The organism is Adhaeribacter rhizoryzae, from assembly GCF_008629685.1.
Classification (GTDB): domain Bacteria; phylum Bacteroidota; class Bacteroidia; order Cytophagales; family Hymenobacteraceae; genus Adhaeribacter; species Adhaeribacter rhizoryzae.
This window is the reverse complement of sequence record NZ_VWSF01000012.1, coordinates 1-115,343: the sequence shown is the minus strand read 5'-3', so window position 1 is coordinate 115,343 and position 115,343 is coordinate 1. Positions and strand designations below refer to the sequence as shown.

Annotated in this window: 109 protein-coding genes and 1 pseudogene (1 of these 110 running past the window's edge); 45 read left to right on the top strand and 65 right to left on the bottom strand. The window is 43.3% G+C overall.

The annotated features are described in order from the left end of the window. From F0145_RS15755 to F0145_RS15735, 5 genes are all read left to right on the top strand, one after another. A protein-coding gene (locus F0145_RS15755) for a single-stranded DNA-binding protein (protein WP_150089618.1) crosses the window boundary here: on the top strand, positions 1 to 4 show its 3' portion. The gene continues 455 nt to the left of window position 1, outside the view; the window shows 4 of its 459 coding nt (coding positions 456–459); the start codon falls outside the window, past its left edge; its stop codon occupies positions 2 to 4. A gap of 26 nt (positions 5 to 30) precedes the next feature. Then, a complete protein-coding gene (gldE, locus tag F0145_RS15750; protein WP_223816110.1) occupies positions 31 to 1,368 on the top strand; it encodes a gliding motility-associated protein GldE in 1,338 nt (445 codons plus the stop codon). Then, the gene (gene gldD / locus F0145_RS15745) at positions 1,349 to 1,966 is read left to right on the top strand and encodes a gliding motility lipoprotein GldD (RefSeq protein WP_150089616.1); all 618 of its coding nucleotides are present in this window, start codon (positions 1,349 to 1,351) and stop codon (positions 1,964 to 1,966) included. The genes gldE and gldD overlap by 20 nt, the downstream gene beginning before the upstream one ends. 170 nt (positions 1,967 to 2,136) lie before the next feature. Continuing rightward, entirely contained in the window at positions 2,137 to 4,230 is a 2,094-nt protein-coding gene (recG, locus tag F0145_RS15740) for an ATP-dependent DNA helicase RecG (protein WP_150089613.1), read from the top strand. 660 nt (positions 4,231 to 4,890) lie between these two features. After that, positions 4,891 to 6,363 carry a hypothetical protein gene (locus tag F0145_RS15735; protein ID WP_150089611.1) on the top strand — a complete coding sequence of 491 codons (1,473 nt, stop codon included), beginning with the start codon at positions 4,891 to 4,893 and terminating at the stop codon, positions 6,361 to 6,363. A gap of 62 nt (positions 6,364 to 6,425) precedes the next feature. On the opposite strand, the gene F0145_RS15730 is transcribed toward F0145_RS15735, so the two are convergent. The 8 genes from F0145_RS15730 to F0145_RS15695 form a co-directional block, all read right to left on the bottom strand. Further along, complete coding sequence (locus F0145_RS15730) at positions 6,426 to 8,213, bottom strand: acyl-CoA dehydrogenase family protein (RefSeq protein WP_150089609.1); 1,788 nt, start codon at positions 8,211 to 8,213, stop codon at positions 6,426 to 6,428. A 32-nt stretch (positions 8,214 to 8,245) separates the two neighbouring features. Then, a complete protein-coding gene (locus tag F0145_RS15725; RefSeq protein ID WP_150089607.1) occupies positions 8,246 to 8,614 on the bottom strand; it encodes a four helix bundle protein in 369 nt (122 codons plus the stop codon). Between the two features lie 28 nt (positions 8,615 to 8,642). Continuing rightward, positions 8,643 to 9,821, bottom strand: coding sequence for a thiolase family protein (locus F0145_RS15720; RefSeq protein WP_150089605.1), 1,179 nt, complete (start codon positions 9,819 to 9,821; stop codon positions 8,643 to 8,645). Positions 9,822 to 10,019: 198 nt separating this feature from the next. Further along, the gene (locus F0145_RS15715) at positions 10,020 to 10,316 is read right to left on the bottom strand and encodes a GIY-YIG nuclease family protein (RefSeq protein ID WP_150089603.1); all 297 of its coding nucleotides are present in this window, start codon (positions 10,314 to 10,316) and stop codon (positions 10,020 to 10,022) included. Between the two features lie 261 nt (positions 10,317 to 10,577). After that, entirely contained in the window at positions 10,578 to 12,980 is a 2,403-nt protein-coding gene (locus F0145_RS15710) for a 3-hydroxyacyl-CoA dehydrogenase/enoyl-CoA hydratase family protein (RefSeq protein WP_150089601.1), read from the bottom strand. An 88-nt stretch (positions 12,981 to 13,068) separates the two neighbouring features. Beyond that, the gene (locus F0145_RS15705) at positions 13,069 to 13,569 is read right to left on the bottom strand and encodes a MarR family winged helix-turn-helix transcriptional regulator (protein ID WP_150089599.1); all 501 of its coding nucleotides are present in this window, start codon (positions 13,567 to 13,569) and stop codon (positions 13,069 to 13,071) included. 131 nt (positions 13,570 to 13,700) lie between these two features. Continuing rightward, positions 13,701 to 15,050 carry a GntP family permease gene (locus F0145_RS15700; RefSeq protein WP_150089597.1) on the bottom strand — a complete coding sequence of 450 codons (1,350 nt, stop codon included), beginning with the start codon at positions 15,048 to 15,050 and terminating at the stop codon, positions 13,701 to 13,703. A gap of 21 nt (positions 15,051 to 15,071) precedes the next feature. Then, positions 15,072 to 16,829: an AMP-dependent synthetase/ligase gene (locus F0145_RS15695; protein ID WP_150089595.1), complete on the bottom strand. Its 1,758-nt coding sequence runs from the start codon at positions 16,827 to 16,829 to the stop codon at positions 15,072 to 15,074. 173 nt (positions 16,830 to 17,002) lie between these two features. On the opposite strand from F0145_RS15695, the gene F0145_RS15690 reads away from it, so the two are divergent. Then, positions 17,003 to 18,154, top strand: coding sequence for a formimidoylglutamase (locus tag F0145_RS15690; protein WP_150089593.1), 1,152 nt, complete (start codon positions 17,003 to 17,005; stop codon positions 18,152 to 18,154). Between the two features lie 14 nt (positions 18,155 to 18,168). On the opposite strand, the gene F0145_RS15685 is transcribed toward F0145_RS15690, so the two are convergent. Continuing rightward, positions 18,169 to 18,630 (bottom strand): hypothetical protein, encoded by a 462-nt coding sequence (locus tag F0145_RS15685; protein WP_150089591.1) that lies wholly within the window; start codon positions 18,628 to 18,630, stop codon positions 18,169 to 18,171. 117 nt (positions 18,631 to 18,747) lie between these two features. On the opposite strand from F0145_RS15685, the gene F0145_RS15680 reads away from it, so the two are divergent. The 4 genes from F0145_RS15680 (at position 18,748) to F0145_RS15665 (ending at position 21,601) form a co-directional block, all read left to right on the top strand. Further along, positions 18,748 to 18,990, top strand: coding sequence for a cytochrome b5 domain-containing protein (locus F0145_RS15680; RefSeq protein WP_150089589.1), 243 nt, complete (start codon positions 18,748 to 18,750; stop codon positions 18,988 to 18,990). 86 nt (positions 18,991 to 19,076) lie between these two features. Further along, complete coding sequence (locus tag F0145_RS15675; RefSeq protein ID WP_150089587.1) at positions 19,077 to 19,931, top strand: N-acetylglucosamine kinase; 855 nt, start codon at positions 19,077 to 19,079, stop codon at positions 19,929 to 19,931. A 105-nt stretch (positions 19,932 to 20,036) separates the two neighbouring features. Then, complete coding sequence (gene murQ, locus F0145_RS15670) at positions 20,037 to 20,843, top strand: N-acetylmuramic acid 6-phosphate etherase (protein WP_150089585.1); 807 nt, start codon at positions 20,037 to 20,039, stop codon at positions 20,841 to 20,843. Positions 20,844 to 21,031: 188 nt separating this feature from the next. Next, complete coding sequence (locus F0145_RS15665) at positions 21,032 to 21,601, top strand: hypothetical protein (protein ID WP_150089583.1); 570 nt, start codon at positions 21,032 to 21,034, stop codon at positions 21,599 to 21,601. A gap of 105 nt (positions 21,602 to 21,706) precedes the next feature. Here F0145_RS15665 and F0145_RS15660 read toward each other — a convergent pair whose 3' ends face one another. From F0145_RS15660 to era, 7 genes are all read right to left on the bottom strand, one after another. Beyond that, positions 21,707 to 21,919 (bottom strand): hypothetical protein, encoded by a 213-nt coding sequence (locus F0145_RS15660; RefSeq protein ID WP_150089581.1) that lies wholly within the window; start codon positions 21,917 to 21,919, stop codon positions 21,707 to 21,709. 343 nt (positions 21,920 to 22,262) lie between these two features. Further along, positions 22,263 to 22,460, bottom strand: coding sequence for a hypothetical protein (locus F0145_RS26250; protein ID WP_190277567.1), 198 nt, complete (start codon positions 22,458 to 22,460; stop codon positions 22,263 to 22,265). A 195-nt stretch (positions 22,461 to 22,655) separates the two neighbouring features. Next, on the bottom strand, positions 22,656 to 22,877 hold the full coding sequence (locus F0145_RS15650) for a hypothetical protein (protein WP_150089579.1): 222 nt from the start codon (positions 22,875 to 22,877) through the stop codon (positions 22,656 to 22,658). A gap of 46 nt (positions 22,878 to 22,923) precedes the next feature. Continuing rightward, a complete protein-coding gene (gene der / locus F0145_RS15645; protein WP_150089577.1) occupies positions 22,924 to 24,237 on the bottom strand; it encodes a ribosome biogenesis GTPase Der in 1,314 nt (437 codons plus the stop codon). Positions 24,238 to 24,452: 215 nt separating this feature from the next. Next, entirely contained in the window at positions 24,453 to 24,794 is a 342-nt protein-coding gene (locus F0145_RS15640; RefSeq protein ID WP_150089575.1) for a DUF5615 family PIN-like protein, read from the bottom strand. Positions 24,795 to 24,797: 3 nt separating this feature from the next. Continuing rightward, a complete protein-coding gene (locus F0145_RS15635) occupies positions 24,798 to 25,031 on the bottom strand; it encodes a DUF433 domain-containing protein (protein ID WP_150089573.1) in 234 nt (77 codons plus the stop codon). 43 nt (positions 25,032 to 25,074) lie between these two features. Beyond that, a complete protein-coding gene (era, locus tag F0145_RS15630) occupies positions 25,075 to 25,968 on the bottom strand; it encodes a GTPase Era (RefSeq protein ID WP_150089571.1) in 894 nt (297 codons plus the stop codon). 226 nt (positions 25,969 to 26,194) lie between these two features. Between era and hemH the strand changes: the two genes are divergently transcribed. Next, positions 26,195 to 27,223: a ferrochelatase gene (gene hemH / locus F0145_RS15625; protein ID WP_150089569.1), complete on the top strand. Its 1,029-nt coding sequence runs from the start codon at positions 26,195 to 26,197 to the stop codon at positions 27,221 to 27,223. Positions 27,224 to 27,377: 154 nt separating this feature from the next. Here the strand turns inward: hemH and F0145_RS15620 are convergent, their stop codons facing one another. The 4 genes from F0145_RS15620 to glmM form a co-directional block, all read right to left on the bottom strand. After that, positions 27,378 to 27,959 carry an LOG family protein gene (locus tag F0145_RS15620; RefSeq protein WP_150089567.1) on the bottom strand — a complete coding sequence of 194 codons (582 nt, stop codon included), beginning with the start codon at positions 27,957 to 27,959 and terminating at the stop codon, positions 27,378 to 27,380. A 117-nt stretch (positions 27,960 to 28,076) separates the two neighbouring features. Continuing rightward, on the bottom strand, positions 28,077 to 29,033 hold the full coding sequence (locus F0145_RS15615) for an L-threonylcarbamoyladenylate synthase (protein ID WP_150089565.1): 957 nt from the start codon (positions 29,031 to 29,033) through the stop codon (positions 28,077 to 28,079). 93 nt (positions 29,034 to 29,126) lie between these two features. Further along, entirely contained in the window at positions 29,127 to 30,269 is a 1,143-nt protein-coding gene (locus tag F0145_RS15610; protein ID WP_150089563.1) for a cysteine desulfurase family protein, read from the bottom strand. Between the two features lie 150 nt (positions 30,270 to 30,419). Beyond that, positions 30,420 to 31,805 (bottom strand): phosphoglucosamine mutase, encoded by a 1,386-nt coding sequence (glmM, locus tag F0145_RS15605; RefSeq protein ID WP_150089561.1) that lies wholly within the window; start codon positions 31,803 to 31,805, stop codon positions 30,420 to 30,422. A 257-nt stretch (positions 31,806 to 32,062) separates the two neighbouring features. On the opposite strand from glmM, the gene mazG reads away from it, so the two are divergent. The 8 genes from mazG to F0145_RS15570 all read left to right on the top strand — a co-directional run bounded on the left by mazG (position 32,063) and on the right by F0145_RS15570 (position 39,424). After that, on the top strand, positions 32,063 to 32,875 hold the full coding sequence (gene mazG, locus F0145_RS15600) for a nucleoside triphosphate pyrophosphohydrolase (RefSeq protein WP_150089559.1): 813 nt from the start codon (positions 32,063 to 32,065) through the stop codon (positions 32,873 to 32,875). A 504-nt stretch (positions 32,876 to 33,379) separates the two neighbouring features. Continuing rightward, positions 33,380 to 34,273 carry a MotA/TolQ/ExbB proton channel family protein gene (locus F0145_RS15595; protein WP_150089557.1) on the top strand — a complete coding sequence of 298 codons (894 nt, stop codon included), beginning with the start codon at positions 33,380 to 33,382 and terminating at the stop codon, positions 34,271 to 34,273. A 25-nt stretch (positions 34,274 to 34,298) separates the two neighbouring features. Further along, positions 34,299 to 34,901, top strand: coding sequence for an ExbD/TolR family protein (locus F0145_RS15590; protein ID WP_150089555.1), 603 nt, complete (start codon positions 34,299 to 34,301; stop codon positions 34,899 to 34,901). 11 nt (positions 34,902 to 34,912) lie between these two features. Continuing rightward, entirely contained in the window at positions 34,913 to 35,443 is a 531-nt protein-coding gene (locus tag F0145_RS15585; protein WP_150089553.1) for an ExbD/TolR family protein, read from the top strand. Between the two features lie 3 nt (positions 35,444 to 35,446). Then, positions 35,447 to 36,259, top strand: a complete 813-nt coding sequence (locus tag F0145_RS15580) for an energy transducer TonB (RefSeq protein ID WP_150089551.1) — start codon at positions 35,447 to 35,449, stop codon at positions 36,257 to 36,259. Between the two features lie 150 nt (positions 36,260 to 36,409). Further along, positions 36,410 to 36,661: a hypothetical protein gene (locus F0145_RS26245; protein ID WP_190277566.1), complete on the top strand. Its 252-nt coding sequence runs from the start codon at positions 36,410 to 36,412 to the stop codon at positions 36,659 to 36,661. Between the two features lie 174 nt (positions 36,662 to 36,835). Beyond that, entirely contained in the window at positions 36,836 to 37,777 is a 942-nt protein-coding gene (locus tag F0145_RS15575) for a PstS family phosphate ABC transporter substrate-binding protein (protein WP_150089550.1), read from the top strand. A 42-nt stretch (positions 37,778 to 37,819) separates the two neighbouring features. Further along, a complete protein-coding gene (locus F0145_RS15570) occupies positions 37,820 to 39,424 on the top strand; it encodes a tetratricopeptide repeat protein (protein ID WP_150089547.1) in 1,605 nt (534 codons plus the stop codon). Positions 39,425 to 39,830: 406 nt separating this feature from the next. Here F0145_RS15570 and F0145_RS15565 read toward each other — a convergent pair whose 3' ends face one another. The 13 genes from F0145_RS15565 to F0145_RS15505 all read right to left on the bottom strand — a co-directional run bounded on the left by F0145_RS15565 (position 39,831) and on the right by F0145_RS15505 (position 52,091). Then, positions 39,831 to 40,862 (bottom strand): RluA family pseudouridine synthase, encoded by a 1,032-nt coding sequence (locus tag F0145_RS15565; protein ID WP_150089545.1) that lies wholly within the window; start codon positions 40,860 to 40,862, stop codon positions 39,831 to 39,833. A 134-nt stretch (positions 40,863 to 40,996) separates the two neighbouring features. Next, a complete protein-coding gene (locus tag F0145_RS15560) occupies positions 40,997 to 41,659 on the bottom strand; it encodes an OmpH family outer membrane protein (RefSeq protein ID WP_150089543.1) in 663 nt (220 codons plus the stop codon). Positions 41,660 to 41,681: 22 nt separating this feature from the next. Further along, the gene (locus F0145_RS15555) at positions 41,682 to 42,374 is read right to left on the bottom strand and encodes an OmpH family outer membrane protein (protein ID WP_150089541.1); all 693 of its coding nucleotides are present in this window, start codon (positions 42,372 to 42,374) and stop codon (positions 41,682 to 41,684) included. Positions 42,375 to 42,533: 159 nt separating this feature from the next. After that, positions 42,534 to 45,050 (bottom strand): outer membrane protein assembly factor BamA, encoded by a 2,517-nt coding sequence (bamA, locus tag F0145_RS15550; protein ID WP_150089539.1) that lies wholly within the window; start codon positions 45,048 to 45,050, stop codon positions 42,534 to 42,536. A 6-nt stretch (positions 45,051 to 45,056) separates the two neighbouring features. Further along, positions 45,057 to 45,800, bottom strand: a complete 744-nt coding sequence (locus F0145_RS15545; RefSeq protein WP_150089745.1) for an isoprenyl transferase — start codon at positions 45,798 to 45,800, stop codon at positions 45,057 to 45,059. A 157-nt stretch (positions 45,801 to 45,957) separates the two neighbouring features. Beyond that, positions 45,958 to 46,728, bottom strand: a complete 771-nt coding sequence (gene porG, locus F0145_RS15540) for a type IX secretion system protein PorG (protein ID WP_150089537.1) — start codon at positions 46,726 to 46,728, stop codon at positions 45,958 to 45,960. Between the two features lie 42 nt (positions 46,729 to 46,770). After that, on the bottom strand, positions 46,771 to 47,739 hold the full coding sequence (locus F0145_RS15535; protein WP_150089535.1) for a DUF6089 family protein: 969 nt from the start codon (positions 47,737 to 47,739) through the stop codon (positions 46,771 to 46,773). Between the two features lie 122 nt (positions 47,740 to 47,861). Next, a complete protein-coding gene (locus F0145_RS15530; protein ID WP_150089533.1) occupies positions 47,862 to 48,743 on the bottom strand; it encodes an NAD kinase in 882 nt (293 codons plus the stop codon). Positions 48,744 to 48,852: 109 nt separating this feature from the next. Continuing rightward, positions 48,853 to 49,518 carry a CBS domain-containing protein gene (locus tag F0145_RS15525; RefSeq protein WP_150089531.1) on the bottom strand — a complete coding sequence of 222 codons (666 nt, stop codon included), beginning with the start codon at positions 49,516 to 49,518 and terminating at the stop codon, positions 48,853 to 48,855. 123 nt (positions 49,519 to 49,641) lie between these two features. Next, positions 49,642 to 50,427 (bottom strand): alpha/beta fold hydrolase, encoded by a 786-nt coding sequence (locus tag F0145_RS15520; RefSeq protein ID WP_150089529.1) that lies wholly within the window; start codon positions 50,425 to 50,427, stop codon positions 49,642 to 49,644. A gap of 40 nt (positions 50,428 to 50,467) precedes the next feature. After that, positions 50,468 to 51,040, bottom strand: coding sequence for an anthranilate synthase component II (locus F0145_RS15515; protein ID WP_150089527.1), 573 nt, complete (start codon positions 51,038 to 51,040; stop codon positions 50,468 to 50,470). A gap of 66 nt (positions 51,041 to 51,106) precedes the next feature. Continuing rightward, a complete protein-coding gene (locus tag F0145_RS15510) occupies positions 51,107 to 51,625 on the bottom strand; it encodes a CvpA family protein (protein ID WP_150089525.1) in 519 nt (172 codons plus the stop codon). A 4-nt stretch (positions 51,626 to 51,629) separates the two neighbouring features. Further along, complete coding sequence (locus F0145_RS15505) at positions 51,630 to 52,091, bottom strand: GatB/YqeY domain-containing protein (RefSeq protein WP_150089523.1); 462 nt, start codon at positions 52,089 to 52,091, stop codon at positions 51,630 to 51,632. 240 nt (positions 52,092 to 52,331) lie between these two features. Here F0145_RS15505 and F0145_RS15500 point away from each other — a divergent pair, with 240 nt between their 5' ends. From F0145_RS15500 to F0145_RS15465, 8 genes are all read left to right on the top strand, one after another. Then, positions 52,332 to 53,045 carry a pyridoxine 5'-phosphate synthase gene (locus F0145_RS15500; protein ID WP_150089520.1) on the top strand — a complete coding sequence of 238 codons (714 nt, stop codon included), beginning with the start codon at positions 52,332 to 52,334 and terminating at the stop codon, positions 53,043 to 53,045. Positions 53,046 to 53,048: 3 nt separating this feature from the next. Continuing rightward, positions 53,049 to 54,113: a tRNA 2-selenouridine(34) synthase MnmH gene (mnmH, locus tag F0145_RS15495; protein ID WP_150089518.1), complete on the top strand. Its 1,065-nt coding sequence runs from the start codon at positions 53,049 to 53,051 to the stop codon at positions 54,111 to 54,113. Positions 54,114 to 54,277: 164 nt separating this feature from the next. Next, the gene (gene selD / locus F0145_RS15490) at positions 54,278 to 55,318 is read left to right on the top strand and encodes a selenide, water dikinase SelD (RefSeq protein ID WP_150089516.1); all 1,041 of its coding nucleotides are present in this window, start codon (positions 54,278 to 54,280) and stop codon (positions 55,316 to 55,318) included. Between the two features lie 13 nt (positions 55,319 to 55,331). Further along, positions 55,332 to 55,919, top strand: a complete 588-nt coding sequence (locus F0145_RS15485) for a hypothetical protein (RefSeq protein ID WP_223816109.1) — start codon at positions 55,332 to 55,334, stop codon at positions 55,917 to 55,919. Positions 55,920 to 55,929: 10 nt separating this feature from the next. Then, a complete protein-coding gene (locus F0145_RS15480) occupies positions 55,930 to 56,694 on the top strand; it encodes an alpha/beta fold hydrolase (protein WP_150089512.1) in 765 nt (254 codons plus the stop codon). A gap of 85 nt (positions 56,695 to 56,779) precedes the next feature. Then, the gene (locus tag F0145_RS15475) at positions 56,780 to 57,487 is read left to right on the top strand and encodes an SAM-dependent methyltransferase (RefSeq protein WP_150089510.1); all 708 of its coding nucleotides are present in this window, start codon (positions 56,780 to 56,782) and stop codon (positions 57,485 to 57,487) included. Between the two features lie 57 nt (positions 57,488 to 57,544). Then, positions 57,545 to 57,745, top strand: a complete 201-nt coding sequence (locus F0145_RS15470) for a DJ-1/PfpI family protein (protein ID WP_223816108.1) — start codon at positions 57,545 to 57,547, stop codon at positions 57,743 to 57,745. 113 nt (positions 57,746 to 57,858) lie between these two features. After that, complete coding sequence (locus tag F0145_RS15465; protein ID WP_150089506.1) at positions 57,859 to 58,635, top strand: SDR family NAD(P)-dependent oxidoreductase; 777 nt, start codon at positions 57,859 to 57,861, stop codon at positions 58,633 to 58,635. A gap of 174 nt (positions 58,636 to 58,809) precedes the next feature. On the opposite strand, the gene F0145_RS15460 is transcribed toward F0145_RS15465, so the two are convergent. The 3 genes from F0145_RS15460 to F0145_RS15450 form a co-directional block, all read right to left on the bottom strand. Continuing rightward, entirely contained in the window at positions 58,810 to 59,598 is a 789-nt protein-coding gene (locus F0145_RS15460; RefSeq protein WP_150089504.1) for a polysaccharide deacetylase family protein, read from the bottom strand. Positions 59,599 to 59,925: 327 nt separating this feature from the next. Then, the gene (gene feoB, locus F0145_RS15455; protein ID WP_150089502.1) at positions 59,926 to 62,079 is read right to left on the bottom strand and encodes a ferrous iron transport protein B; all 2,154 of its coding nucleotides are present in this window, start codon (positions 62,077 to 62,079) and stop codon (positions 59,926 to 59,928) included. A gap of 6 nt (positions 62,080 to 62,085) precedes the next feature. Next, positions 62,086 to 62,346: a FeoA family protein gene (locus F0145_RS15450; protein WP_394349594.1), complete on the bottom strand. Its 261-nt coding sequence runs from the start codon at positions 62,344 to 62,346 to the stop codon at positions 62,086 to 62,088. A gap of 112 nt (positions 62,347 to 62,458) precedes the next feature. Here F0145_RS15450 and F0145_RS15445 point away from each other — a divergent pair, with 112 nt between their 5' ends. After that, the gene (locus F0145_RS15445) at positions 62,459 to 63,166 is read left to right on the top strand and encodes an SIMPL domain-containing protein (RefSeq protein WP_150089500.1); all 708 of its coding nucleotides are present in this window, start codon (positions 62,459 to 62,461) and stop codon (positions 63,164 to 63,166) included. Positions 63,167 to 63,250: 84 nt separating this feature from the next. Here the strand turns inward: F0145_RS15445 and F0145_RS15440 are convergent, their stop codons facing one another. After that, positions 63,251 to 65,422, bottom strand: coding sequence for a cation:proton antiporter (locus F0145_RS15440; protein ID WP_150089498.1), 2,172 nt, complete (start codon positions 65,420 to 65,422; stop codon positions 63,251 to 63,253). 36 nt (positions 65,423 to 65,458) lie between these two features. Beyond that, complete coding sequence (locus F0145_RS15435) at positions 65,459 to 66,046, bottom strand: hypothetical protein (RefSeq protein WP_150089496.1); 588 nt, start codon at positions 66,044 to 66,046, stop codon at positions 65,459 to 65,461. Between the two features lie 787 nt (positions 66,047 to 66,833). Here F0145_RS15435 and F0145_RS15430 point away from each other — a divergent pair. Beyond that, positions 66,834 to 67,382, top strand: coding sequence for a lipocalin family protein (locus F0145_RS15430; protein WP_150089494.1), 549 nt, complete (start codon positions 66,834 to 66,836; stop codon positions 67,380 to 67,382). Between the two features lie 44 nt (positions 67,383 to 67,426). On the opposite strand, the gene F0145_RS15425 is transcribed toward F0145_RS15430, so the two are convergent. Beyond that, positions 67,427 to 69,907 carry a bifunctional UDP-N-acetylmuramoyl-tripeptide:D-alanyl-D-alanine ligase/alanine racemase gene (locus F0145_RS15425; protein ID WP_150089492.1) on the bottom strand — a complete coding sequence of 827 codons (2,481 nt, stop codon included), beginning with the start codon at positions 69,905 to 69,907 and terminating at the stop codon, positions 67,427 to 67,429. Between the two features lie 129 nt (positions 69,908 to 70,036). On the opposite strand from F0145_RS15425, the gene F0145_RS15420 reads away from it, so the two are divergent. The 3 genes from F0145_RS15420 (at position 70,037) to F0145_RS15410 (ending at position 72,830) form a co-directional block, all read left to right on the top strand. Beyond that, entirely contained in the window at positions 70,037 to 70,870 is an 834-nt protein-coding gene (locus F0145_RS15420; protein ID WP_150089490.1) for an ion transporter, read from the top strand. A 270-nt stretch (positions 70,871 to 71,140) separates the two neighbouring features. Beyond that, entirely contained in the window at positions 71,141 to 72,043 is a 903-nt protein-coding gene (locus F0145_RS15415; RefSeq protein ID WP_223816105.1) for an EamA family transporter, read from the top strand. A 310-nt stretch (positions 72,044 to 72,353) separates the two neighbouring features. Continuing rightward, positions 72,354 to 72,830, top strand: coding sequence for a hypothetical protein (locus F0145_RS15410; protein ID WP_150089486.1), 477 nt, complete (start codon positions 72,354 to 72,356; stop codon positions 72,828 to 72,830). A gap of 12 nt (positions 72,831 to 72,842) precedes the next feature. Here F0145_RS15410 and F0145_RS15405 read toward each other — a convergent pair whose 3' ends face one another. The 8 genes from F0145_RS15405 to F0145_RS15370 form a co-directional block, all read right to left on the bottom strand. Next, complete coding sequence (locus F0145_RS15405) at positions 72,843 to 73,103, bottom strand: hypothetical protein (RefSeq protein WP_150089484.1); 261 nt, start codon at positions 73,101 to 73,103, stop codon at positions 72,843 to 72,845. A gap of 175 nt (positions 73,104 to 73,278) precedes the next feature. Next, positions 73,279 to 73,611 (bottom strand): hypothetical protein, encoded by a 333-nt coding sequence (locus F0145_RS15400; protein WP_150089482.1) that lies wholly within the window; start codon positions 73,609 to 73,611, stop codon positions 73,279 to 73,281. 34 nt (positions 73,612 to 73,645) lie between these two features. Then, the gene (locus F0145_RS15395; protein WP_150089480.1) at positions 73,646 to 76,237 is read right to left on the bottom strand and encodes a DUF5686 and carboxypeptidase regulatory-like domain-containing protein; all 2,592 of its coding nucleotides are present in this window, start codon (positions 76,235 to 76,237) and stop codon (positions 73,646 to 73,648) included. Positions 76,238 to 76,501: 264 nt separating this feature from the next. Beyond that, on the bottom strand, positions 76,502 to 77,068 hold the full coding sequence (locus F0145_RS15390; protein WP_150089478.1) for a DUF4256 domain-containing protein: 567 nt from the start codon (positions 77,066 to 77,068) through the stop codon (positions 76,502 to 76,504). Between the two features lie 55 nt (positions 77,069 to 77,123). Then, entirely contained in the window at positions 77,124 to 77,570 is a 447-nt protein-coding gene (locus F0145_RS15385) for a DinB family protein (protein WP_150089476.1), read from the bottom strand. A 158-nt stretch (positions 77,571 to 77,728) separates the two neighbouring features. Further along, on the bottom strand, positions 77,729 to 78,082 hold the full coding sequence (locus F0145_RS15380) for a nuclear transport factor 2 family protein (protein WP_150089474.1): 354 nt from the start codon (positions 78,080 to 78,082) through the stop codon (positions 77,729 to 77,731). Positions 78,083 to 78,280: 198 nt separating this feature from the next. Next, on the bottom strand, positions 78,281 to 78,835 hold the full coding sequence (locus tag F0145_RS15375) for a hypothetical protein (protein ID WP_150089472.1): 555 nt from the start codon (positions 78,833 to 78,835) through the stop codon (positions 78,281 to 78,283). A gap of 160 nt (positions 78,836 to 78,995) precedes the next feature. Continuing rightward, positions 78,996 to 79,457 carry a hypothetical protein gene (locus tag F0145_RS15370; RefSeq protein ID WP_150089470.1) on the bottom strand — a complete coding sequence of 154 codons (462 nt, stop codon included), beginning with the start codon at positions 79,455 to 79,457 and terminating at the stop codon, positions 78,996 to 78,998. 374 nt (positions 79,458 to 79,831) lie between these two features. Here F0145_RS15370 and F0145_RS15365 point away from each other — a divergent pair, with 374 nt between their 5' ends. From F0145_RS15365 to F0145_RS15345, 5 genes are all read left to right on the top strand, one after another. Continuing rightward, positions 79,832 to 80,758: a glycosyltransferase family 2 protein gene (locus tag F0145_RS15365; RefSeq protein WP_150089468.1), complete on the top strand. Its 927-nt coding sequence runs from the start codon at positions 79,832 to 79,834 to the stop codon at positions 80,756 to 80,758. Between the two features lie 146 nt (positions 80,759 to 80,904). Then, the gene (locus F0145_RS15360; protein WP_150089466.1) at positions 80,905 to 81,792 is read left to right on the top strand and encodes a carbon-nitrogen hydrolase; all 888 of its coding nucleotides are present in this window, start codon (positions 80,905 to 80,907) and stop codon (positions 81,790 to 81,792) included. Positions 81,793 to 81,940: 148 nt separating this feature from the next. Then, positions 81,941 to 82,981: an agmatine deiminase family protein gene (locus tag F0145_RS15355; RefSeq protein WP_150089464.1), complete on the top strand. Its 1,041-nt coding sequence runs from the start codon at positions 81,941 to 81,943 to the stop codon at positions 82,979 to 82,981. A 168-nt stretch (positions 82,982 to 83,149) separates the two neighbouring features. Next, positions 83,150 to 83,632 carry a regulatory protein RecX gene (locus F0145_RS15350; protein ID WP_150089462.1) on the top strand — a complete coding sequence of 161 codons (483 nt, stop codon included), beginning with the start codon at positions 83,150 to 83,152 and terminating at the stop codon, positions 83,630 to 83,632. A 39-nt stretch (positions 83,633 to 83,671) separates the two neighbouring features. After that, positions 83,672 to 84,172 (top strand): hypothetical protein, encoded by a 501-nt coding sequence (locus F0145_RS15345; protein WP_150089460.1) that lies wholly within the window; start codon positions 83,672 to 83,674, stop codon positions 84,170 to 84,172. A 39-nt stretch (positions 84,173 to 84,211) separates the two neighbouring features. Here F0145_RS15345 and F0145_RS15340 read toward each other — a convergent pair whose 3' ends face one another. The 7 genes from F0145_RS15340 to F0145_RS15310 all read right to left on the bottom strand — a co-directional run bounded on the left by F0145_RS15340 (position 84,212) and on the right by F0145_RS15310 (position 93,228). Beyond that, positions 84,212 to 84,841, bottom strand: a complete 630-nt coding sequence (locus F0145_RS15340) for a DUF4230 domain-containing protein (RefSeq protein ID WP_150089457.1) — start codon at positions 84,839 to 84,841, stop codon at positions 84,212 to 84,214. Positions 84,842 to 84,888: 47 nt separating this feature from the next. After that, positions 84,889 to 85,797, bottom strand: coding sequence for a 1-aminocyclopropane-1-carboxylate deaminase/D-cysteine desulfhydrase (locus F0145_RS15335; RefSeq protein WP_150089455.1), 909 nt, complete (start codon positions 85,795 to 85,797; stop codon positions 84,889 to 84,891). A gap of 67 nt (positions 85,798 to 85,864) precedes the next feature. Then, the gene (locus tag F0145_RS15330; RefSeq protein ID WP_150089453.1) at positions 85,865 to 88,312 is read right to left on the bottom strand and encodes a YfhO family protein; all 2,448 of its coding nucleotides are present in this window, start codon (positions 88,310 to 88,312) and stop codon (positions 85,865 to 85,867) included. Positions 88,313 to 88,417: 105 nt separating this feature from the next. Then, positions 88,418 to 88,687: a DUF4834 family protein gene (locus F0145_RS15325; RefSeq protein WP_150089451.1), complete on the bottom strand. Its 270-nt coding sequence runs from the start codon at positions 88,685 to 88,687 to the stop codon at positions 88,418 to 88,420. Beyond that, positions 88,680 to 89,462, bottom strand: a complete 783-nt coding sequence (locus F0145_RS15320; RefSeq protein WP_150089449.1) for an FkbM family methyltransferase — start codon at positions 89,460 to 89,462, stop codon at positions 88,680 to 88,682. The genes F0145_RS15325 and F0145_RS15320 overlap by 8 nt, the downstream gene beginning before the upstream one ends. 371 nt (positions 89,463 to 89,833) lie before the next feature. Further along, positions 89,834 to 92,647, bottom strand: coding sequence for a carbamoyl-phosphate synthase large subunit (gene carB, locus F0145_RS15315; protein ID WP_150089447.1), 2,814 nt, complete (start codon positions 92,645 to 92,647; stop codon positions 89,834 to 89,836). 179 nt (positions 92,648 to 92,826) lie between these two features. After that, positions 92,827 to 93,228: a thiol-disulfide oxidoreductase DCC family protein gene (locus F0145_RS15310; protein WP_150089445.1), complete on the bottom strand. Its 402-nt coding sequence runs from the start codon at positions 93,226 to 93,228 to the stop codon at positions 92,827 to 92,829. Between the two features lie 283 nt (positions 93,229 to 93,511). Here F0145_RS15310 and F0145_RS15305 point away from each other — a divergent pair, with 283 nt between their 5' ends. Both F0145_RS15305 and F0145_RS15300 read left to right on the top strand, forming a co-directional pair. Continuing rightward, positions 93,512 to 93,982, top strand: coding sequence for a hypothetical protein (locus F0145_RS15305; RefSeq protein ID WP_190277564.1), 471 nt, complete (start codon positions 93,512 to 93,514; stop codon positions 93,980 to 93,982). 111 nt (positions 93,983 to 94,093) lie between these two features. After that, the gene (locus F0145_RS15300) at positions 94,094 to 95,605 is read left to right on the top strand and encodes an HTTM domain-containing protein (protein ID WP_223816104.1); all 1,512 of its coding nucleotides are present in this window, start codon (positions 94,094 to 94,096) and stop codon (positions 95,603 to 95,605) included. Between the two features lie 11 nt (positions 95,606 to 95,616). Here F0145_RS15300 and F0145_RS15295 read toward each other — a convergent pair whose 3' ends face one another. Then, a complete protein-coding gene (locus tag F0145_RS15295) occupies positions 95,617 to 96,057 on the bottom strand; it encodes an OsmC family protein (protein ID WP_150089443.1) in 441 nt (146 codons plus the stop codon). Between the two features lie 211 nt (positions 96,058 to 96,268). Between F0145_RS15295 and F0145_RS15290 the strand changes: the two genes are divergently transcribed. Then, the gene (locus tag F0145_RS15290) at positions 96,269 to 96,958 is read left to right on the top strand and encodes a hypothetical protein (RefSeq protein ID WP_150089441.1); all 690 of its coding nucleotides are present in this window, start codon (positions 96,269 to 96,271) and stop codon (positions 96,956 to 96,958) included. A gap of 135 nt (positions 96,959 to 97,093) precedes the next feature. Here F0145_RS15290 and F0145_RS15285 read toward each other — a convergent pair whose 3' ends face one another. The 6 genes from F0145_RS15285 to F0145_RS15260 form a co-directional block, all read right to left on the bottom strand. Then, positions 97,094 to 98,359, bottom strand: coding sequence for a zinc dependent phospholipase C family protein (locus F0145_RS15285; protein WP_190277563.1), 1,266 nt, complete (start codon positions 98,357 to 98,359; stop codon positions 97,094 to 97,096). 151 nt (positions 98,360 to 98,510) lie between these two features. Then, entirely contained in the window at positions 98,511 to 100,430 is a 1,920-nt protein-coding gene (gene nagB, locus F0145_RS15280; RefSeq protein ID WP_150089437.1) for a glucosamine-6-phosphate deaminase, read from the bottom strand. 139 nt (positions 100,431 to 100,569) lie between these two features. After that, on the bottom strand, positions 100,570 to 101,871 hold the full coding sequence (locus F0145_RS15275; RefSeq protein ID WP_223816102.1) for an ROK family transcriptional regulator: 1,302 nt from the start codon (positions 101,869 to 101,871) through the stop codon (positions 100,570 to 100,572). Positions 101,872 to 102,558: 687 nt separating this feature from the next. Next, positions 102,559 to 103,371, bottom strand: a complete 813-nt coding sequence (locus F0145_RS15270; RefSeq protein ID WP_223816101.1) for an endonuclease/exonuclease/phosphatase family protein — start codon at positions 103,369 to 103,371, stop codon at positions 102,559 to 102,561. 27 nt (positions 103,372 to 103,398) lie between these two features. Continuing rightward, entirely contained in the window at positions 103,399 to 105,117 is a 1,719-nt protein-coding gene (locus F0145_RS15265; protein ID WP_150089435.1) for a RagB/SusD family nutrient uptake outer membrane protein, read from the bottom strand. Between the two features lie 95 nt (positions 105,118 to 105,212). After that, complete coding sequence (locus tag F0145_RS15260) at positions 105,213 to 108,419, bottom strand: SusC/RagA family TonB-linked outer membrane protein (protein WP_150089433.1); 3,207 nt, start codon at positions 108,417 to 108,419, stop codon at positions 105,213 to 105,215. A 570-nt stretch (positions 108,420 to 108,989) separates the two neighbouring features. On the opposite strand from F0145_RS15260, the gene F0145_RS15255 reads away from it, so the two are divergent. Continuing rightward, entirely contained in the window at positions 108,990 to 109,202 is a 213-nt protein-coding gene (locus F0145_RS15255) for a hypothetical protein (protein WP_150089431.1), read from the top strand. Positions 109,203 to 109,277: 75 nt separating this feature from the next. Here F0145_RS15255 and F0145_RS15250 read toward each other — a convergent pair whose 3' ends face one another. Beyond that, complete coding sequence (locus F0145_RS15250; RefSeq protein WP_150089429.1) at positions 109,278 to 110,159, bottom strand: PI-PLC domain-containing protein; 882 nt, start codon at positions 110,157 to 110,159, stop codon at positions 109,278 to 109,280. A gap of 114 nt (positions 110,160 to 110,273) precedes the next feature. After that, entirely contained in the window at positions 110,274 to 110,798 is a 525-nt protein-coding gene (locus F0145_RS15245) for a GNAT family N-acetyltransferase (protein ID WP_150089427.1), read from the bottom strand. Between the two features lie 591 nt (positions 110,799 to 111,389). On the opposite strand from F0145_RS15245, the gene F0145_RS15240 reads away from it, so the two are divergent. Beyond that, positions 111,390 to 111,611: a hypothetical protein gene (locus F0145_RS15240; protein ID WP_150089425.1), complete on the top strand. Its 222-nt coding sequence runs from the start codon at positions 111,390 to 111,392 to the stop codon at positions 111,609 to 111,611. A 388-nt stretch (positions 111,612 to 111,999) separates the two neighbouring features. Further along, the gene (locus F0145_RS15235; RefSeq protein ID WP_150089423.1) at positions 112,000 to 112,389 is read left to right on the top strand and encodes an SPW repeat domain-containing protein; all 390 of its coding nucleotides are present in this window, start codon (positions 112,000 to 112,002) and stop codon (positions 112,387 to 112,389) included. Between the two features lie 116 nt (positions 112,390 to 112,505). Here the strand turns inward: F0145_RS15235 and F0145_RS15230 are convergent, their stop codons facing one another. Continuing rightward, entirely contained in the window at positions 112,506 to 113,036 is a 531-nt protein-coding gene (locus tag F0145_RS15230; protein ID WP_150089421.1) for a dihydrofolate reductase family protein, read from the bottom strand. 166 nt (positions 113,037 to 113,202) lie between these two features. Here F0145_RS15230 and F0145_RS15225 point away from each other — a divergent pair, with 166 nt between their 5' ends. Both F0145_RS15225 and F0145_RS15220 read left to right on the top strand, forming a co-directional pair. Beyond that, entirely contained in the window at positions 113,203 to 114,003 is an 801-nt protein-coding gene (locus tag F0145_RS15225; protein ID WP_150089419.1) for a hypothetical protein, read from the top strand. A 44-nt stretch (positions 114,004 to 114,047) separates the two neighbouring features. Continuing rightward, entirely contained in the window at positions 114,048 to 114,650 is a 603-nt protein-coding gene (locus tag F0145_RS15220; protein ID WP_150089417.1) for a hypothetical protein, read from the top strand. Positions 114,651 to 115,004: 354 nt separating this feature from the next. Here the strand turns inward: F0145_RS15220 and F0145_RS26240 are convergent. After that, positions 115,005 to 115,343, bottom strand: a pseudogene (locus tag F0145_RS26240) (IS4-like element ISSysp3 family transposase); the annotation flags it as partial.

Sequence of the window (115,343 nt, the reverse complement as noted above, 5' to 3'; positions counted from 1 at the left end):
TTAAATTATTGTTGGACTAAAATTTTAAATTTGGAAAATACAGATGCCGGAGACCCTCCGAGTTATTTAACTTACCTCGTCTCCGCCTTATTCTCACCGTTTAGCCTGGATTTAGCCCTGGCGGCAACCGGCATTATTTTGTTATTGCTGCTTTCGGCGCTGGTTTCGGGTGCCGAAGCAGCATTTTTCTCTTTATCAGAAGCCGAACTGGCTACCTGTCGCCAACGGCCGCAGCGGTCTTATAAGCGCGTATTAGATTTATTGCAGCAACCGCGGCGTCTGCTCACCACCATGCTGGTAATCGATAATATTATCAACGTGGCGTTGGTTATCATTATTATTAACCTGGCTATTCAACTAAATGGGCGTAATCTGGGTTTCTCCACGGTTTTAACCATTGCCGTAGCGCTTACCATTGCTATTTCCTTTTTTGGCGAAGTACTGCCCAAAATCAGGGCTACCCGCAACCGCTTAACCACTGCTTGCCGAATGGCTGGCTTTCTGCACTGGTCTGATATTATTTTGGCGCCAATTTCGGGTTTACTATTAAGCCTAAGTAACCTGATTGAACGAAAAGTCCGGGCAAAACCAAACTCCGTTCGGTTAGATGAATTACAGAATGCCATTGATGCCTCTTTAACCACCGAAAACCGCGAAGAAAAAGAAATTCTCAAGGGTATTGTTAATTTTAGTACCACTACCGTAAAGCAGGTAATGCACTCGCGGGTAGATGTTATTGCCTTTGACATTAGCACTTCTTACGCCGATTTATTGCCCCTTATAAACCAATGGGGCTATTCGCGGGTGCCGATTTACTCCGAAACCGTTGATAAAATTGAGGGCATTCTGTACATAAAAGATTTACTGCAGCACCTGGATGCCGGTCCCGATTTTGCCTGGCAAACTTTACTGCGGCCACCTTATTTTGTACCCGAAAGCAAAAAAATAGACGACTTGCTGCGCGAATTCCAGGAAATGCACGTGCACATGGCCATTGTGGTAGATGAGTACGGCGGCACCGCCGGCTTGCTTACTTTTGAAGACATTGTGGAAGAGATTGTGGGCGAGATAAAAGACGAGTTCGACGAAGAAGAAGATGTGGAATATGCGCAGATTGATGAAAATACCTTTATTTTTGAGGGCCAAACATCGCTGAACGAATTTTGCAAAGTAACCGGTATAGATCCGGAAGTGCTGGAACTAGTCCGGAAAAACAACGAATCGGTGGGCGGACTGATGCTGGAATTATTCTCTAAAATTCCGCAGGAAGGCGAAGAAATAGAAATAGATTCCTATAAGTTTATTATTGAAGCAGCCGATAATAAAAGAGTAAAGCAGGTTAAAGTTTATGTGGGGGTTACAAAATAACTTTTTTAAAGTAAAATATTCTAAAAATATTGGCTGTCTGGTAATCTGCGTGGCCTCGTTGGTGGCTTGCGGCCGCGAAGATTATACGCCTAAGCCCAAAGGTTATAACCGCATCGATTTGCCTCCGGCCAAATACCAACCTTTGGCGCAGCAGCATCCTTACTGGTTCGAATATTCGGCCTACGCCAAAATATTGCGCGACTCCTCACGTACGGCCATGCCCCACTGGCTTAATATTTATTATCCGCAGTTTCAGGCCAACGTGCAACTTACTTACCGGCCCGTAAATAACGATAAGCAAATGCTGAATAAACTGCTCGAAGATGCCCGCACGCTTACCATCAAGCACCAGATAAAAGCCGAATCGATTGAGGGCGGCATTATTAAAACCGAAAATGGCATGAACGTTAATGTGGCCGAACTAACCGGCGAAGTTCCTACCCAGTTTCAGTTTTACGTAACCGACAGCACCAAACATTTTTTCCGGGGAGCCCTTTATTTCCGTACCGCTACCGCCAACGACTCGCTGGCGCCCGTTATCAACTACATTAAAAAAGACATGGTGCACCTGCTCAATACCCTTAAGTGGACGGAGTAATCAGAACAATTATGAATTAGAAATTAAAAATTATGAATTCTCGAATGGGAAACTTCAATCCTGTTAATATCCTCTTTTCTGATTCGAAAAAGAATTGAAGTCACCACGTTAATTAATCAGTTCAAAGTATCAAATTCATAATTTCTAATTCATAATTCATAATTTAAAGAGTGTCCGGTTTTTTTAATACAAAAATTGAATTCTTAAAAGGTATTGGGCAGCAACGAGCCTTGTTGCTGCAGCAGGAACTTAATATTTTTACCTACGGCGATTTAATTCAGCATTACCCTTTCCGGTATTTAGATCGTACCCAATTTTACCAGCTAGCCGAAGTCTACGAAGATTTACCCTATATTCAGGTTAAAGGCCGCATTCGCTCCAAAGAATTATTAGGCGACGGACGCAAACAACGGTTATCGGTAATATTAACCGATGCTTCCGGCGAAATAGAACTGGTTTGGTTTAAGGGCGTGAAGTGGATGAACACCAGCCTGAAAACAGGCATTGAATATATTGTTTTTGGGAAGCCCACCTTGTTTAACGGCCGCATTAATATGGCGCATCCCGAAATGGAAGAAGCCACGGAGGTAACGCAAGGCCAAAGCTATTTGCAACCGGTTTACTCCACCACCGAAAAACTTAAAAATCATCGCCTCGACAGCAAAGCCCTTTCCAAAATAATGGCCGAACTGCTAAAATTGGCAGCTCCCAATATTTCCGAAAGCTTAACGCCCGACTTGATTGACCAGTATAAAATGCTTTCGAAGCGGGAAGCTTTGCTGCAGGTTCATTTTCCGGCCAATACTGAAAAATTAAATGCCGCGCGTTTCCGGCTCAAGTTTGAAGAATTATTTTACGTGCAGCTAAAGCTGCTCCGGCAGAAAACCGTACGCAAAGCCGACCTGCGGGGACAAATATTTAAAAACGTACCTACACTTACCGAATTTTACAACCACCACCTGGGTTTTGACTTAACCAATGCTCAGAAAAGAGTAATAAAAGAAATTTACAAAGATTTATGCGCCGGCAAGCAAATGAACCGGCTGCTGCAAGGCGATGTAGGCAGCGGCAAAACCATTGTGGCTTTTTTAACGATGCTCATGGCCACCGACAACCAGGCGCAAGCTTGCCTCATGGCTCCTACCGAAATATTAGCCGACCAACATTACACCGGCTTAAAGCAGTACGCCGATAAATTAGGCATTAACCTGGGTAAACTTACCGGTTCCACCAAACAAAAAGACCGCCGCGTCCTTCACGAGCAATTGCAATCCGGCGACATGAAAATGATTGTTGGTACGCACGCCTTACTCGAAGATGTGGTGCAGTTTCAGAACCTGGGTTTGTGCATTATTGATGAGCAGCACCGCTTTGGCGTAGCGCAACGTTCTAAGCTTTGGCAAAAAAATCCGGCCATTATTCCGCACGTGCTGGTCATGACGGCTACCCCTATTCCGCGTACGCTGGCCATGACCTTGTACGGCGATCTGGACGTGTCGGTGATAGATGAATTGCCGGCCGGCCGGAAAGAGATTGTAACCGTACACCGCTACGATGCGCACCGATTACGGGTATTTGGTTTTATGCGCGAGCAAATTAAGGCTGGCCGTCAGGTATATTTGGTGTATCCGCTTATCGAAGAATCCGAAACCATGGATTACAAAGATTTAATGGATGGCTACGAAAGCGTAAAGCGGGCATTTCCGGAGTACGGCATTAGCATTGTGCACGGCAAAATGAAGCCCCAGGACAAAGATTTTGAAATGCAGCGGTTTGTTAAGAACGAGACCCAGATTATGGTGGCTACTACGGTAATTGAAGTAGGCGTAAACGTGCCCAATGCCTCGGTTATGGTAATTGAGAGTGCGGAGCGGTTTGGCTTATCGCAGTTGCACCAGTTGCGGGGCCGCGTAGGCCGAGGCGCCGAGCAATCTTACTGCATATTAATGACCAGCTACAAGTTGAGTAAAGAAAGTAAAATCCGCATCGAAACCATGGTGCGCACCAACAATGGGTTTGAAATTGCCGATATCGACCTGAAACTCCGCGGACCCGGTGATTTAATGGGAACCCAGCAAAGCGGCGTTTTGGATTTGCTCATTGCCGACTTATCGAAAGATGCCAAAATATTGCAGGAATCCCGGGCCGCCGCGCAAAGCATTATAGAAGAAGACCCGCAGCTACAGTTGCCGCAGCACGAAAACCTACGCCGGCATATCCAGTCGCTCAGCAGAAATGCCGTAAACTGGAGCCGGATTAGCTAACCCCCAATAAATTTAGTAGTTGTTATACTTAAGTGAAATCCGCTGAATATTACTTTCCTGAATAGACTTCGAATACACGCCAAGATTGGTGTTATGCGAATAGACTGGGCTATATAAACTTCTGGAAGGCTTACTGATAACCTGACTTTGTTTTTCCATTTTGCTAATAACTACCAAAACAATCAAAAGCAAAACTTTAAAAGCTAATTTCATAGTTTACAATATTTACCGATATGCTATTCATGTAGATAGAAATGTAAAGACTTAGTACTTCTTAAACCGGCTAAATTTACTTAAAACAATAACGCTTAACCTGGTTTCTGAAATATTACCTAAGTAATTGGCTCCTACAATCTTAGTATTCGTTTTACTTATATTATTATTTTAGATTAAATATATTCTTTACTGCTTTAGCAGGGCTTACTTTTACTGTTATCAAAAATAAATGTTACAAATATTTTAAGCTTAATAAATGTAATTTATTTTTTTCTCAACAGATAGATATATTATTTAACAAATTAACAATGTAAAATTTTAAAATCCTATTAGAAATAATAATTTTAATATCCTTACAAATAAAATTTAGAAAATTTTAAAAGCGTTTTTTACCAATTATCTTAAATAATACCTTTGCAAAAACAATTTTAAGGAGAAGTAGCTATGACGATGCGGTTTGGTATAAGTTTGCAGAAATTAATTGGGGTAGTAGCCGTGGTGCTGGCAAGTGTTAATTTCTCGGTGGCCCAATCCAGAACCCGTTCTATTCCATTTACTTATTTACCCGACCAATCCGAAGACCAGTATAACCAAAGAATAAAACAGAAAACATTACCGGTAGATGGTACGGGTTTTATTATTTTATCTAAAAAGACCGAAAGTATTTACGCGGTAGAGTTTTACACCAACGAATTAAAAAAAAGCTGGGAAGCAGCGCTGCCCCTATCAGCCGCCGAAGAAGTAGAAGCTTTTACCCGCAACGATAATTATGCACTGGTAATAATTCACCGGAAAAACCAGGAAACCGGCCTGCAGAACTTACTCGGCTACACCATTGATTTAAAAACCGGAAAAAAATCGGAGAACAAGAAACTGGCCGAAGCGCCCATTAAAAGCCGCCGCCTGGGTGTGGCCTTTTCCGAAGATGGTACCAAACTGGTTACTTACAATTATTTGCAGCAGCAGGCTGGGTTAAAAGCCATTCAGGCTACTATTTATGATGGCAATTTAAACAAGGTACAGGAACGCACTTATGGTTTTCAGGATTTAGTTGGTATCCAATCGGCTAATGTTAAAATAGATAATGCGGGGTTCCAATACGTTGCCCTCATTAACAACAATGCCACCAAGCTTTCGGTACGGCGCTATAGCCAAACAGGCCCCGAAATAAAAGGCATGGACATTCAGGTGGGTGGCGTTTTTGAAGGCAAAAAAGTTTACATTTTAGATACATTCTTCGCTTTGCAGCAAGACAGCAGCATGTATGCCGCCGCTACGGTTGCCGACGAGAAAACGGGCGATTTCTATAGCCTGAAAGTAATTAAATTTGATTTTGCCTCCGGCGAAATGAAGTACGCGCCTGAGTTTAGGTTTACACCCCATTATCTGGCCGATATAAATAAACTTAATAAATCGGGTACCCCGCCGGTAAAACGCTTATCCGATATTTATCTCTCGGATATTGTGGTAAGTCCGGAAAAACACGTGCTGGTGCTGGCCGAAAAAAAGTACAACGAAGGACCGAAGTTGCCTTTTGCCGCCCGCGAAATACATTTATTTACCTACGACGAATTTATGAACCCAACCTGGCACTCCATCCTGAATAAAAGCCAGGTAGCCCCGGCATCGGAAGGGTTTACGGGTATTTCGTACAAGGCCAACGTAAATAGCAACGAATTACAACTGATTACCTTGGAAACCCTAAACAACAAAACCGATTTGTTTAGCCGTAAAATAAATATTAAAGACGGCACCACTGCTGCCCCGCAGCCATTAAAGCTAAATGTCTCTGCTAATAAGCCCTTGGCTTACCTTAAAGATTTTACGGCTTGGCTAAACGACAATACGCTAGTAGCTGTTTTTAAACCCTCCCGTAAATCCAAAGCCCTTCAGCTAACCCGAATAACCATTAAGTAAATATTCTTTAATAAAGCCAGCTAATACAGGTAGCTGGCTTTATTAAAGAATATTTAATAAAATTAATACGCGTACTGGTCGGCCTGAATTAAGGTAGCGGCTATGCGCCGGCGGGCTCCTTTGGTATTAAAGAGTTCGGCTTTGGTAAAGCGCTTTAACCCAATTTGCAATAATTTTTGCTCGTCGCCGCCTTCTCCCATGGCACTAATGGCATCTTTACCGGCCAGATAAACTGTGTCTAAGGCTTCGTATAAATAAACGCGGGCAATATCTATCTGGCGGGCAGCGGCCTCCTCCCCTTTTTGGCTCACCAATTTTTCAACGCGCAGCAACGTCGATTCGGCCACATACGTTTTAATGGCCATGTCGGCAATATTTATTAATATTTCCTGTTCTTTTTCCAGGGTCATCATAAACTTTTGCACCGCAGTACCAGCCACCAGTAAAATGGCCTTTTTCAGGTTACGAATTATTTTTTTCGCGGCAATAAATAAGCCTTCTTCCTCATCGCCAAAATCCGGAATACTCAATAATTCGTCCTGCACGGCTTTAGCCGGGCCCATTAAATCGAGTTCCCCTTTTAAGGCTTTCTTCAGAATCATGTCTACAATCAGCATCCGGTTTATCTCGTTCGTACCTTCAAAAATCCGGTTGATGCGCGAGTCGCGGTAGGCGCGGTCCATGGGGTAATCAGCGGAAAAGCCGTAGCCGCCGAAAATTTGAACACCTTCGTCTACTACATAATCCAGCACTTCGGAACCCTCAACTTTTAAGATAGCGCATTCTACGGCAAATTCTTTAGCAGCTCCCAATAACGCTTCCGAGGAAGGTTTACCCTGGGCTAACAATTCCTGTTCTTTCTGGTAAATATCGTTGCCACACCTATACAAAGCCGATTCCATGGCAAATATCCGGATTGCCTGTTCAGCTAATTTATGCCGAATAGCGCCGAATTTAGAAATAGGAATTTTAAACTGAATTCGTTCGTTGGCATACTTCACCGATAAATTGGCTACTTTTTTAGCGGCGCCCAAGGTAGCGGCCCCGAGTTTAATGCGGCCTAAGTTTAAAATATTAAAAGCTATCAGGTGGCCTTTGCCAATTTCGCCGAGCACGTTTTCTTTGGGTACTTTGCAATCAGTAAAAAATACCTGCCGGGTTGAGGAGCCTTTAATGCCCATTTTGTGTTCCTCGTTGCCCAGGCTCAATCCTGGCGCTTTGCGCTCTACAATAAAACCGGTAAACTTATCGCCGTCTACCTGGGCAAATACAATAAATACATCAGCAAAACCGGCGTTGGTAATCCACATTTTCTGTCCGTTCAGGATGTAGTTTTCCCCGGATGCATCCAACACGGCTTTGGTTTTGGCTGCCAGCGCATCCGAGCCGGAACCCGGTTCAGTTAAACAATAGGCCGATATCCACTCGCCGGAAGCCAGTTTAGGCAAATATTTATTTTTCTGCTCTTCAGTGCCGAAATACAAGATAGGCAGAATGCCAATACCCGTGTGCGCAGCAAACGCTACCGGAAACGAATGCCCGCCACCCACCGATTCGGTAACCAGTAAAGATGTATTAAAATCCCGGTCGAAACCACCGTAAGCCGCCGGCAACGATACTGCAAATAATCCCAACTCGCCGGCTTGCCGCATCAAGCCTTCCATTAAGCCTTCTTCGTGGTTATCCAACCTATCGAGCAATGGCGTTACTTCTGCCTGAATAAATTGGTGCCCAGTTTCCGACATCATGCGCTGTTCGTCGTCAAACTCCTCCGGCATGAATATTTCGGCAGCCTCCGTTTCCTTGATAATAAACTCGCCGCCTTTCAGAATTTTATTTGTGGTTTCCATGTTGTTTAGATTTTGGTATCAGGTATTTGGTATCAGGATTTCTCAATCTTGTTAATTAATATCTTTTTGAATGAGAAGAGTCTTTTCTGTATAAGTTCAATGTCTTTTAACAGTGCCTCAATTTTCTGATTATCTACAAATCCTAAAGATTCTGCTAATAAAACTTGAGTTTGGAGTTCATACGCTGAACCAAGTGCTATACTTAAAAAATGATTAAACTCTTTATCAGAACTTCTTCCAGCACCTTCCGCTATGTTAGAAGGTATTGAAATAGCAGCACGCCTGACTTGGGAAGTTAAACCAAACTTTTCGTCTGTAGGAAAACCGGTAGAAATAAGATATACATTTTTAGCCAACTCCATTGCCTCTTGCCAAACCCTAAGTTCCTTAAAATTGTGCATCCAATTACCTGCTACTTACGTCCAACGTCTAACTCAACAATTCATAAATTCCCGCCACACCTTGGCCGCCGCCCACACAAGCTGTAACCAACCCGTATTTTTGTTTGCGCCGGCGAAGTTCGTGCCATTGCTGAATACTGAGTTTCGCGCCCGAACAACCCAGCGGGTGACCCGTAGCTATTGCGCCACCGCTTACGTTTAGTTTTTCTTCCGGAATATCCAGGTGCCGGATTACTGCTAGGGTTTGCGCTGCAAAAGCCTCGTTTATTTCAAATAAATCAATATCATCAAGCTTCAGACCGGCTTTTTCTAAAGCTTTGGGTACTGCGGCAATGGGTCCCATGCCCATAATGCGTGGGTCTACGCCGCCGGTGCCATAGGAAACCAGGCGGGCAATGGGTTCCAGGTTTAGTTCTTTTACCATACGTTCGCTCATGACCAGTACAAAGGCGGCTCCATCAGAAGTTTGGGAGGCATTACCGGCTGTTACAGTGCCATTTAGGGCAAAAACTGGCTTTAGTTTGGCTAATTTTTCGATGGAAGTGTCGGCCCGCGGGCCTTCGTCGGTATCTACAGTATAGCTGCGGGTTTTCTTTTTGCCGCTTTCGTCTACGTAGGTTTCTTCCACGGTTATGGGTACAATCTGCTCCTGAAATAACCCGGCCTGAATGGCTTTTATGGCTTTCTGATGGGAGTTAAAAGCAAATTCATCCTGATCTTCGCGGGTTACATTATAATCTTTAGCTACGGCTTCGGCAGTTAAACCCATGCTCAGGAAATATTCCGGATGCTTTTGCGCCAGGTTGTAGTTGGGCACCGTTTTATAACCCACCGTTGGCACCAGCGACATCGATTCGGTACCACCCGCAATTATGCAATCGGACTGACCAGCGGCAATTTTACTGCAGGCAATGGCAATGGTTTCGATGCCCGAGCCACAATACCGGTTCACCGTCATGCCCGAAACACTTACGGGCAACGACAACAAAGCTATCATCCGACCCATTTGTAATCCTTGCTCTGCTTCGGGCACCGCGTTTCCCACAATTAAATCTTCTACCCGCTCCGGGTCTAACTGCGGTACCGATGCCAGCAAATGCTTGATGACTTCGGCTGCCAGATCATCGGGGCGCATAAACCGGAAGCCGCCCCGGTTGGCTTTTGTTACTGCCGACCTAAAGCCGGCTACGATATAGGCATTTTGCATATTTTTAGATATTCGATGTTCGAAATTCGATTATTCAGTACTTTTTTTAACAACATTCAATTCTACAAACTATTAGGCGCTTACTTTCTTTAAACAGTTTTACTGGCGATACTAGCCCACTTCCCTGTCATCCTGGAAGGACCTATTGGGTAGATTAGATAAAGCCTCTCTCGCAAAATTGGTTATTACCTACTCAAACTATACCCGAATAATAAGTTCCAGCAGTAAAGGATTGTCCCGTTGTATTAATTTCTCCTTTTCTTCCCTGCTGATTAATTTTATTTCCTTTTCCCGCTCAATCGCATGTTTTATATGTGTATATCTTTCATAATAAACTAGTTTGTAACAGTAATATTTACCAGCAAATGTTCCGGGCTTTCCCCGGTTCTCTTTATGCTCGGCCACTCTTCTTTCTAAATCATTGGTCATACCCACATAGAAAACAGTTTTGCGAGGATTAGTGGTTATATACACGAAGTAATTGCGGTTCCACATGTCAGAAAACAAATATCCTATGCTTTAATTTTGAAGGTGCTTACTTCATAGTAAGTGTACTTACCAATTCCCAATAGTTCCTTCCAGGATGACAGGAAAAAGGAGTTTCTTAAAAAAGAAAGCCCACTTATTACAAGCAGAATAAGCAGAAAGAATATTGATGAAACTATTCTAAAATATTATCCCCTAATCTCTTCCGCTTTTCTACAATCTCATTATCCTTGTAACAGATATTAATTCATACTTTTCTAACTCTCAAATCTAATTCCGCAATGGCTTACCACCCGTTAAAATGCTTTTAATGCGTTCCAGGGTTTTGCGTTCGCCGGTTAAAGACAAAAATGCTTCGCGTTCCAGGTCTAGTAAATATTGCTCAGATACCAACGCGGGTGCCGATAAATCGCCGCCGCACATAACGTAAGCCAATTTATTCGCAATTTTTCGGTCGTGCTCCGAGATGTAATTGCCGTCGAACATGGCGTACACGCCCGTAATAAACATACCCAAGGCGCCCCGGCCGAGTACTTTAATATCTTTGCGCGGAATGGGCTGGGTATAACCCGCTTCGGCTAAATCCAGCGCAGCCTGCTTGGCTTCGGATATTAAGCGATTGTTGTTGATGGTAATTTCATCGCCGCGGCGCAGGAATTTGTAATCGAAGGCTTCGTGGGCCGAGGTAGAAACTTTGGCCATGGCAATAGTGGTAAAAGTATTGCGCAGGCTGTTGTATTCCGGGTCGCCTTCCTCGAAGCTATCGGCGGTTCTTAAAACCATTTCTTTGGTGCCGCCACCCGCCGGTATTAAACCCACGCCAAATTCTACCAAACCAATATACGATTCAGCCGCGGCTTGTACTTTATCGGCGTGCAGGCAAAGTTCGCAGCCTCCACCCAGCGTTAAACCGTGGGGCGCGGCTACTACCGGAATAGAACTATAGCGCATCCGCATCATGGTATTCTGAAACTGCCGAATCATCAGGTTTATTTCGTCGTAATCCTGATCCAGGGCATACATGTACAGTAAAGCCAGGTTAGCGCCCGCCGAAAAATTAGGCGCATCATTGCCTACCACCAAACCCCGGAAATCTTTCTCGGCAATTTCCACGGCTTTGTTCAGGCCTTGCGCCACTTCGCCACCCATGGTATTCATCTTGGTATGAAACTCCAGGTTCAGAATACCATCGCCAATATCGAACAAGGTAGCACCGGCATTTTTCCAGACGACGTTACTTGCGCGGTAATTATCCAGAATAATAAAGCTTTTGGTGCCCGGTATTGTTTTATAAGCTTTGGTAGGGATATCGTAATACAACTTTTGGCCCTTTTCTACTTTGTAGAACGAATTATTGCCACTTGCCAGCATTTCATACACCCAGGCAGCCGGCTTCTGGCCTTCGGTTTCCATAGCCTTTAAAGTTTCGGCTACACCCAACGTATCCCATAACTCAAACGGACCTAAATCCCAGCCGAAGCCGGCGCGTAAGGCATCGTCAATGCGGTATAATTCGTCGGATATTTCGGGAATGCGGTTAGAGACGTACCGAAACAAGCCGTGGGCAGTAGCCCGGAAAAATTCACCTGCTTTATCAGAGGCTTTGTAAAAGGCTTGCAAGCGGGGCTTTAAACTTTCGATGGGCTTTAGCTGCTCCATACTGGCAAACCTTACCTTTTGCTTGGGTTCGTAATCCAGCGAGTTCAGATTTAAAGTTAATATTTCAGTTTCGCCCTGCCCATTTTTGGTTTTCTTATAAAAGCCTTGCTTCGATTTATCGCCGAGCCAACCTTTATCGAGCATTTGCTGCACGTAAGGCGGCAACTGAAATAATTCGCGGGCCTCGTCGTGGGTGCCGGTTTGGTACAGTCCTTGGGCCACTTTGGCCAGCGTATCCAAGCCAACCACATCTAACGTGCGGAAGGTGGCGGATTTTGGCCGGCCAATAACCGGACCAGTGATGCGATCTACTTCATCGATGGTTAGGCCCAGGCGTTGCATTTGGTTAAAAGCATCCATGATACCAAATATTCCTACCCGGTTGGCAATAAAGGCCGGCGTATCCTTGGCCAGCACCGTGGTTTTGCCCAGGTATAAATCGCCGTAGTGCAGCAAAAATTTTACTACTTCAGGGTCGGTTTCGGGCGTTGGAATGATTTCGAGTAACTTCAGGTAGCGGGGCGGGTTAAAAAAGTGCGTGCCACAGAAATGTTTCCGGAAATCGTCGGAGCGGCCGCTAGCCATCAGGTGAATAGGAATACCGGAAGTGTTGGAGGTAATGAGGGTGCCCGGCTTGCGATATTCTTCTACCTGCTGAAACAAAGATTGCTTTATTTTCAGGTTTTCTACTACAACTTCAATAATCCAGTCGCAGGTAGAAATATCTTTTAAATTATCGGTGAAGTTGCCGGTGGTAATAAAACTGGCCGCCGATTTTTTATAAAGTGGCGAAGGGTTAGCACCGATAGCCGCTTGTAAGGAGCTATTCACAATCCGGTTTTTTACGGCCGGACTATCCAGGGTTAAACCGCGTTCTGCTTCTTCGGGGGCTAATTCTTTGGGCGGAATATCGAGCAATAATACCTGTACACCAATATTGGCAAAGTGGCAGGCAATACGGGAGCCCATTACCCCCGAACCCAATACGGCAACTTTTTTAATAAATCTCTTCATTAGCTGGCGTTAGTATCAGAATATTAAACTGAAGGCTAATTTTTATCTGCCTTCATAATTTCGCTTTTGTGTTTGTAATAGTTTTTCCTTAGGCTTTCTCCATTCTTTTAGTTTCTACTGTTGTATCTTCTTTCTGGCCTTTGTGGTTGAGCGGTTCATAAATTTCTTTATTGTCGATCATGCGGTTGATGCGCGAGATAACTTTAAAGAAGGTAGTAAGTTCTTTGGCCGGTATTTTTTCCCGGACCTTCTGGTTAAAATGCCGCACCGTTTGCCGGGATATTTCTCTTTTTTCGAGGCCTTTTTCGGTTAATAAAATCCGGACCGATCGTTTATCCTGAGAATCTGCCTTTTTACAAATCAGGCCTTTTTCTTCCATACTTTTTAAAATACGGGTGAGGCTGCGGGCTTCGAGGCCTAACAAGGGAGCAATTTTGGTGGCCGGGGTGCCTTCCTGCGGATTAATATTGAGCAATACAAACCCAATGGAAGTAGTGATATCAAACTGAGCCGCTTCGGTGTTATACATCCGGGAAATAGCGTGCCAGCAGACCTTAACATTATAATCTACCGTTTCTTCAGGTTTCATAAGTAAGCACGTTTGCTTTTTTAAGGTTTACTAAAAATACAAAAAATTGTTATGCTTGCATACTAGTTCTTAATATTTTTTCTGCAAAAAATTCTAAGCCTAATATTATTAAAAACTGCTGTTTATCTGCTTTAACAAAACAGGTAATAAACCAATAAAACACAAACCAGGGCGGTTAAACCTTGTAAAAAAGTCACTATCGTAAAACCTTGGTAAGCTTCTTTTACCGTGAGGCCACTAAACTGGGTAATCACCCAGAAGTACGAATCGTTGGCGTGCGAAACCACCATCGCGCCGGCCCCAATAGCTGCCACCAACAAACTAAGTTCCAGTCCGGTATCGAAGCCAATAGTGGTTAAAAGTGGTGCTAGCATAGAAGAGGTAATAACCAAAGCCGAGGTAGTAGAACCCTGCGAAGTTTTAAGTAAAGCGGCAATAATAAAACTGATTACTAATAAAAAACTGCCGGAAGCAGCATTATTGCTTAACCATTCGCCCACCAAAGCCGCCACTGGCGTAGCTTTTAGCAAAGCGCCGAAGGCGCCACCCGCACCAGTTAATATTAAAATAGGACCGGCCTGCAAAATACCTTCGGATACCCACCCGGAAAAAGCACTAGCATGCCAATGAGGCAATAAAAAGATACTCAGCCCAACGCCAAAAAGTAAAGCAATGAGCGGCGAACCTAAAAAATTAAGCGCAGCAGCTATAGCCGGTGATATTGCCAAAATATTGGTTACCGAAGCCAGCGAAATCAACAGAATTGGCACCAGAATAGGCGCTAATGATTTTAATAAACCCGGTATGGATTCTGTTTCAGATGTAGCTTCCGGTACTACACTTGTTGTTGGTATAGTACCTAACTTTTTTGCGGCAACTATGGCATAAATATAAGCAACCAGCACCACCGGTATAGAAATAGCCAGGCCTACTAATATTACTGTTCCTAAATGCTCCGAAGCTCCCAGGTTACCCGCCGCTGCAATCGGGCCGGGGGTGGGTGGAATAAGGGTATGCGACGTGTACAAGCCCGATGCCAAGGCAATAGTAAGCGAGCCATTGGCCAGTTTGCTGCGCTGCGCCAGCGCCCGGTTAATGCCCGATAACAAAATAAAACCCGAATCGCAGAAAACCGGAATACCTACGATTAACCCAATCACCGACATAGCCAAAGCCGGCTTAGTTGGTCCTACTAAGTTCAATACGGCATCGGCAATGCGCAAAGCCGCTCCCGAACGTTCCAGCGCCACGCCAATAATGCTGCCCAATACTACTACCAACCCAATAGAACCCATTAAAGAGCCGAAGCCAGCAGCAATGGTTGTACCTATATCGGCCAAAGGCATTCGTACGGCTATACCCACGCCAAAGCAGGCCAGCAGCAACGCCAGGAACGGATGAATTTTAAATACCGAAGTGCTTAATACAATAAATACAACCGCCAGCCCGATTATGAGCAGCAACAAAGGTCCTTCTACCATGGTTTACAGGCTTTGCAGCTATTATTTATATAAGCCTTCGATTAAATCGCGGTAGTTGCTGTAAATAATTTTACGCTTTAGTTTAAGCGATGGCGTTAACTCGCCGCTTTCTACGGTCCAGCCATTAGGCACCAGCTTAAACTTTTTAATTTGCTCCCACTGCGCAAATTGTTCGTTAAATTTGGCTACTTCTTTTTTATATTTACTCAGCACTTCCGGGTGCTCTATCATTTCGGTGTTGGTGGTATAGGCAATGTCGTGAATTTTGCACCAATCCTGTAAGCCGCTAAACGACGGCACAATTAACGCCGACGGAAACTTCTGTCCTTCGCCTACTACCATAGCCTGCTCAATCAGCAGCGATTCTTTCAGCCGGTTTTCGATCATCTGCGGAGCAATATATTTACCGCCGGAAGTCTTAAACATTTCTTTTTTGCGGTCGGTAATTTTCAGGTATTTGCCCTGTACAAATTCGCCTATGTCGCCGGTATGAAAATAGCCTTCCGCATCAATTACCTCGGCGGTCAGGTCGGGCCGATTGTAATAGCCTTGCATAATGTGCGGACCACGGGTTAATATTTCACCGTCCGGGGCAATTTTTACTTCTACATCATCTACCAAAGGGCCAACCGTACCAATTACGTTTTCGTCGGGGTTATGGCGGTTTACCGCAATTACCGGCGATGTTTCGGTGAGGCCGTAACCTTCCATCACCCTAATTTGGGCTGCCCAGAAAACGCGGGCCAGGCGCGGCTGCAAAGCGGCTCCGCCCGATACAATAGCAATGACGTTGCCGCCCAACGCTTCGCGCCATTTATTAAATATTAATTTATTTGCTATAGCCAATTGCGCATTGTACCAGGGCGTACGGTTCTGGTTATCGTATTGCAACCCTAAGTTTAAAGCCCAGAAAAACAAGCTGCGTTTTACACCGGTCAGGTCCATGCCTTTGCTTACAATTTTATCGTAAACTTTTTCCAGCAGGCGTGGCACCGTCGAAAAAACATGAGGCTTTATTTCTTTTAAATTCTCGGCAATGGTTTCCATGCCCTCGGCAAAGTAAATAGAAACGCCCTCCGAAATATACAAAGCGGTAAGCATGCGCTCGTAAATATGGCAAAGCGGTAAAAAGCTTAAAGCCAAGTGGTTATTATTTACGGGCACGTAAGGTTTGCACGACTTCACATTGCTAATTAAGTTATTGTGCGTCAGCATTACGCCTTTGGGGTTGCCGGTAGTGCCCGAAGTATAAATAATGGTAAATAAATCTTCGGGTTTAATAGTAGCTTTAATGGGCTCCAGTTGCGGAACTTCCTGCGGGTCGGCCAGGGCCAGTAATTCGCGCCAGTTCCGGGCACCGGGTACTTCATCAAACGTATAAATTTCCTGAATGCCTTCTAAATCGGCGGTGGCGGCTATTACTTTGTTATACAACGAGTTGCCCGATACAAATATCATTTTCACATCGGCATCCCGGAAAATATAGCGGTAATCTTCGATGGTAATAGTCGGGTACATGGGCACACTTATGGCGCCTACCTGCTGAATGCCGTGGTCGGCAATGAGCCATTCCGGGCGATTCAGCGAAACAATAGCAATTTTATCGTTTTTCTGAATACCCGATTTAAGTAAACCTAAACTAAAAAGGTTTACGGTATTAATAACTTCCTGCGTATTCTGTTTTTCCCATTGGCCTCTAATTTTAGCCACCAAACAATCTTCCTGCGGGTACTGCTGCAACTGGTAAGGTAAAATGTCAAATACTCTTTTTATTTCCATGTTTATCGGAAGGCGCTAATTTTTACCGGATTAAATAAAAGACTTTTTTCTCAAAAAATTATTAATACTACGCATAACATTTACCTTGGCTTTAGAAATTTGGCAAATTTGTTTCTGATTCTGCGCTGGTCCTTAAAAATTATTAATTTTGATTTTCTTCCTGGCGCCCTTTTATGAACTTATCTATTTTTTTTGAACCCCTGCGTGATTTTGCCGATGCCTTTACCACAGACCCGAAATCGGTAGGGAGTGCGGTTAGCTTGTTTAGTCATAAATTTCCGGATTGGCGCTCCGCAGATATGGCTATTATTGGGGTTAACGAATTTAGGGGCAGCGCTCAGGAAAATTCTGCCGTACACCCGGCCAACGAAGTACGACGCAAGCTTTATAACCTAAAAAAAGGCTCCGGCGCTTACAAAATTGTGGATTTAGGCAACCTGCTGCCGGGCATAACTTTAGAAGACACGTATCTGCGGATAAAAGAAATTGCCGAAAACTTAATAACGCACAACACCTTACCAATTATTATCGGAGGCAGCCACGACCTCGATTTCGGGCAATTTCTGGCCTACGAAAACCTGGAAAAAGCGGTAAACCTGGTAACGGTAGATAGTTGCATTGATATGCAGGAAAGCGCCGCCGTACCGCACCACAACAAGCGCCACCTGCACCGCATTTTAATGCACGAACCCAATTATCTTTTTAGTTTAAGCCAGGTTGGTTATCAGTCTTATTTGGTAGAACCCGAGGTTATTGCCACCCTGGAAAAACTGCATTTTGAAACGGTGCGCGTCGGCGAAATTCATCATAATATGCAACTGGTAGAACCGGTAATCAGGCAGGCCGATTTAATTAGTTTCGATATTTCGGCTATAAATGCCCAAGCGGCACCCAACAGCACCGGTGGCAATCCGTTTGGTTTAACCGGCGAAGAAGCTTGTCAGATTTGCTGGTACGCCGGCCAGAACGATGGTTTAAGTTCTTTTGGCCTATACGAATATTACCCCGAAAATGACCACCACGGCTTAACAGCGATGACGCTGGCAGTAATGATTTGGTATTTTGTAGAAGGCTTTTACCACCGCAAAAACGAAACCGACTTTACGGGCAAAAAATTTGTTCGCTACGCCATTGCCTTCCACGATAATCCCAACAAAATGACCTTTTACAAAAGCAAGGTTTCGGATAAATGGTGGATGGAAGTAGAAGGCCTGAGCGGCGATAAAAATATTAAAATTGTGCCTTGCAGCTACGACGACTATTTGGCCGCCTCTAAAGGCGAAGTACCCAACCGCTGGATTTTAACGCAGGGCCGTATGGCGTAATTATTTTAATTTAATTAATTTACTTTTTTACGAATATAATATTCCTCCGGACAATCATTACAGACTTCAAAAATCCGGGTGTGCAGCGTATCGCCATTAATTAAGAATAGTGGTTGCCCCGTACTTTGACTGTTTAGGTAAAAAACAAAAACAGAATCCCGGGCCGGTTCAGCGCTTTTTATTTTAACTATTCTGTAAGGAGCTTCTTCTACTACTAAGCCATTGCGAAATTTCTTATAAATATTATTAGCCCCAAAAGAGATAGTTTCAGAGTAGCCCATCTGGGCCGGTGTTTTCCAGCCGCCCCAGCCGTAATAAGTTTTATCCCATTGCCATTCGCCTAAAAACTGCTGTTGCGCTTTTTCCGTCGGGTTAGTTTTCATACCAGGTTCCACGCAGGTAACCAAATCGCAACTGCTTAGTAAAAAGATTAAATTTATACATACCAGATACCAGCCGTATATTTTTGCGCTCATAATTAGGTTAAGTTTACTGATACGACCCTTATTTTTGTATTTGGTTGCATGAGGTCAACAGGATTAATTTAAACCAGAATTGCTTTAACAAAATAAATATTCACGGATTTATACCGGATGAAAGATAAAGTACTACCAGAATACACTAAAAACCAGTTGGCCTTGCGTAACGGCCAGGATCGCGATGAAATTTGGATTGCCTACAAAGGCCAGATATACGATGTTAGAAAATCGCGCTTGTGGAGCCGCGGCAACCATTACGAACACTGGGCCGGTCAGGACTTAACCGAGGAGTTAAAGGATGCGCCGCACGACGAATATGTTTTCGATAAATTTGAAGTGATTGGCCTATTAAAGTAACTATCTCTTATTGCCCTTAAAAACAATTTAAATAAATATTTAAATAAAGGCCGTGGATGATTGCCTGCGGATGATAAACGTAAACGATGATTTTAATTGCCGATAGTGGCTCGACTAAAACAGATTGGCGCCTGCTTTTGCCCAACGGAAAAATTGCCCAGGCCACTACCGTAGGCTTTAACCCCAATTACCAGACGGCAGAAAATATTCAGACGGAACTGTTAGAAAACTTGCTGCCCCAACTTGGCGGGAACCAACCTACGCATATTTACTTTTACGGTGCCGGGTGCAGCACCGAAGCCAAGTGCAGCCTGGTAGCCGGTGCTATTTTAACCGTATTCCCGCACAGCCAGGTACAAGTAATGAGCGATGTAGTGGCGGCTGCCCGGGGTACTTGCGGCCATTCAGCGGGGATTGCCTGTATATTGGGTACCGGTTCTAACTCTTGCCTTTACGATGGCCAAAATATTACGGCCCAAATGCCCTGTCTGGGTTTTACCTTGGGCAACGAAGGCAGCGGCAGCTACATTGGTAAAAAATTATTAAACCTGTACTTAAACAACGAATTACCTTCGGATTTACAGGAAGCTTTCCGGAAACAATATCCGCAAACCCAAGCCGAAATATTGCACCACATTTACAACGAGCCGTTTCCTAACCGTTATGTAGCCTCTTTTGCCCATTTCTTACAAGGCCGGCAGCGCCACCCGTTTATCGCAGATTTGCTGCACCAGAATTTTCTGGATTTCTTTCGGCTTACAGTTTGCAAATACCCTAATTACCAGGCTTTGCCCACGCATTTTGTTGGTTCCGTTGCTTTTTACTTTGCCGATATTTTACGCAAAACAGCCAAAAGCCAAAATATTCAGGTAGGCCGGGTGCTACAAAGTCCTATTGCGGGTTTGGCGCTTTACCACCAGGAAGCAGCCGGTAATATTTAATTACTGCCAGGTTTTACCGGGTAGTTTAAAGCAGAAATTCTCCAAAGTATTCTTTTTACTTTTGTCCAGATACATGATACCTTTTACTAAAATCCATTCCATCTTATGAGTACCACCGAAACCAGTTCGCATTTTAATAACCTGGAGCACATGACGGTAAATGAACTGCTGGTAAATATTAACCAGGAAGATAAAACCGTACCGCTGGCCGTAGAAAAAGCTATTCCGCAACTGGAAGCGCTGGTGCAAGCTGTAGTAGAGCGGATGCAAAAAGGTGGCCGGTTATTTTACATTGGTGCTGGTACCAGCGGCCGCTTGGGTATTGTAGATGCCTCGGAATGTCCGCCCACTTACGGTGTACCACACGGCCTGGTAGTAGGTATAATTGCCGGCGGCGATACCGCCATCCGGAAAGCCGTTGAATTTGCCGAAGACGACTACGAACAAGCCTGGAAAGATTTAGAACAGCATCAGATTAATGCCAACGATATTGTGGTGGGTATTGCGGCTTCGGGTCGCACGCCTTACGTAATTGGCGGCCTGGAAAAATGCAAGGCAGCGGGCATTGCTACCGGCTGCATTGTTTGTAATGCCGGTTCTAAAGTAGCCCAGGTAGCCGATTACCCGGTAGAAGTAATTACCGGTCCGGAGTTTGTTACCGGCAGCACCCGCATGAAAGCCGGTACCGGCCAGAAACTGGCGCTAAACATGCTTACCACCGCCACCATGATTCAGTTGGGCCACGTGAAAGGCAATAAAATGGTAGATATGCAGCTTTCGAATCATAAACTGGTACACCGGGCCATCCGGATGGTAATGGAAGAAATACCCGTAAGCGAAGCCGAAGCCGAAAAATTATTACAACAATACGGCAGTGTGCGGGGAGCCATTGATAATTATACAGGTAATTAGCCTACTTGCCTAAAAGTTATAGCTCTAATTCTGGTAAGCTAATTTTAAAGCTAAAACCCCAAAAACTGTTATATAAAGCGCCGCCATAAAAAGCAGATAATCTATAATTCCGGAAATCCGGCACAACCTCTTTTTTGTATGTAAGTATGAAGAACAATCTTTTACTTTAATTTAATACCGGACTTTATATGCATACCATAGAGCCCTTTTACAACTGGATAGATCAATACAGCGCTTCTGAAGATCCGCGCTCGCCGCTTTATGGAGCCGAAAATAACCTGATGGAATTTACCCATACTATTTACGGGTATTATATTCATCCGCAATGGGACGATATTGAATCGGAAACCCTGTTTCTGAAAATATTATTTGTAGATTATGATTTGGGTTTTGGCGTGATAGAATTTATTGGCGAGTGGAACGACACGCTGCACAACGATATTATGCACCTGAAACGCAACATCATCGACCCGATGGTGCAGGAAGGTATTTCGCATTTTATTTTAATTGGCGAAAACGTTTTTAATTTTCATGGTTCCGACGATTCTTACTACGAAGAATGGTTTGAAGACGTAGAAGACGGCTGGATTGCCGCTATCTGCTTTCAGGATTTTGTGCTGGAAGAAATGAAACAGTTTAATTTAGATTATTACATTAATTTTGGCGGAACGCTGGAGCACCTGAATTGGCGCACCCTGGAACCCCGCCTGCTTTTTAACAGAGTAAGTAATTTAATTCAGAAACGACTAGGTTTATAATTTTAGAGGTTACTTACGCAAAGTTCCAACCTTTTAAAACCAAGAGCGCCGCCCAATTAACCTAAATAATTGGGCGGCGCTTCTGGTTTTAATTTCTCTTAAATATTAACGCGGGTCATTTTTATCGTTGCTGTCGTGGGCTTCGTCCGCTTCGTCTTCCATATCCGGGTCTTCCATGTCTACCGCTCCGGCATCTTCGGCTTCATCTTCGGTTGCTTCAATCTGCTCTTGGTCTCCACTTTCCTGCCTCGAATCGCAAGACCCTAAGCCAAAGCTAAATAAGCCGGCAGTAAGCATCATTAAAAATATCTTTTTCATAGCTTTAGCGTTTAAGTTACGGCCCAATAAAATAAAATGCTTGGCCATTATTCTAATTCAGATTATAATGGTTTTCTACTTTAAGTTTAAAGCAAAGGTTACTTGGTTTAATATTTAAAAATTGGCATTAAATGCCTGGTAAACTGTAAAACATGCGGCTATTATCCAGCACTTCAACCAATTGATCTGTTATTGTTTAATATTTTCCAGAAGCCCGTTAATCACCCAAGAGCATCTGTTTATATTTTTATCAAACCTGAATATTATGCCTTAGATAAAAACAAAAGCGCCGGCCAGAAGTCTGGCCAGCGCTTTTAAGTTTTAAGCTTTAGCTTAATATTTTTTATTGCGGATCAGCTGCATCAATGCTATCTTCCGCTTCTTCAGCGGCCTCTTCCGCAGCCGGCATATCAGCATCATCGGCGGCATCTTCCGCCGCTTCAGCTTGTTCTTCAGCCGCATTTTCTTTAGGAGAATCGCAAGAGATGGTACCAAAACTAAACAAGCCGGTAGCCAGCATCATTAAAAATAGTTTTTTCATAATATTTAGGTTTAAGTGCATACTATATTATTTCTACAATGCAAAAAATAATAATATTTTGGTTAAACGATATATATTATTTTTGGTTTAAACCAGCAAGCATATTTCTTTAACAAATTCCTGAAAATCAATAAATACAAAAAAAGGCCAACTTGTGGTCAGCCTCTTTTATAAATAAATTAATTTCCTAAAAACTTACAATCCACTGCTATCCGGTTTTACCGAATCGCCCAAAATTATAACCCTGGTCGTATCGTTAATGGCCGCAATGGTTTCGGCCTGGTCGGTTGCAGAAGCCTCTTGGACAGCCCCGCCCGGCTCCGACATGTACGTATCATTATCTATTTTACGCGAATTACAGGCCATACTTAAAAAAAAACTAGCTAATAAGAGGCTGGTTAATATTTTTGCTTTCATAAGCATAAGCGCTGATACCAAAGTTAAGGCTGATTTTTTGGGCTTATTATTTTTTCCGGTAAATCACATTAATGGGCACACCTTCGAAACCAAAGTGCTTCCGGATTTTATTTTCTAAAAACCGGGTATAGCTCTCGCGAATATATTGGGGCAAGTTACAAAAAAAAGCAAACGTAGGATTATGCGTGGGCAATTGGGTAACGTATTTAATTTTTACGAATTTACCTTTTATAGCCGGCGGCGGATAAGCTTCAATTTCTTTTAAAATAACATCATTCAGCTTAGAAGTAGGTATTTTCTGGGTTTTATTCTGGTATACCTGCACGGCCGTTTCGATGGCTTTATGCACCCGCTGCTTGGTTAATACCGATGTAAAAATAATGGGCATATAGGTCATAGGTGCCAGCTTTTCCCGGATCTGCTCTTCTATTTCTTTCATGGTATTGGTGGCCTTGTTTTCGATCAGGTCCCATTTATTTACCAATATTACAATGCCTTTCCGGTTTTTATCGGCTAGGCCAATAATATTTACATCCTGGGCTTCCAGGCCGCGCGTGGCATCTATCATTACAATACAAATATCCGATTCTTCTAAAGCCCGGATAGAACGCAGTACCGAATAAAACTCAATATCTTCGTGTACTTTGGCTTTACGGCGCAAACCGGCGGTATCGATAATGATAAATTCGTTGCCGAATGCATTGTACCGCGAGTGAATAGAATCGCGGGTAGTACCGGCCACATCCGTTACAATATTTCGTTCTTCGCCCAACAATAAATTTACAAACGACGACTTACCTACATTGGGGCGGCCTAACACTGCAATTTTCGGAATTCCTTCGTCGGGGTTTTCCGGATCTTCGGTCTGGAAATGTTTAACTACTTCGTCGAGTAAATCGCCGGTACCAGAGCCATTAGCCGATGAAATGGGGAATATGTTATCGCCGAGGCCCAACGCGTAAAACTCGCCGGCTAAGTGCGCCCGCAAATTGGTATCGGCTTTATTCGCGATAATAAAAACGGGTTTATCGGTGCGGCGCAAAACATCCGCAAACTCTTCGTCCAGTCCGGTTAAGCCGGCATCCACATCTACCATAAACAATATTACAGTAGCTTCTTTTATAGCCAGTTCTACTTGTTTCCGGATTTCGCCTTCAAATATATCGTCGGAGCCGTGCACATAACCGCCGGTATCAATTACGGTATAAAATTTACCACACCACTCGCCATAACCATAATGACGGTCGCGGGTTACGCCGCTCACGTTATCCATAATAGCTTTCCGCTCACCTACCAGGCGGTTAAAAAGCGTTGACTTACCGACGTTAGGCCGGCCAACAATAGCTACAATATTTGCCATTAACTTTAATTTGTTTTTTCAGCCCGGTTTAGTTGCGTCCGGGTATCCGAAAAAGATTTAGAAATTTATTTAACTTTTGCCTCAGCTTTTCAGCCTCCGGCTATCTTATTTTTCTCTTATTTAAGAGAAGAACTAAATATTAATTCAGAACGCTAATTTATCCCCTTCCGTTCGCCGGGTAATATTTTTAATATGGCCAGTTACAACCTGAAAATTTAATTTATTCCTTCAAGCCTATCCTGAAAAACATTAACTAGTTTATAATCTTTGTTTAATACTTCTATCTGTTCCCAAACCTTTGTAATCAGTAAAAAGAAGTCTCGCATTTTTAGATTACCAATGCGCATGTGAATTACCTTGGGAGGTGGTTCTTTTAACAATATTCGGTTAGAAAAATCAGCATCCTTTGTAATAATTGTTAAATTATTTTCTTTGGCATATTGCCAAATTTGTTCATCCGTCCAGGAGTCTCCTAAATCTATCTGATGAATGAACTGTTCATTATGCCACAAAGAAAAATAATAAGGCAAATTAGCATCAACTAAAAATTGAGCCATGCCCTATGCTACTGTTTTTAATATATAATTACGGTTCATCAACTCGCTCGCAAACTTTAAAGCCGCGGTAATATCTTCCCGCTCCAAAGTAGGGTACTGATGTAAAATTTCTTCTACTGTTTCGCCGCTTCCTAAAAACTCAAGAATAGTTTGCACAGTAATCCGTTTACCCCTAATAGTAGGCTTGCCATTACAAACAGCGGCATCTATGGTAATCCGATCAGCTATATATTCCATTATCTTCTTTTAAACGCTGCTACTTACAGCTTAGCGAAATTATTTACTCGCTGCTATTATAACCAAACCGGTTTAGGGCTTTGGGGCTGGTGCGCCAGTTTTCGTTTACCCGCACATACAATTCCAGGTGTACCTTTTTGCCAAAAAATGTTTCCATGTCTTTGCGGGCCAGCGTTCCTACTTTTTTCAGCATTTCGCCCTGGTGCCCGATAATAATGCCTTTCTGGCTTTTCCGCTCTACGTTAATATCGGCCCGCATCCGGATAATGGTGTCTTCTTCTTTAAATTCTTCTACCACCACTTCGCAGCTATAGGGCACTTCTTTTTTGTAGAGCAGGAATATTTTTTCCCGGATCATCTCGGCCGCAAAAAAACGCTCGGGCTTGTCGGTTAGTTCATCTTTGTCGTAATAAGGAGGGTGCTCCGGCAAGTTTTGCAGAATTAGTTCAAATATTTTGTCGGTACCTTTTCTTTCCAACGCCGAAATAGGCATTATTTCTTTCGCCGGCAATTTATCTTTCCAGTATTCTATCTTCAGCAGCACATCGTCCTGGCTGGCCTGGTCTATTTTATTAATGAGCAGCAAAATAGGCACGTTGGTTTTCTGCAACCGCTGCACTATTTCTTCTTCGTCGTGCTTTTCGTAAATATCGGTTACAAACAAAATAACATCGGCATCTTCCAGGCTCATGTGCACAAACCGCATCATAGATTGGTGCAGCTCGTACTTAGGCTGAATAATACCGGGTGTATCGGAATAAACAACCTGAAAATCGTCGCCGTTTAGAATACCCATTATGCGGTGGCGCGTGGTTTGGGCTTTAGAGGTAATAATAGAAAGCCGCTCGCCCACCATCACGTTCATGAGCGTGGATTTACCCACGTTCGGTTTCCCGATGATGCTGACAAAGCCGGCTTTATGTGGTTTTTCGCTCATGAAAGAAGTAAAATTTATCAGGCCTAAAAAATATAATACTCAGAAAATAAATTTCCTGTTTTGTATTGGGCTGCAAAAGTACAATATTTTAACCGGTTTTAGGCAGAAGATTTTTATTCAGAGGCAAATACCCGTTATTAGCTAAGCCAACAGGAGATTAAAAATCGTACAAAACTAAATTTGCCCCAAACCTGTTTATCTTTGCATTCTTATTTTAAAGTTAATTATGGCTACTTCCTCGCTCGGAAAAATTGGCGTTTTATTAATAAATCTGGGTACTCCCGACACCCCCGAAACTCCGGATGTGCGTAAATATTTGCGCGAATTTTTAATGGATAAACGGGTAATTGATATACCGGCCGTGCAGCGCTATATTTTAATAAATGGCATTATTGCCCCGTTTCGGGCACCAAAATCGGCAAAAGTTTACAAACAATTATGGGACGACCGCGGCTCGCCGCTTTTATACTACGGCCACGACCTGCGCGATTTATTGCAAAAAGAACTCGGCGACCGCTACCTGGTAACCTTGGGTATGCGCTACCAAAGCCCCAGCATTAAAAGTGCTTTAGACGAACTTCGCAACCAGCAGGTAGAACGCATTATTGTGCTGCCGCTTTATCCGCAATATGCCTCGGCTTCTACCGGTACTTCGCACGACATGGTAATGGAAATTGTAAAAGATTGGTGGATTGTACCCAGCATTAACTTCATCAGCACTTTCTGCGACGATCCTTTATTTATTAAAGCTTTTGCCGAGATTGGCCGCAAACATTTAGAAGCCAGAAAGTACGACCACGTAGTTTTTAGTTACCATGGCTTACCCGAGCGACATATTTTAAAAGGCAGCACCCGAAATTATTGCAAACTGGGTACCTGTTGTAACACTTACCACAAATTAAACCGCTACTGTTACCGGGCGCAGTGTTTCGAAACCTCTCGGTTGCTGGCCAAAGAATTAGGTCTAGCCGAAGACCAATATACCGTTGCTTTTCAGTCGCGGTTAGGAAAGGACCCGTGGTTGAAACCTTACACCGACGAAATATTAAAAGATTTACCAGGCAGAGGCATTAAAAACGTGCTGGCCTATAGCCCGGCTTTTGTGGCCGATTGCCTCGAAACCACCATTGAAGTGGGCCAGGAATTTAAAGAGCTGTTTGAACAGGCCGGCGGCGAGCACTGGCAATTGGTGGAAAGCCTGAACACGCATCCGATGTGGGTAGAAGCGGTAAAGCAAATGGTACTCCGGAATTAAACAGGTATAGATTTGCGGCGGGTAAAACCCGCCGCATTTGTTTTACCCGAAGTTTGCTGCTTTAATTGTTAAATATATCCGACCAATCGTTTTCATCGTCGGAGCCAAGCAAGAAAGGATATTTGGCGTTAAAACCGGCAACAAAATTTTGAATTTAGATCTTTTTCAGGTCCGTCCATTTGTCGGTAATCAGGGGCTCATATTGCCGAAGCTTTTTTAATAATGCTGCGCCGTCTTCTTCCACAATCAGGCTATCGCGGCGCTCCTGCCGCAGAAAACCTTCGGCTACGCAGGTATCAAACATTTGGAGCAACGGATTAAAATAGCTATTAATATTCAAGAAAGCACAGGGTTTTACCAGAATTCCCAACTGGTTCCAGGTAATAATTTCGCATATCTCATCAAAAGTTCCCAGGCCACCGGGCATAGCTACAAATCCATCCGATAGGCTAGCCATTAAAGCTTTGCGTTCGTGCATGGTTTCTACCACGTGCAACTGTGTCAGGTTATTGTGGGCTACCTCCCGGGCTACCAGGCTTTGCGGAATAACCCCAATGGCAGAACCGCCCGCGGCCAGCACACTATCGGCGATAACGCCCATTAGCCCTACTTTGCCGCCGCCAAAAACCAGCGTTATAGATTCCCGGGCCAGTAATTGGCCAAAAGCTTTTGCTGCCACCGCATACACCGGGTTATTTCCATTATTCGCCCCACAAAATACCGCAATACTTTTCATGTTTTAAATAGCTGTAATATTTCTCTTCGGCAATAGACCTTATAAGCAAATTAAGATTTAGGGTTACTCCTAAATATTTACATTGATAACTAAAATATTCAACTTCTCGCCTTAAAGTTAAAAAGCAGCGCGGCGTAACCGATCGTTTACGGCTCGGCCCAGACCATTTTCTGGTACCAACTCCGCTAAAATTAAGTCTACTGGTTGCGCATCCAGATACCGGAGTCCGGAAAAAAGGTTACGGGCGGCTTCGTATACATCACCGGTAACCGATAATTGTACCTGCTGCGCCGGTGGTACCTGGGCAAAAGTTTCGGAAAAAGAAAGAATACCTACTTTACCTGGTTCATGGGTTTGCAGCAACTGGTTAATATTGCCCAGCATAACTTTTTTGCGCGGGGCATAATGGCTGCTGAGCATACCCGGTGCCTGCGGGTTAGAACTAGAGGTTTTTACCCGCAGGATTGGTTTGCCTAATACTTTTTCAATTTCTTCTAAGGCCAAACCACCCAAGCGCAATATTTCGGGTTCGCCATCGGCAAAGCTAATAATGGTAGATTCGATGCCTACCTGGCAAGCCCCACCATCCAGAATATAAGGAATTCTATTGCCTAATTGCTGGTTTACATGCTGGGCGGTGGTCGGGCTTACGTACCCAAACGGATTGGCACTGGGCGCAGCTACCGGAAAAGGCAATTCTTTTAACAGACTTAGCGTAAGCGCATGATTGGGAATACGTACCCCCACCGAATCATGGCCTGAAGTTACCAGAAATGGTACCTGAGCAGCTCGGGGCAATATTAGCGTCAGCGGCCCCGGCATAAAAGCTTCGGCTAAGCGGTAGGCTAAATCCGGAATATTGGTGGCTATTTGGGTAAAGTTTTGGATGCTGTGGGTATGAACAATCAGCGGATCAAAAGAAGGTCGGTTCTTTGCTTCAAATATTTTTAAAACAGCGGCTTCGGTATAAGCATTTGCTGCCAAACCATAAACTGTTTCAGTCGGAATAGCTACCAGTTCTCCTTGGCTTAGTAATTCCGCCGCTCTACTAATATCCGTACCTATATTTGCCATAAAATTAAGATGTGCCACAAGGCTGCATAATAAATTAAAAATGAAAAAGCCTGTCCGGGTTAAGAACAGGCTTGCTTATACGCTAACTAGTTATTAACCAGTTACCTTTTTATACGTTTTTGCCAGTTTTTCTACTACGTAATCTATTTCTTCGGGGGTATTATATTTGCTCATCGAAAACCGAATAGCGCCACGATCCGGGTCGGAACCAATGGCTTGTAATACGTGCGAGCCAATATTAGAGCCGCTGGTACAGGCGCTGCCGCCCGAAACCGATATTTTATTTATATCGAGATTAAAAAGCAGCATTTCGTTGATGGATGAAGGCGGCAAACTCACGTTTAAAACGGTATACAAGCTTTTATCACCTTCGGCCGAGTAACCATTAAACTGCACATCCGGTACATTTTCTAGTAATTTAGAAATTAACCGGTTTTTCAAGCCCTGAATATATTTTTGCTGTTCGGCCATGTCGCGGTGAGCAATTTCCAGGGCTTTGGCCAAACCAATAATACCGTACACATTTTCGGTGCCGCCCCGCATGTTACGTTCCTGCGCGCCGCCATGGATGAGCGGCGCTACTTTAACGCCGGCATTGCTGTAAATAAATCCAACTCCTTTGGGGCCGTGAAATTTATGCGCCGAACCCACTATAAAATGAACCGGTAGTTTCTGCAAATCGTGGCGGTAATGTCCCATGGTTTGCACGGTATCGGAATGAAAGATGGCCCCGTACTTTTTACAGATTTCCCCAATAACCTGAATATCGTTGATATTCCCGATTTCGTTGTTGCCGTGCATGATAGAAACCAGCGTTATGGGCCGTTCGGCTAATAATTGCTCCAGGTGCTCCAGGTCTAGCCCGCCTTTTTCGTTATGGTCAACAAAAGTTAGTTCCAGTTCACCATTTTTTTGCAAAGCCTCTAAAGAGTGCAATACCGCGTGATGTTCCAGCGGCGAACTAATGGCGTGTTTTATACCTAAACTGCGCACGGTACTAAAAATAGCCGCATTATCGGCTTCGGTGCCACCGGAAGTAAAAAATATTTCGGCCGGCGATGTATTTAATAAATTTGCAATGGTTTTCCGGGCTTTTTCTATAGCAGACCTAGCCTGCCGGCCGTGGGTATGAATAGACGACGGATTCCCGAAATGCTCCAGTAGGTACGGCGCCATGGCTTCAAACACCTCTTTATCCAGGGGCGTAGTAGCAGCATTATCGAGATAAACCTGCATATGTTAGTTAAAAGTTGAGAGTTATGAGTTAAAAGTTATTCTTATTGTAATAAGGAACAGTATTAGGAATAAGAAGATTACTAAGTAAAATTTCTATAATATTCGATATTCTTACTTGCAGTTAATTTAACGCTTAACTCCTAACTCGATTTAATTATTAATAATCTCTTTTATATCGGCAATAATTTTATTGGCTAAGTGATCGGCGGTGGCAATGGCATCCGATTCGGCATAAATCCGGATAATGGGCTCGGTGTTTGATTTCCGCAGATGTACCCACTCTTTGTTGAACTCTATTTTAACACCGTCAATGGTATTAATGGGCTGTTTGGCGTACTTCTTTTGCACTTTCACCAACACATCGTCCACGTTTATATCGGGGGTTAATTCTATCTTATTTTTAGAGATGTAGTAATTAGGATAAGTATTTCTTAAACGGCTGGTAGTTAATCCGGACTTGGCCAGGTGCGTCAGGAACAGGGCAATACCCGCCAGGGCATCGCGGCCGTAGTGTAACTCCGGGTAAATTACGCCGCCGTTACCTTCGCCGCCAATTACTGCCTGCTGTTCTTTCATCATGTTCACTACGTTTACCTCGCCTACCGCCGCGGCGGCGTATTTCCCACCAGCTTTTTCGGTTACATCGCGCAAAGCCCGCGTAGACGATAAGTTAGAAACAGTATTACCTTTGGTGTGCTGCAGTACATAGTCGGCCACGGCCACTAAGGTATATTCTTCGCCAAACATGCTGCCGTCTTCGCAAACTAAAGCTAGCCGGTCTACATCCGGATCTACTACAATACCCAGATCAAACCGGCCCTTTTCTATTAATTTAGAAATTTCGTGGAGGTTCTCGGGTAACGGTTCCGGGTTATGCGGGAAGTTGCCATCCGGTTCGCAATATAACTTTTCTATTTGGGTAACGCCTAAGGCTTCCAATAACATTGGCACGGCAATGCCTCCCGTAGAGTTTACCGCATCAATAACTATTTTAAAATCCCGGGCTTTAATGGCTTCTACATCTACCAGCGGTAAATCTAAGATGGCGTTAATATGCCGCTGCATAGCATCTTGATTCTGGGTATACGTACCTAATTTACTTACCGGGGCAAAATCAAAAGCTTCTTGTTCGGCTAGTTGCAGCAAAAGTTTACCTTCCGAATCAGAAATAAATTCGCCTTTATTATTTAATAATTTTAAGGCATTCCATTGCCGGGGATTATGGCTGGCCGTTAAAATTATACCGCCGGCAGCATTCTCGGCGGGCACGGTCATTTCTACAGTGGGGGTGGTAGATAAACCCACGTCAATTACATTAATGCCCAGGCCCTGCAAGGTAGCACAAACCAGCTTATTAATCATGTCGCCGGAAATACGGGCATCGCGCCCTACTACCACCGTGCTGTTTTGGTTAGACTGCAATATCCAGGTGCCGTAAGCCGCCGTAAATTTCACAACATCCAAAGGGGTTAATGCCTCGCCGGCTTTTCCGCCAATAGTACCGCGTATGCCTGATATAGATTTTATTAAAGCCACTTTACTTGTTAATTTTTGTGCAAAAGTACTTAATAGAATATTAAGATTAAGAGAAAAATTTACCGATACGCCGCTACAGTGCCAGACCTGCCAGAATAAACCGGGAGCCCCAGCAGTTTTAAATAAATATTTAGAAAAGTTTTATGGAATTTCAGAAGCCCTGCATCTTAATAGTATAAATTGCACCAATGCGGTAATTTATAACGTTAGCTAAACCTGGTAACAAAATAGTGCCGCTGTAATGTAATTTATAAACAATGGAACAAACTGAAGAAAAGAAAGACGCAGTAAGAGCAAATCAGTTGCAGGCCTTTAACCGGCTTTTGGATATTATGGATGACCTGCGGGAGAAATGCCCCTGGGACCGGAAACAAACCATAGCCAGCCTGCGGCATTTAACCATTGAAGAAACCTACGAGCTTTCGGATGCTATTATACGCGACGATATGCAGGACCTGAAAAAAGAAATAGGCGATGTAATGTTGCACCTGGTGTTTTACGCCAAGATTGCTTCCGAAACAAACACGTTTAATTTGGCCGAGGTGCTAAATACTTTATGCGATAAACTGGTATTCCGGCACCCGCATATTTACGGCAATACACAAGCAAATACAGACGAGGAGGTAAAACAAAACTGGGAAAAACTTAAAATAAAAGAAGGTAATAAATCGGTATTGGGGGGCGTTCCGGTTTCGTTGCCCGCATTGGTAAAAGCCATGCGTATTCAGGAAAAAGCCCGCGGCGCAGGTTTCGACTGGGAAGAAAAAGAACAGGTTTGGCAAAAAGTGCAGGAGGAACTCCAAGAGTTTGAGTCCGAATTTAACCAACCCGATTTAAACCAGGTAGATTTAGAGAAAGCAACAGGTGAATTTGGCGATTTACTGTTTTCGCTTGTCAACTTTGCCCGCTTTATCCAGATTAACCCCGAAGAAGCGCTGGAGAAAACGAATTTAAAGTTTATCAAACGTTTTCAGTACATGGAAGAAGAATCGGCGAAAGAAGGAAAAAATTTAGCGACCATGTCGTTGGCCGAAATGGATGTTTATTGGGAAAGAGCAAAGCAATATTAATATAGGTTTATTATTTGCTATATAAACGCTTGTTAATCTGCCAAGTACCCCATTTTGGAGACCATTTTCGCAAAAAATATTTTTATAAATACTTGTTTAACTCCAATCAGAAAAATATTTTCTTTGGATAACTTACAAATTTTATAAAAATTTTCCATCAAGTTCAATCATTTACTAACAAACATCTAAGTTTATTAGTTAAATACTAGAAACCTTCTATATTTATTAAACAATGAATGAAAACGTAAAAGGTGGTGTTTTGTGGGATATTTGATTTTAATTAGGTTTGTAAAGAAGAATGATAAACCAAATAATGTAAAAAAAGCATATTTATACGATTAACCGCTTTGAAATTTCAATCCATTTTACATATTTGCATAAACATTGATTAATTATTAGTTCAACCAAAGATTAATAAAAACACATTTTAACAACTTTACAGCAGGATAATTAAAATTTTAAAAACCCAAACACAAACAACTAAACTTTAAATTTACAACAACAATGGAAAGAAAGAATGTAGTAAGTACCAATGCTCCAAAACCAGCAGTTAATACCGCAACTGATAAATCTGATGGTAAAGCGGGTTCTGTTTTTGCCAGTATTGTTATTCCAGTAGCAATTGTGGTTTCGTTTTTAATTTACATGTTTATATTAGGCAACCCTGCTAACTTCGAAGGTGGTAATCCGGAAAATCACCCGCTGCCAGGTAACTATTTAGGCGTAGTATATAAAGGTGGTATTATTGTACCTATGTTAATTTCGCTTAACCTAATGGTTTTGGTATTTGCTATTGAGCGTTTCTTAACTATCAGCAAAGCCAAAGGCACCAAAGGTATCGAGCAATTTGTACGTACTATCCGTCAGAAATTAAACCAAAAAGATATTAATGGCGCTATTGCTGCATGTGATGTTCAAAAAGGTTCGGTAGCTAACGTAGTTAAGGCTGGTTTAGGCAAATACAAAGAAATGGAACTGGACCGCGAATTACCTAAAGACCAAAAAATTCTGGCTATTCAGAAAGAAATTGAAGAATCTACTGCCCTGGAATTACCAATGTTAGAAAAGAACCTGGTTATTATTTCAACCATTGCTTCTATCTCTACGCTGGTTGGTTTGATTGGTACAGTACTTGGTATGATTAAAGCGTTCGCGGCTCTTGCAACTGCCGGTTCTCCGGATGCAGTAGCACTCGCCAACGGTATCTCTGAAGCCTTGATTAACACAGCTCTTGGTATTATTGGTTCTACCCTGGCTATTATTGCTTACAACTACTTTACCAGCAAAATTGATGCCCTTACTTATAGCATCGACGAAGCCGGTTTCAGTATCATTCAAACATTTGCTGCCGAGCACGATAACGTTGGTAATACAACACACCGCACGGCTAACGTTTAGTTTTAAAATTTTTAAAGAAAAGTAAATGCCAAAAGTAAAACCGCACAGAGCCAAGCCCTCACTGGATATGACACCCATGGTGGACTTGGCCTTCCTGCTGGTAACTTTCTTCATGCTGATTTCAAAATTTGCGCCTGAAGAAGTTGTTGTGGTAGATACGCCTTCTTCTACATCTGATATTAAACTACCGGAATCTGATATTCTTACCATTACGGTAGATAAAAACGGCCGGATTTTTTACGGAGTAGAAGGGCAACATACCAAGCGGGAATTAATTGATAAAATGTCAGCGAAATACAACATTGCTTTCACAGAAGCTGAAAAGGCAAAGTTCTCGAATACCGCAAGTTTCGGGGTGCCTATAGCCAATCTGAAGCAAGTATTAAACGCATCCGAAAGCCAGGTTAAAAATATTAATCAACCTGGTATACCGGCCGACTCTCTAAACAATGAACTTGGTGACTGGATTTATCAGACCCGATTATCTAATCCTAAAGTTAGAATTGCCATTAAAGGAGATAGCGATGCTGATGTGCCTACTATTAAGAAAGTAATTAAAACGTTGCAAGACAAAAAGGTAAACCGGTTTAACCTGATTACCGATATGGAAGCAAAACCTAGAATTTAAACCGCAAGAAAATGGCAGAAATACAAGAAAAAGGCGGCGGTGGCGGTAAAGGCGGAAAGAAAAGGGCGAAGAAGCAATCAACCAAAATAGACATGACACCTATGGTGGATTTGGGTTTCCTTCTCCTGACCTTCTTCATTCTTACCACAACGTTCGCTAAGCCACAGACGATGGAAATCAGTATGCCGGTCAAGCCTAAAACCCAGGAAGAGCAGTCGGAGTTAAAAGCTTCTAATGCACTTACCTTGTTATTGGGTGAGAACGACAAAATTTACTGGTACGCCGGCTTACCTGATGCACCAACCGCACCAGGCGTTCAAACAACAACTTATGCGGCAAATGGTATCCGCAAGATATTACTTGATCGTAAAAGTAATCCAGACTTAGTAGTTTTGATTAAACCCATGGAAAAAGCTCGCTACAAGAACTTAGTAGATTTGCTTGATGAAATGAATATAACCGAATCTAATAAGTATGCGATTGTGGATGTGGACCCGCGGGATGAAAAGTTAGTAGAACAAGCAAAAGCAGAAGGAAAGTAAGAAATGGAAACTAAACTTGATTACTCAACCGCGTCGCTAAACGACATTGTCTTTGAGACGCGGAACAAGGCTTACGGTGCTTATTTTCTTCGCAAGATTTACAATAAACACGTAACCATTGCTACATTTATTGCTATTGCTATTTTCATTCTTTTCATAAGCGCTCCTCTTATAGCCAACCTGCTAGGTGGCGATGAAGAAGAAGTAGTTTTACAAGAAGAAAGAGTAGTAGAGTTAACAGAGCCGCCGGCTTTAGAGAACAAACCACCACCGCCACCACCACCTGATTTGCCGCCACCGCCACCACCAGTGGTATCAACGGTAAAATTTACTCCTCCGGTTATTAAAAAAGACGAAGAGGTACGTAAGGAAGAGAAAATTCCGGATCAGAAGGAACTGGAAGATGTGGTAATCTCTACTGCAACGGTTGAAGGTAATACCAAAGAAGAGGTATTAACCGTAGTTGAAGCACCTAGCGAAGTAGGTGAAGTGGTAGAAGATAAGATCTTTACCTTTGTGGAGCAGCAGCCATCTTTCCCGGGTGGTGAAAGCGAGCTGAACAAGTTTATCAAAAAGAACCTGAAATACCCACCAGCTGCTTTACGGAATGGTTTGGAAGGTTTAGTTGTGGTACAATTTGTGGTAAACCGCGAAGGCGAAATATCGGATGTGCAAGTAGTTAAAAAACTGGGTGGCGGAACCGACGAAGAAGCCATGCGTGTTGTGAAAATGATGCCTAAGTTTGCCCCTGCTAAGCAGAACGGCAGACCAGTAAGTTTCCGCTACACCTTACCTGTTCGTTTTGGTTTACAATAACAAAACCAGCTTATAAAATAAAAAAACCGAAGTTTTACTACTTCGGTTTTTTTATTACCCATTAGCAACCTTTTACCACAAATATTTTTTGTTAGCGTTGATTTATGGAATAAACCGCTTTTTTAATCATTATTATGAAGAGAATATAAAATGAGGGAAAACTTTGAAAAGAAATCCGAGACCACTGCTCAAAAGGTATTAAAATACTTTTCACTCCTAATGACATTTGCGTACCCGGCCCTTGGCTTATACCTGCTACTTTCCTCACCAGAGCAAATAGCTTTAGACCCTGTGGCTAAAATAGGCGTTGGCGTGATGTTAATAGTATATGGTTTATATCGCTTTTATCGCACTTACCAACGCTACTTTAAAGGAAACGAATCTGCTGGGCGCAATGATTAAATTAGCCAAAGCAACCTACCGGCAAGTAGTAAGTTTGAATTGAACTTAGGCGAAATTTAACAATTATCGTATAACCCAATTAGCCGGTTTGTAAAAGGAGAGATAAAATAACTAAAACATAATAATCTGATTAGGTTTATCCAATTTACACTTGCAACTTTACGTACTAAGAAAATGAATAACCGCTTTAATCTTTTTTTCTGGGCAATTTTCCTGTGTACCGGTATTGCGGCGTGTAACAGATCCGGCGAAATTAGCGATACGCCTACTTCCGGCAAAATGAAAATAAGTGTAGACGAATCATTTGCACCTATTATTGATTCGCACGTTTATACCTTTCAAAAATTGTACAAATATGCAAAGGTTACTGCTGCTTACAGGTCAGAAGGTGAAGTAATAAAAGATTTATTGCAGGATAGTGCTCGCCTGGCCATTATTGCCCGCCAACTTACGCCATCCGAAATGGAGTACTTTAAAAAAATAAAGATTACTCCCCGCGTAAATAAAGTAGCTATAGATGGTGTAGCTTTAATTGTGCATCCCGAAAATACCGACACGCTTTTGGCTATTCCGCAGCTAAAAGATATATTTACCGGTAAAGTAACTTCCTGGAAAGAAATAAATCCGAAATCAAAACTAAATGATATTACAATAGTTTTTGATAATAACAATTCCAGCACGGCCCGGTACGTTATTGATTCTATAAATCAGAAACAGCCTTTGCCGGCAAAAGCCTCTGCTTCAAAATCTAACCCGGCATTGGTAGATTATGTAGCCAACAATCCGAATGCAATTGGCGTAATTGGCGTAAACTGGATAAGTGATTTTGATGATTCTACCGCAATTGGCTTTTTGAAAAAAATAAAAGTAGTGGCCGTTGGGCGCAAAAATAACCCAACCGAACCAGATACGTATTACCAACCTTTTCAGGGATACTTGGCGGCAGGAACTTATCCGCTTCGCCGGGACTTATATATAATAAGCCGCGAAGCCAGAGCAGGTCTTGGCACAGGTTTTGCATCATTTGTAGCCGGAGACAAAGGGCAACGTATATTTTTAAAATCTGGCTTGGTACCAGCCACAATGCCCATAAGGCTGGTAAATATTAGGGAGTAACCAAAACAATTTTTAATTACTAACAACTTAAAATAAAAACCAATGATTAAGAACTGGAAATACGTCCTTGTGATTGGCGCCTCTTTCGCAACAACTACTGCTTTTTCGCAGTCGGTGAAAGACGGACAACGCGCAACAGATTTAGAGCGCTACAAAGAAGCAACAAGGACCCTGCAGAGCTTAAGTAAATCTAACAATGAAGAAGCATCTCTTTATTTAGCTGATGCTTACTTAAGAGCAGGTAAAACGGATTCCGCTACCATGATTTTAAATCAGGCAGCCGGCATGAATGCCAAGTCTGCTATTAGTATGGTAGCCGCCGGTAAAGCCGCTTTACTGAAAGGCAACATGAGTGAAGCCGAAAGTAAATTTGAAGATGCGGTAAAGGCGAAGAAAAAAGACCCTCAGATTTATAAGTTAATTGGCCAAGCCTACGCCGATGCCAATGTAAAAGATGTTACCAAAGCTTTGGACTACTTGAACAAAGCAAATGAGCTGGCTAAAAACAAAGATCCGGAAATATTTATTGTTATGGGTGATGTGCAGCAACTGCAGCCAAACGGCGGTGGCCCAGCCATGACCGCTTACGACCGGGCATTGCAGATAGATAGCAAAAACGCTAAAGCTCATTTTAAAAGAGGTCAGCTTTATGTACGTTCCCGTAACTTCAACGAAGCCCAAACTGCTTTACAAGCTGCTATAACAGCCGATGCTAATTATGCACCCGCTTACCGCGAATTAGCCGAAATGTATTATTTCGCCGGTAAATACGACCAGGCCCTCGAAAACATGCGTAAATATATTTCCATGTCGGAGAATACGCCTGATACCCGCGCTAAATATGCTTCATTTCTTTTCTTAACCAAAGATTATGCTGGTACTATAAAAGAAGCCCAAGAAGTACTGGCCCGTGACCCTAAAAATGCAGTAATGAACCGGGTTATGGCTTACTCTTTGTACGAAACTGAAAAAAATGCTGAAGCTTTAACTGCTATGGAAAACTACTTTAAAGTAGCTGATCCTGCGAAAGTACTTGCTTCGGACTATGCTTACTACGGCCGTATGCTGGCCGCCGGCGATAAAGCCGCTGAAGCGCAAGCCAACTTCGACAAAGCTTTGGCTATGGATGCGACTAATGTGGAACTGATGGATGACATTGCCTCTTTCTACGTGAAGCAGAAAGACTATGCAAAAGCTATTTCATTGTATACCAAAATAATAGCAGCTCAGCCAAAAAACTTAAACGTTTATAACGTAAGACTGGCAGATGCTTATTTTGCCAATCAGCAATTTGACGAAGCTGATAGCTTATATAGCATTGTTCTGAAAGCTAATCCAACTTACGCCCATGGTCTTTTCCAAAGAGCCCGGATTGCCGATGAAAAAGACACCGATAAATCTGGTGATGCCAAACCACTTTATGAAGAATTTATTAAAGTAGTAAACCAAGATCCTTCTAAAGTTCAGTCTTATAAGGGTTACTTGGTTCCGGCAAACTACCTCTTAGGTTTTTATGCTTATAAAGGAAAAGATTATGCTACTGCCCGTAAATATTGGCAAGATGTTTTAAAACTGGACCCAGCTAACAAAGAAGCCAAAACTGGTATAGCTAACCTGGATGCTATTAGCAAAGGTGCCAGAAGATAATTATTCTTCATGCAATTAAATAGAAGGGCTGCTTGTATAAAGCAGCCCTTTTATTTTGGCCTTTAAATAAATTTAAAACAAGTGAAAGCAAAATCCTGATAAAAGAAGCAGTTGAATATTTTATACTGAAGTAAACCATTGTCTTTGTTACAAATTCACCGACATCTCAGGCAAAAGCTTTAGAATTAGCGGTAATAAAACCAACATTATTACCATAACCTGTTCTAAACAGAAATACTTACCAGCTTTAAAAGTTAATAACCAGCTGTGCTAATATTCCTAAACATACCAAAACAAGTGCCTTTTAGTAGCATAAAGAAGCTTAAGTAAAAGGTTAATGTTCTAAAAATATTGGGCGAACGTAAGGGAATAAGTGCTTACATTATAATGGCTTCAAAAGCAATATTTATTCTTGATCTGCAAACAACTCCCATTTATTTAATACTTGTACAAAGTCATCGGGAAGCTCAGAATTAAATTGCATAAAATGATGGCTTACCGGATGCACAAACCCTAATGATTTGGCGTGAAGCGCCTGCCGCGGTATAATATTGAAAGCATTTTGCACAAAAGCCTTGAAAGAAGCAGTTTGTTTACCGTAATGAATTTGGGTACCACCGTAAGTAGCATCGCCAAACAGCGGATGCCCTAAAAATTTCATGTGCGCTCGAATTTGGTGTGTCCGACCGGTTTCCAGGTTGCATTGCACTAAAGAAACGTAGCCAAAAGATTTTAATACCTTATAATGCGTAACAGCGTGTTTCCCCTGCTCACCATTCGGATATACAGCCATTACCTTGCGGTCTTTAAAACTCCGGCCTACGTGCCCCGTAATAGTGCCTTGGCTCTCTTTAGGTACACCCCAGATTAAAGCATAATAAGTACGCTCAATACTATGGTTATAAAACTGACGGGCCAGATAAGCCATAGCTAAGTCTGTTTTGGCTATTACTAATAAACCAGAGGTATCTTTGTCTATGCGGTGTACTAATCCCGGGCGACCTTCGCCGTTGCGGGTAGTAGGCAAATTTTGCAGATAATAGGTTAAACCATTCACCAAAGTACCGGTCCAGTTGCTATAAGCAGGATGCACCACCATGCCGGCCGGTTTATTTACCAATAACAACGCATCATCTTCGTAAACAATATTTAAAGGAATATTTTCCGGTACTATATCCGTGTCGCGGGGCGGATCGGGTAAGGTTATGGTAATTATATCGAACGGCTTTACTTTATAACTAACTTTAACCGGCTCATTATTTACTTGTACCGTTTCTGCTTTAATAGCCGTTTGCAATTTGTTGCGGGTTACATTAGGCAATCTGTCCATCAGGAATTTATCTATCCGGAGCAAGGCCTGGCCTTTATCTACTACAATGCGGTGGTGCTCGTAGAGTTCTTCTGAGTCAGGAATAATATCAATATTTTCTGTATCCATAGATAACCTTCTGAATGGCTGAAAACTTTACGTTGCAAGCGTAAATTTTTAGAATATTAGGTAACACAAAACTACATTAAAAAAGAAAAGCCGATGTGGTTCACACATCGGCTTTTGCTTAAACTAAAAACAAATTATTTTTTCTTCTTAGTAGTTGTAGCTGGTTTAGTGTTCAGGCTAGGAGTAGTAGCCTTAGGGGCTGTAGTATTATTAGCAGCTGGTGAAGTGGTGGTGTTACCAGCCGTACCTTTAGCCGGAGGTGTAACGCCCATTTTCTTTAACACTAAGTCAGAAATATTACCATCTTCGGGAGCATGTAATAAAATAGCGTTGGTTCCGTAACCGGCATCAGAGTTAAACACATAGGTATAACCATTATCTTTAGCTACTTCGTCAATGGCTTGCTGCATTTTTTTGTAAGCCGGCTCTAACAAAGATTGCTGCTTTTTCTGCAACGAAACTTCTGCATTTTTCTGAAATTCTTCAATAGAAGTTCGCAGGTTCATTAATTCTTTTTCTTTGTCGGCCCGGATAACTTCGGTCATGGTAGAAGCACCTTTTTGGTAAGCTTCGCCTTTGGTTTCGAACTCCTTATATTTTGCCTGTAACTGAGACTCTAACTGGGTACTATAAGCTTTCAGGTCCGATTCAATACGTTTAGCTTCCGGCATCAGCGCCAGGATATACTCTACATTGGTATATCCAATTTTGAGAGAGGCAGGGGTTTGCGCGTGCGAGGAGAAAATACTCACAGCCGTTAGAAATGCTACTGCCACTAAAACTTTAAATTTGTTCATTGCTTAAATAATTACGTTTGTGTTACTTTTTTTTGTTTTGTGTTTTACTATTAGGTTGTGCTTTACTAGCTGCTGGCTTCCGGTTGGTCCCGCCCGGTTGCACGGCATTTTCTTCTGCCATATCGTCGGGCTGGGTTGCAGCACCCGGCGTATCATTAGCGTTTACCGTTGGCTTATCTGTACCCGGTGCATTTTTTTCCGGCGAAGCAAGACCTAATGCTTCCAGTACATACTCGGTATAATCATGTACCGGATTTGTATACAGCATTACCAAAGCCCCCGATTTGTCAAAAACAATCTGCAGCTGCCGCTGCTTGGCAACTTTTTCGATGGCATCGTAAACTTCATCCTGCACCGGTTTAATCAATTCCTGGCGTTTCCGGAACAATAGTCCTTCAAAACCAAATATTCTTTTCTGGTACTCTTTTACTTCCTGCTCTTGCGCCGCAATTTCATTTTGCCGCTTCTTCTTCATTTCTTCGGTTAGCAGCACTTCTTCAGCCTGGTAACTTTTGTGCAGCTTATCTATTTCCTTATACCGGGTCTCGATATCACGCTGCCAGTTTTCCGCGAGTTTATCTACTTCTTTCTGAGCAGCGGCAAAAGCAGGCATTTTGCTTAGAATAAATTCTGAATCAACGTAGCCAAACTTCTGGGCATAACTCGCTTGCCCCAATAATAGTAAGCTCAGAACTAAAAATACTACCTTTTTCATTTTATTCAAAATTGCCTTCGCCTTAAAGCAAGTATTAAGGGCAATCAGTTCCTTTTAAGCCTAATTATTTTAAATCTTGCAATAATCAGTCCAGTTTTGCCACCACTTTCCTATTGATTTATGAAGAACAAAAAAGGAGGCAAAACAATTTATTCTTAACTATCTTATTTGCTGGCCAATCATAAAGTGGAACTGTCCTTTCTTCTCACTTCCTGGGTATGTATCAAAAGGTATACCATAATCGAAGCCAAGTAAACCAAACGCCGACATAAATATACGGGCACCAACCCCCGCCGACCGGTATAATTTAAATGGATTGTAATTGCGGTAAGAAGCAAAGTTATTACCAGCTTCGGCAAAGCCCAGCACAAACACTGTAGCCGCCGGATTTGGCGATACCAGGAAGCGTGCCTCGGCCACATACTTGGTAAACGCAATACCACCGGTATTCTGGCCAGTCTTCGGATCAACCGGCGATACTGACTGGTCTTCGTAACCACGTAAACCCACAAACTCGGTACCCACAATAAAGTTACCAACCCCCATACCAGAACCACCTAATTTAAAGCGCTCAAAAGGTCCTACATCGCGTTTATCACTAAAAGTATTCAGGAAACCAAAGTGCGCCCGGGTGTTCAAGACAAACTTACCACCGGCAGATAACGGCGTAAACCACGAAGCATCAAACATCCACTTATGAAACTCTATCCACTTGTTCTTGTCGAAATTTTCGGATAAGCGGGAGTAAGGTGGTGTTACGTTCAGGCTTAAGCTCAGCGATGAACCACGTCTTGGGAAAGTTAACTGGTCTAAGCTGCTGCGCGATAAGGTATTTATAAACGAAATACTGTTGGCTGAAGCTTGGGTGGCATTTGGGTCGGAAGAACCAAACTGGTAATAATTAATAAAATCGCCGCTGGTAATATATTGGTTATAACTAAGCGAGTGCGATAATGAGAAATTATTATCGGGTTTGCGCAAACGACGACCCAAGCTAATACTGGCGCCATTAATAACAATAGCTCCTTGCTCGCGGTTATCGCCGGTAATGCTTCTGGATATGGTTTTGTTAACCCCTACGCTAAACGAGTTCCGGCGGCGGCCACCTAACCAGGGCTCAGTAAACGATAAAGAATAAGACTGGTAACGCAAACCGTTAGCCTGAATATTTAAAGCCAACCGCTGACCATCGCCGCTCGGGATAGGCCGCCAGTTGCGGAAATCGGTTGCTTTGCGCGCTGAGAAATTATTCAGCACCAACCCTACTGTACCTACCAGGCCGTAAGGTCCGCCCCAACCACCCGATAAGGTAATCTGGTCGTTAGGTTTTTCTACTACTGAATATTTAATGTCTACGGTACCTTCGGCTTCGTTCGGAATTGGGTTCATGCCAATTTGTTCCGGGTCGAAATAACCTAAACCGGCAATTTCCCGCTGCGAATTAATTAAATTGGTACGGCTGAACTTTTGACCGGGCACCGTATAAAGCTCGCGCAGTACCACGTGGTCGCTGGTTTTAGAATTACCCGAAATGGTTACGTCTTTAATCCGGGCTTGTGCGCCTTCGTAAATACGCATTTCAATATCAATCGAGTCGCCTTCCACAGCTACTTCAACCGGATCTACCCGGAAAAACAAATAGCCGTCGTCCATGTACAACGACGAAATATCCACGCCACCAGCCGGATCGTATTGCAGGCGTTTTTCTAAACGTTCTTTACTGTAGGCATCGCCGCGCTCAATACCTAAAACACTGGCCAGTTGCTTTCCGTCGTACACATAATTACCCCGCCAGGTAATATTCCGGAAATAATATTTTTGTCCTTCGTTGATGCGCAGTTGAACCCCTAACCGATCTTCTGAGGTATTATAAACCGAATCCGAAATAATTTCGGCATCGCGGTACCCTTGGGAGTTATAATAATCGATTACGGCTTTTTTATCATCTTCAAACTTAGAAGGCTGAAACTTAGAAGCGGTGAGCACTTTATAGAATTTCTTCTCTTTGGTGTTCTTCATTTTGCTTCGCAGCTTTTTATCCGGAATAGCTTCGTTGCCAATAAAAGTAATATCGTCTATTTTAACTTTATCGCCTCTATCTACATTAATATTTAACACTACGCTGTTGGCCAATACCGAGTCTGGGCGAGGAATAATATTTACCTTGGCGTTCATGAAGCCTTTTTCCAGGTAATATTTTTGTACCGCGTTTTTAGTGGTGTTCATTAAAGCATCGGTTACCACCCGGCCACGAATCAAGTCTATCTTTTTGGTTAACTCATCTTCCTGGCCTTTTTTAACGCCATTAAACACAAACCTGGATAAACGAGGACGTTCGGTCAGGAAGAAATCGAGATATATTTTTTCGCCTTCTATTTTGGTAACATAAACCTCCACATCGCCAATAATGCCTTGGTCCCACAAACGATTAAGGGCTTTGCCCAAATCTTCGCCGGGTACCGTTATAGGGTCGCCAATTTTAAGGCCCGTAATAGAAATAAGCGTATTAGGATCGAGGTATTTGGCCCCGCTAACCGTAATGCCCCCAATCTGGTACCGTTTAGGATTGGCATAATCCAACGGGGTATTAGTGCCGGAAGGATTTAAATTTACTTGTGCTTCTGCAGTAAGCACTGTTGCTGTTAAGATTAACAGCAACATAACTTTTTTAATCATTTAACGTTATTTCGTAAGTTGTTCGCTTATTTTACCAAATCTTCTTTCCCGTCGCTGGTAAGAGAGCAACGCTTCATAAAAATGTTGCTTCCGAAAATCAGGCCACAATAAGTCTGTAATATATAACTCTGCATAAGCCAGTTGCCACAACAAAAAGTTACTAATGCGTTGCTCACCGCTCGTACGGATTAATAATTCGGGGTCGGGCATGTTACGGGTAGACAAATAATTGCTGACCGTGGTTTCCCGGATGTTATTTATATCTAGTTTACCACTTTCCACATCCTGGCCAATGGCTTTTATAGCTTGGGTAATATCCCAACGGCCGCTGTAACTTAACGCCAGCACCAAAGTCATCCGGGTGTTCGTTTCCGTTAGAGCCATGGCTTCGGTTAACTCTTTCCGGCAAGCTTCCGGCAAAGAATCTAAATCCCCAATAGCTTTTAATCTAATATTATTCTTGGTTAAAGTTTCAGTCTCTTTCCGAATGGTTGCTACCAGCAACTGCATCAAGGCATTTACTTCTAGTTTTGGCCTCGACCAGTTTTCCGTGGAAAAAGCGTATAAAGTTAAATAACCTATGCCGAGTTCCGCTGCTGCCTCTACCGTTTCGCGTACGGCCGTTATTGCATTCTGATGACCAAAAATCCGAAGCCCACCTTTTTTCTTTGCCCACCTACCGTTACCATCCATAATAACGGCAACATGCTTCGGCAAATTGTTTAAATCAATTTTTTCCTGAAGGTTCATCCAAACAAAATTTCGTTGCAAGTTATAAAAACCTGCCCAATTTTCAGAACACCCGAAACCTTTTGTTAGTTTTAATTAGCGGATTTATAATTCTTTAGCTTTGGGAAGGGCCTTATTGCCCGCTAGTAACAGATTATTTTATGTCTACTAAGGAGGATTATTGCAGTAAATTTCTTTTACCCCGGTACGGGTCGGGGCAGATAAGCTTATAAAAAGTATACGAAATACTTACCCCACTGTAATAATACCAGTCTTTGTCGTAAGGGTTGGTAAAAGGCAATTCTTCAGGCGGATTCGATTCGTGTTCTTTATTTTTCAGGTAATCTACCTTATCGCCACCTTTTAGCAGGGTTTTACGGGCTCCTACTTCTAAGCCCAGGTTCCAGTGCCGCGATAAAGCATATTTAACCCCAATCCCTAACGGAATAGCCAGCACAAAACCATTCTCGAAAGGCTTAATGGTATTGTTTTGCAACACTACTTTGTTATTGTAATTGGTAACGGCAGCGTTCAGGAAAAAGTAAGGCGTCCAGCGAATGCGCCGCCGCTGGTCATAATAATTCAGAAAATTATAATCAATACCCGCCGATAGCTCTATCAGGTTGGTTCTCATATCGGCGCGCCGGTACTGGTTCAAAGGCCGGTTAATATTTTCGTCTTTTGCCCGCATTAACCCCAGCAACAATCCTCCCCGCAACACCAAAGCCTGCGAAACATCTTTTTTGTAAAAAATATTGAAGGCCGGGCGATTATTGGCAAAACGATAGTTTGGTGATATTTCGCCTTTATACGTGGTAGCCCCCACCCCTACTCCTAACTCACTGGTGCGGTACGATTCTGACTGGGCCATTGCCCTGGTGGCAAAAAAAACACTCCCTACTTGCATGGTACAAATAAGGAGTGTAAATACTAAACGGTTTTGAATCATAGGTTAGTTTAAATATATATAAGCTAGCCGTAGCTAAACTTATTACCTGAATTTAGGCCCACGGGTCCGGACAGGCATAATATAGGTCAGGTGCAACCCGGTAATAATATACCAATCGTCGTCGGTTACATCGCCCCGTTGGTCGCCTCTTACGCCATATCCATTTAAATGGCCATAAGGCGTACCACTTGGGTCGGCAATAACACCCGGAAAACCAGACTGAGCGCTTCTATCAGATAAAATTGCGGAGGCTTTTCCTTTTTCGCCACCCATTGCTAATAAATCAGCTTTAGAAGCGTATTGGCCGCTAACATCATCTAAATAATCGGTGAAGGTTTTGCGCCAGCCAATTTCAAAGCTTAAATCCCATAACCGATCGAGTTTATAACGAAAACCAATACCGGCTGGTATAGCAATCTGAATTCTTTTATAGGGAGTTGGATAGCCGTTACCGCCAACCTGCTGACCTTCAGTACCTAATGGTTGCAATTCGTAATAACCTTCGGCTAAATCCTGGCCGCCACCGTGGTAGGCTTTGGGGTTATGATGAAACGCGGCTAACCCTACAAAAACGTAAGGGGTAAAATCCGGACGACGGGTATAAGCGCCCCGGTTTTCGTACAAGTCGAAAATCATGGTGCCGCTTAATTCTTTTATATCGTTCCGGAAATTTAAATTACGCTTGTAACGCGGAATATTTTCTTCTTCGTTCTGCGAAGCACTTTTCCGGTCATCGCCGGTAATCCGGCCCCAGAAAAAGTTACCACGCACCGAGAACCGCGGATACATGCGGTAAGTGTACTCAATACCAATATTGGGCCGGGTAGATTTAACACGTAAACTGGTAAAATCTGCTTCCGGAACAATATCACCGAAATAGTTCATGGCGTTTAAGTTAACCCCAATGCTGGCGTATCTTCTTCTTTTTGTAAACCGCTGGGCTTCGGCATCGGAAGATACCAGCGAGAATAAAATTACGCCAAGAATAAATAGTGCGACAAAATTCTTCATACTGTACCGGTTAATGAACTTATTACTAAAATCTTTAATGCTATTAGGGTTTACCCCACGAGGCGCTAAATTAGGAACAAAATGCTATATTAAAAAAGCTAAATTTCATTATTCCAATTTTTTTATTCGACATTACGTTTATCGAGCCCCCAATTAAGCTTATTGCGCAAAGTATTTAAAAAATTTACCTGCGATATTTTTACCAAACGGGCATTAAAACTTTCCCGTCGTACGGCTATTTGCACCGATGCATCCACTGGTTTAGAGCGTGAGTCGAGTGATGCTAAAAAATTATGACTCCTGGCTTCTACTTCAAACGAGATTACGCTTTTATCAGATACTACCAGTGGTCTTACATTTAAGTTATGAGGACATACGGGCGAAATCACAAAATTGTTAGTTTGGGGGTGCAATAAAGGCCCGCCGCAGCTAAGCGAATATCCGGTAGAGCCGGTAGGTGTGGCAACAATTAAGCCATCGGCCCAATAAGAGTTTAAATATTCGCCATCTAAATAAGTATGCACCAGAATCATGGTAGACGAATCGGTTTTAAGGATGGAGAACTCGTTTAAACCAAAATTTATGCCTCCAAATACTTCCTGGTCGGTATCGGCCCTAATTAAGGAGCGATCTTCGATGCTATAATGGCCCTTATACAAGGCTTCGATGGCGGTTGAAATTTGGTCGTACGGTATGGTAGCTAAGAAACCCAAGCGCCCGGTGTTAATTCCCAGAATAGGTATTTGTAAGGGGCCTACATAGGTAATAGCGTCCAGCAAAGTGCCATCGCCGCCAATACTCAGCATAAAACTAACGCCACTTAACGAATCGCCCCGTTTAAAGGTTTGTAAATCGGGCGGCAGGTTAATCGTATCCTGTAAAATAGCCTTAAAATCTTCTGCTATTAAAATCTGGGTTTGGTGGGCTATCAGCTCATCTATGAGGCCCTGCATGTAAGGCACCAGTTTTTCGGTAAAGGGTTTTCCCAGAAGTGCTATTTTCATGGTTAGTGGTAGCCAGTGCCTTTACCCAAATGGCTGAAAATTTCTAAATATTTTTTGAACCAGCTAAGGCGACTGCGGCTAAATTTAGGCAGAGATGGGTTGGTGCAACTTAAATATTTAAATACTTCATCAGCAAATCCAAGCGGTCCTGGTCGTCTTTTACTTCGTCTGCGTCCTGAAACTGGGCTACTATCCGGTAATCAAAACGGTCGAAGGTAGCAATAATCCGGTTTAAATCGGTGCGGTTGATGCGCAGGGTTACTTTTATTTTGTAGTCGTCCATTTCGTCCGGCGACACATAAGCGCTTAATATTTTCGCATTATTTTCTTCTACGTGCCGGCTAATTTCCGATAAAGAATAATCGCGCTCGTTCATGCTTAGCACCAATATGCCGCCCTGGCCTTGTAACCCCGACATTTGCCCGAAGGCTGCAATGGTATCGTTTACTGTAATAACGCCATAAAATTCCTGGTGCTCATCCAGCACGGGTACTACCTGTACTTTGTTCCGGATGGCTACCTCCATTACGGTATAAAAATGCTGGTAGTGCATTACAAAGGCTTCTTTATAGCCTAATTCCAGGGTATTCAGCGCCACGCCATACAGGTTTTTCTCAATAATATCGTCTTCGGTAATCATGCCCATATACTGCCGGTTTTTTACTACCGGCAACTGATTTACCCGGAACTCTTCCATCCACCGAACTGCCTTTTCGACAGAATCGGAAATTTTAAGAGGGGGAATCATTTGGTTTATGAGCTCTTCGGCGATCATGTATGCGTTTTGTTTTTATACCAGTATTAACATGGTAACTCTTGTATTGTTGTTTCTATTATAATAAAAAATATTAATATTAATATTAATAAATATTTATATTAGAATAATTAATAATATTTTTTATACCCAATGGGTTTGTTCCAGTTGTTTTACTTCTTTATGCAAGAATTTTTCTAATATTTTATTAAACGTATCGGGTTGCTCCATCATGGGGGCATGGCCGCATTCATCTATAAAATGCAACTCTGAATTTTTAATTAACCGGTTAAACTCGTGCGCCACGTGAGGCGGGGTAATGGTATCGTTTAAGCCCCAGATTAGCAGCGTTGGTACTTGTATGCGGGTAATATCTTTTGCCATGTTGTGGCGCTGAGCCGATTTGGCAATGGTTACAATTCGCATACATTTAGAGTTACTGTTGGTTATACTAAAAACTTCGTCTATGAGTTCTTTCGTAGCCGTTTCGGGTTTAAAAAAAGTGTACTCGACGCGTTCTTTTAAATATTCGTAATTGCCCCGCTTCGGAAAAGAGCCGCCCATCGAATCTTCGAACAAGCCGGAACTGCCCGTAAGTACCAGCCGCTTTACCTGGTTCGGGAAATCGAGGGTATAAACCAAAGCCACGTGCCCTCCCAAAGAATTTCCGAGTAATGTAAGATTCGTGAGCCCTTTAAACCGGACAAAGCCTTCTACAAAATTAACCAGCCCCGGCACGCTGGCTTTGTGCAACGGCATTTCGTAAATGGGCATAAGCGGAATAACCACCCGGTAATCTTTAGAGAAAGCCTCTACTACCCCGCCCCAGTTACTTAGTGCCCCAAATAAACCGTGCAAGAGCAAAAGCACTTCGCCCTGGCCTTCATCTATAAACTGATATTCTCCTTCTTCTTTAATTTGTATATCCATGCCGTAAGGCTAAAATAAATTTAAAACAAGGTACCATTTTTTATTTAACTACTATACCAGCTAAGCGAGCCCAGTTACGCAGCATGTCTAGTCCGTAAGTGGTTAAAATAGCTTCCGGATGAAATTGCAGCGCATACAGTGGTAATGATACGTGCCGGAACGCCATCAGTTCCTGTTCGGCGGTATAGGCCAAGGGCAGCAGTGCCGGGCTTTCGTTTTTTATTACCAGCGAATGATACCTTACAACTGGCATTTTAGCCGGAAGGTTGCTAAAAATAGCATCTTCGCGGCATATTATTTCGGATATTTTGCCGTGCATGGGCCTAATACCTTTTTGCAAAGTAGCACCAAAATATTCGCCTAAAGCCTGGTGCCCGAGGCAAATTCCCAATATGGGTTTGGTCTGGTAATATTTATCGATTACGGCCAGCATATTACCCGCATTTTTGGGTACGCCCGGTCCCGGCGACAACACAATAGCCTGAAAGTCCAGAGCCGCAATTTCCGACAACGGTACATCGTTCCGGATTACGTGTGCTTTTATACCCAACTGCCCGAAATAATCGAGCAGATTATAGGTATACGAATCAAAATTATCCAGCAGCAATATCACCTTACCACACCTAACACGTTTATTATCGCCCAAAGGCTGCTTAGCGCTGTAAAATATTCCGGTAGCTTAAAATAAACCTTTTAACGTCGATAACATTCCCTTTATAAAAGGCATCAGAAAACTCATAATTTCCAGCGCGTAAGGCGTAGCTTTTAGTACCACCGGATAAACCACCGATTCGCGGGCTGCATTACCAGAAACTGAAATCCCGGCTAAACCTGATACATAAAGGAGCAAGCTTAAAGCCAGGCAAACTTTAAGGCCGCCCAGCGCTCCTCCCAGAATATTATCGAAAACACCTAAGGGGGTAAAATCCAGCACTGTTTTCAGCATTACCCCCAAAAACCGTACGCCCACAATAACGGCAATAAATATTGCCAAAAACGATACAAAAGGCAGCAACCCGTAGGCATTGCCAATATATTCTTGCACCACCGGGATTACCGTAGTTAATAATTTTAACCCCAGAATAAAACCCAGCACCAGTGCAATTATGGCCACTAATTCCTGCAATAAGCCTTTTCGGAAGCCTTGAAAAATGCCGTAAGCCAAAGGAATTAACAGGATAATATCAAACGTTGACAAGGTACTAGGCGTTGGTATTGTTTAATAAACGACTTACTACCGCTGAAATAGCTTTGCCATCGGCTTGTCCGCTCAGCTCGCGGGCGGCTACACCCATTACTTTGCCTAAATCTGAAGGACCTTGTGCGCCAACCCGTTGAATAATTTCCACTATTTTCTCTACCAAATCAGCTTCTGAGAGTTGCGCCGGCAAATATTCTTCAATTACCGCCAGTTCGGCCAATTCAACCTCTTCCAGGTCGCTGCGGAACTGCTTGGCATAAACCTCCGCCGATTCGCGGCGTTGCTTGGCAGCTTTGTTCAATAATTTTAATTCCGATTCGGACGTAAGCGCCTGCGGTGCTCCTTTTTCGGTTTCAGCCAGTAATATTAAAGACTTAATGCTGCGTAAAGCCGTCAGGCGGGTTTTATCTTTCGCCAACATGGCCTGTTTTATATCCGCTTCTATTCTTTCTTTTAAACTCATAGTTTTATATTTAACACTTATACCAATACAATACCCTAAACTGGTTTAGAGAATAAGCACAAAGCAAATAAATATTCTTAACAAAAGATATTAATTTTGATTTATTAGTACGCCGTACTAACACCAATAAACAGATTATAAAATTAATTATGTTAGGAAATATTTTTCTTCCTCAACCAAAATCCTAATAGTTAATAATTAAAAACTAGTCCTTAACCGCCAATAACCTAACCACTAACTATGACCAAGCTGAGTGTAAATATAAATAAAATTGCTACGCTGCGGAATGCCCGCGGCGGCAACCGACCCGATGTGGTACAAGCCGCCCTGGATTGCGAACGTTTTGGGGCGCAAGGCATTACGGTGCACCCCCGCCCCGATGAGCGCCACATCCGGTACCAGGACGTGTTGGACTTGAAGCCCGTAGTAACCACCGAGTTTAATATTGAAGGCAACCCGACGCCAGATTTTCTGGAACTGGTGAAAAAAGTTAAACCCGAACAAGTTACCCTGGTACCCGACGCCCCCGATGCCATTACCTCCAACGCTGGCTGGGATACCATCAAGCACCAGGCTTATTTAAAAGAAGTTATCTCGGACTTAAAAGCCATTGGTACCCGCGTTTCGATATTTGTAGACCCCGTGGTAGAAATGGTGGAAGGGGCAGCCCAAACCGGCACCGACCGCATAGAATTGTATACCGAAGCTTACGCCAAAAATTACCTGCAAGATCCGGCTAAAGCCGTAGCGCCTTACGCCGAAGCTGCCCGTCGGGCGGTAGCTTTGGGCTTGGGTATTAACGCCGGTCACGATTTAGACCTGGATAACCTTAAATATTTAAAGCAGCATATTCCGGGCTTACTCGAAGTTTCTATCGGCCATGCCCTTATTTGCGATGCTTTGTATTTTGGTCTCGAAAACACGATTCAGCTTTATTTAAGACAGTTGCAGTAGCCTTTGATAAACAAGCTCACCACCGAACAATTTTTAGAAAAAGCCGCTTCGCTGCCGGTGCTGGATGTGCGTGCCCCCCTGGAATTTACGGCCGGCCATATTCCGGGGGCAATAAGTTTTCCGTTGTTTACCGATGCGGAACGCAAGCAGGTAGGCACCGCTTACAAACAAATTAGCCGCGACAAAGCCATTTTAATTGGGCTGGATTATTTTGGCCCTAAAATGTCGGGGTTTGTGAAACTGGCTACCAAGCTGGCGCCCCAGAAAGAAGTACTGCTGCATTGCTGGCGCGGTGGTATGCGCAGCAACGGCGTGGCTTGGCTTCTGGATTTGGCCGGTTTTACCGTAAACCTGTTAGAGCACGGCTACAAAGATTACCGCCATTTTGCGCTAGCCCAGTTCGAGAAAAAATACCCGTTGGTAATATTAGGCGGCATGACCGGCAGCGGCAAAACCGAAATATTACACCAATTGCAACAAGCCAGCGAAAGCATTATTGATCTGGAAAACCTGGCGCACCACAAAGGTTCGTCTTTCGGCCTCATCGGGCAGCCGCCGCAAACCACTACCGAACAATTCGAAAACGACTTTGCCCTGGCGCTGTACGGGCAAAATATTAGGCAACCAAAACGCCTCTGGCTCGAAGACGAAGGTATCAGCATTGGCAAGGTAAATATTCCGAAGCCATTTTACGAACAGATGCAAGCCGCTACTTTAATAAAGATAGAAGTTCCCAAAATTGAACGCATCCGGAAACTGGCCCGGGAATATTGCCAGGCCGATAAAGCTTTGCTCACCGAAGCCATTCTGCGTATAAAAAAACGTTTAGGCGGCCTGGCTACCAAAGAAGCGTTGCAAGCCATCGAAACCGATGACATGGAGAAAATGGTAGAACTAGCCCTGGTTTATTACGACAAAGCTTATTCTTATCAGTTAGCAAATAAAAATCCGCAGCAAATTATTACCATTCCTTTACCTACTACCAACGCAGCGGAAAATACCCAGCAAATATTAGAAGTACTACAGCGTAAACAAACAGCTATTAAAACAACTAGCCAGCCTGATTAGCCTTGGCTCTTCTGCAACTCCTTCCCTAATTTAGGGAAAGCAGAAAGGTTAATTCCATAAATAAAAAGTTAAGAACTAAACATGCACAACTAACAACTAAGCCCTAACAACTAACAACTAACAACTAATAACTAACCACTTTCATCTACCACAAACAACCAAACATGACCGACTTTAAACTTACCCAATACAGCCACGGCGCCGGTTGCGGCTGCAAAATCTCACCCAAAATATTAGATACCATTCTTAAAACCGCTACCCAAGCACCCGATAACCACAACTTATTAGTCGGTAACCATTCCCGCGACGATGCGGCCGTGTACGCCATCGGCGACGGCCGGGCTATTATCAGTACCACCGATTTTTTTATGCCGATTGTGGATGATGCTTACGATTTCGGACGGATAGCTTCGGCCAATGCAATTAGCGATGTGTACGCCATGGGTGGCTCGCCGCTAATGGCTATTGCGGTACTAGGCTGGCCACTTGATAAACTCCCGCCCGAAGTAGCCCAAAAAGTGATAGAAGGCAGCCGGAGTATTTGCGCCGAAGCCGGTATTCCGCTGGCCGGCGGCCACAGCATCGATAGTCCCGAGCCTATCTTCGGGTTGGCTGTAACCGGCATGGTAGCCATCGAAAACCTGAAACAAAATAATACCGCTACGGCGGGCTGCGAACTATATTTAACGAAACCTTTAGGGGTTGGTATTTTAACCACGGCTCAGAAAAAAGGAATATTAAAACCAGAACATGCCAATTTAGCGCCCCAGCAAATGATGCAGCTAAATAAAATTGGATCTTACCTGGGAAAATCAAAATTTGTAAAAGCTTTAACCGATGTTACCGGTTTTGGTTTGCTAGGCCACCTGGCCGAAGTATGCGAAGGCAGCAACCTGACCGCCGAAATATATTTTGACGCCGTACCCCGCTTACCCGAAATAGACGAATATTTAGCGCAGAAAGCTTTTCCTGGCGGTACTACCCGCAACTTCGACAGCTACGGCCACAAAATAACCGCCCTTACCGATTACCAAAAAGGCGTACTCTGCGACCCGCAAACCAGCGGCGGTTTGCTCGTTGCGGTTGAACCAGAAGGCCGCGAAGAAGTGTTGCAGGTATTCAGGAATTATAACCTAAATTTAAAACCGTTTGGTAAATTACAACCGCGCCAAAATATTTCGGAACCATTTATCACCATAAAATAATCCCGATACCGCCTTGATGCCCATCTATATAAAACTGCTAAAAACCCTTGCCTTTGTGGCCGCTGCGCTTTACGTGCTGCGGTTTTTAATTACGTTGCTCTCCAAAGAACGGAGTGTTTATGTACCCGACCCCAGCCGGCATTTTTTTATGCTGTTCTGGGCTTTGCTTTGCCTGATGATAGCCGGTCCGTTGGTGATTACTTATATTGCGGCACCGCGTATGTCGCCGCTGGAAGCCGCTTTGCTCTTAACCGTAGGCGTAATATTGGCAGCTTTTTCGTTACCGGTATTTGCCCTGCATATTCAATATTTCTTTAACGATTTTCAGAAGCTGGTAGAAGTGGATAAGAAAAATGAATCGTTTAAAATTTACGATGTCCGGAATAAACTTTTTTACCGGAAAGAAGACATTGTGCGGGCCACCCGCGTACAATGCGGGTCGAAGAAGTTTTTCTGGAGCAATTACGAATATATTACCTTTGAAATAAAAAACGGCAGCTTAATAACCTTAACGTCGCTGCTGATGCCGCTGGATAAGCTTACTAAATTTATAAACACCAACCGCATCTACGTCGAGCATAAATCAATCTGCTTTATTTAAAAACTGCACTATGAAACTACACTTCCGGGAAATGGGTACCGGCTCACCGCTGGTTATTTTGCACGGTTTATTTGGTTTATCGGATAACTGGCAAACCTTAGCTAAATATTTATCGCAGCAATACCGGGTTTTTCTGGTAGATCTGCGCAACCATGGCCGCTCGCCCCACAGTACGGAGTTTAATTACAACCTGATGGCTGAGGATCTGCATACTTTTATGCAAGACCAGCAACTAACCGAGGCCGCCATTATGGGCCATTCGATGGGCGGCAAAGTAGCCATGGAATTTGCTTTAACCTACCCCCATATGGTAACCAGGCTAATTGTGGTAGATATTGCCCCCAGAGCGTATCCCGTTCATCATCAGGATATTATTAATGCTTTAAATTCGGTGAATATTGCCGGGGTTAAAACCCGGGGCGAGATAGACCAGGCGTTGGCCCAGTATATTCCGGAAGAAGAAGTACGGCTGTTTTTATCGAAGAATTTGTACCGGACCGAAGACAATACTTTTGCCTGGCGCATGAACTTAGCCTCCATTGAAGCCAATATTGAAGAAGTTGGTAAAGAAACGCAATCCGAAACCGCTTTCTCCAAACCCGTATTATTTATCAAAGGCGCTCGTTCAGGTTATATAAAACCGCAGTACGACACCGAACCGATTCAGAAATTATTTCCGGCGGCCCAAATTAAAACCGTAGAAAACGCCGGTCACTGGGTACACGCCGAAGCCCCGCAGGAGGTTTTTAATTTAGTTACCGAATTTCTGAAATAAATTACTGGCGCTGAATAATCAGTATTAGATAAAATATTCTTTTGGTAAGTCTTTGGCTAAAAAGCCAGCGGCTAACAGCTTATTTATGACCACAGGTACGCTTTACCTTATACCATCTGTACTGGCCGAGGACACGGCCACGGCCGTTATTCCTCCCGAAATAACTGCGGCCGTGGCTGGTTTGTCTTACTTTATCGTAGAAAATGCCCGTACGGCCCGGCGCTACATTAAAACCATTGTACCCGCAAAAGTAATTGAGGAATTACAGATAGTTGTTATAGACAAAGACTCGTCGGAGCCCGAAGTAAAAAAAGCTTTGCTACCTCTGCAACAAGGCGTAAGTGCAGGCATTATTTCGGAAGCCGGTTGCCCCGGCGTGGCTGACCCCGGCGCCGAAGTAGTAAAATTTGCCCACCGGCAAGGCATTAAAGTAAAACCGCTGGTTGGTCCTTCGGCCATTTTATTATCGCTGATGGCATCGGGTTTCAACGGCCAGTCCTTTGCTTTTCATGGTTATTTACCCATCGAGAAAAAAGACCGCATCCAGGCCATCCGGAGTTTAGAAAAAGAAATGCTGCAAAAAGACCAGACCCAAATTTTCATGGAAACGCCTTACCGCAACAACCAACTCCTCCAGGATTTAACCCAGCACCTCACCCCTTCTTACCGCCTCTGCATTGCCGCCAACATTACCGCTCCCAACGAATTTATTCGCACCGATACCATTACGAATTGGAAGAAAAATTTACCCGATTTACATAAGCAACCTGCGGTGTTTTTACTTTATAAGTAAATATATCTGCTTATTTTATTTAGTTTAAATTACTTCTTTCCGCTGGTAAACAATACGTTGGTAACACCTGGTGGCCAGGCACCGGAATATTTGCGCTTGAACAAACGTTTCCTGAACATGGTACGTCATTTTGCTGAGGCCGATAAACCCATTGCCGGCATTTGCCCCACGGCTCAGATTTTAACGGCTGCTGGGGTGGTAAAAGGCAGAAGCGTATCGGCTTACCTGGCAGTAACAGCCGCAGGTGTTGAGTTTTAAAACTTACCTGTATTTTCTATTAATACAGAACCTTCCCTGGGTACATCTAGTATGAAACAATTGCAAATTTTATTTAAAGAGATATAAAGCCAGTCATTTAATAGCCAGCAGTTATGCAGAAATTAACAGGGAAAGTAGCCTTGATTACGGGTTCAGATTCAGGTATTGGGCGGGCAACTGCCATTGCGTTTGCCCAGGAAGGAGCCGATGTGATTGTTACGTATTACTCCGATAAGGAAGGCGCGGAAGGAACGCTACAAGAGGTAACTAAACTTAACCGGAAGGGAATAGTTCTGCAGGTAGATGTTAGCGATGAGCAAGCCGTAGAAAATTTATTTAACCAAGCCACAAAAGAATTTGGCACCATAGATATACTGGTAAATAATGCCGCCGTAAATGGCTCCGGCATAAACGTAGCCGACATGGATACCGAAGTATTTGACCGGACCATTCGCACCAATTTATACGGTACTTTTTTCTGCTGCCGCAGCTTTATTCGGCATCGTAAGCAAAATGGCGGTAAAGGCAAAATTATTAATGTTACCTCGGTGCACGAAGAAATAGTATCGGCGGGTACCGCCGATTATTGTGCTTCGAAAGGAGGCGTGCGTAACTTAACCCGTACGCTGGCGCTAGAGCTAGCCGAGGAAGGCATTAACGTAAATAATATTGCGCCGGGCATGATTTTAACCCCCATGAACCAGGAAGCCGTTGACAACAAAGCAATAAGAGAAGAAAAATCGCAGCATATTCCCATGAAACGACCCGGCAATCCGGAAGAAATTGGCCGGCTGGCCGTTTTCCTAGCCTCTTCTGATTCTGATTATGTAACCGGGTCTAGTTATTTTATGGATGGTGGTCTATCGCAATATATGGGGCAAGGTGCGTAGACGTACACTGATATTCAATTAATACGCTTAGAATATCGCGTCATGTTGAGCCTGTCGAAACATCTAAATCTACACTTTTGTAATGCTTTTATAGATCCTTCGACAGGCTCAGGATGACAAAAACCTACCTTATAGTGCAGTTATTATTTCAAAGTAGTATAAGTTAGAAATTACTTATTTAGCCGCTCCGGAAGTTTTCAGATATTTAGTGGCTTCTACAAAAGTAGGAACCCAAATTTTCTTTTCGTTATCTTTCAGGAAACGTAATAGTTGATTGTGGGCTTCCAACGACACATTTAAGTTATGCTCGCCGCCTACGCCGTGAAAAAGAAATACCAACATGCTGTTGGTTTGCATGGCTTTTTTAACCAGTTCTATCAATTCCTCACCCGATTGGCCGTTAATCATGAAACTGCCGATGTTGTATAAATCAGGGTTGCTTTTACTTACCATTTCGCCTTTTACCCCGCGGGCCGCAATAAAATCTCCTTTAATCGCATCCACAAACGAAACACCGTTAATTTTGGTATCGCCGCACGGATAAGCAAAGGTGCGTTCCTGCTTACCATCAATGGCCTGCAGCACTGCATTAGTCATTCTTATTTCATCGGTTAACCGCCGCACAGAATATGTAGCCAGGTTGTATTCTGGGCTTACAAAGCTGCGGCCGGGCAAGCTGCCGTCGCAAGGATGGTAAAGCGTATGGTTGGCTAACTCGTGTTTATTCGCCGCTACTTTTTTCCATTCGTTGAGTCGCTTGGTAAAAGCCGCCGAAGAGGCCGTGAGGTAAAATGTACCTTTTAAACCTAAAGCATCCAGGGCCGGAATAACTTTATCCAGGTGTACGTTTAAGGCATCGTCGTAAGTAAGCACTACCGCGCATTGCTTTTTATTCCAATCTTGTGCTTGCAGCGATAAACTAAATAAGCACAGTAAAAAAGTAAAGGTTCTTTTCAGGAACATCTTGTTTTAAATAAAATATTGGGATACCAAAATACAATATTTACGCTAGAATTAACTTATGCTGATTTTTATTTAACACTGAAAACTCAGAAAATATTACGGGCGCGAACAGATTGTTCGCGCCCGTAATATTTAGGTTAAAAAGCTATCAGATTACCTGGAACTGCTATTCCGCAATATTTAAAAGAGGGTTCTGAGCAGTCCATTCCTGTCATTCAGGAGGAACCTATTTAGCAGGTAGCCAACAAGTTTCCTCCTGAATGACAAAGGTGGACTGCTTAGACTGACAAATTTTTGAAGAACATCAGTTAAGTAAGAACTTATTCTTTATTTAAATAACTGATACACAATATAGGAACTAACGTAAGCCAGGCCGCTCATGTAAATAAGCTGCATAACAGGCCATTTCCAGGATTTGGTTTCGCGGTAAACCACGGCCAGCGTACTCATACACTGCATGGCAAACACGTAAAATATCAATAGCGAAAAAGCACGGGCCGGCGTAAAAAACGGATTACCGGCGGCATCTTTTTCGGCTAATAATTTTTCTTTAATGGTACTAATATTCTCCTCATCGCCCACGCTGTAAATAGTAGAAATTGTGCCCACAAAAACCTCCCGGGCCGCAAAAGAAGTAAGCAATGCAATCCCTATTTTCCAGTCGAAGCCCAGCGGACGAATGGCCGGCTCAATGGCCCGGCCAAACACACCGGCGTAAGAAGACTCTAATTGGTGCGACGAAACTAAACTGCTGGTTTCGTCTTCGGATAAGTTTTTAGCAGCGGCTTCCTGTTGTGCTTTTGTTTCGGCAACTTCGAGCGCATTGCCCGGTCCGTAAGAAGCCATTACCCACAATATAACCGATATCGCCACAATTACTTTACCGGCTTCAAACACAAAAGCTTTTACTTTCTCAATAATAGTTAAGCCCACATTAGGCCACCGGGGCATTTTATACACCGGAAACTCCATAATAAAATAGCTGCGTTCTTTGGCTTTCAGAATCAGTTTCATGGCCAAAGCCGAAAATATTGCCGCTAAAAAACCTAGTAAATATAAACCCATCAGCACAATACCCTGCAAATTCAGGAAGCCCAGGTAATATTTTTCGGGTACCACCAGCGCAATTAATACGGTATAAACCGGAATCCGGGCCGAGCAGCTCATGAGCGGCGTTACAAAAATTGTAATCATCCGGTCTTTCCAGTTATCAATATTGCGGGCGGCCATTACGGCGGGTACCGCGCAGGCCACACCCGAAATAAGCGGCACAATACTTTTTCCGTTCAGGCCAAATTTACGCATGATTTTATCCATCATAAACGTAACGCGGGCCATGTAACCGGTTTCTTCGAGTACTGCAATAAATGCAAAGAGCAAAGCAATCTGGGGTATAAATATTAATACGCCACCCAAACCGGCAATTACGCCTTCGGTAAGTAAATCTACCAGTGGCCCATCAAATTTGCTTTGGATAAAAGCATTTAAAGAAGCAATGCCCGTATCAATTAGGTCCATGGGGTAAGTGGCCCAGGCAAAAATGGCCTGAAACATCATAAATAATACCCCGAAGAATATTAAATAGCCCCAAACTTTATGGGTTAAAACCTGGTCGAGTTTGTTGCTGAATTTTTCGTTCGATTCGGCGCGGGTTACCTTTACCGAATCCAAGAGCAAATCATTAATTAAAGTATAGCGCTCGATGGTTTCGGCGGCTTGCAAGGTGTTAGAATCAAACCCGTACTTTTGCCGCAAATCTTCGATATAGCTTTTATCGGCTTCGCTTAAAAACGACAGTTTTTTGTATTGGTGGGCGTAGTGCAGCGCCAGGTAGTCGTTTTTCAGCTCAAAATAATACCTAATCTGGCGCACCAGCACCATGAGTTCTTCGGGTATTTCGTAAAAAGATTTGGCCGGTTTTTCGAGTTGCCGCGATACCAGAATTTTAAGTGCCGTAATTCCAACGCCGTTGCGGGCGTTCATGGGCACTACGGGCACACCTAAATCCTGTTGCAGTTGCCCCACATCTATTTTAACCCCGTGGGTTTCGGCTACATCGGTCATGTTCAGGCCCAGCACGGCCGGAATACCTAAATCTGCCAATTGCGTGTACAGCAGCAGGTTCCGTTTTAAATTAGAGGCATCTACCGTAATAACCAACACATCGGGGTATAGTGCCGATTTTTTGTTATACAGTAAATCTATAATTACTTTCTCGTCGAGCGATTTGGGATAAAGGCTGTAGGTGCCGGGTAAGTCAATTATCTGGGCCTTGTGCTGGGGCGTCAGGTGGCAAGAACCGGTTTTTTTATCGACGGTAACGCCGGGGAAATTACCTACTTTCTGGTTAAGGCCGGTAAGCTGGTTAAACAAAGAGGACTTACCGGAGTTAGGATTACCGATTAGGGCAATCCGGGAGATATTATTTTTTACAGGTGTTTTTACTGGCGCCGCCGCTACCGAACCGATCACTTCTGTCATAGACTGCTACTTAAGCATAATGTTTTCTGCTTCGTCTAAACGCAAAGAAAGGGTATAATCATTAACAATAATGGTTATGGGATCACCCAAAGGGGCTTTGCTGTTGAGCTTTACTTCGGTGCCGGGTATACAACCCATTTCGAGCAGTTTCAACGACATTTCCGGATCGCGCAGGTGGCCAATAACGCCTTTCTCGCCTATTCTTAAATCTTTGACACTTCGCTGGGGTTCCTGCACTTCTCGCTTATTTAGACTTATTACAAACAACTGCAAGTTACAAGGTGTTCCGGGTTATTCCAAAATATGTTTTTATTTTGTAATAACTAATCTGTTACTCTCATATAATACTTGCGCGGCATCTAAAACAACTTATTAATTTATGGGAAAACTTTCCTTAACAATAATTTTCTTGCTTACTACTTTTATAAGCCAAGCCCAAACAAAGAACTTTCTGGACCAATCTTATTTAGAAGTTGCAGGTAGCGCCGACACCTTAGTAACACCCAATGAAATTTATATAAAAATTCTTATTACAGAAAAAGACACTAAGGACAAATCTTCTGTTGAAGAACAGGAAGCCAAAATGGTAAATGCTTTGCAGAACCTGGGAATACCCATTGAAAAAGCTTTAACCACAAGCGACATGGTTAGCAACTTCAGAAATTATTTGCTAAAGAGTAAAGATGTATTAAAATCTAAGCAGTATATCTTAAAAGTTGGTGATGCAGGCACAGCCAGCCAGGTATTTATTAGCTTAGAAAAGCTGGAAATTTCTAACACTTCTATAGACAGAGTTGACCATTCGAACCTGGAAGGAATTAAGAATATGATGCGGACCATGGCCATGGAAAATGCCAGAGCCAGAGCGGTTGCCTTAACAAAACCTTTGAAGCAAACCATTGGGCCGGCTATTCATATTATAGACAATGAAGCCTATAATGTAAGGCAACAACTTCAAGGCCGAGTTGAGGGGGTTGTAGTTAGAGGTTATTCCTCTCAAGGTAAGCTTAAAGAAGAATCTCCAAAAATAGAATTTGAAAAAATTAATGTTACCACTAACATCAATGTAAAATTCACCCTCAAATAAAACTACGAACGCACCGGGCCTCAGCCAGGTACGAACAACAGCAAATAAAAGCCTAACTTCTTATTACCCGCTATATCTGCTAATCTACGACTTTTCGTTGCGGGGTTCGCCGGGCGTAAAAATATTGCGCATGTAGTGGCCGGCTTTATCTATCAGTTCGGCATTTTCTTCCAGCGACCGCAGGTTAGGGTTGGTAAGGCCTTCCAATTGTTCCGGGTACAAAATAATGTAGCTATTCTGTTTAAAATATTTGGTGAGGTAATAAGGCAACTTCTCCGTTTCGGGGTGATAAGACAGGTGCCCCCTGCGCGACGAAACAATAATAAATAAATCGTCGGGTTTTACTTCGCGGCTAAAAATTAAAAATTCCTGCCAATTATCGAAAGGCTCAAAAACAATGGTTAAAGGCGCTTTATCGCTGCTGTTTAGTTGCTGCAGTATTCTTAAAGTTCTGGCTTCGGCGTAAATAAATAACGGCAGCCCGGTGCCCTTGGCTATGGTTCGGATGCGGTTAAACCAATGCTGAAAGCCTTGCTCGTACTCGGCTCTTGGCGGCACGGCCACTACTATCCGGTTTAGGGTATTTATGGGCTGGGCAGCATTATAAATAAAAATGGTTTCGGGCGTACGTTCTAATATTGTTTCGGTTACGGGTCCAAAAAAACCATCGCCAGCGTGGGCCAGCCGGTGCAGGCCCATAATTAAATCGGTTATGTTGTGCTCTTTTATGGTATAAATAATGCCATTACTAATATTTAAATCGAACCGGTTGAGCGGCACAATGGTATTATCGGTAGCAGCGGCATGGTTAATGGCTTTTTCCATCATCTTCTTGCCCGTGGCCTGTTTACTTTCAGAAGCCTCCGGCTCATCCTGTTCGTCCCGAACATGTAAGGCATAAACCGGGGCTTTGCTTTTGTGCGGCTTTATCAGCAAAGCTAAATCAACCAGGTTATTTACAGTTTCGGGGTAAGCCAGCGATATTAATATTTTCTCATCGGGTTCGTCGGCGGCAACATCCTGCTTGGCACTTTCCTGGAGGGCAATCTCCTGCGAGGCTTTTTCTACGGTAAACGAACTAAGCGTACAGGTAACCAAAATCATTAAAATGGTGCCGTTAAGCACATCTTCGCTCAGTAGCCTAATGGGTTCGCCGGAAGGCGTTTCGCCTAATATTACGTTATAACCCACCAAAACTACGGCCAGCGTTGCGCCCACGCGGGCATTGCTTAAGCCAAAAATCATTTGCCGTTCGTTGTTGGCCAGCTTAAAAGTTTTTTGGGTAAGCAAAGCTGCCAAATATTTACCGGCCACAGCCATGGCAATCATAACGGCGGCTACTTTAAGCGCTCCAAATCCTTTAAACAGTACACTAAAATCTACCAGCATGCCCACACTAATTAAAAAGAAAGGAATAAATAGCGCGTTGCCCACAAAGTCGATGCGGTTCATGAGCGGAGAGGTATGGGGTATAAACCGGTTTATAGCCAGGCCCGACAAGAAAGCCCCAATAATAGCCTCTAAACCAGCCACTTCGGCCAGGAAACAACCCAGAAAAACAATGGCTAATACAAAAATATACTGCGAAATATTATCGTCGAACTTTTTAAAGAACCAGCGGGCAATTAACGGGAAAATAAAGAAAACAATAGCCGCAAAAATTACCGACGAAACGGCCAGCCTAATCCAGAAGGCGCTGCTAATATCGCCTTTGTACATGCCCACAATAGCCGCTAAAACCAGCAGCGCCAGCACATCGGTAATAATGGTGCCTCCAATGGTAAGCGTAACGGCCCTAATGCGGTTTATGCCGTAACGGCTGGTAATAGGATAGGCCAGCAACGTGTGGGTAGCAAACATACTGGAAAGCAAAATAGCCGAAGGAATATTAAACCCTAGAATGTAATAAGCCGCCACCGTACCAATTACCATGGGAATAAGAAAAGTATAAAGCCCAAATACTAAGCTTTTGAATTGGTTTTTCTTAAATTCTTCCAGGTCTATTTCTAAACCGGCGGTAAACATAATGTACTGCAACCCTACGGTACCAAATAACACAATGCTGCTATCGCGGAGCAATAAATTTAAGCCGTATGGCCCAATAATAATACCCGCTACAATTAGCCCAATAATAGGCGGCACCTTTATTTTATTAAATAAAATAGGCGAAAATAATATGATAAAAAGTACCAGCGAAAATATGATAATCGGGTTACGTAAAGGCAACTCGAAGTTTAATTCACTTAACAATATCATTCTTTTATCTTAAGAGGTGGTATTAGGTAGTCTTAATTACTGTTTATTCAACTGCAAATCGTACACAATTCTACAGTCGCCGGCGCGAATAATTTCTCTTTGCCCTACCAGGGTGGTTGGGTTTAACAAGGTAAGCCTAACCACCATTTTAGTGGCCGGGCTGGCGGCAGTAAGTTCTACGTTTTCAGTTAATTCCAGCAAATTATTATGGTAAGTACCCGTATAAATCCGGGCCAGGTTTTCACCGGTCATGGCTTTGGCAATTACCAGGTTATTTTGGTAAGACAGCTCCCAGGTTTCGGTTTTGGTATCTCCTACCGCCGACCCCGAGCAAGTGGTTTCGGTACAAACCATGCGGGCACTCCAGGCACCAACCAGCGCCAAATTAATATCTCCGGCTATTGGTTGTGCTAAGGTATCCGGCTTTTGGGCGGTTTTAAGTTGCTGTTCCCGCTTCATCAGTTCTGCTTCTTTTAGTTGCAGGTTATTTTCCATTACCAATAATTCCTGCTCTTTCCGGGCCAGCGCCGCTTCCCGTTTTTGCACCAATTCTTCCCGTTCGCGGATGCCGCAGCCAAACAACATTAAAATAAACAGTAGCGGTAAATAATGGGGCCATTTCATGAGCGAGAATTGGTTTTAGGTAATTTAAATAAAATAGAAAAAGAACAGCGCGTTTCTAATAATAAGGTTAATAATCAGGTACCCAATAGGGTGGTTTCTCTTTGCATCACAGGCAAAAATAAGGCGCAGGATGCATAGTCGCCAAACCCTTACTAAGTATAAGTACCTATTTTCTGGCGCAACGGTTACAAACCGGCCTGGGCGGCTACCCTGCCCAGCGCTTCTGAAGAAACGCCCGTTGCAGCAATATTTCTAAATATGCTGCCCGCAAGTACCGAAATTATTACGGCTAGTTCACCCCTTATCTGTATTTTATTAACAGCCCCGCCTTATTCTAAAATAAACCGATTTACCTTTTCTAAACGTATGCTTGAGAAACTAATAATATTTGGATTATGGCAAATAAGAAAGATAGTTCTAAAAAAGACCCTTGCTGGGATGGTTACCAAAAAGATGGTATGAAAACCAAAGACGGTAAAAAAGTACCTAATTGTGTAAAAAAGGATAAGTAAACCAAGGCCTGTTTTTATAAATGAGCAAACCTTTTACGCGCTATCAGGTTTGTTCATTTTCAGGCCGCGTTTATAAATAGTAAACGGCCGTTCTGGCTTTTGTTCACCCGAATCTGTTTTAGGTAAGTACAAGTACAAACTAAGTAGGCAAAAAATAACAGGTAAATATTTACTGCGCCTCCTAAACAGGAAGGAAGCTTCCAGCACTTTTATTTATATATACTTTAAATTTTCTGGCTACTTAATTTTTAATTAACCCGGAATAAACATACGTTATGATTACTAGAAATAAATATATAATAGGGGCCGGTTTAGTAGCCCTGGGTGCCACTTACCTGCTGCTTACCCAAACCAAAACCTACCCACCCTTGGCCACCGTTCCGTCCGTTGATTTAGACCGCTACGCTGGTAAATGGTACGAAATAGCCGCTTTCCCGCAGCGTTTTCAGAAAGGCTGCCATTGCACTACCGCCGAATACAAAGTTAACCCCGCCGGTTACGTAGAGGTGTTTAACGCCTGCCGGAAAAACAAACCCACCGGAAAATTATCCAGCATTAACGGCAAAGCGTTTCCTGTGCCGGGCAGTAACAACAGCAAACTGCAAGTACAATTTTTCTGGCCTTTCAACGGCGATTACTGGATTCTGGATTTGGCCGACGATTATTCTTACGTGGTAGTAGGCACCCCCGACCGGGAAAGTTTATGGATTTTATCGCGCACGCCTGTAATAGCGCCTACTTTGTACGCCAAGTTAGTGCAGGAAACCGCCGAAAAAGGGTTTAATGTAAGTCGTTTGCGTAAAACCGACCAAAGCTGCGATTAGCGGCTAGCTATAGAAAATTTCAGGCAGGCTTTAATTACAATTATTTACGCGGCAAAGAATATTCGTTTTACGCGGGCACTTACATTGGTGAGCAACTCGTACGGAATGGTACCAATCGTTTGCGCCAGTTGGGTAATATTCCGGTGTTCGCCAAAAATTTCAACAGCGTCGCCGACGTGTACGCTTAAGCCGGTAACATCTACCATACACATATCCATGCAAATATTACCAATAATGGGCGCTAGCTGGCCGTTTACCCAAACCTGCCCTACCCCGTTGCCAAACCGGCGATCATAGCCGTCGGCGTAGCCAATGGCAATAGTGGCTATTTTTTTGGGAGTAGCGGCAACGCCCCGCCGGCTGTAGCCTACGGTTTCGCCGGCCGGCACTTCTTTTACCTGCGATACAGTGGTTTTAAGGGTACCCACCGTGCGCAAGCCTTCTTGTTCCTGCCCGGTGGCCTCTACGCCGTACAAGCCAATACCCAGCCGCACCATATTTAACTGGTGTTCCGGGAAACGCACAATACCCGCCGAGTTTAAAATATGCTTCAGCACCGGATAACCCAAACCGGCTTCCAGTTGGGCGGCCATTTCCCGGAATTGCTTAACCTGCTCTTGCGAAAAACTGTTGTGCAGGGCTTCGTCGGCACCGGCCAAATGGCTAAAAGTACTAACTACCCGAAGTTGTGGGGCAGCTTTTAATATTTGCGCTACGGTTGCTAAATCTTCGGGTGTAAAACCAAGCCGGTGCATACCGGTATCAAGTTTTATATGAATATTTAGCGGCTGCGATTTATTTTGCGTGGCTGCGAGGCAGGCCTGCAATATTTCCAGCGAATATATTTCGGGTTCGAGGTGATACTGCTGAATTTTGGCAAAACTATCCGGTGATGGGTTCATGACCATAATGGGCAGGCTAATGCCGTTTTCCCGCAGGTGTACGCCTTCATCGGTGTAGGCTACGGCTAAATAATCTACGCGGTGGAACTGGAGTATATTGGCAATTTCGTAAGAGCCGCTGCCGTACGCAAAAGCTTTTACCATTACCATTATTTTGGTGGCGGGCTGCAGTTTGGCGCGGTAATAATTTAAGTTATGTACCAGCGCATCCAGGTTTACTTCCAGCACCGTACCGTGTACTTTACGCTGAAAAACCGCCACAATTTGCTCAAACTGAAATATTCGCGCGCCTTTTACCAGAATGGTTTCGTTCCGGAAATTATCGGGTTTAAAATCATTTAAAAACTCGTCAGTGTCGGTATAAAATTGGCTTTCCTGTTCAAATTTATCCTGGTGCCGGCTTATGGTGGCACCAATCCCAATTAACCGGTCTATTTTTTTAGATTTAACCACGTCGGCTACCTGGCGGTATAATATTTCGTCGCTTAAGCCCGATTGCAGCACATCCGAGAGAATTAAGGTCTTTTTACCTTGGCGGGGCTGGTGCAACAATAAATCCAGGGCTATTCCCAAACCGGCTAAATCATTGTTGTAGGTATCGTCTATGAGGTAGCAATTGTTAATGGCTTCTTTCATTTCGAGGCGCATGGCTACCGGTAATAATTTATTTAAACGGTGTTGAATTTCGTCAATTGGCAGGCCGCGCCACAGCAAAACCGCCAGACAATGCATCATATTTTCTATAGAAGCTTCATCGGCATACGGTAATAACAAACCTTGCTCTTCGCCGGCAAACCGGAAAGTAATATTGGCTTGTCCGCCCGCCACGCGGCAGCTAATAATTTGCAGATTAGCAGGTTGGCTCCTCGACCAGGTAAAAGCCGGTAAGCCTTGTGCCTGCACCGCTTCGTGAATACTGGTGTGGTCCTGGCAATAAAACAATAATTCAACTTCTGTAAACAGTTTTAGCTTTTCGGCTATTTTCTGCTGGCGCGAGGCAAAACCTTGGTTGTGGGCCGAACCAATATTCGTAAAAATGCCATAGGTTGGTTTAATAATGGGGCGCAAATATTCCATCTCGGCGGGTTTGGATATGCCGGCTTCAAATATGCCCAGGGTATGATGCTCGTTTAGTTGCCACACCGATAAGGGTACGCCTATTTGGGAATTATAACTGCGCGGGCTTTTACAAACCAGTTCATCGGGGCTTAACAACTGGGCCAGCCATTCTTTTACAATGGTTTTGCCGTTGCTGCCCGTTATAGCAAAAACCGGCAAACTAAACCGGCTGCGGTGGTAAGCCGCTAGTTGCTGCAACGCCCGCAAACTGCTTTCTACCTGCCAGAAATTAGCCTCCGGAAACAGAATATTTAAATCTGCTACCGATTTTACTTCCGGAATATACAAGACATCTTCCAAGATAAACTGCCGGACGCCTTTGGCGTACAAAACCGGCACGTATGTATGCCCATTATGGAAGGCGCCTTTAATGGCAAAAAATACCGAACTGGCCGGGTGCAACATTTTCCGGCTATCGGTGAGTAAGTGCTGTGCCGTGTAATCTTGCGTATATTGCAGTACCTGGGCCGGAATAATACCAGCAACAATTCTGGAAGTAAGCATGTAAGCAGTGTGTCGGTTCCGGAACAAAGGTACTAAACAGTTCAGGAAAGGTTTAAACCCGTTAAAAATTACTCTTGTTATTGGTTATATTTACCTAGTTTACCTACCGGTAAAGTTTACGAAAACCCCATGCGTTCCAATTATTTAGCCAGGTTAAGAACCAGGCTTTACCCCGTTGTTTTTCAGAACGATACCTTTGCCGGCAAGCTGTTTGATGTGGCCCTGCTGGTGGTAATATTACTAAGCGTAATAACCGTAATTCTGGAAAGTGTTTCTTACCTGAACCAGCGATATTTTACTCAGTTCCGGAACATGGAGTGGGTTTATACCATTTTATTTACCCTGGAATACCTGCTGCGCGTTTGGGTTTACCCAAAACCCAAACGGTATATTTTTTCTTTTTTTGGGCTGGTAGATTTAATATCGGTGCTGCCTACTTACCTCAGTTTATTTATTTTGGGTACCCAATATTTTCTGGTAGTGCGGGTGCTGCGCCTGCTCCGGATTGCCCGTATTTTTAAGCTAACGCATTTTTTAAAAGAAGGCCGGGTACTTACAACCGCCTTGCGGGCCAGTTTACCCAAAATATTAGTTTTTATTGGCACTGTAATGACGCTCGTAATTATTATCGGGTCGGTGATGTACGTGGTAGAAGGTGCCGAAAACGGTTTTACCAGCATTCCCAAAAGTATTTACTGGGCCATTGTTACACTTACTACTGTGGGTTACGGCGATATTGCCCCGCAAACCCCGCTGGGCCAATTTTTAGCCGGCCTGGTAATGCTGCTGGGCTACGGCATTATTGCTATACCCACGGGTATTGTTACGGTAGAAATTGCCAACGTAAACCGGCAACCAGATAATCCTGGCCTCAGCAGCACGGCCTTGTTTTGCAGCAACTGTTTAAAACAAAACCACGAAGCCGGCGCTAAATTCTGTAACAACTGCGGCTCGCCCCTATAAACGGCTTTTAACAAAGGAATTATTACGGCAAGTTTTTTCTTTAACTAATAATTAGCGCCTAAACTGCTAATTTTACAGTCTTCAAACTGTAATGATTGCTGCGCTTAAAAACAAAGCAAAGGCCGTGCCTCCCAACGCCGTCATTCTGGAAGAATCTTATCGGTTACCTGCGAATAAGATTCTTCCAGAATGACGGGAGTGAGGGGGTATTCCTGAGAAGATATTAATAAAGTAACTTAGGCGCATTTTTAATTTGATAATAGTATTATTTTGAAACTAAATAAATATTACGGGGCCGGTATTGTTGCTTTTGTAATCTGGGGATTTATTCCGTTCCCTTTAAAAGCCTTGGCAGCCTACCCAAGCGGACAGATTTTATACTTCCGGGTTTTATGCTCGGTGCTGATACTGCTGGGCATTATGCCTTTGTTCCGGCGGAAAAGCATAGCCCAAACCTTTGCCGCGTTAAAACTGGCTACCTCCGCCGAAAAAACCAAATTTTTAACCTTTACCGTTTTAGGCGGCGCTTTGCTCACGGTTAATTGGTTTGTATTTATTTACGTTATCAACCACATCGATATTCAGACGGGTTCTTTCTCGTATTTGCTCTGCCCTATTTTAACGGCCTTGCTGGGTTATTTGCTACTCAACGAAAAACTGAAAAAGAACCAGTGGGTGGCTATATTTATTAGCTTACTTAGTTGCTTTATGCTGGGCACGGGCGCGGTGCTAAACCTGTTGTACAGTTTATTAATAGCGGCCAGTTATGCTTTTTACCTGATTACCCAGCGCATCCTGAAAGATTACGATAAAATGGTGCTGCTTACTTTGCAGTTATTGGTTTCGTTTTCCCTGATGGGGCCCTTTTATAGTTATTTTAACGCCGGCCACACGTTGGGCGCCGATTACTACTTTTTTGGGGTAATAGCCATTCTCAGCGTAGGCTTTACCATTATTCCGCTGTTTTTGAACTTGTATGCCCTCACCGAACTAAAATCCGGCACCATTGGCATTCTCATGTACATAAACCCGATTATTAATTTTATAATGGCTTTTCTGTATTTCCGGGAGGAATCTACCCTGCACAAAGGATTGGCCTATGCTTTAATATTTTTATCGGTTATTCTGTATAACCTGAAGTTTAAAAATAAAAAGAAACTACGATCAGCTTAGCCGGCTGGCATCCGAAGATATACAATACCAAAATCAAATGATTGATATGATTTAAAATAAAGCAAAGGCCGTACCTACCTACGCTGTCATTCTGCAGAATGACAGCATTGGGTGGGATGACAGGGTTGCGTGCAGATTCCTGAGAAAATATTAATAAAGAAGTTAATACGCAATTTCAAATTGATAGGGGATTATTTACGTTGCATAAATTAACCAACAAACTTTTCTGCGGTTGCAGCGCGGCCTGTTTGCTAAATTTGCTGCGGCCATATAAAAAAATATCTTGTTTATACTTTTTAGTTCTACTGCTATGATGCCTCACTTTCGCCGGAATATTATTGGGTTGCTCGCCGGTGCCGGGCTATTATTGGGGCAATGTCAATCACAGAAAATACCGGCTGCGGCTACTAACTTAAATACCGCATTTGAGATAAGCTTAAACCAGAAGCTCGCCTTAACCGGTGAAAACCAAAAAGTTTTGGGCGAAATTATTTTTACGCAACTCGACGACAGCCGGTGTCCGGCCAATGCGATGTGCGTGCGGCAGGGAGCCGCTGTTGCTTCATTTACCATTCAAGCCAAAGGTGCCGAAAAGCAAAACTTACGTTTATTTATTGGCGATTTTATGGCCAACGATTCGCGGAACAAAAGAAACCAAACCGCCGATACGGTAATGCTGCAGTTAGAGAATAATGGTTCCTATGAATTAATTCTTAAGGCGGTTATGCCTTATCCGGGCACTTCTAACGGAACCCCGCAAGCCACTATTCAAATAAATAAATCATAAAAAAAGCCTGAATTACTTCAGGCCTCTTGCTGCGGAATCAACGTTCTGGACGTTGTGCTCACCGAACTGGTCGGCTTGTTCTTTTGTTTCGGCCGTATCGCCAATAGGCGCCGGCCGGGGCTGGGCTAAGTTAGGGTCTTCGCCCACAATAGCTTCTGAAGTACCTTTTTCTCCTTCCGGATAATCTTCGCGCGGATTCTGCTTGGTGCCGCAGCTAAAAGCTAACGTGCCCACCAAAGCCAGCATCAGGTTTATATGCAATATTCTTTTCATAGTTTTGTTTCGACTGTGGCAAAAATCATATAACGGGCGTTAGGTAAAAAAAGTTGGGTTAAGTAATATTTACCTTTTTTGTTTGCAGAAAATATTAAGCTTAACGGAAGTTGCAGCTAAACAAAATTCATGGTTGTTACCGGCAACAGTTTGTTAAAAGGCGCCTTTATACTTTTTAGCTGTTATTGGGCAATGGCTTTGTTATTTTTCTAGAAATCCACCCAATCGCCAAAATCAGTATTATCAAGAGTCCGAGAATTATATTAGATAGCCCAAAGTAGAACATGATCTCGGCTTTGGATTCAATTATCTCTTCTGCTGTTCCATAATCTAAAGTTAAGCCATTCTTGAGCCACAAGTATATTCCAAATATTATAGAAAGGATAGAACCCCATTTTATAGAGCCAGAAATTTTTTCTTTGCGTCTGATTCCTCTTCTGATGACTTGTGTTATCGGATATAATAGCAATGCAACAGAAATTATTATTTCCAGAATAAGAATCAACATTAATTTAATTCAATTTTTGCTTCAGCCTAACTAATTAAAACCCAAAGCCAATCCGGATGCCCGAACCTACTTTTTCTTTCGACTGGAAACTCGTTACAAAATCGACCCGCAATATTTTAAAGATGTGTTCTACGCCTACGCCTACCTCCAGGTAGTTCTGCGATTTTTCGGTGCGTAAATAATTCAGGTTTACTACTTCCTGCCACTTCAGCTTCCGGAACAAAGGCACTTTGTTAAAGATAAAGCCGTTAAACTCGTGGCTGAAATGGGCTTCGAGGTAGGCGTGGGCGGTGCTGTAGCGGTAATAATCGAGCAGTTGGAAGCCCCCAAAATTGCCGGCGTAAATAGTGCGGTTGCCGCCAAAGTGCTTGTAATCCATAAAATACAGTTGCTTTTTATTTAAGAAAGTACCGGCTTGCACACTGTAATTACTGTTGCCTACCAAACCAAAATTTAAGCGGTCGTTTACACCCAATTGTACCCGATCATAGTTTACATCGCTGCCTAATATATTATTAAAACCTTTGGTATAGTTGAGCCGGAACGTAGGATAACGCGAACGCAGCACCCATTTTTCGTTGGGGCGGCTAATGTACCGCTGTCCGGGCCGGAACTGGAGCGTAAGGCTGGCCAGCAGGGCCTGGTGGCGGGTAAAAGAAGCATCGGCTAACTCGGCATTTACCGGAATATTGCTCGTAAACTGCCGGTTTGGGTAATCTTTTAAAGTATAATCAGCGGCATTCTGGAGCGGGCTGCGGTCAGCGTATTCTACGCCCGAAATAATAAATAAACCGTTGGCTACTTCGGTGCGGTGGTTGGCGGTAATAAAATTACGCTGGTATAATTTCAGATAATTCTGCTCCCGCGCTAAGGTATAGAGGCTGTTCCAGAAAGGGCCAATCGGGTCGGAGTTATTAAACTGCGTTACAAACCGGCCAAAGCCCCCCGAAACCTGGCTGAATTTTAAAGGATTATAGTCGTAATTATAGCGCACCTGGGCTTGCCACCGCTGGTTAGCAAAGCCGTACCGGAGCGTAGGTGTTATTTCGTAATTTTTGTTCGTTTCTTCGTTCCAGTGCTGGTACTGCACGCGGGCATTAATTACGGTGCCTTCTACGGTATTGTACTGCACCAACGACGAGCCTTCCGGAAAAGCAATGAGCGGGTCTAAAGCATAACTGTAGCTTTTAAAAGTATTGCGGTAGCGGTACCCCGATAAAAACAAATTAGCTACCTCAAATTTATTGCTCTTTTTATCCAGCGAATCTTTGTAAGGCCTGGATTCCTGCACAACCTTTATACTGTCTTTTACTACGTAATCTTTTTGTTCTTCTTCCGTTAGCGGAATGGGGCGAATTTCATCCCAGTAAGTCGAGTCGCGCTTGTTGGCGTCTTTCTCCACCACCATTACCTCGCTTTTAAATTCTTTTTTGTTAAACAAAGCATCGGCCCGCGCTTTTTGGCGGCGTTTAAATTCTTTTTTGCGGGCGGCCAGTTTGCTTTCCGCAGGAATATTTTGGGGCTCGGGTTGGGCAGCGGCAATTGGTGCAGTTGCGGTTGGTTCCGGAGCAGCGCGGTGAGCGGGTTCTACTTTGTAGTTGGAGTAAACCGTGGTAAAATAACCATTGCCTTTAAACCCAAAAGAATCAAAGTTAAGGGTTAATTTCTGCGACAGCAACATCCAGATATTATTCGCTACCGGCCCGAAGCTTTGCCGGATGCGCAAGGTATCGGCGTATTCTATCTGGTGGGCTTGGGTTAGTTTTAAATCGAGGCTGTGGAGCCGCCACTCATCATCAATAATATAAATATAGCCTTCAAAAGCCGGATCGTTGCGGCGAATGGGCGTTACTTTAATTTTATTGATAAACTGGCCGTTTTCCTGGGTAGCGCCAATTAATTTATAGCGGTAAAACAACAAAGCATTATTGGCTATCGGCGACACAAAAGCCCGCTCGCTTAGGCCTTGCACCCGCAATAAACTTTCGTAAAAATTTAAAGTTACGCGCGAAGCCCGGTTAAAACTAAACCCTTTAGAATCGCCACTGACCTTCGACGAAATCATGCGCTCGTGCATTTTATTAGGTTGCCTAAAACTCAACTGGCTCACCGATTCCGACAAATACACAATACCGGGCTTCAGGTCGTTTACCCGTACGCCCAGCACTTTATTGGGTACATTGGTCAGGCGGCCCATACCTTTGGTATATACGCGGCAATTATAAGCCAGTACTTCGTTCAGGTGATATTTGCGGCGACTAATCGCGGCTTTTACAATGGCATAAGCCGGGTCTTTTTCGTTGGCTTTAATTTCTACTTCTTTCAGGCTGAAAACATCCAGTTGCAGCGATACATTGCGCACTACTTCGGCTTCGGAAATTTCTACCGTTTCGGTTTTAGCCCGGTAACCTACGTACTGAAACACAATTTGGTAAGAGCCGGGCTCCAGGTTTATCTGGTAATATCCTTGCTCGTTGGTGGCAGTGCCAATGGTAGTATTTTTAATATACAAGGTGGCAAAAGGTAAGGCTTCGCCGTTTTCATCGGTAACCCGGCCCTTTAGTACGGTTGCCTGCCCAACTAACGAAACAGAACAAAAAAGAAATAAAAGAATATATTTAAACATAAAAGCCACCCCAAAAAGCTACAAGTTACTATAGCCAGCAACAGCACTTGCCGGAATTAATCTAAGAAAACAACCACCCCTAACCCCTCCTAAACTTAGGCGGGGAACTAAGTTACCTTTTCCCAATATTTATTTCCGATAAGTTATGACGTTATCTATAAACAAGAAGCTTTTATTCTGTTAAACGTTGCCCGCCTATAAAAATTTTTATATAACTGCTACCAGGCCGGTAAGGTTGTGCACGGCTGGCTGCAGTGGCAATATTTAAACTTTTAGCGCACCCCTAAACGCCCGGGCGGCATAGTAAGATTGAGCACCGTTATGATACACAAAAACATGATTATAGCGGCGATCACAAAAGAGCGCCCCGCCGAGCTTTCTAATCTCAGCCGGTGTTTTTACCCAGCTCGATGTTTTGGTATCGAAGTTGCCGAGTTGTTGCAGTTCCCGGTATTGTTCTTCGGTTAATAGTTCAATGCCCATAGCCGCCGCCATATCAATCGCATTATTTGCCGGCTGATGTTCTTTCCTTGATTCCAGCCCTTCGCGATCGTAACAAACACTGCGGCGGCCTTTCGGGCTTTCGGCGGCACAATCGTAAAAAATAAATTCGCCCGTGTTTTTATCCTGCCCCACCACATCCGGTTCGCCGCCCGTTATTTCCATTTCATTAAGCGACCATAGTTTTTCCGGATTAGCTTCCAGTTTTGCTTGTACTGCTGCCCAGGCAATACCTGGGTGGCGGTTCTTGTTTTTCTGGAAACGGGTTTTTAATACGCTGAATAGTTCTTCCTGTTGTTCTGGTGGTAGCAAATCCATTTTATCTATCATTACTATTGTATTTTAAGTCTGGCTGCCAGAAAGCTTTTATTAGCAGCAAACAATATTACCTGATAATATCGGTATCAACCGGCACATATCCTAAATGTCGGCTTAAAGAAAGAATTTGGCCTTTATGATGAAATTCGTGCGTTATTACATGCGTGAATAATTTTAAAGGACTTGCCAGAAAAATTTTCTCGTTAATATTTATTTCAATTTCCTTATTGGGTTCTCTAGAATAAACCTGCATAAACTGCTCTGTAAGAGCATCTATTGTAAGAAAATATTCTTTGGCCGCTAAAGCATTGGTTACAGCGTTATAGGGTGTAAAATTTATAGTTTTATGCAAGGCATGGGTGCCAATCCAGAACTCGTAGGTATTACCAATATGCACTAATAAATTCCGAATACTACCCCTCCCGAATGCGCTATTCTCAACTAAGAAGTTTGTATGGGGATATGGTTTGGCAATATTCCAGCAAAACTTCCCGCGCTGATTTAACAAATTCATATTGGCATTCAAAATCCATATATATTTTGCTTAGTACTAAGGGGTAAGCTCCGGTGCGTGTATGCGCCACAGCTTTTGCCAGGCGTTAATTTAATTCGTAGCTAGTTACAACTAAAGGTAATTACAGCCGGTTATTATTGCCAGGTTGGTGGTTTCTCCTAAGAATCAATCCTGATTACAAAAGCTGTTAATTTAGCCAGCTTACCATCCCGAAACTGCCAGACATCACAGTACGAATAATCAGCCATTTCTCCGTTACTATCCTTTAGACTGATTTTGCCGAGGGCTGTAACAAAATCACCTTCGGCAATTAAGTTTTCAACCATAAACTTGGGTGGTTCCAGGTACGCCGTGGCCATATACCGCCGAACGGCTTCCTTCCCGTGTAAGGTCTGGTCACCTACAAAAGTCCATTCGGTGTCGTCGTTGCAGAAAAACAGAAACCCTTCATTATCACCCTTAGTAATAGCTTCGTTCGCCTTTTCCAGTATAACTTTATTATTTTCTACCATGCAGATTTTTTAATGCTAGGTTTAATTTATCTTTACAATTATGCTAAATAATTTTTAAAGCGCTAAAACCAGCTCCAATAAAATTGTACCTGGTACTTTATTTGAAGGTTAATATAGACAATGCTTATAAAGTGCTGTCTAACGGGCCGCGGCTAAGAAGCGTTTTAATGCTTTTTAGCTTGTGTTGTACCAAGTTTTTTATTCAAAAAGTCCGATAAGTTCTTGTGTTTTAGAATTTGCAGAAAGTCTCTTCCCCAGGTCCCAAATATTATCTTCCCATTTCTTCCAAGGTTCACTTTGAGGATTATTTAATGTAATTGTTACATCTGAATTTAAAGCTAATACATGAAACCTATATGACACACCATCAAGAGCTATTCCATTATTGGGCTCAAATAAGTCCCAGGATTTTAAATCTTTAATATTGTCTGTAAAATTTTTATGTTCTTCCTCAAAGTAAATATGAGGTATTTGAGCCTGTTGTCCTGTTATAAATACTCCTTGTACTAATCGTGCCGGATTTCTTTTCTCTCTGAATGAAGTTTCTTCGAACTTTAAACTAAAAACTCCACCATTTCCAACAAAAGAGCGACTTACAGTAGCAATCCAAATATATTTTATTCTAATTTCATTGTCTCTCCAACCTTTTTCATCCCTTATTATTTGGGGTCCAACTGTTAGGTCTGAAAGCCCTAATCTAAGAGCTATTTTTTTCTCTATTTGTTGATGCCAACTAAAGTCGTCTAAATCCACTTTCTGTTCTTAAAATTTAGTATAACGGTTCCCGGCTATGCGGTCGGCTGGGAGACAGTCCGCAGGACATGTCGACCGGATGACCGCTTGCAGAAAGCAATATAGCAACAGCCGTAATAAAGCCCAGCTGCCGTATAGCTTTTGTTAGGGCACGTTATTTTTATTTTACTGTATCTATTATAGCTATTATTAAAGCCATTTTCAAGCTAATTCTAATCATTCCATATAGAAAGCCGTACAAGTTTTCTTTTAATTCTATTAATCTTTTTTTCCTTCTTTCCTTTCTTAAAAGGCTTGGTCGGGTTAATACCATTGGAACTTGAAATAAAAAAGTAACAAGTTTTATATTGAATAGAGATTCAGTCAAAAAGAAAAGTAGCAGATAAAATATGATTACTCCTTTATAACCTATGGTCCGGAATATTTCTGTAATTAGTCCTGCTAATTCAAAGGGAGCATAAATATAAAATCCGATTAAAAATGCAATCGGAATTACAATGCAGATAATGAAATAAAACTTGAAGAATTTAAAAACTCTGGACTTAATGGATTCATTATTAGTTATTGGGTCCATACTTTCCTTTGTTCTAAAATAAAGCAAGTTTAATATTCCTAATAACATTTTTCTATTTTAAATGTGCCCTAACTTGTTTATAAACGTAAGTGGTGCGTTTAGCCATCCATTTCCTAAGATATAAACGCGCCTAAACTAACGAATATACTATATATATAAACAAGTATAAAAGGAAAGCTAGAATATTGCTTTCCTGTTTGAACCATTTTTGGCCCCTGATAAATATGCTATTGCAAATCAACCCTATACAGGTTAGTTGGTGGCAACGGCATCTTAGCGCAACGGTTAAAAAAAACCACACCTGCTTCTTATTAATATTTATTGCCAAAAGCAGCTACTCCGGCTAATTAGCCGCAATCTGGCAGGCCGGTTTCCTAATATTACCCCAAAAGCTTTATATTTAAGTTTTAAAAAGCTTAACCTTGAATATATCCGTAATTATTCCGGTTTATAACGAAGCCTCTAATATTTTGCCCCTGCACAGCCGGCTCCGCGAGGTACTGGTTAACCTCACTGGTAATTACGAACTTATTTTTGTAAACGATGGCAGCACCGATACGTCTTTATCGCTGATTCGGGAACTGGCCCGGCAAGAACCAAGGGTAAAATATATCGATTTTAGTCGCAATTTTGGCCACCAGGTAGCCGTAAGCGCCGGCATCGATAAAGCCCAAGGCCAAGCCGTAATAATAATGGACGGCGATTTGCAGGACCCGCCCGAACTAATTAAAGATTTATATGCCCGTTGGCAGGCAGGTTACGAAGTAGTATACACCAAACGCCGGGCCCGCAACGGCGAAAGTGCTGCCAAAAAAATTACGGCCCGCTATTTTTACCGGTTGCTCGCCCGCATCACGCATATTTCTATTCCGCTGGATGCCGGCGATTTCCGGATTATCAGCCGCAAAGTAGCCGATGCCCTGAAGCAAATGCCCGAAAAACATAAATTTATCCGGGGCCAGATTTCCTGGATTGGTTTTAGTCAGACTTACCTGGAATACGACCGGCCCGAACGCGCCGGCGGCGAAAGCAGCTACACCTATCGTAAAATGATAAGGCTAGCGTTAGATGCGATTACTTCTTTTTCGAACCTGCCGTTAAAAATTGCCACCATCAGCGGGTTCCTGGTTTCGGGCGTTGCCTTTTTACTAATGCTGTACACCTTATATTCACGGTTTGTAATAAAAGATTATGTACCGGGCTGGTCGTCGCTGATGCTGAGTGTGCTGTTTCTGGGTGGTGTGCAGCTCATTTCCATTGGCATTATTGGCGAATACATTAGCCGCCTCAGCGACAATGTGCGCAACCGCCCTTTATATATTATTAACGACACCAATATTACCGGCTAAAGCATCTGGTTACGCTGCTATTAATATTTTTTAGTATACTCTGGCAATTCAGAACTAAATTGCGGGCAAATACTGTTTCAGAGCGAATTTACCTTTAGGGTAAGTCAAACAAACCTGAATTTAACCTGTAATTTTTAAGTACCTACATGTCATTAAACTCCAAAGAAAATAAAGTGCGGGTAGGCCTGGTGCAAATGTCGTGTTCGGCGGTGCCCCAGGAAAACCTAGATAAAGCCATTGCCCGCATTCGCGAACTGGCGCAGCAAAACGTACAAATTGTTTGCCTCCAAGAATTATTTACCTCGCTTTATTTCTGCGACGTAGAATCGTACGATAACTTTAAACTGGCCGAAAAAATACCCGGTCATTCTACCGATACCTTAAGTGCTTTAGCGTCCGAACTCAATATTGTGATTATTGCTTCTTTGTTCGAGAAACGCACCAACGGCATTTACCACAATACCACGGCCGTGCTCGATGCGGATGGCACTTACCTGGGCAAATACCGCAAAATGCACATCCCCGACGACCCGGGTTATTACGAGAAATTTTATTTTACCCCCGGCGATTTAGGCTACAAAGTATTCGATACCAAATACGCAAAAATAGGCGTGCTTATTTGCTGGGACCAGTGGTATCCCGAAGCCGCCCGCATTACTACTTTAATGGGTGCCGAAATATTATTCTTCCCAACCGCAATTGGCTGGCACAAATTACAGGAAATAGATACCAACAACGAGCAATACCAGGCCTGGCAAACCATTCAGCGCGGCCACGCGGTAGCCAACGGCGTACCCGTGGTAGCCGTTAACCGGGTAGGCATAGAAGGCGATATGCGTTTCTGGGGCGGCTCCTTTATTGCTAACCCGTTTGGGCGCTTGCTGTACCAGGCTTCGCACGATGAGGAAGAACTGCACGTAGAAGAACTGGATTTAGCCAAAAGCGACGACTACCGTACACACTGGCCATTCCTCCGCGACCGTCGCATCGATTCGTACCAACCTATTACCAAACGTTTTATCGACCAGGATTAAAACAGTTATCAGTAAACAGTTATCAGTAGCCAGTTATGCGGGAGATATCTAATATTTTTTCCATAACTGATAACTGATTATTGTTTACTGATAACTGATTTCTGCTAACTGATTGCTGATAACTGCTAATTGATTACTGTTTACCTTAATGAAAACTCCTTCCGAACTTGGTTATTATTTCCCGGCCGAATGGCACCCGCACGAAGCTACCTGGTTAAGCTGGCCCCACAAAGAAGCTTCCTGGCCCGGTAAAATCCAGACCATTTACCCGTATTATGCCCAATTTATTGCAGCCGTAGCCGCCGGCGAAAAAGTTTGCATCAACGTTCTGCACGAAGCCATGCAGCAACAAGCCACCACGTATTTAGAACAAGCCGGCGCTGATTTAAAAAATATTCAGTTCTTTCTCCACCCCACTAACGATGCCTGGTGCCGCGACCACGGTCCGGCCTTTTTAATTAACCCGGCCGCCGAAGTAAAAAAAGTAATTGTAGATTGGGACTACAACGCCTGGGGCGGCAAATATCCGCCGCACGACCTGGATTGCGCTATTCCTACCTTAATTGGCAGATATTATAATATTCCGGTGTATTACCCCAATATTGTAATGGAAGGCGGTTCGGTAGATTTTAACGGACAAGGCACAGTGCTGACAACCACGGCCTGTTTGCTAAACGAAAACCGCAATCCGCACCTGAACCAGGCCCAGATAGAAAAATATTTAATCCATTATTACGGCGTACAACAGGTACTCTGGCTCGAAGACGGCATTGTGGGCGATGACACCGACGGCCACATCGATGATATTACCCGTTTTGTAAATACCGATACCGTATTAACCGTAATTGAAGAAAACCAGCACGACGAAAATTACGCGCCGCTCCAAGCCAATTTAGCCGAACTGAAAAAAATGCGTCTGCTCAATGGCAAGCAACTAAATATTGTAGAACTGCCGATGCCTTCGCCGGTTATTTACGAAGACCAGCAGCTACCGGCTTCTTATGCTAATTTTTACATTGTCAACGCCGGCGTAATTGTCCCTACTTTCCAGGACCAGAACGACGACCGGGCTTTAGAAATAATTCAGGGCTGTTTCCCGGATCGGCCGGTTATCGGCATTGATTCCAGAGATATTATTTGGGGATTAGGCAGTTTTCATTGTTTGAGCCAGCAGGAGCCCAAAGTTTGAGTAAGTATCAGGTAACAAGTAGCAGGTAGCAGGATAATATTGCTTTAAGTTTTTGGACAAAACAACTTAATCAGGCGTTATACTTTTGTAAAGTAAGGCAGCGGGTATACCAAGTATTTATTAAAACAAAAACCTGATACCAACTACTTGCTACCTGATACTAAAAACATGTTCGAACCAAAAAAGAAGAAAAATTATACTAAAAAGGAAGCCCTGGTTAAAATAGCGGCTTATTGTGCTTACCAGGAACGCAACCACCAGGAAGTACGCAGTAAGCTTTTCAGTTACGGCCTCGATCCCGACGAAGTAGACGAGCTTATTATTCAGCTATCGGGCGAAAAACTGCTGGACGAAGAACGGTACGCCAAATCGTATGTACGGGGCAAATATAGCCTGAAGCGGTGGGGCCGCCGCAAAATATTGCAAGGTTTAAAAGCTCAGGGCATTTCGGATTATTGTGTGAAGCAGGGCCTAAAAGAAATTGACCCGGAGGTTTACGAAGAAAACTTGAAATATTTACTCGAAAAAAAGGCCCGTACCGAAAAAGAAAAGAACCCGATGCTCCGCAAACAAAAGCTTTCTTATTACCTGATGAGCAAAGGCTACGAAAACGATTTAATTCAGGACGCTATAAAGGGCCAAAGTGATTAAACCAGTGTTTTCTTTTACATAAGTTAGGCTCAATTAAGAATGAAAATAGGAGAAAAAGAATATAAGGATATAACCTCAGACTGTTGGTTAGTTTTTCCTAGTAGCACTTTGACCATAAACGTTTGGACAGAAGCACCTAATACCTATTTAATAACAGAACCAATTTATTTAAAAGAACTAGAATCACTTTTAGAATCTAATTTCCTGGCAGATTTTGAAATCAAAGAAATTGAAAATATTGACTCTACTCTCCTTGAAAACGACATACCATTAGAAATATTTAACCAAGTTATCCAATTCAACGAGCCTAATCTATTCAGATTAAAAAGGGTCCAAATACAGGGAAATACATTAGATGAAACAATAATACAAGTGGATACTGAAACCACTTTTGAGGGTTTCGAAATCTGGAAAATGGACGATTATAAATTTTACTGGAACAAGATAGAAAGTAGTTTAAAAACCATAGCGGTTAAATTTTCAACTATCGATGATGTAGAAAACAACTTAATCAGAATAAAACTAAGGTCAAACAACTAAAGCTCATTTAGGCGTGCCTTAATCGTGGTACAATAAAATTTATCTTTTTGGTGGTAAAACCGGGTTTTCGGTTTTCCGGTTTGGTACAAGCACTACGGTTTTACCGGTCATTCCTTCCAGCATGGGCTTTAATATTTTATCGGCGTTGCGGGCGGTTTCTTCCAATATTCCGGCGTTTAAAGCCGATTGCCGCACATTTTTTTCGGCGTACTTGTAAGCTTCATCTACCAGCGTCGCATCCTGAAAATAAGTATATTCCATCGCAAATATTTTAGACTTCTCGTGGTCTACTTTAAAATAGCAGATTTCCGGGGCCGGTAATTTAATCGTAATGGTAGAGTCGTTGGTAAACTGAATATCCTGGCGGGAAATCTGGCTCATATCAATGCAGCCAACTGCTTCGCCGGCCACAATTAGCACGCTCCGCGAGTTTGGCAGCCACCGCGACAACTCTTTTTTGTATTCTACCACGTCTTTAAAATTGTACCGCACCAGTTCCATTTTACCTAAGCCTTCGATTTTATTCAGCACCGTACTATGGGTTACCTGCACCGTTTCTTCGGGCTTACCCAGCAAGGTATCTTTGCAACTGCGCCAGATAAATAAAGCAGCCAGCAATACGATTAAATAAGGTAATATTTTGCGAAGCAAATAAACGAGGAAAGACATGTTGGTTAAGGATTTCGGGGTATATACGCAATAACCGAACCAATCAGTTAAGTAAGCCTGAGGCCCAGCCGTTCTTCCAGGCCGGCCAGGCCTTGTAAACCCCCGGTGTGGATAGCCAATATAGCAGTACCCGGTTTAAAATATTCCTGCCGGATTAAATCGTACAGGCCGTACAGCATTTTACCGGTGTAAATGGGTTCTAACTGCACCTGATGCTGCTGCTTAAAATATTGGATAAAACTGATTAATTCGGGTTTAATTTTAGCGTAGCCCCCAAAGTGATATTGGGTTTGCAATTCCCAATTATGGTAGTGCTGCCCGCCGTAACTAAATATTAGTTGTGAAATATCTTCCTGCAAAAACGCGCCTCCTTTTAAAGCCGGGAACCCAATAATTTCCTTCTCTCCGGCTAAACCGGCTATTAGGCCCGCCAACGTACCGCCCGTGCCGGCGGCACAAATAATATAATCATAGTCTACTGCTATATCCTGCAATATTTCGGTGCAACCTTTCAGGGCTAATAAATTGGTACCGCCTTCCGGAAGCAAATAAGCGGATGGATATTTATGTTGCAGCTCTTCTAAAAAGTTAGCAGTATTTTTTAGGCGGTACGTTTCGCGGTCGAGGTAATGTAGTTGCATGCCACAACTAATGGCAAAAGTTAGGGTGGGATTTAAGGCTTGGTGTGCTTCGCCGCGAATGTAACCGACAGTACGGAAATTATATTCCTTACCGGCGGCCGCTACCGCCGCAATGTGGTTGGAGTAAGCGCCGCCAAAGGTTACCAACGTATCTTTCTTCTGTTCCCGGGCTGCCTGTAAATTATATTTAAGCTTCCGCCATTTATTACCCGATATGGTTGGATGTAATAAATCTTCCCGCTTTAAATATACCTGCACGCCTTTCGTTGCAAAAAGTGGGTCGTGCAGGAGCTGAACCGGGGCTGATTCTTTCATGAAGTTCGGGACTGGGAATAAAAAGAGCGGTGGATTACCCGCCGCTCTTAACTAAATATTGAAAGCATTATTTGTTAACCAGCTCAGCCTGTACTTTTTTCGGTTCGGTCCGGAAAGCATAAAATATACCCCCGAAAACGATTAGCAACATCAAAATAGAGGAAACTAGCGAAACCGTATTACCTAAGGTGTATTCTTTCGGCTCGAACTTAAACTCGATGGTATGCTGACCGGCTGGTACCTGCATGCCCCGTAAAATGTAATTTACCCGAATGTGCTCTACCGGTTTACCGCTCAGGTAAGCATTCCAGCCATCTTTGTAATAAATTTCGGAGAATACTAAGAAACCATCTTGGGCCGCGTTAACCTGATATTTTAAATAATTAGGTTCGTAAGCTGTTAGTTTTGCCGTAGAACCTTCGTTTTTAAATTCTTTTTGTTTTATCGGGAATTTAGTTACATCTACTACCGCTTCGTTTACTGGCGTCAGGTTCGTGAGCGCGGCCAACTCCTCGTCGGGGCTGTTAACGGGCATTAAGTGCTGCACAAACCAGGCGTTGCCCAGCGCCTGCGGGTTGCGTTGCACTGGGTTTTGCGGATCAGTAGTAATAATATAGCGGGTGTTCAGCATGTTCAGCACCTCAATATTATTCTGCGATATATGCTTTTCAATTACATCCTGGTAGCGCCGCAACTTGGCGCCGTGGTAACCGCCAATAGATTTGTGAAAGTAAGAAGTGCGGGCCTCGTTAAACGGATTAGACATATTAAAAACCCGGTAACTTAAATCTTTGTCCTGCAAAATGGCCTGGTCGGCGGGGGTTGGTTCAAAGTGCGTTTCAACCAACCGTTTCTGGAAATCACCGTTATCGAGGTAGCGTTTGTCAACGGTCCAAAGGTCGATTAAAATTAAAAAGCCAACAGCCAAAGTAGCCGAAGCCGCCGATAATTTTTGCTTTAAATAAAAATACAGGACGCCGGCAGCTAATAAAATAAATATTAAAGACCGGAAGGCATCGCCGCGCATCATGCTTTCGCGGTCGGCGCGCAACGCATCTACCGGCCATTGCATTTGCTGCAACTGCGCATCTACGCGGCCCGCAAAACTGGCCATACCGGCAAATAATGCCACGAGCAAGCAGATGCCACCCGTAATACCAGCCGCATACCATAATTTTTTCTGAATATTCTGTTGCTTGCTTCCGTTCTGTAATAACCGGTACAAAGCAAACATGGCCAGCAAAGGCATGGTTACCTGCGCAATTACCAGCGCCATCGATACCGCCCGGAATTTATTATACCCCGGAAAGTAATCGAACATAAAATAATTAAACGCTTCGAAGTTGCGGCCCCAGGCCAGCATAATAGAGAGGATGGTTGCTCCCAGCAGCCAGTAGCGCGTACGTTTCTCGACAATAAAAAGCCCCAGTACAAACAAAAAGCAAATAATAGCCCCTACGTAAACCGGGCCGCTGGTAGAAGGCTGGTCGCCCCAGTACAGCGGCAAAGCGCCCAGTAATTCCTGCATTTGCCCCGGTGGCACACCTAATTGGCTAAAAGCTTTAGCCGTTTGGGAATCCTCGTCGAGGCTGCCCTGGCTCGCACCACCGTAAAAGTTTGGAATGAGCAAGGTCATGGTTTCGCTTACGCCGTAGCTCCAGTCGAAAGCATACGTACGGTCCAGGCCGCCGGAGCTAACTTCGCCGGTAGTGCTGGGCTTTAATTCGGATTTGCCCCGGATAGAATATTTACCATACTCCATAGCCGTATATAAACGCCCGAAACTTACGCCGGCCGCAATAATGGCCGCTACACCCAATATTATTACCCGTTTAAAAAAGCTACCCAGCCATTTTTCGCGAATAGCAAATATTAATTGCACTATCCCAAATACCAGCACCAGCAGCAGCAGGTAATAAGTAATTTGCGGATGGTTGGCCCGGATGTGCATCGCCAGCCCAAAAGTAAACAAAGAAGTACCCAAAACCAGGTGCCGGGTGCCCGGTCGGAAAGCGTAAAACAAGCCCGCCAGGGCCAGCGGTATATAGGCAATAGCCAGCGATTTGGTATTATGCCCGGCTTCCAGAATAATGAGGTTATAAGAGGTAAAACTTAAAGCAATGGCCCCCACCAGCGACAACCAAATACTCATGCCCATGACTACAAATAAAATATAAGCACACAGCAAAGTCAGGAAAATATTGGCGGCCACGGCTGGTAAATTCAGCGTTATTGCTTTGTGAATATAAACCGTTAAGTCGCCGGGGAAAGCGGTGTTAATCAGGTAAGCCGGCATGCCCCCAAACATCGAATTGGTCCAGAGGGCCTCTTTACCGGTACGTTCGCGGTAATCTATAATTTCTTTGGCCATGCCTTTCGATTGCAGAATATCGTTCTGCACCAGGCTTTTGTCTTCGAATAAGATGGGCGAAACATAGGCCGCCGTTAAGGCTAAAAAGAAAAGGACCGCCAGTACATGGGGCAGCACGTGCGCCTTAAAATTAAATTTGGGCATGAAACAGGTTTGTTTTAATTCTTAAAAATTAATCCGGATTCTACTCCTGCTAGCCGCAGGCATAAAACCCGGATTAACTTAGGGTTAGGCAGGAAAGTTAGTTAATTATTTTACTTCTTCATAATCCACGTACTCGCCTCCGGGAAAGTCTTTGGCCTGGTTGGGTTGTGGCTGTTTCGGGATGTAATTCACTTTTACTTCGCCTTCAGGCTGGGGCTCATTTGCCGGCCGGAAGGCGTTGGGGTCGATATTGGTAAAACGTCCGTTTTGAATATTTTTTTTAATAAACGCTTTAATGGCCCAACGCAATAAAATCGGGAACACAAAGCGCATAAATAAATATATCAGAAATATGGTTATCAGAAATTTAGTCATCGGCAGAAAATTTAAAATAAAAGTCGCCCTGATGCGACATTAATACAACATTATTACAAGGCAATAACGTTTGATTTGGGGATAAAATATAAGTACCGTAACCAATTGCCGTTAATAAAGCTGCTACCTGCTGCCGGTTTTCGGTACCATTCAGTTCGGTTTGAATAATTGGTTTAAACTTGCGCAAGGTTTCCTGCATGTTCCGGAACACCTCAAACTCATAGCCTTCTACATCGCATTTAACAAAATCCAGCCGGTTCAGGTTTATAAATAACTCGTCTGGAATTTTCATTTCTACGTCGTAGGTGCGGGCGTAAGAATCTTTGGCCGAACTCATGATTTTGGTCATGCCGTGGTGCAAGAGGCCATCGCGTTCGGGTGTACCCATTTTAATGCGGGTATTTTGGCCGCCCAACGCATAAGGCCACATGGTTAAGTTAGAAACGCCGCTCAGCTTTACGTTCTGCTTCCAGATTTCCTGAAATACCGGAACCGGTTCTACGGCCAGCACTTTGCCCGCCGGGCCCACCAGCCGCGACAAAATAGTAGAATAATAGCCCAGGTTAGCGCCAATATCGATGCAGGTAAAACCCGGCTGAATTATTTTTTTGAGGAAGAATATTTCGGGATATTTTTTCTGCATCAGGCCGGCCCGCACCATCAGCAGGTATACCCGGCTCACCAGCCGGATGTAATTTTTAAAACCCAGGGTTTTAACTAAAAATTTGCGCAGTTCTTTCAAAGGCCGGTAATTGGTATGTTTTGATAACAGCACAAAGTTAATAATATTTAAATAAACCAAACTGCCCGTGCTAGCGACTGTTGTGCGGAGAGTTAGCGCAGCGCTCTCTGCACTTTTGGAAAGCCAATCTCTGATTGGCTTAATAAGTAAAGACGTATTCAGTTAACAAAAAGAGGTATCTAGTGGCAAGGCCGCTGACGCAGCCGTTATATTATATCAGAAAGTAACGCTGTAGAATATTTGCTATTTTCGGATTACGCCAATCAGGAGATTGGCTTTCCCAAAATGCGGAGAGCGCTGCGCTAACTCTCCGCATAACCAACAATATTTAAACAAACCGCCCGTGGTAACTCCTGTACTTTCGTTGGGGGACCACGGGCGGCAAAAATTAAAATAATTATTTACTATACACTCAGATACAAATTCCGCTCAGCGTAAACTTTGGTAAAATATTCATCTTCCAGGTTATCGATGAAGTAAATCGCTTCGCCGGTTGATTTCATTTCCGGGCCGAGCTCTTTGTTTACTTCCGGGAACTTGTGGTGCGAGAATACCGGTACTTTAATGGCAAAACCTTTTTTATAAGGTTTAAAATCAAAGTCTTTAATTTTCTTCTCGCCCAGCATTACCTTGGTGGCGTAATTAACATAAGGTTCCTGGTAGGCTTTGGCAATAAACGGCACCGTGCGGCTGGCGCGTGGATTAGCTTCTATAATATAAACCAAACCATCTTTTATCGCAAACTGAATATTTATTAAACCTACCGTTCTCAAGGCCAGGGCAATGGTTTTGGTATGCTCTTCTATCTGCCGGATGACATCTGCGCTTAAATCAAAGGGCGGAAGCACGGCGTAAGAATCGCCGGAGTGGATACCCGCCGGCTCAATGTGCTCCATGATACCAATAATGTAAACGTCTTCGCCGTCGCAAATGGCATCGGCTTCGGCTTCAATGGCGTGGTCGAGGAAGTGGTCGAGCAATACTTTATTGCCGGGGTTGTCTTTTACGATGTCTACTACCTGGGCTTCGAGTTCCTTTTCGTTGATTACGATTTTCATGCTCTGGCCACCCAATACGTAGCTAGGGCGTACCAATAGCGGGAACTTCAGGTCTTTGCAAACTTCTAAAGCCTCTTCGGCGCTGGTAACCGAGGCAAACGGCGGGTACGGAATATTATTATCGCGCAGCAAGCTAGAGAAAGCACCGCGGTCTTCGGCTAAATCTAAAGCTTCGAAACTGGTACCTAATATTTTAATGCCGTAGCGTTCCAGTTTCTCGGCCATTTTTAGGGCGGTCTGACCACCAAGCTGCACAATTACGCCTACTGGGTTTTCGTGCAGAATAATATCATAAACGTGCTCCCAGAATACCGGCTCAAAATACAGCTTATCCGAAATATCAAAATCGGTAGAAACCGTTTCGGGATTACAGTTAATCATGATAGTTTCGTAGCCGCACTCACGAGCCGCCAGTACACCGTGCACGCAGCTATAGTCGAACTCAATACCCTGACCAATGCGGTTCGGACCAGAGCCCAGCACTACTACCTTTTTGCGGTCCGAAACAGCAGATTCGTTTTCGCCTTCAAAAGTAGAGTAATAATAAGGTGTTTTGGCTTCGAACTCGGCGGCGCAGGTATCTACAAGTTTAAATACCCGGTGAATGCCCATTTCGGTACGCTTGCGGTGTACTTCGCTTTCTTTGCAACCAAAGAGGTAAGCAATCTGGCGGTCGGCGTAGCCCTGTTGCTTAGCCCGGCGCAGAATATCTACCGGCACGGTTTCTAAAGAGTAGCTACGCAGCGTTTTCTCCGTGTCGTTCAACTCTTCTATCTGATGCAGGAACCAAGGGTCTATTTTGGTTATTTTCTGGATGGTAGAAGTAGGAATACCAAAGCGCATGGCATCTTTAATAGAGAACAAACGGTTCCAGCTCGCATTTGTCAGGCTGTCGATGAGCTGGTCGTAGTTGGTCATTTCTTTGCCGTCGGCGCCAATACCGTTGCGCTTAATTTCCAAACTCTGACAAGCCTTTTGCAGCGCTTCCTGGAATGTGCGGCCAATACCCATTACCTCGCCAACCGATTTCATTTGCAGACCCAACTTTTTATCGGCACCCTTAAATTTATCGAAGTTCCAACGAGGAATTTTTACAATTACGTAATCCAGAGCCGGCTCAAAAAACGCCGAAGTGGTTTTGGTAATGGCATTTTTCAGCTCATCTAAATTATAACCAATGGCCAGTTTGGCGGCAATTTTAGCAATCGGGTAACCGGTAGCTTTGGAAGCCAACGCTGATGAGCGGCTTACGCGGGGGTTAATTTCAATCGCAATAATATCGTCGTTTTCCGGATTTACCGAAAACTGTACGTTACAGCCGCCGGCAAACTGACCAATACCATTCATCATTTTAATGGCTAAGTCGCGCATTTGCTGGTAAATGGTATCGGGTAAAGTCATGGCCGGTGCCACTGTAATCGAGTCGCCGGTATGAATGCCCATCGGGTCGAAGTTCTCGATGGAGCAGATAATAATAATATTTTGGTTATTATCGCGGAGTAATTCCAGTTCGTATTCTTTCCAGCCCATAATGCTTTGCTCTACCAGTACTTCGTGCGTTGGCGAAGCGTGGAGGCCGCGGGTTAAGGCTTTATCAAAATCGGCGGGGTCATTCACAAAGCCGCCACCGGTACCACCCAAGGTAAACGAAGGCCGGATAACCAATGGGAAGCCAATTTCCTGGGCAATTTCTTTTCCTTCTAAAAACGAAGTAGCGGTGTAGCCTTTACACACATTTACACCCAGTTCCAACATTTTTAACCGGAATTTCTCACGGTCTTCGGTGGTTTCGATGGCTTTAATATCTACCCCAATAATGCGCACCCCGTATTTTTTCCAGACACCGGCTTTATCGCACTCAATGGCCAGGTTCAGGGCCGTTTGGCCACCCATGGTTGGCAATACCGCATCAATCTTGTGTTTTTCCAGAATCTCGATGATGTATTTTTTCTCCAGCGGCTTCAGGTACACGTTATCAGCGGTAACACTGTCGGTCATGATGGTAGCCGGATTGGAGTTAATAAGGGTAACTTCTATCCCTTCTTCGCGCAAAGAGCGGGCGGCCTGGGTGCCGGAGTAATCAAATTCGGCGGCCTGACCAATAATGATGGGGCCACTACCAATAATTAAAACGGATTTTATACTGTTGTCTCTGGGCATGCTAGCTGTATGAATAAATTGCGCAAAGGTAGGCAAAAAGTTAAAAGTTTATAATTTAAAGTTGAGAGTTTTGATATTTTCCTAATTACCGGACACGCTTTATCCGACTTAAAACAAAAATTTCTGTTTATAAATAATCAATCAGGAATATAAACTTGGTTATAACCTAATCTGGTACGCTACAAAAAACGGGCTTTTAAACCAGGAGTAGGCATTAAACAGCTTTCGCGCTGCCCCAGCCAACGGTAGCGGTTGCGGGCTACAAAATTATACCCCCAATCCCGGAAAAAGACGGGCAGTATAATTGCCAGGTACAACAGCGGCCACGCCCCCGATAAGTGCCGTAGGATGCGCAGGGCAGCAGTAGAGCGGTGATAAAGTTTATTATTTTCGATTAGAATTACGGTATCGAGGTTGTAGACACCGGGTTGAAATTTTTGGAGCAATTGCCGACCAGTTTCGGATTGCAACGCCGCAAACTTAAACCGGCCGGCCGGATCGTGGCTGATAACAAACTGCACAAAACCATTACATAAATTACAAACCCCATCAAAAAGTATTACTGCCGATTTAGATTTCATGCATAAAAATTATTTTAAATATTTTTTACGCATAAGTACTTCACATGTTTTTAACGCTTGGTTTTATAAGTATCAAGGCTAGAAGTTAAGTTTTAAAAGCAAATATTCGCGCGTTAAGCCATCCGTATAAATACTTAAAAAAATACAGTAAAATCCAGATCTTTAACATCGCCCAGAGAAAATTTTACAAGAAGTTTAACCTTTATTTATATATGTGTCGTATTAAGGTCAATTAATTATCATAGGGGTAATTAAATAATACAAAACAGAAACAAAATTAACTATGAAAAAAAGGAATCTTATAATCGCAGCAGCCTGTATGATGGGCTCTTTCATGTTTGCCTGTTCCTCTACTAATACCGGAGCAGACACCACCGAAGGAACAACCTCTGGCACAATGGATGGCACTACCAGCGGTACAACATCTGGCACTACTGATGGTACTACTACCGGTAGCACTACAACCGGAACTACTGCTGGCACTACCAGCGGCACCACCGATGGCACCACTACCGGCGGAACAACAACCGGAACCACCTCTGGTACAACTTCCGGAACCACTACTACTGGCACTACATCAGGTACAACTTCAGGTACAACCACTACCGGCACTACCGCAGGTGGTACTACCACCGGTACAACTTCTGGCACTACTAGTGGTACAACTACCACCGGTACAACCTCTGGCACTACCAGTGGTACCACAACCGGAACTACTGCTGGCACTACCGCCGGAAGCACTACTGGTCGTTAGGCCAATATAGAAACTTACATTTTCATTAATGCAAAAAGGCAATTTTCTCTAAAGGATCTTGCCTTTTTGTTTTTCTTTCCCGTAGTTTATAAATACCTGATTGTGTGTTAGATGAAGTACCTGTTACTATATTTTAAAAAAATATTTACCATTGATTTGCGGGCGCTGGCCTTTATGCGAATCTGGATTGCAGGCATTATTTTAACGGATCTGGCTATCCGGGCTTCCGACCTGGAAGCCCATTATTCTAACATGGGAGTTTTACCTTTGCATGTTATGTTCCAGCACACCTGGGACCCGTTTTACTTTTCGTTTCATACGCTTAGTGGTTTGTGGCAGGTACAGGCCTTGCTGTTTTTGCTGGCCGCAGTAGTTGCTTTTTGTTTATTATTGGGTTATAAAACCCGGGCGGCTACTATTATTTCGTGGGTACTGCTGGTATCGCTGCACAATCGCAACACGCTTATTTCGCAGGGCGGCGACGATTTATTGCGCATGCTCTTGTTCTGGGCTATTTTTTTGCCCTGGGGTAAATATTATTCCGTAGATGCTATCCGGAGCAAAGAAAATGCCCCGCGACCTGCCCCTTATGTAAGTGTAGCTACAGCGGCATACATATTGCAGGTTTGCTTCATGTATATTTTTACCGCCTTAATTAAAACCAGCCCCGAGTGGCGCACCGAAGGCACGGCGCTTTATTATGCCCTCAGCCTGGATCAGGTTTTAATGCCAATGGGTAATTTAATTTATCCTTACCCGCTTTTACTTAAATACCTCACCCATATTACTTTCTATACTGAGTTATTGCTGCCCTTGATTTTGCTTATTCCGGTGTATACCACCTTTTTCCGGCTGGTGTTTGTGGGGGTGCTGGCTTCTTTCCACGTAGGCATTAGCTTAACGCTTTTTGTGGGGCTGTTTTATCTCATAAATTTTGCTTCGCTGGCGGGCATGTTACCGGCCAAAGCCATGGACTGGATAGATACTAAAGTTTTGCCGCTTTACAGCCGCATTTACCTGCGCCTTAAACAAATGCATATACATCTCCGCAATCCGGTACCGGTTGCGGTAGAAGTAAAATTTAACCGTCCTTCCTGGTTCTCTAACTCCCGGCAACTAATATTACGGGAGACAACCGTATTGCTCTTTTTGGCTTATATACTCTGGTGGAACCTGGATGTAACGGTTTTTAAAGGCAATGCTATGTCGCCGGGGAACCGCTGGGTGGGCACTTTCCTGCGCATCGACCAATATTGGGGTATGTTTGCGCCGGCCGTTTTTAAAGACGATGGCTGGTATATTTTAGAAGGCACCACTACCCAAAACCGGTTAGTAGATTTAAACCAAAAAGGTCGCGAAGCTAATTACGCCAAGCCGCCGTCGGTAATGGCGTTGTTTAAAAATGATAGGTGGCGAAAATATTCAGAAAATTATTTATTTGTGCACAACAGTTTTATGCGCCCTTATTACTGCAATTATATGTTGCGCATCTGGAACGAAAACCACCCCGGTGAGCCGGTTACCAACCTGGAAGTAATATACATGAAAGAAGTTACCTTACCCGATTACCAGGTTTCGCCGCCCACCCGTGAGGTGTTGTGTAGCTGTGGGGTAAATCCTTAGCTGGCAATATTTTAGGGCACCAGAATAGTTTTTACTTTCAGGCCGGCCTCCAGCGTTTTTTGTACCGGGCACCGGGCCGAAATATCTTCCAGGCGCTGGCGCTGTTCCGGCGTTAAAGGCCCTTGCAAATAAAGCTTTTTGGTAACCTGGTTAATTTTAGTATCTTCTTTTTCGCAGCCAACACAATCATCGGCATAAACACGTTCGTGCTTCAGGCGTACTTCGGCCCGCTCTAAAGGCCATTTTTTACGTTGCGCATACATGTGCAGCGTAATTACGGTACAAGCTCCCAAAGCGCCCAGAATATGATCGTAAGGGTCGGGGCCGGTTTTGCTGCCGCTCACCAAACCCGATTCATCAATAATTATTTCTTGTTCCTCGGCCCGGATAGTAGCTACCAAACCGGTTGCCGCTTCGGCACTTACTACTACTTCATTTATTCCTTCTTGCATGTACCTGCTAACTACAATTTAAATAAAAATAACCTTCTTTACACCAAAAAGTTATACGCAATTAGTCGTGGAATATATACCACAAGCTAATTTTTTTGCGTTTAAAAGAATATTCTAAACCTGTTCCGCTTAAATTCAGCTTTTCCCCTACTAAATAATTCCTTACTTTTATATCTGACCTGGTAAAATTGTTGAACTTTAGTACTTATTTATGAAGGCCATCTTTCTTCTTTCTTCTATTTTATTATTTTCTGCGGGCGTTGTTTTTGCCCAGGCACCTGCCCAAAAAGCTACCGCTGCCCAGCCTAAAAACAACACCTTACAACAGCAATTTAATTCGTTAAAATACCTTTCTTCTACCCACAAAGAATTTAACCAAGACTACAAAGTAGTTAAGCTCAACCGTTTAGATGGTTTCTGGCGAAACGTTGCCGATACCTTAAAGGCCCGGGAAATAAAATTAAAAAATGCCCGCAAAGACATAGAAAAGGAATTGTTGCAAGCCAAGCAAAGCCTGCAAGACCAGGAGAAACAACTGCAAATTTTAAAGCAGGAAAATGCCCAAAAAGAACTGGCTGTGCAGCAAAGTGCGCACAACGTAGCCAATATTTCTTTTTTAGGCCTGGATATGAACAAAATTACCTTTGTAATATTAAGCTGGGGCATTATTGCATTTTTGCTGATAGGCTTGGGAATTTTGTTTTACCTGTATAAAAACAGCAAGTATGTTGCCGACGAAAAAGTAAGATCTTACAACGACATAGAGCAGGAATTTAAAAATCATAAACAAACCGCCCGCGATAAAGAGCTGAAAATTAAAAGAGAACTGCAAACCGAAATAAACCGGGTAGAAGAATTAAAGCAGGAAATTGCTTTACTCAGAAAGCAGACGCAACTTTAAGTTAGCCTTTACCTAGCTGTAGAGTACTGATAGCTAATTGCCGCAACGGCCTGATGCTGTTTTAATAACCTGGTTCAAGCGCATGCTCACACCTTAGCGGCTTATTTAAGACCTTTACGGCTAATTATTTAGCTATTAATGAGCAACGGCTGCATGTAACTGCTGCAAAGCAACCTTAACGGCTTGTTTATCTTTTTTGTCTTCTTCTTTTTTCAGGGCAATTTCGGGCTTGGCATAATATTGCAGCAAAGCTTTTTTTAATTCCGGCGTAAGGGTTTTAAACTCAATTTTGGCCAGTTCTAGTAACAGTTCCAGGTGGGTTTCATCGGCTTTGCCGTAATCGCCGGGTTTAATTGGCTGGCCGGTATCAAAATCGGTGTTGGATAGCTGGAGCGTTTGCGTAGCAGTAGCTTTTAAGCCCACGCTGTATTTGTCTACGGTAGCGGTAAAACTTTGCATGAACAATTTTTCGGCTTCGGGAGTGGGCGGCTTAAAGGTTAGCGGCCGTTGCGGGCCAATTTTAGGCAACAGGCGCAGCATCCAGCTCAAAAACTTTTCCCATAAGGTTGGCTCCCGGTAATTATTTCCCCAGGTTTTGGTGTAACTGGCTTTACTAATGCGGTACTGAAACTGGCGCCGGGTTGCGCCGGGTTTTGCCTTTTGAATCTCGTCGGCTTTCATGTTCCAGGCCGCTTTGGTAAGGGCCGGAAAAAAATTGCTTACTGTACGCCGGTAAGTACCAATGGCTAAGTCAAGGCTCATAAACTGTTTATTTAACTCTAGCCCGTAAGTTCTCCGGAAAGCGCGCTCCAGCACTTCTTTGCTTACTTTAAAGCCAATAAAATCGTGGTAATTTTCGGGGGCGTAATTGCCGCGGGCTACCTGCAGTACATCAAAACCCAATTCCATTTTTACGTGGGCCAGCGGGTCCTGCTCATAGGTAATTACATTGCCGTATTCTTTTTTTAACTTAGGATAAACCAGCGGCACTGCTTTGTTTGTGGCTAAAGGGTGACCGTTGTTATCGGCGTAATAATGCGCCAGCGCACCCAGTGCAAAAGCATATTCGTTCAGGCTTTGGGCTTCTGTAATCAGGTTTAAAATAAAATCGCCGGTGCGTACATAATGTACCACATTGGTAAAAAACTTGCTCCCGAACGGGTAATAACCCATATCCTGGATAATGGCGCCCCCATAAGCGTGGGCGTGAGCTAAACGTAATTGCTCCGGCGTAGCATTCGGATATTTCTTTTTTAGTACCGGCACTAGGGCATCCTGCCAGACCACATCAATAATGGCCTGATGGGTAAGCACACTGTAACTTTTAGCCGGCGCTACATAGCCAAACAGGAAAAAGCAAGTAAGTAAAACAGAATAAAAATTACGGGTTGGTTTTCGCATATACATCAGAAACCTGCCCGAACAAAACCACTGTAAAGTTTTGCCCGGGCAGGATTAACTCCTGGTGTATATACGTTTAATATATATTAAAAGGTATATAATAAAATTAAGTTGTTTTGTATTAATATACCCGATTGTTACTTAAAGAGAACTAAAACTTCCAGCGCACAAAAGCTTCCATGGCCTCGTAATCGGCTAAGCCCAGTTTGTCGTATATTTTGGCGGTTTCGCTGTTGCGGTCCTGGGCACGTACCCAAAATTCGCGCGAATCTTCACCCGGAAATACCGGCGTATCTTTTTGCGACTGGTGTTTATAAATTGCGTTGCGTTTGCGAATTACTTCCTGCGGCGATAAAGGTACCGCCATTTCAATTTCGTGGGTTTCAAACTCATGCCAGGCGCCGCGGTACATCCATAGCCAGCAATCCTGCACCCAGGCTTCGGTTTTACGCAAGCGTTCCAGGGCTTCCACAATAATATTAAAGGCTACAATGTGGGTTCCGTGGGGGTCAGCAAAATCGCCGGCGGCGTATACCTGGTGGGGTTTTACCTGCTGCAGTAACTCCATGGTGAGCTCTACATCAATATCCGAAACCGGGTTTTTCTGGGTTTTGCCGGTTTCGTAAAAAGGCAGCGCCATAAAATGAATATTTTCGTCGGGTAAGCCGGCGTAACGGGCAGCTGCAATGGCTTCGGTTTTCCGGATAAAGCCTTTTACGTTGCGCACCTCCGGTGTATCTATCTGGTTGGGCTGCTTGGTTACGAAAAACTGGCGCATATCGTCGTAGATCTGCTGCAGCCTTTTCCCATCCTGGCCAATGCTTTGGTTAAAATCAATGGCAAACTCCATGTAACGCAGTACGTCATCGTCCCACACAGCCGTATTACCAGAAGTTTGGTAAGCCACGTGTACTTCGTGGCCTTGGTCTACGAGCCGGATAAACGTACCGCCCATCGAAATAACATCGTCATCGGGGTGTGGCGAGAAAATAATAGCCCGTTTGTGTGCCGGGTCGGCTCTTTCGGGCCGCTGCGAATCGTCGGCATTGGGTTTACCGCCCGGCCAGCCGGTAATGGTATGTTGCAGCTGGTTAAAAATATCGATATTAATATTATAAGCCGGCCCTTTTTCGGTAGCCAGTTGGGCCATGCCGTGGTTATTATAATCTTCGTCGGTTAGTTTTAAAATAGGTTTATTTACGGTTTGCGACAGCCAGATTACCGCTTTTTTGGTTAACGGCGTATCCCAAACACAATCTTTTACCAGCCACGGCGTATTAAACCGGGTAAGGTCGGCGGCAGCATCCTGGTCCAGAATAAACTCTACATTATCGGAAAGCTGCAGGTAAGTGGCAGGTACTTCGCCGGACATTTCGCCTTCTACCGCTTTTTTTACGATGGGCGCTTTTTTCCCATTCCAAGCCATCAGAATAATTTCGCGGGCTTTAAAAATGGTACCAATACCCATAGTAATGGCTTTGGTCGGCACATTTTCTTTTCCCCCAAAATCGCGGGCCGCATCCCAGCGGGTCAGGTCATCGAGGGTTACCAGGCGGGTACCGGAGTTGGGTGCCGAACCAGGTTCGTTAAAACCAATGTGACCGGTACGGCCAATACCTAATATTTGCAGATCCAGGCCACCCAGTTCTTCTATTTTACGCTCGTAAGCCAAACAAAAAGCCGGTATTTCTTCTTGCGCCAGTGTACCGTTGGGTATGTTAATATTTTCCGGATCAATATCAATGTGGTCGAACAAATTTTCGTTCATGAAGGTCACGTAGCTCTGGGGTGCCGTGGGCCGCATGGGATAATATTCGTCCAGGTTAAAAGTTACTACATCGCGGAAGCTCAACCCTTCTTCGCGGTGCATTCTTACCAGTTCGGCATACATCCGGATGGGAGTAGAACCGGTAGCGAGACCCAAAATTGTTTTTTCGCCGCGTTGTTGTTTACTTTTAATGAGCGTTGCAATACGCTGGGCTACCTGCCGGGAGGCAAGGGCAGCATTTTCATAAACAACTACCGGCAGTTTCTCATACCGGGTTTCTTCTAACAGATTTAATCGGGCCATAGCTTATTTTTTCTTTTGGGCGGTTTATAATTGTACTATAATAATGTGGAACTATTAATTACAAAATTTAAGATTGCTATTGCACTGGTAATCTGGCTTTAATCAGATTAAGGCTTTTCTGCTAATATTGGGTTATGGGTTAATCTACTCCTGGCGCTACCGGTAACTGGCGGTTTTCTTCGACTAACTCCAGGTAATTTTCGAAAATATTTTCCATTACCAGGGCCACTGAGCCTAGAATACCGGCATTAGGTCCCAAATCTGATAAGGAAATGGTAGTTCTTTCGCGTAGTTGCGCCATGCAATATTTATTAATAGAATATTGAATAGGCGTTGTTATATATTGGCGGGCTTCGGCAATTTTGCCACCTAATATTATTAGTTCCGGATTAAACAACTGAATTAGCATGGCAATACCTTTGCCCAGGTTTACGCCAATCTCCGACAAAATATTAATAGCATATTGATCGCCGCGGTTGGCCGCATCTATTACCAGTTGGGGTTCTATTTTGTCTATTTCGCGGTCCGAGAGTTCGTTTAAAATAGAGCGTTGCCCTGATTTAATACCGTCTTTGGCCATTTGGGCCAGCGCAATACCCGAAGCAATGGTTTCGAGACAGCCCCGCTTGCCGCAGTAACACAAAGCACCATCGGTTACCATAGGAATATGTCCAAACTCACCGGCAAAACCCGAAGCTCCGTTGCGTAATTTACCGTCCGAAATAATACCCAAACCAATACCCCAATCCATAGACAAAACCAGGACATCTCTACGACCGTGGGCCAAACCAAAACGATATTCGGCCAGGGCAGCACTTTTAACATCGTTTTGTATGTAAACCGGCTTTTTAAATTTAGCTTCTAATATTTGCAGCAGCGATTCCGATTCCTGATGCGTAAGTAAGTAGGTGTAGTTATTGCCTTCTTTGGAAGCCACCAGGCCCGGCATGCTAATGCCAATACCCATTAATTTATCGGGGTTAATGCCGGAATTACTAATTAAATTGCTGGCATACTCGTATAACTGCTCTACAGCACTCAGGTCGCCGGAAATCCGGATTGGATAATCCTGGATACCAGTAATATTATTGTTGTTGTTATCGAAAATAGCCATTTGGGTTTTAAACCGCTCCATGGCAATGCTCAACACAAACAAAGAATTATCGCGCAGCCCGTACAAATCTGGTTTCCGGCCACCCAATGAGTTGCCCCGGCCCTGCTTTTCAACCAGACCTTCGGCTATTAACTCATTAATTAAAGTCATGGAGGTAGGCGAACTAATATTAAACCGATTGCAAATATCCGTGTTAGATTTAGCGCCTTTAAGATACAAGTGCTTAATAATCTTTATTTTAAGCAGATGCTTTTTCCTATCAATATTATTAAGTTTTTTTATGTATGTATCTTCCAGTAACAACGTGCTCATGGTTTCGTGTTGCATTTATAAAGTTGAATTACTTCTTTTTTCTGCTTACCTCCAAATACTTTGATTATTTTTTTTAAGAAGTAAAAACAATTACATAAATTTTTAGCGAAAATCCGAATACTCAATTTGAGTATTTTTTTATTATTGAAGCTTATGCTGCCCATCTGCACTAAAACCTAACCTTTCGCAAGCACTAATATTGGGCAAAAAACAAGTAAATCATTCTATCGTTTTTTCCTAATCTGCCCTGATAAATACTTTTATTATACTACTATCAATTAATTAAAGCGCTTACATTATTGTAGTCATAGGTAGCTTGTCGAAATAGCTGACTTTATTTTACAATGCTGTTATAGATCCTTCGACAAGCTCAGGATGACCAAAATTGGTTTTTAAGCGCATTCTCTATTTGATAGTGGTATAAGTAGTTCCCTGCTAAGAATATTCTACCAACGGTTAATTTTTACTTTCGCATAATAGCTGTTTGTAAGATAACTATATCGTAATTAAAATATACTGGGCGAAGGTAAAATAATTTGTTTCTGCTTAAAGCAAAGTCAACCAATTATTTAGCTAAAAGTAAAGGCCGTTTTTTAAAATAGCAGTTAAGCAACCTATTTAGGGCCTATAATCCTAAACAGGCTGCTTACCTACTTACTTTGCTAATGAATGCTACTAAACCGGCTTTCAGGTAGTTTTGGTTTATAAATTAAGCACTACCAATACCGGTAAATGGTCTGAGGCGTACTGCTCGTTTATTACCTGGTGGCTAGCCACACGTATTTTATTTTTGGGATGTTTGTAGGCAATAAAATCGATGGTTTTGCTGGGGTTAATTACTGGAATAGTTGGGGCGCAGTTCTGGCAGGTTCGGGTAAAATATTTATCCAGGCCCGCAATTACCTCAGAATCTGGGGTGGCATTAAAATCGCCGGCAATAATAAAAGGAAGTTGTTCTGTAGCGGCAATTTTACCAATTTCTTCTATCTGAATCTGTCGGTTTACCGGGGCTTTTTGCGCATCCAGGTGGGTGCTGCCAAACCGGATTGCGGCACCATTGGGTAAGGTAATTTTAGCGGTTGCCAGCACACGGGGCTCGCCTTTAGTTTCGGGTTTGCTGGGTAGCCGGTGCACCTGGGTTTCGGTTAAAGGATATTTAGACAGAATAGCTACACCATAATCGCCCCCCTGGTGGTCGATGGCTTTAGCAAAGTAAAAATGCATGTTTAACCGCTTAGCTATTTCCTCGGCCTGGTTAAACTTACCCGAGCGTTCAGTATTTACGTCTACCTCCTGCAACGCCACTAAGTCAGGATTTTGCGCTTTAATAGCGTTGGCAATAGCATCAATATCTATAAAATCGGGACGCGAAGGCGGATTGGCGTGATGAATATTGTAGGCCATTACCCGCAGCGAAGCCGCTTCAGCGGCGTTTTTTACCGGATTAATGGCTTTAGAACAGGAAGCCACCAAAAAGGTGGCTCCTATTATAAAGCTTAAAAAAAAGTACTTCATATTTATCTTTTAACTTACTTATCAGCATTATTCCCAACCAGGGTTCTGTCCTAAATTCGGGTTTTGTTGCAATTGGGTAAAAGGCACGGGCCACAGGTAATTCTTACCGGGCTCGAAGCGTCTGCCGGTGTTTATAATTAAGTAACCATCCGCATCGGTTGGAATACTTTTAACAAAGCTCTGGCTCCAGCTAGGAATAAGGCTTTTCTTTACACCTTTTACATCCTGGGCCAGAAGCTCACCTTGTTTCCAGCGCAAAATATCGAAATAGCGCTGACCTTCCCGGGCCAATTCTATTCTGCGCTCACGCCGTACTTCTTCCCGCAAATCAAGACCATTAGCTGCCAGTTCATCAATATTCATGGGCACCATACCCACTCTTTCTCTTATTTTATTAATGGTCATATCCACGTCGGCCTGGGTAAGTTTACCTTGTTCTAAACGGGCTTCGGCATAAGTTAAAAGCACTTCGGCGTAACGGAGCAGATGAATATCGTTATCATCTTTATTAAAAATACCAACCGCCGGAATATCTACGTATTTAGTAAAATAATAACCAGTACCGGTAATACTGCCTTTTTTATCGGCATTAAATTTAGGCAGGTTAAATATGGCATTAGGCTTATCGTCCTGGTCGCCATCATCTAAACCGCCCCAGGCAGCTCCCGGCGCCAGAATGGTTTGGCTCATGCGCGGATCGCGGTTTTTAAAGATATCTTCGTAGGTTTCCTCTTTGTACAACGGCGACTTGTTAATGGGCAAGCCATCGATACACAAATACGCATCTACTAACGATTTAGTAGGGCTAAAGCGCGAGGTTTGGTCAGGTACCTGCGTTTCGCGACTCATGTTATGTTCTGCTACGTTCTGCACAAATAATCTGGCCAGCATGGTTTCTTTGTTTTTACCCGCAGCCAGTTTTCCGGCATCGGTAAACAACTCATTATAGCTGGTAGCGGGGTTGCCATTAGAATAAAGCTGGTAAACACCTAAATCCATTACGGCTTTGGCAGCAACTTCGGCCACATCGTAACGGCCGTAAAACAGGGCAACCCTGGCTTTCCAACCCAAAGCAGCACCTTTGGTAATGCGGCCTAAATCGGCGGCGCCATAAGTATTGGGCAAGCCCTGCGCAGCGGCTTCTAATTCATTTAAAACAAAATCTACTACTTCTTTACGCGGCGTACGCGGGCCGTATATTTCAGGGTCGCCTATATTTAAGGTTTTGGTAATCAAAGGCACATCGCCAAAGAAGAAAGAGAGGTAGCTGTACAAAAAGGCGCGCATAAACCGTACTTCGCCCACAAATTGGTTTAATTTGGCTTCGTTTACTACGCCTTGTGCTTTGGTATAATTTTCTAAAAAGTGGTTGCAACGGCGTATACCATCAAACTGCGCCGTCCATTCGCTATTAAGGGTACCCGAAGTAAAATCGAAATTACCACTGGAAATAGCCTGATAATCGGAACGAGGCGGATAAATAGTATTATCGGCTAAGTTTTCCATATCGGCAAAGTTCTTGCCTTTCAGCGAAGCGTAAGTGCCATTTACGGCTTGTTGCAGCTGCTCTTCGGTTTTCCAGAAGGTAACGTCGGTAATGGCATCAAGCGGCTTACGCTCTAAAAAATCGTCTTCACAACTGGTAAGCGCCGTACCTAAAAATACGGGAATTGCGATAGTAGCAAAGGTAAGAGAAGTCTTGCGCCAGGCAACTTTGCTAAAATTATATTTATGTTTTTGTTTCATGATAATAAATTATGCTTTGATCTTTTAGCCGAATGGCCGCCGGATTTAATCTTATTTTATTAAATCCGGCAAGCTTTATTCCTGGTTTTTGTAAATTATTTAAACCTGAAATTTATACCGAAAATAGCTGTTTTCACCTGCGGATACATACCACCATTAATGGCGGAACCGCCGGAACCCGCTGTTTCCGGATCGTAGGCATAAAAGTATTTTGATTTAGTAAACAGGTTTTCGGCCGAAACATATAACCGCAAATGATCAATCCGGAACTTACTTAAAAGCTGCTGCGGAATGGTGTAACCCAACTGAATATTTTTCAGGCGTAAGTAAGCGGCATTCTGCAGCCAGTAATCAGATAGGCGCATGGTTGAGTTGCGGGTATCAGAGTAAGTAAAACGAGGGTACCAAGCATCGGTATTTTCGGGGGTCCAGCGGTCGCGGTGAACTTCTTGCGGGAAAGCACCATTTACGTGAAAGGTATGAATACCCGGCCCGGATACATAGCCATTGGCTTTGCCCACGCCTTGCAGGAAGAAAGAGAAATCGAAACCTTTGTAACCAAAATCGCCTCTTAAAGCATAGGTATAGCGCGGGAAAGCATCGCCAATTACTACCCGGTCTTTATCGGCAGTAATTTTGCCATCGCCATCCAAATCTCTGAATTTAAGATCCCCGGGACCTACTTTGCCAGCATCGGCATCAAAAATCGGAAACTTAGGTACCAGCACGCCTTTATCGTTGGTTTCAAAATCTTCTGCCTGGGCCAAACCATCGGTTCTGTAGCCGTAGTAAGCATCTATCGGATACCCTACCTGCCGGATTCTATCAGAAATAGTAGGAGGTGCGCCGCCTAAATTCACTACTTTATTCCGTACATCAGCGAGTTGCGCGGTAAAACCGTATTTAAAAGTATTTCGGTCTTCGCGCCAGCCCAGACTTACTTCCCAACCTTTGTTCGAAACTTCACCGGCATTTTGGTCAGGTACATCTAATCCCAGAATATCGGGCTGCGGTACCCGTAACTGAATATTTTTGGTTCTCCTATCGAATATATCGCCGGTAAAGGTTAGTTTGTTGTTAAAGAAGCCTAAGTCTAAACCAAAATTAGCCATACTGGCGGTTTCCCACTCCAGGTAAGGGTTTGCCAGTACTTGCTGCGCCAACCCGGTAGTTAAAATATTGCCAATTGGCATGGTTGCAATAGAGGTAAGCACCGGCACAAACGGGTACCATTCAGAATAGGCTACACCATCGGCCCCATATTGGCCACCCAAATCACCGTACGATACCCGGAGTTTTCCTTCGTTCAGCCAGGATAAGGCACCGGTATTGGCAAAGAAGTTTTCCTGGGTAAAGCGCCAGCCAACCGATGCTGATGGGAAGAAACCATAACGCCGGCCTGGTAAGTAACGGGATGAGCCATCGTAACGGGCATTAAATTCTAGTAAATATTTATCGGCAAAGCTGTAGTTTAACCGGCCAAAATAAGACCGCAAAGCCCATTGGTAAGCGTCACCAGTAGCCCGTGGGTCCAAAGTTCCTAAGCTAAATACCGGTACATCATCGCTCACAAAGCCCAATTTAGAGGCATACCAGGAGTCGTAGCGATATTCTTCCTGCTGATAACCCAGCAAAGCTTTAAAATCGTGTTTACCCAGGTTTATGCCATAGTTTAACTGGCCTGATAATAATTCTTTCCGGCTTTTATAATCGCGGTTTTCGAGCTGATTAGCGGTCCGGTTGGTATACCAGGGCTTGCCAGAATCAGGATAGAAATAATCAATTTTGCGGGAGAAAGTAGAACGAAGCTGGTTAATGGCGTTTATACCATACTGTGCCCGCAGATCCAGGTTTTTCAACAAATGGATGGTACCCGATAAACTTCCGTAAAATTCCTGCGAGTTGAAATTATTATAGCCGCCATCGGTGGCAATGGCTACCGGGTTGCTCGATCCGCCACCATATCCCCAATTACCGTTCGAGAATCTAACCGGATCTAGCGGAGACATGGTTAAAGTGGTATAAATAGGACCGGAATTATGATCGGTGCCACCGGCCGGCTGGTTCTGCGCGCGATCGATATAATTTAAGTTGGCATCTAAATCAATAAAATCAAGCAGATTTTTAGAAGTTAGGCGTAATTTAGTATTGTTCCGGTTGCCGGTATATTGGTCGCCGACCACCAGGCCTTCCTGGTTTAAGCGGCCGTAAGAAGCATAATAACTTAAATCGGAAGTGCCGCCGTTTAAACTTACGTTGTGGCTTTGCTGGGGAGCATAATCTTTAAAAAGTGCTTTAGACCAATTGGTATTCGCAAAATAATTGGGGTCGGTACCTTCCCGGGCAATTTTTATTTGTTCATCTGAATAAGTTAGCGTATGATTTACATTGCGCTGCGATTCATTCAGCATTTCCATGTATTCCGCAGAACCCAGCATTTTAGGCAGAGCCGTTGGCGTTTGCACCCCTACGTAGCCATTGTAACTAATGGTAGGCTTTTGGTTAGCTTTGCCGGTTTTGGTGGTTATTAAAATAACCCCATTAGCTGCCCTAGAACCATAAATAGAAGCCGAGGCCGCATCTTTCAGCACCGATACACTTTCTATATCTTCCGGATTAATAGAGTTAATATCTACGTCGGGAATACCATCAACTACTACAAAAGGATTGGCATTATTCAGGGTTCCGACTCCCCGTATACGCAGGCTGGCACCGGATGCGCCCGGAAAGCCGGATGCACTAACGGCCGTTAAACCCGGCGCTAACCCCTGCAGGGCTGAAGAGGCATTGGTAATAGGCCGGTTTTCGAGTGCCTCGGCGCTAACTACAGCTACAGCACCAGTTAAGTTTACTTTTTCCTGGGTTCCATAACCTACCACCACTACTTCCTGCAAAGCTTTGGCATCTTCCCGAAGAATAATATTTAACGAACCTTGTCCGGTTACTGCTACCTCTTGCCTCTCGAAGCCAATATAAGAGAAAACAAGTACGGGCTGCCCGGTATCAGGCACCGATAAACTGAACCGGCCATCGGCATCGGTAATGGTACCGGTGTTGGTTCCTTTTAAAGAAACCGAAACGCCTGGCAGCGCCTGTCCGGAACCGTCTTTTACCTGCCCGGTAACCGTAGCGTTCTGCTGATTACTGTCCCGGATAATGGATACTAACAATTTAGAAGCAGCAGCCTCCTGCCCTTTGGTAAACCCCTCTATTGGCACAATACCCAACAGAGCCATTAACAAAAGGCCACACCGGCGGTTGGCGCTTCCTTTACTCTTAAAAGGTGGTATTATTTTACGCATAATTAATTATTAAAAAATCAGGATTATGTATTCTAAATATAAACTGTTGTGTAAACCGGTACCTATCAGCAAACTACAGGCAAACCGTTTAATCTTTTTATATAAATGCTACTTAAAGAAAGTACATACTCAATAATATTTTTATAATCTGCCAAAAACAGGTTTATTCTGTTAAACATAGTTTTCCTAAACCTTTGCTAATTGCCCATCTAGCTGCTTATTGCCTAGAGGCCAAATGCTGAGTACTTATTTTCTATAGTAACCTGATAAAATCTGATTCATACTAATTGATTAACTATAGACCGGCGTTATATTTACTTAAGTAATAAAGTCCCTCAAATAAATATGCTGCATTAAATATCAGACAGCACTACATGTTTTATACTGCTAATTTTGCTTAAAGAATATTATTTAATTTCTTAATTACAAATACTTCTATAATTTTTTTAAAAAAGATTATTTAGATATACAAAATTGTAAACATACAGCCTATATGTTAATATAATATTTAATGAATTAATAGCTAATAAGTTAAAGATGAATATCTGTGTTAGATAACTTTCAGAACTTTTGTGGAATAAAGGTAAAAGACGGTTTTATAAAACCAGGCAGGAAATAGGTTATGAAATTATTAAGACTGCGCCAGCAGAAAAGCTAGTTGAGATTTCTAATTATCTCCTTTGTGCTGGTATTGGTGAAACGGGCGAGACAGTAGATTTTACTTTGGAGAGCAATATTTTTGAATTAGTTACCCAAATACTATTTTTAAGCTGGCTGTTTTAACACTCAAAAGAGGTTGATCTGGCAAGAGCTTTACCTATCAGATATAATTTATAGAAAACACATGCGGTATAAACTTTACGGCTTCTTTTGCTCAGCCAGGGCCTTGGACAACCAATCGAGGTGATCGGTACCAATTAATACCGCCGGATATTTAAGCAACTCCTGCCAGATTACGTTTATTTGCTCCTGGCTTTTTTCGGGCATGTTCCAGAACCTGATTTGCTGACCATTTTGCTGGGCTATCCTGGCCCATTCGGTTAACTGACGAGCTTCGGCCGGCGGCATGGCACCCTCGCCTTGCCACTTAAAAAATTTGGCCCAGTTGCCACTTACTACCGGATATTCTTTTGACTTTAACTTTTGCGGTAATTGTTCTACTTTCCCGTCTAAAAACACCAGTCGTTGTTTATCGGCCAGCACCTGCTCGGCGGGGTAATTACCCGTGAGGATCACTTTTACCGTGCCTTTATGCTGCTGCTGCGGGCTCACCAGTAAATGCCGATATTTAGTTAAAACAGGGCTTAGCTGGTCGTAGGTAGCTTTGCCTTCACTTTTAAAATCGATGTATAAATACAAAACACCTGGTTGCCGGTATATTTTTTTGTTTGCCTGCACTAGTTCCTGAATGGGCTTCAGGTACATAGTTTCCAAAGTCTTATCGGGCTGCAATTCGTTTTTACTGTGCCCTACCAACAAGGTATTGTCTACTAAAAAAACATCGGCTTCTACACTTTTAAACCCCAAAGCTAAAGCATCCAGCAACGGGCGCGGCCGCCAGTAATCGTTATGAGAATGCCCCTGCTCCAGCGGCTTGGCCAATGGTAACTGCTTTTGCTGCCCTACCGTAACCTGGGCCAGTAACAACAACGCAGCTAAAAAGTAGAACCTTATTATTTTACCCCAATAATTGGGGCTGTTTTGCTCGCCGGTATTGCTGTTAAGGTTATTGAGTAGCATAGTTATATTCTGAATATATAAAGGTAAGCGCCTTAAATAAAGAAATACTACACGACAATTGAAACAGAACCTGCTTATTTTTTTGCGGCATTTAACCTGACCTGCTCGTGCCGGTTAAGCCGGGTTAAACCAGGCCAGCGCAATGCCATCGGTAAAAGTGCCATTTGGCAAAAGCACCCGCTTTTTCCGGCGACCTTCTATCTCAAAACCATTGTGCAAGTATAAGTTTAAAGCGCGTTGGTTATTGCCAAAACACATTAATTCTACCTTTTTTATATGCGGCATTTTTACCTGAATCTGGTGTTGCAACGTGTTCAGGAGTAATTTACCCACACCAACACCCTGGTAAGCCGGGTGCACCACCATGGTAACCTGCTCAAAAACGTGGGCAAAGGTTTGCAACCCTAACGTGTACCCATGAATTTCTCCCACAATTATAGCGGCTGCATCAGTTGGGCAAACTGCCAGAATAATTCCCCGGGCTAAACTTTTAGAAACAAAATCCTGGATATAAGCTTCGGATATTTCGGCGGCCGTACGCCCCAGCGCCCCGGTATCAGCCACCTGTTGGTACAAATTTATTAGTTGCGGAATATCTGCGGTAGTAACTTCCCTGGTTATAAAGCCGGCTCCCATCATTAATTATTTGCTTACAGTTTTAAACCGATATACTATCTGGTTGTTCTATTTTAAAGACTGAGAAAATATTTTACTCCCTCATCAGCTTACAAGTTAATTGTTAACAGCTAATTAACCAGTGCAACTTACCAGTTCCTACGCAACAATCTTATTCACAAGGATAAAACCAAAAATTATCTTTTTTCCAAATATTGGAATAATTATAACATATAACAACTTACCGAAAAACTTATTTATTACTAATATTTACGATCCAAAACAGCCATTCTGCTACTACCAAGGCCAACATCAACCTTTTAACTTAGTGTATACCTAAGCCATTACAAAAACCTTAAACATTATTTTGTACAAAAATTTGCAAAACATTTTTCTTACCCATACCTTTATAACATTATATAAAAACACGCATTAAAAGTTATTAAAGCGCATTAATCTTGTTTAAACCATATTAATTAATTCGTTAAAACATATTATATATTTTATTAAACCATTAATATTTAAATTTTATAAAATTCCAAATATTATTCAGGCATTAATTAAATTAAAAACAGTTATTTAAGCATACTCCTACTAAGCACCTACCATTTTCCCATGAAACACCTTTACGATACCAGTGAATATTTTTTAGCTTTTAACCACGAAAACCGAAAAATTTATATTATACATTCTTTTTACCGGTTAATATTTGAAGCTAATCGCCCACAAGATGAATTTCCTTGCTTTGTTTACCTGGGCCACGGCAGAGTAGTAAAAGGCAGCCGGCAATTTGTAACGCGCCAGCACCTGGAACTTGCCGAAGAATTAGTATCTTAACGATAACAACAATATGCGTATACAGAGCGGCACCCGGGAGATTTCGGGCCAAAATTTATCTCTCGGGTTGCCCATAAGCGCTGCTTTAAGTTAAATTTCAGTCGGGCAAGCCATCTCTGCTTTCCTTCGTCCGTTCAATATTTTACCCCAAACCATCTCTTAATTCGCTTAAAAGTCAACTGCTTCTTTCGCCGTAATTAGCATTGCTGAACTTACCAGATAATGCTGGTAAATAAGCAGAACCGGCTTCCCCTTAATCACTAAAATTCTTTCGGTTTAGGACAAAACCCAGATTACGCCAAGCCGTATGTTTAAACCTGGTTATAATTTTTTGATTATTGACTGGGTTTGGTTTTAAAGAAATGGTTAAACTTAAACAGAAAGCACGATGGAAAAACCAATAAACCGTTTTGTACACGGGATAATAGATTATAAATATGCCGCACTTGTATCGGCGGCACCAGAATTAGCCGGCTTTAAAGACGAAGAAAAAACGGCGACTACTTTATGCCGGGTTATGGGCAGTGGCGCTTTAATGTACAGCGTTTTTACCCGTTACGAACTAGGCCTGTTCCGGGTAATGCCTTTTAAGACGCATTTAATGATTGACTTTGCCGCCAATGCCCTGGCCGTAACGGCCCCGTGGTTATTTGGATTTTACCGAAACGAGCGCGCCCGTAATGTTTTTCTGGGAGCAGGCTTGCTTGGTTTAGCCGTGGGATCATTAACCCAAACCCAGGAAATGGACGAAACCAACCCGCAAATGCTTTCGGATTAAGCTTTTAACACCTTTAATAAAAAAAGTTATAGCTTAAATTTTAAGCAGCAACCAATTGGGCAAACTTAAATACGAGTTAAAGAATATTAAGCGCGTATTTAAGTTTGCCTATTGTTTTATACGTTATTCAATGGCGCGTCAATTCGCTCGTAAATAGCCTGCAGCAAACCGCTCTCGTAAGTTTTAGTATTAATTAATCGAAAGTGTTTTCGCTCCGCAATATTTACAAAAAGCGGCTTGCCTTGCCCCAGTACAATCGGGTGAATAGATAGTTGCAGTTCGTTAATTAAATTGGCGTTCAGAAATGCAGTAGTTAAATCTGCCCCACCAAACAACCAAATATCTTTGCCGGGTTGCTGCTGTATTTGGTTAATTATTTCCGCCACATTGCCGCTTACAAAATTGGTTTGGGGCGCATCAGTTTTTAAGCTGCGCGAAAACACGTATTTGTGTTTACCCGGATACGGATCTGCTTCAAAACCTAACATTAACTCATAACTCTTCCGCCCAAAAACAATCGTATCTACACTTTCCAGGAACTCGGTCATGCCGTAATCTTGGTCGGTAAAACACCAATCAAATTCTCCGTTAGGTCCCTCAATCAGGCCATCCAGGCTAATTGCCAGGTTTAGAATAACTTTCCGCATTTTATAATTTCAGGTTAATAAAAATATTCAAAACGAAATATTTAGAACGATTGTGAAACAAACTGAAAATAAATAGCTTGCATTTTTATTCATTAATAAAGATTTTTTATAACTTTATTAAAGTTTACGCAAAACTAATATTCTAAACACCATTAACTAAAAAACTATGAAAAAATTATCTTGTTTTATGCTTGCGGCGGGTTTGTGCCTGCTGCACGAATCTGCTTCGGGACAGGTGCTCCTGAACCGCGTAAGATCCAATATTGAGAAGAAAGCCGAACAGGCCGTTGACAAAGCCATGGGCATGGACCGGAACCAGCCCGTTAATAACGCTGGTTCAACAGAAACATCTACGGGCGCCGACGGCACCTCTCGGGCCCGCAACAAAGGCGGAGCCGGCCTGGTTTTTACGCCCCCCGATGTAAAAGTTAATTTAACCGATGCTGAAGGTTCTTTTAAAGCCGGGAAATACGGCGAAGCCCGCTATGCCATTCAGCAGGCTATGTTGGGCGTAGAAATGGAAATTGGCCAGAAAATATTAAAATCTTTGCCCGAAACCATTAGCGGCCTGAAAAAAGACACGGAGCAAGACCAGGTAACCAGCACCGGCTGGGGTTGGGTAGGTTTAACCATTCAGCGCGCGTACAAAGACAACGCCGACAAAGAACTACGGGTAGTTGTAGCCAATAATGCTGCTCTCATGACCGGAGTAAACCTGTACTTTGCTAATGGCGGTGCTGCGGCGCAAACCTCGGGCGGCAAGCAAAACTGGAAACAAACCAAAGTAAAAGGCAATCGCGCTATTATTGAGTACGACGAAAGCAGCGGCTATAAAGTAAGCGTACCCATTGGCCAATCGTCGTTGGTAGTTTACGAAGGCGTAAACTTTAAGAATGAGCAAGATATGCTGGCGGCAGCTAACACCCTGGATATTGATGGCATCAAAAAAATGCTCGGTGAGAAATAAAATTTATTTAACCTGATTTTCCTTAACTAAAAGACACTATTACTATGAAAAATATATTTATCCTTTTGTTTTTAAGCCTATGCTGTTATCAGGCGCAGGCCCAAAATTTTTCTAAAAACCTGGGCGAAGCCCGCACGGCTTACACTGCCGGCAACCTGAGCAATTCGCGCTTTGCTATGGAACAAATGCTGCGCGAAGTAGATGCTGCCATTGGAAAAGATATTCTGAAATTATTGCCCCCCAAAATGGATGCTCTAGCCGCCAATATTAAAGACGATAATACTACCGGCAGCGGCAGCACCGGCGGTTTGGGTTTGTTTGTACAACGCACCTACGGCACCGGCGCCAAAACCGCCACCATCGATATTATTAATAATTCACCGCTGATTACGAGCCTGAACACTTTATTGGCTATTCCGTTTGTGGGCAACTCCGGCGACGGCAAGCAAAAAGTAGTGAAAGTACAAGGCTACAAAGGCGTGTTGTACAAAAACGAAGATACCGAAACCAAAAAAGTAAATTACGATTTACAGATTCCGCTCCAGAATACCCTAGTTACTTTTAAAATGGACGATACCAAAGAAGCCGATATTTTACGTTTAGCCGGCACTATTCCGCTGGAGAAAATTGCCCAGTTAGCAAAGTAATATTTTGTTTTTTTACAAACTATAATTAGGCTATGGCCAGTAAGTCTGCCTGGCAAAAATAAGCAAAACGCCAGCCGCTAATAAAAGCAGGCTGGCGTTTTGCTAGTATTATACCCGATAGTAATTACCCCCTTCCCTAATAATACAATAATCTCCTGGTTGTAATGCTGGAGAATTCAAGGAATTTCAGAAAAATCTATTGTGTAGAAAGTAAAGGAGGTAATTCTTGTTCTACTGTTTTTACCTGTAACACCTTTTATTTGGCCTTTTTAGCTTTTGCCGGTGCGGCTTTTTTCATCTTGATGAGTTTAACCCTTCCGCCCTCCGGGCACCTTCCCTAAATTAGGGCTACGATTAGGACACAAATTTTTGGGCCAGGGTCCACCCGTGCAAGATATGCTGGAAGTAATTCCAACCGCGCAAAAGGGTAATCACCCCCGCCTGCTTTTCGTGGGGTTTCCACCCGCCTAATCTGGCTATTATCCAGTAGCACCATTGTAAAGAGTCTTGGGGGTAAGGATTCCGCTGCTTGGCTGTTTTTCCTTCATAACGTTTTTGTAAAGCCTGCAGACAAGCGACTTCTTGCCGGGTAAAGCTTTCTGCCAGCGGCACGGCTTCTTTCTGTTTAGAAGCCAGGTGCAAGAGCATTATCTTGCTAGCGGCAAACAAAGCCAGCAGCGTGAGTTGCACTAA

Coding starts and splice junctions, on each gene's coding strand:
- gldD (WP_150089616.1), top strand. CDS start 1,349: ATGTGGGGGTTACAAAATAACTTTTTTAAAGTAAAATATTCTAAAAAT.
- F0145_RS15735 (WP_150089611.1), top strand. CDS start 4,891: ATGACGATGCGGTTTGGTATAAGTTTGCAGAAATTAATTGGGGTAGTA.
- F0145_RS15730 (WP_150089609.1), bottom strand. CDS start 8,213: ATGGAAACCACAAATAAAATTCTGAAAGGCGGCGAGTTTATTATCAAG.
- F0145_RS15725 (WP_150089607.1), bottom strand. CDS start 8,614: ATGCACAATTTTAAGGAACTTAGGGTTTGGCAAGAGGCAATGGAGTTG.
- F0145_RS15720 (WP_150089605.1), bottom strand. CDS start 9,821: ATGCAAAATGCCTATATCGTAGCCGGCTTTAGGTCGGCAGTAACAAAA.
- F0145_RS15715 (WP_150089603.1), bottom strand. CDS start 10,316: ATGTGGAACCGCAATTACTTCGTGTATATAACCACTAATCCTCGCAAA.
- F0145_RS15710 (WP_150089601.1), bottom strand. CDS start 12,980: ATGAAGAGATTTATTAAAAAAGTTGCCGTATTGGGTTCGGGGGTAATG.
- F0145_RS15705 (WP_150089599.1), bottom strand. CDS start 13,569: ATGAAACCTGAAGAAACGGTAGATTATAATGTTAAGGTCTGCTGGCAC.
- F0145_RS15700 (WP_150089597.1), bottom strand. CDS start 15,050: ATGGTAGAAGGACCTTTGTTGCTGCTCATAATCGGGCTGGCGGTTGTA.
- F0145_RS15695 (WP_150089595.1), bottom strand. CDS start 16,829: ATGGAAATAAAAAGAGTATTTGACATTTTACCTTACCAGTTGCAGCAG.
- F0145_RS15690 (WP_150089593.1), top strand. CDS start 17,003: ATGAACTTATCTATTTTTTTTGAACCCCTGCGTGATTTTGCCGATGCC.
- F0145_RS15685 (WP_150089591.1), bottom strand. CDS start 18,630: ATGAGCGCAAAAATATACGGCTGGTATCTGGTATGTATAAATTTAATC.
- F0145_RS15680 (WP_150089589.1), top strand. CDS start 18,748: ATGAAAGATAAAGTACTACCAGAATACACTAAAAACCAGTTGGCCTTG.
- F0145_RS15675 (WP_150089587.1), top strand. CDS start 19,077: ATGATTTTAATTGCCGATAGTGGCTCGACTAAAACAGATTGGCGCCTG.
- murQ (WP_150089585.1), top strand. CDS start 20,037: ATGAGTACCACCGAAACCAGTTCGCATTTTAATAACCTGGAGCACATG.
- F0145_RS15665 (WP_150089583.1), top strand. CDS start 21,032: ATGCATACCATAGAGCCCTTTTACAACTGGATAGATCAATACAGCGCT.
- F0145_RS15660 (WP_150089581.1), bottom strand. CDS start 21,919: ATGAAAAAGATATTTTTAATGATGCTTACTGCCGGCTTATTTAGCTTT.
- F0145_RS26250 (WP_190277567.1), bottom strand. CDS start 22,460: ATGAAAAAACTATTTTTAATGATGCTGGCTACCGGCTTGTTTAGTTTT.
- F0145_RS15650 (WP_150089579.1), bottom strand. CDS start 22,877: ATGAAAGCAAAAATATTAACCAGCCTCTTATTAGCTAGTTTTTTTTTA.
- der (WP_150089577.1), bottom strand. CDS start 24,237: ATGGCAAATATTGTAGCTATTGTTGGCCGGCCTAACGTCGGTAAGTCA.
- F0145_RS15640 (WP_150089575.1), bottom strand. CDS start 24,794: ATGGCTCAATTTTTAGTTGATGCTAATTTGCCTTATTATTTTTCTTTG.
- F0145_RS15635 (WP_150089573.1), bottom strand. CDS start 25,031: ATGGAATATATAGCTGATCGGATTACCATAGATGCCGCTGTTTGTAAT.
- era (WP_150089571.1), bottom strand. CDS start 25,968: ATGAGCGAAAAACCACATAAAGCCGGCTTTGTCAGCATCATCGGGAAA.
- hemH (WP_150089569.1), top strand. CDS start 26,195: ATGGCTACTTCCTCGCTCGGAAAAATTGGCGTTTTATTAATAAATCTG.
- F0145_RS15620 (WP_150089567.1), bottom strand. CDS start 27,959: ATGAAAAGTATTGCGGTATTTTGTGGGGCGAATAATGGAAATAACCCG.
- F0145_RS15615 (WP_150089565.1), bottom strand. CDS start 29,033: ATGGCAAATATAGGTACGGATATTAGTAGAGCGGCGGAATTACTAAGC.
- F0145_RS15610 (WP_150089563.1), bottom strand. CDS start 30,269: ATGCAGGTTTATCTCGATAATGCTGCTACTACGCCCCTGGATAAAGAG.
- mazG (WP_150089559.1), top strand. CDS start 32,063: ATGGAACAAACTGAAGAAAAGAAAGACGCAGTAAGAGCAAATCAGTTG.
- F0145_RS15595 (WP_150089557.1), top strand. CDS start 33,380: ATGGAAAGAAAGAATGTAGTAAGTACCAATGCTCCAAAACCAGCAGTT.
- F0145_RS15590 (WP_150089555.1), top strand. CDS start 34,299: ATGCCAAAAGTAAAACCGCACAGAGCCAAGCCCTCACTGGATATGACA.
- F0145_RS15585 (WP_150089553.1), top strand. CDS start 34,913: ATGGCAGAAATACAAGAAAAAGGCGGCGGTGGCGGTAAAGGCGGAAAG.
- F0145_RS15580 (WP_150089551.1), top strand. CDS start 35,447: ATGGAAACTAAACTTGATTACTCAACCGCGTCGCTAAACGACATTGTC.
- F0145_RS26245 (WP_190277566.1), top strand. CDS start 36,410: ATGAGGGAAAACTTTGAAAAGAAATCCGAGACCACTGCTCAAAAGGTA.
- F0145_RS15575 (WP_150089550.1), top strand. CDS start 36,836: ATGAATAACCGCTTTAATCTTTTTTTCTGGGCAATTTTCCTGTGTACC.
- F0145_RS15570 (WP_150089547.1), top strand. CDS start 37,820: ATGATTAAGAACTGGAAATACGTCCTTGTGATTGGCGCCTCTTTCGCA.
- F0145_RS15565 (WP_150089545.1), bottom strand. CDS start 40,862: ATGGATACAGAAAATATTGATATTATTCCTGACTCAGAAGAACTCTAC.
- F0145_RS15560 (WP_150089543.1), bottom strand. CDS start 41,659: ATGAACAAATTTAAAGTTTTAGTGGCAGTAGCATTTCTAACGGCTGTG.
- F0145_RS15555 (WP_150089541.1), bottom strand. CDS start 42,374: ATGAAAAAGGTAGTATTTTTAGTTCTGAGCTTACTATTATTGGGGCAA.
- bamA (WP_150089539.1), bottom strand. CDS start 45,050: ATGATTAAAAAAGTTATGTTGCTGTTAATCTTAACAGCAACAGTGCTT.
- F0145_RS15545 (WP_150089745.1), bottom strand. CDS start 45,800: ATGAACCTTCAGGAAAAAATTGATTTAAACAATTTGCCGAAGCATGTT.
- porG (WP_150089537.1), bottom strand. CDS start 46,728: ATGATTCAAAACCGTTTAGTATTTACACTCCTTATTTGTACCATGCAA.
- F0145_RS15535 (WP_150089535.1), bottom strand. CDS start 47,739: ATGAAGAATTTTGTCGCACTATTTATTCTTGGCGTAATTTTATTCTCG.
- F0145_RS15530 (WP_150089533.1), bottom strand. CDS start 48,743: ATGAAAATAGCACTTCTGGGAAAACCCTTTACCGAAAAACTGGTGCCT.
- F0145_RS15525 (WP_150089531.1), bottom strand. CDS start 49,518: ATGATCGCCGAAGAGCTCATAAACCAAATGATTCCCCCTCTTAAAATT.
- F0145_RS15520 (WP_150089529.1), bottom strand. CDS start 50,427: ATGGATATACAAATTAAAGAAGAAGGAGAATATCAGTTTATAGATGAA.
- F0145_RS15505 (WP_150089523.1), bottom strand. CDS start 52,091: ATGAGTTTAAAAGAAAGAATAGAAGCGGATATAAAACAGGCCATGTTG.
- F0145_RS15500 (WP_150089520.1), top strand. CDS start 52,332: ATGACCAAGCTGAGTGTAAATATAAATAAAATTGCTACGCTGCGGAAT.
- selD (WP_150089516.1), top strand. CDS start 54,278: ATGACCGACTTTAAACTTACCCAATACAGCCACGGCGCCGGTTGCGGC.
- F0145_RS15480 (WP_150089512.1), top strand. CDS start 55,930: ATGAAACTACACTTCCGGGAAATGGGTACCGGCTCACCGCTGGTTATT.
- F0145_RS15475 (WP_150089510.1), top strand. CDS start 56,780: ATGACCACAGGTACGCTTTACCTTATACCATCTGTACTGGCCGAGGAC.
- F0145_RS15465 (WP_150089506.1), top strand. CDS start 57,859: ATGCAGAAATTAACAGGGAAAGTAGCCTTGATTACGGGTTCAGATTCA.
- F0145_RS15460 (WP_150089504.1), bottom strand. CDS start 59,598: ATGTTCCTGAAAAGAACCTTTACTTTTTTACTGTGCTTATTTAGTTTA.
- feoB (WP_150089502.1), bottom strand. CDS start 62,079: ATGACAGAAGTGATCGGTTCGGTAGCGGCGGCGCCAGTAAAAACACCT.
- F0145_RS15445 (WP_150089500.1), top strand. CDS start 62,459: ATGGGAAAACTTTCCTTAACAATAATTTTCTTGCTTACTACTTTTATA.
- F0145_RS15440 (WP_150089498.1), bottom strand. CDS start 65,422: ATGATATTGTTAAGTGAATTAAACTTCGAGTTGCCTTTACGTAACCCG.
- F0145_RS15435 (WP_150089496.1), bottom strand. CDS start 66,046: ATGAAATGGCCCCATTATTTACCGCTACTGTTTATTTTAATGTTGTTT.
- F0145_RS15430 (WP_150089494.1), top strand. CDS start 66,834: ATGATTACTAGAAATAAATATATAATAGGGGCCGGTTTAGTAGCCCTG.
- F0145_RS15425 (WP_150089492.1), bottom strand. CDS start 69,907: ATGCTTACTTCCAGAATTGTTGCTGGTATTATTCCGGCCCAGGTACTG.
- F0145_RS15420 (WP_150089490.1), top strand. CDS start 70,037: ATGCGTTCCAATTATTTAGCCAGGTTAAGAACCAGGCTTTACCCCGTT.
- F0145_RS15410 (WP_150089486.1), top strand. CDS start 72,354: ATGATGCCTCACTTTCGCCGGAATATTATTGGGTTGCTCGCCGGTGCC.
- F0145_RS15405 (WP_150089484.1), bottom strand. CDS start 73,103: ATGAAAAGAATATTGCATATAAACCTGATGCTGGCTTTGGTGGGCACG.
- F0145_RS15400 (WP_150089482.1), bottom strand. CDS start 73,611: ATGTTGATTCTTATTCTGGAAATAATAATTTCTGTTGCATTGCTATTA.
- F0145_RS15395 (WP_150089480.1), bottom strand. CDS start 76,237: ATGTTTAAATATATTCTTTTATTTCTTTTTTGTTCTGTTTCGTTAGTT.
- F0145_RS15390 (WP_150089478.1), bottom strand. CDS start 77,068: ATGATAGATAAAATGGATTTGCTACCACCAGAACAACAGGAAGAACTA.
- F0145_RS15385 (WP_150089476.1), bottom strand. CDS start 77,570: ATGAATTTGTTAAATCAGCGCGGGAAGTTTTGCTGGAATATTGCCAAA.
- F0145_RS15380 (WP_150089474.1), bottom strand. CDS start 78,082: ATGGTAGAAAATAATAAAGTTATACTGGAAAAGGCGAACGAAGCTATT.
- F0145_RS15370 (WP_150089470.1), bottom strand. CDS start 79,457: ATGTTATTAGGAATATTAAACTTGCTTTATTTTAGAACAAAGGAAAGT.
- F0145_RS15360 (WP_150089466.1), top strand. CDS start 80,905: ATGTCATTAAACTCCAAAGAAAATAAAGTGCGGGTAGGCCTGGTGCAA.
- F0145_RS15355 (WP_150089464.1), top strand. CDS start 81,941: ATGAAAACTCCTTCCGAACTTGGTTATTATTTCCCGGCCGAATGGCAC.
- F0145_RS15350 (WP_150089462.1), top strand. CDS start 83,150: ATGTTCGAACCAAAAAAGAAGAAAAATTATACTAAAAAGGAAGCCCTG.
- F0145_RS15345 (WP_150089460.1), top strand. CDS start 83,672: ATGAAAATAGGAGAAAAAGAATATAAGGATATAACCTCAGACTGTTGG.
- F0145_RS15340 (WP_150089457.1), bottom strand. CDS start 84,841: ATGTCTTTCCTCGTTTATTTGCTTCGCAAAATATTACCTTATTTAATC.
- F0145_RS15335 (WP_150089455.1), bottom strand. CDS start 85,797: ATGAAAGAATCAGCCCCGGTTCAGCTCCTGCACGACCCACTTTTTGCA.
- F0145_RS15330 (WP_150089453.1), bottom strand. CDS start 88,312: ATGCCCAAATTTAATTTTAAGGCGCACGTGCTGCCCCATGTACTGGCG.
- F0145_RS15325 (WP_150089451.1), bottom strand. CDS start 88,687: ATGACTAAATTTCTGATAACCATATTTCTGATATATTTATTTATGCGC.
- carB (WP_150089447.1), bottom strand. CDS start 92,647: ATGCCCAGAGACAACAGTATAAAATCCGTTTTAATTATTGGTAGTGGC.
- F0145_RS15310 (WP_150089445.1), bottom strand. CDS start 93,228: ATGAAATCTAAATCGGCAGTAATACTTTTTGATGGGGTTTGTAATTTA.
- F0145_RS15305 (WP_190277564.1), top strand. CDS start 93,512: ATGAAAAAAAGGAATCTTATAATCGCAGCAGCCTGTATGATGGGCTCT.
- F0145_RS15300 (WP_223816104.1), top strand. CDS start 94,094: ATGAAGTACCTGTTACTATATTTTAAAAAAATATTTACCATTGATTTG.
- F0145_RS15295 (WP_150089443.1), bottom strand. CDS start 96,057: ATGCAAGAAGGAATAAATGAAGTAGTAGTAAGTGCCGAAGCGGCAACC.
- F0145_RS15290 (WP_150089441.1), top strand. CDS start 96,269: ATGAAGGCCATCTTTCTTCTTTCTTCTATTTTATTATTTTCTGCGGGC.
- F0145_RS15285 (WP_190277563.1), bottom strand. CDS start 98,359: ATGCGAAAACCAACCCGTAATTTTTATTCTGTTTTACTTACTTGCTTT.
- nagB (WP_150089437.1), bottom strand. CDS start 100,430: ATGGCCCGATTAAATCTGTTAGAAGAAACCCGGTATGAGAAACTGCCG.
- F0145_RS15275 (WP_223816102.1), bottom strand. CDS start 101,871: ATGCAACACGAAACCATGAGCACGTTGTTACTGGAAGATACATACATA.
- F0145_RS15270 (WP_223816101.1), bottom strand. CDS start 103,371: ATGAAGTACTTTTTTTTAAGCTTTATAATAGGAGCCACCTTTTTGGTG.
- F0145_RS15265 (WP_150089435.1), bottom strand. CDS start 105,117: ATGAAACAAAAACATAAATATAATTTTAGCAAAGTTGCCTGGCGCAAG.
- F0145_RS15260 (WP_150089433.1), bottom strand. CDS start 108,419: ATGCGTAAAATAATACCACCTTTTAAGAGTAAAGGAAGCGCCAACCGC.
- F0145_RS15250 (WP_150089429.1), bottom strand. CDS start 110,159: ATGCTACTCAATAACCTTAACAGCAATACCGGCGAGCAAAACAGCCCC.
- F0145_RS15245 (WP_150089427.1), bottom strand. CDS start 110,798: ATGATGGGAGCCGGCTTTATAACCAGGGAAGTTACTACCGCAGATATT.
- F0145_RS15240 (WP_150089425.1), top strand. CDS start 111,390: ATGAAACACCTTTACGATACCAGTGAATATTTTTTAGCTTTTAACCAC.
- F0145_RS15235 (WP_150089423.1), top strand. CDS start 112,000: ATGGAAAAACCAATAAACCGTTTTGTACACGGGATAATAGATTATAAA.
- F0145_RS15230 (WP_150089421.1), bottom strand. CDS start 113,036: ATGCGGAAAGTTATTCTAAACCTGGCAATTAGCCTGGATGGCCTGATT.
- F0145_RS15225 (WP_150089419.1), top strand. CDS start 113,203: ATGAAAAAATTATCTTGTTTTATGCTTGCGGCGGGTTTGTGCCTGCTG.
- F0145_RS15220 (WP_150089417.1), top strand. CDS start 114,048: ATGAAAAATATATTTATCCTTTTGTTTTTAAGCCTATGCTGTTATCAG.